Origin of the sequence: Salmonella sp. 741265116_PST, assembly GCF_046567715.1 — a bacterium.
In the GTDB taxonomy this organism is placed as follows: domain Bacteria; phylum Pseudomonadota; class Gammaproteobacteria; order Enterobacterales; family Enterobacteriaceae; genus Salmonella; species Salmonella enterica.
Genome location: NZ_JBKFPH010000003.1, coordinates 171,288 through 256,934 on the forward strand (window position 1 = coordinate 171,288; position 85,647 = coordinate 256,934).

Annotated in this window: 73 protein-coding genes and 3 pseudogenes (1 of these 76 cut by a window edge); 34 read left to right on the plus strand and 42 right to left on the minus strand. The window is 50.8% G+C overall.

Annotated elements, in window-relative coordinates; all coding sequences use genetic code 11:
* Both ACLD11_RS03580 and ACLD11_RS03585 read left to right on the plus strand, forming a co-directional pair.
* Window positions 1-680, plus strand: the 3' portion of a protein-coding gene (locus ACLD11_RS03580) for a glucan biosynthesis protein D (RefSeq protein ID WP_080250317.1). Its footprint begins 976 nt before the window's first position; only the last 680 of its 1,656 coding nucleotides appear in the window; its start codon lies beyond the left edge, outside the window; the stop codon is at window positions 678-680.
* 195 nt (window positions 681-875) lie between these two features.
* Window positions 876-1,451, plus strand: coding sequence for a YceI family protein (locus ACLD11_RS03585; protein ID WP_411011301.1), 576 nt, complete (start codon window positions 876-878; stop codon window positions 1,449-1,451).
* 207 nt (window positions 1,452-1,658) lie between these two features.
* On the opposite strand, the gene ACLD11_RS03590 is transcribed toward ACLD11_RS03585, so the two are convergent.
* The 4 genes from ACLD11_RS03590 to ACLD11_RS03605 form a co-directional block, all read right to left on the minus strand.
* Window positions 1,659-2,378, minus strand: coding sequence for a FadR/GntR family transcriptional regulator (locus tag ACLD11_RS03590; RefSeq protein WP_000023780.1), 720 nt, complete (start codon window positions 2,376-2,378; stop codon window positions 1,659-1,661).
* 90 nt (window positions 2,379-2,468) lie between these two features.
* Window positions 2,469-3,560: an L-idonate 5-dehydrogenase gene (gene idnD / locus ACLD11_RS03595; protein ID WP_411014544.1), complete on the minus strand. Its 1,092-nt coding sequence runs from the start codon at window positions 3,558-3,560 to the stop codon at window positions 2,469-2,471.
* Window positions 3,529-4,890: an MFS transporter gene (locus ACLD11_RS03600; protein WP_411011303.1), complete on the minus strand. Its 1,362-nt coding sequence runs from the start codon at window positions 4,888-4,890 to the stop codon at window positions 3,529-3,531. The genes idnD and ACLD11_RS03600 overlap by 32 nt, the downstream gene beginning before the upstream one ends.
* A gap of 83 nt (window positions 4,891-4,973) precedes the next feature.
* Window positions 4,974-5,741 carry an SDR family oxidoreductase gene (locus ACLD11_RS03605; RefSeq protein ID WP_183060421.1) on the minus strand — a complete coding sequence of 256 codons (768 nt, stop codon included), beginning with the start codon at window positions 5,739-5,741 and terminating at the stop codon, window positions 4,974-4,976.
* A gap of 338 nt (window positions 5,742-6,079) precedes the next feature.
* On the opposite strand from ACLD11_RS03605, the gene ACLD11_RS03610 reads away from it, so the two are divergent.
* Window positions 6,080-7,333: an enolase C-terminal domain-like protein gene (locus ACLD11_RS03610; RefSeq protein ID WP_411011304.1), complete on the plus strand. Its 1,254-nt coding sequence runs from the start codon at window positions 6,080-6,082 to the stop codon at window positions 7,331-7,333.
* Window positions 7,334-7,473: 140 nt separating this feature from the next.
* Here ACLD11_RS03610 and aac(6') read toward each other — a convergent pair whose 3' ends face one another.
* The 8 genes from aac(6') to ACLD11_RS03650 form a co-directional block, all read right to left on the minus strand.
* Window positions 7,474-7,911 (minus strand): cryptic aminoglycoside N-acetyltransferase AAC(6')-Iy/Iaa, encoded by a 438-nt coding sequence (aac(6'), locus tag ACLD11_RS03615; RefSeq protein WP_411011305.1) that lies wholly within the window; start codon window positions 7,909-7,911, stop codon window positions 7,474-7,476.
* Entirely contained in the window at window positions 7,911-8,702 is a 792-nt protein-coding gene (locus ACLD11_RS03620) for a DeoR/GlpR family DNA-binding transcription regulator (protein ID WP_001670738.1), read from the minus strand. Before ACLD11_RS03620 ends, aac(6') begins: the two co-directional genes overlap by 1 nt.
* Before the next feature lie 15 nt (window positions 8,703-8,717).
* Window positions 8,718-9,350: a ribulose-phosphate 3 epimerase family protein gene (locus tag ACLD11_RS03625; protein WP_000600620.1), complete on the minus strand. Its 633-nt coding sequence runs from the start codon at window positions 9,348-9,350 to the stop codon at window positions 8,718-8,720.
* A gap of 11 nt (window positions 9,351-9,361) precedes the next feature.
* Entirely contained in the window at window positions 9,362-9,799 is a 438-nt protein-coding gene (gene sgcA / locus ACLD11_RS03630) for an SgcA family PTS sugar transporter subunit IIA (protein ID WP_000606454.1), read from the minus strand.
* 125 nt (window positions 9,800-9,924) lie between these two features.
* Window positions 9,925-10,731: a BtpA family protein SgcQ gene (gene sgcQ, locus ACLD11_RS03635; RefSeq protein WP_000118615.1), complete on the minus strand. Its 807-nt coding sequence runs from the start codon at window positions 10,729-10,731 to the stop codon at window positions 9,925-9,927.
* A gap of 13 nt (window positions 10,732-10,744) precedes the next feature.
* Window positions 10,745-12,058 (minus strand): PTS sugar transporter subunit IIC SgcC, encoded by a 1,314-nt coding sequence (gene sgcC / locus ACLD11_RS03640; protein WP_000460835.1) that lies wholly within the window; start codon window positions 12,056-12,058, stop codon window positions 10,745-10,747.
* A 10-nt stretch (window positions 12,059-12,068) separates the two neighbouring features.
* Window positions 12,069-12,350, minus strand: coding sequence for a PTS sugar transporter subunit IIB SgcB (sgcB, locus tag ACLD11_RS03645; protein ID WP_000976132.1), 282 nt, complete (start codon window positions 12,348-12,350; stop codon window positions 12,069-12,071).
* Complete coding sequence (locus tag ACLD11_RS03650) at window positions 12,347-13,465, minus strand: M42 family metallopeptidase (protein ID WP_000144623.1); 1,119 nt, start codon at window positions 13,463-13,465, stop codon at window positions 12,347-12,349. The genes sgcB and ACLD11_RS03650 overlap by 4 nt, the downstream gene beginning before the upstream one ends.
* Before the next feature lie 216 nt (window positions 13,466-13,681).
* Here ACLD11_RS03650 and rimL point away from each other — a divergent pair, with 216 nt between their 5' ends.
* A complete protein-coding gene (rimL, locus tag ACLD11_RS03655; RefSeq protein WP_000229295.1) occupies window positions 13,682-14,221 on the plus strand; it encodes a 50S ribosomal protein L7/L12-serine acetyltransferase in 540 nt (179 codons plus the stop codon).
* Here rimL and ydcK read toward each other — a convergent pair.
* Window positions 14,218-15,198 carry a YdcK family protein gene (ydcK, locus tag ACLD11_RS03660; RefSeq protein WP_411011307.1) on the minus strand — a complete coding sequence of 327 codons (981 nt, stop codon included), beginning with the start codon at window positions 15,196-15,198 and terminating at the stop codon, window positions 14,218-14,220. The genes rimL and ydcK overlap by 4 nt on opposite strands.
* A gap of 106 nt (window positions 15,199-15,304) precedes the next feature.
* Between ydcK and tehA the strand changes: the two genes are divergently transcribed.
* The 3 genes from tehA to ACLD11_RS03675 all read left to right on the plus strand — a co-directional run bounded on the left by tehA (window position 15,305) and on the right by ACLD11_RS03675 (window position 17,725).
* Entirely contained in the window at window positions 15,305-16,318 is a 1,014-nt protein-coding gene (gene tehA, locus ACLD11_RS03665; RefSeq protein WP_183060409.1) for a dicarboxylate transporter/tellurite-resistance protein TehA, read from the plus strand.
* Entirely contained in the window at window positions 16,305-16,901 is a 597-nt protein-coding gene (gene tehB, locus ACLD11_RS03670) for a tellurite resistance methyltransferase TehB (protein WP_183060407.1), read from the plus strand. The genes tehA and tehB overlap by 14 nt, the downstream gene beginning before the upstream one ends.
* 155 nt (window positions 16,902-17,056) lie before the next feature.
* Entirely contained in the window at window positions 17,057-17,725 is a 669-nt protein-coding gene (locus tag ACLD11_RS03675; RefSeq protein ID WP_183060405.1) for a DUF3313 domain-containing protein, read from the plus strand.
* Window positions 17,726-17,778: 53 nt separating this feature from the next.
* Here ACLD11_RS03675 and ACLD11_RS03680 read toward each other — a convergent pair.
* A pseudogene (locus tag ACLD11_RS03680) lies at window positions 17,779-18,527 on the minus strand (benzoate/H(+) symporter BenE family transporter).
* Window positions 18,528-18,545: 18 nt separating this feature from the next.
* Here ACLD11_RS03680 and ACLD11_RS03685 point away from each other — a divergent pair.
* A pseudogene (locus tag ACLD11_RS03685) lies at window positions 18,546-18,709 on the plus strand (XRE family transcriptional regulator); the annotation flags it as partial.
* A gap of 78 nt (window positions 18,710-18,787) precedes the next feature.
* Window positions 18,788-20,752, plus strand: a complete 1,965-nt coding sequence (locus ACLD11_RS03690) for a peptidase U32 family protein (RefSeq protein WP_001249745.1) — start codon at window positions 18,788-18,790, stop codon at window positions 20,750-20,752.
* On the opposite strand, the gene ACLD11_RS03695 is transcribed toward ACLD11_RS03690, so the two are convergent.
* Window positions 20,753-20,983 (minus strand): DUF2554 family protein, encoded by a 231-nt coding sequence (locus ACLD11_RS03695; RefSeq protein ID WP_000956438.1) that lies wholly within the window; start codon window positions 20,981-20,983, stop codon window positions 20,753-20,755.
* Between the two features lie 199 nt (window positions 20,984-21,182).
* On the opposite strand from ACLD11_RS03695, the gene ACLD11_RS03700 reads away from it, so the two are divergent.
* The gene (locus ACLD11_RS03700) at window positions 21,183-21,467 is read left to right on the plus strand and encodes a hypothetical protein (protein ID WP_411014545.1); all 285 of its coding nucleotides are present in this window, start codon (window positions 21,183-21,185) and stop codon (window positions 21,465-21,467) included.
* 368 nt (window positions 21,468-21,835) lie between these two features.
* Here the strand turns inward: ACLD11_RS03700 and pipB are convergent, their stop codons facing one another.
* Together pipB and ACLD11_RS03710 are read right to left on the minus strand one after the other, a co-directional pair.
* Window positions 21,836-22,684 carry an SPI-2 type III secretion system effector PipB gene (gene pipB, locus ACLD11_RS03705; protein ID WP_411014546.1) on the minus strand — a complete coding sequence of 283 codons (849 nt, stop codon included), beginning with the start codon at window positions 22,682-22,684 and terminating at the stop codon, window positions 21,836-21,838.
* Window positions 22,685-22,787: 103 nt separating this feature from the next.
* Window positions 22,788-23,932, minus strand: a pseudogene (locus tag ACLD11_RS03710) (IS3 family transposase); the annotation flags it as partial.
* Window positions 23,933-23,969: 37 nt separating this feature from the next.
* On the opposite strand from ACLD11_RS03710, the gene ACLD11_RS03715 reads away from it, so the two are divergent.
* From ACLD11_RS03715 to patD, 5 genes are all read left to right on the plus strand, one after another.
* Window positions 23,970-24,452 (plus strand): hypothetical protein, encoded by a 483-nt coding sequence (locus ACLD11_RS03715; protein WP_411011312.1) that lies wholly within the window; start codon window positions 23,970-23,972, stop codon window positions 24,450-24,452.
* 567 nt (window positions 24,453-25,019) lie between these two features.
* Window positions 25,020-25,397 (plus strand): D-alanyl-D-alanine dipeptidase, encoded by a 378-nt coding sequence (locus ACLD11_RS03720; protein ID WP_183060401.1) that lies wholly within the window; start codon window positions 25,020-25,022, stop codon window positions 25,395-25,397.
* A gap of 664 nt (window positions 25,398-26,061) precedes the next feature.
* The gene (locus ACLD11_RS03725; RefSeq protein ID WP_411014547.1) at window positions 26,062-26,832 is read left to right on the plus strand and encodes a M15 family metallopeptidase; all 771 of its coding nucleotides are present in this window, start codon (window positions 26,062-26,064) and stop codon (window positions 26,830-26,832) included.
* Between the two features lie 135 nt (window positions 26,833-26,967).
* Window positions 26,968-28,392, plus strand: a complete 1,425-nt coding sequence (gene ycdR, locus ACLD11_RS03730; RefSeq protein ID WP_183060397.1) for a GntR family transcriptional regulator YdcR — start codon at window positions 26,968-26,970, stop codon at window positions 28,390-28,392.
* A gap of 114 nt (window positions 28,393-28,506) precedes the next feature.
* Window positions 28,507-29,952, plus strand: a complete 1,446-nt coding sequence (gene patD / locus ACLD11_RS03735; protein WP_411011315.1) for an aminobutyraldehyde dehydrogenase — start codon at window positions 28,507-28,509, stop codon at window positions 29,950-29,952.
* Between the two features lie 104 nt (window positions 29,953-30,056).
* Here patD and yncL read toward each other — a convergent pair whose 3' ends face one another.
* Window positions 30,057-30,152, minus strand: a complete 96-nt coding sequence (gene yncL / locus ACLD11_RS03740) for a stress response membrane protein YncL (protein ID WP_001103198.1) — start codon at window positions 30,150-30,152, stop codon at window positions 30,057-30,059.
* Window positions 30,153-30,350: 198 nt separating this feature from the next.
* Between yncL and ACLD11_RS03745 the strand changes: the two genes are divergently transcribed.
* Window positions 30,351-30,524: a GhoT/OrtT family toxin gene (locus tag ACLD11_RS03745; protein WP_001522647.1), complete on the plus strand. Its 174-nt coding sequence runs from the start codon at window positions 30,351-30,353 to the stop codon at window positions 30,522-30,524.
* A 44-nt stretch (window positions 30,525-30,568) separates the two neighbouring features.
* On the opposite strand, the gene srfC is transcribed toward ACLD11_RS03745, so the two are convergent.
* From srfC to srfA, 3 genes are read right to left on the minus strand one after another with little or no spacing between them, the layout of a single operon-like run.
* Window positions 30,569-32,713, minus strand: coding sequence for a virulence-associated effector SrfC (srfC, locus tag ACLD11_RS03750; protein WP_411014548.1), 2,145 nt, complete (start codon window positions 32,711-32,713; stop codon window positions 30,569-30,571).
* Window positions 32,710-35,691, minus strand: a complete 2,982-nt coding sequence (locus tag ACLD11_RS03755; protein WP_411014549.1) for a virulence factor SrfB — start codon at window positions 35,689-35,691, stop codon at window positions 32,710-32,712. Before ACLD11_RS03755 ends, srfC begins: the two co-directional genes overlap by 4 nt.
* Before the next feature lie 4 nt (window positions 35,692-35,695).
* Window positions 35,696-37,021 carry a virulence-associated effector SrfA gene (srfA, locus tag ACLD11_RS03760; RefSeq protein ID WP_411014550.1) on the minus strand — a complete coding sequence of 442 codons (1,326 nt, stop codon included), beginning with the start codon at window positions 37,019-37,021 and terminating at the stop codon, window positions 35,696-35,698.
* Window positions 37,022-37,244: 223 nt separating this feature from the next.
* Here srfA and ACLD11_RS03765 point away from each other — a divergent pair, with 223 nt between their 5' ends.
* Window positions 37,245-37,478: a YdcY family protein gene (locus ACLD11_RS03765; RefSeq protein WP_000018720.1), complete on the plus strand. Its 234-nt coding sequence runs from the start codon at window positions 37,245-37,247 to the stop codon at window positions 37,476-37,478.
* Between the two features lie 4 nt (window positions 37,479-37,482).
* Here ACLD11_RS03765 and ACLD11_RS03770 read toward each other — a convergent pair whose 3' ends face one another.
* Window positions 37,483-37,932, minus strand: a complete 450-nt coding sequence (locus ACLD11_RS03770; RefSeq protein ID WP_411014551.1) for a DMT family transporter — start codon at window positions 37,930-37,932, stop codon at window positions 37,483-37,485.
* A complete protein-coding gene (gene mddA, locus ACLD11_RS03775) occupies window positions 37,932-38,447 on the minus strand; it encodes an L-methionine sulfoximine/L-methionine sulfone acetyltransferase (protein ID WP_000155373.1) in 516 nt (171 codons plus the stop codon). Before mddA ends, ACLD11_RS03770 begins: the two co-directional genes overlap by 1 nt.
* Before the next feature lie 211 nt (window positions 38,448-38,658).
* On the opposite strand from mddA, the gene ACLD11_RS03780 reads away from it, so the two are divergent.
* Together ACLD11_RS03780 and mcbR are read left to right on the plus strand one after the other, a co-directional pair.
* A complete protein-coding gene (locus ACLD11_RS03780) occupies window positions 38,659-39,696 on the plus strand; it encodes an NADP-dependent oxidoreductase (RefSeq protein WP_411014552.1) in 1,038 nt (345 codons plus the stop codon).
* A 333-nt stretch (window positions 39,697-40,029) separates the two neighbouring features.
* A complete protein-coding gene (gene mcbR / locus ACLD11_RS03785) occupies window positions 40,030-40,695 on the plus strand; it encodes a colanic acid/biofilm transcriptional regulator McbR (protein WP_058331487.1) in 666 nt (221 codons plus the stop codon).
* Between the two features lie 55 nt (window positions 40,696-40,750).
* Here the strand turns inward: mcbR and pqqU are convergent, their stop codons facing one another.
* Entirely contained in the window at window positions 40,751-42,871 is a 2,121-nt protein-coding gene (pqqU, locus tag ACLD11_RS03790; RefSeq protein WP_411014553.1) for a TonB-dependent receptor PqqU, read from the minus strand.
* A gap of 263 nt (window positions 42,872-43,134) precedes the next feature.
* Between pqqU and ACLD11_RS03795 the strand changes: the two genes are divergently transcribed.
* Both ACLD11_RS03795 and ACLD11_RS03800 read left to right on the plus strand, forming a co-directional pair.
* On the plus strand, window positions 43,135-44,196 hold the full coding sequence (locus ACLD11_RS03795; protein ID WP_000550641.1) for a YncE family protein: 1,062 nt from the start codon (window positions 43,135-43,137) through the stop codon (window positions 44,194-44,196).
* Between the two features lie 144 nt (window positions 44,197-44,340).
* Window positions 44,341-44,562, plus strand: coding sequence for a YgdI/YgdR family lipoprotein (locus tag ACLD11_RS03800; protein WP_079944346.1), 222 nt, complete (start codon window positions 44,341-44,343; stop codon window positions 44,560-44,562).
* A gap of 76 nt (window positions 44,563-44,638) precedes the next feature.
* Here ACLD11_RS03800 and ansP read toward each other — a convergent pair whose 3' ends face one another.
* Window positions 44,639-46,132, minus strand: a complete 1,494-nt coding sequence (gene ansP, locus ACLD11_RS03805) for an L-asparagine permease (RefSeq protein ID WP_079811191.1) — start codon at window positions 46,130-46,132, stop codon at window positions 44,639-44,641.
* A 512-nt stretch (window positions 46,133-46,644) separates the two neighbouring features.
* Here ansP and steA point away from each other — a divergent pair.
* Window positions 46,645-47,277: a type III secretion system effector SteA gene (steA, locus tag ACLD11_RS03810; RefSeq protein WP_183060376.1), complete on the plus strand. Its 633-nt coding sequence runs from the start codon at window positions 46,645-46,647 to the stop codon at window positions 47,275-47,277.
* 283 nt (window positions 47,278-47,560) lie between these two features.
* The gene (gene nhoA / locus ACLD11_RS03815) at window positions 47,561-48,406 is read left to right on the plus strand and encodes an N-hydroxyarylamine O-acetyltransferase (RefSeq protein ID WP_411014554.1); all 846 of its coding nucleotides are present in this window, start codon (window positions 47,561-47,563) and stop codon (window positions 48,404-48,406) included.
* A 35-nt stretch (window positions 48,407-48,441) separates the two neighbouring features.
* Here nhoA and ACLD11_RS03820 read toward each other — a convergent pair whose 3' ends face one another.
* From ACLD11_RS03820 to ACLD11_RS03850, 7 genes are all read right to left on the minus strand, one after another.
* Entirely contained in the window at window positions 48,442-49,335 is an 894-nt protein-coding gene (locus ACLD11_RS03820) for a PhzF family isomerase (protein ID WP_156010648.1), read from the minus strand.
* Window positions 49,336-49,439: 104 nt separating this feature from the next.
* Window positions 49,440-50,120 (minus strand): respiratory nitrate reductase subunit gamma, encoded by a 681-nt coding sequence (narI, locus tag ACLD11_RS03825; protein WP_000617106.1) that lies wholly within the window; start codon window positions 50,118-50,120, stop codon window positions 49,440-49,442.
* Window positions 50,117-50,812 (minus strand): nitrate reductase molybdenum cofactor assembly chaperone, encoded by a 696-nt coding sequence (gene narW, locus ACLD11_RS03830; RefSeq protein WP_368371806.1) that lies wholly within the window; start codon window positions 50,810-50,812, stop codon window positions 50,117-50,119. Before narW ends, narI begins: the two co-directional genes overlap by 4 nt.
* The gene (gene narH / locus ACLD11_RS03835) at window positions 50,812-52,356 is read right to left on the minus strand and encodes a nitrate reductase subunit beta (protein ID WP_000702587.1); all 1,545 of its coding nucleotides are present in this window, start codon (window positions 52,354-52,356) and stop codon (window positions 50,812-50,814) included. The genes narW and narH overlap by 1 nt, the downstream gene beginning before the upstream one ends.
* Entirely contained in the window at window positions 52,353-56,093 is a 3,741-nt protein-coding gene (locus ACLD11_RS03840) for a nitrate reductase subunit alpha (RefSeq protein ID WP_411014555.1), read from the minus strand. The genes narH and ACLD11_RS03840 overlap by 4 nt, the downstream gene beginning before the upstream one ends.
* Window positions 56,094-56,184: 91 nt before the next feature.
* Complete coding sequence (locus ACLD11_RS03845; protein WP_058331494.1) at window positions 56,185-57,573, minus strand: NarK family nitrate/nitrite MFS transporter; 1,389 nt, start codon at window positions 57,571-57,573, stop codon at window positions 56,185-56,187.
* A 213-nt stretch (window positions 57,574-57,786) separates the two neighbouring features.
* Entirely contained in the window at window positions 57,787-58,365 is a 579-nt protein-coding gene (locus ACLD11_RS03850) for a TetR family transcriptional regulator (protein ID WP_411014556.1), read from the minus strand.
* A 117-nt stretch (window positions 58,366-58,482) separates the two neighbouring features.
* On the opposite strand from ACLD11_RS03850, the gene smvA reads away from it, so the two are divergent.
* Window positions 58,483-59,970 carry a methyl viologen efflux MFS transporter SmvA gene (smvA, locus tag ACLD11_RS03855; protein ID WP_411011323.1) on the plus strand — a complete coding sequence of 496 codons (1,488 nt, stop codon included), beginning with the start codon at window positions 58,483-58,485 and terminating at the stop codon, window positions 59,968-59,970.
* A 24-nt stretch (window positions 59,971-59,994) separates the two neighbouring features.
* Here the strand turns inward: smvA and ACLD11_RS03860 are convergent, their stop codons facing one another.
* The 3 genes from ACLD11_RS03860 to yddG form a co-directional block, all read right to left on the minus strand.
* Entirely contained in the window at window positions 59,995-60,375 is a 381-nt protein-coding gene (locus ACLD11_RS03860; protein ID WP_014343841.1) for a GFA family protein, read from the minus strand.
* Window positions 60,376-60,518: 143 nt separating this feature from the next.
* Window positions 60,519-61,607: a porin OmpD gene (gene ompD, locus ACLD11_RS03865; RefSeq protein WP_000769037.1), complete on the minus strand. Its 1,089-nt coding sequence runs from the start codon at window positions 61,605-61,607 to the stop codon at window positions 60,519-60,521.
* 523 nt (window positions 61,608-62,130) lie between these two features.
* Window positions 62,131-63,012: an aromatic amino acid efflux DMT transporter YddG gene (gene yddG / locus ACLD11_RS03870; RefSeq protein WP_000203795.1), complete on the minus strand. Its 882-nt coding sequence runs from the start codon at window positions 63,010-63,012 to the stop codon at window positions 62,131-62,133.
* Window positions 63,013-63,289: 277 nt separating this feature from the next.
* On the opposite strand from yddG, the gene fdnG reads away from it, so the two are divergent.
* Genes fdnG through fdnI form a run of 3 tightly spaced genes read left to right on the plus strand, consistent with a single transcriptional unit; the run spans window position 63,290 to window position 67,884 of the window.
* Entirely contained in the window at window positions 63,290-66,337 is a 3,048-nt protein-coding gene (gene fdnG / locus ACLD11_RS03875; protein WP_411011325.1) for a formate dehydrogenase-N subunit alpha, read from the plus strand.
* A 13-nt stretch (window positions 66,338-66,350) separates the two neighbouring features.
* Window positions 66,351-67,235 (plus strand): formate dehydrogenase subunit beta, encoded by an 885-nt coding sequence (gene fdxH, locus ACLD11_RS03880; protein WP_000061602.1) that lies wholly within the window; start codon window positions 66,351-66,353, stop codon window positions 67,233-67,235.
* Window positions 67,228-67,884, plus strand: coding sequence for a formate dehydrogenase-N subunit gamma (gene fdnI, locus ACLD11_RS03885; RefSeq protein ID WP_000045658.1), 657 nt, complete (start codon window positions 67,228-67,230; stop codon window positions 67,882-67,884). Before fdxH ends, fdnI begins: the two co-directional genes overlap by 8 nt.
* A 90-nt stretch (window positions 67,885-67,974) precedes the next feature.
* Here fdnI and adhP read toward each other — a convergent pair whose 3' ends face one another.
* From adhP to bdm, 4 genes are all read right to left on the minus strand, one after another.
* Window positions 67,975-68,985, minus strand: a complete 1,011-nt coding sequence (gene adhP, locus ACLD11_RS03890) for an alcohol dehydrogenase AdhP (protein WP_000642447.1) — start codon at window positions 68,983-68,985, stop codon at window positions 67,975-67,977.
* A gap of 281 nt (window positions 68,986-69,266) precedes the next feature.
* Window positions 69,267-70,964, minus strand: coding sequence for an NAD-dependent malic enzyme (locus ACLD11_RS03895; RefSeq protein ID WP_411011327.1), 1,698 nt, complete (start codon window positions 70,962-70,964; stop codon window positions 69,267-69,269).
* A gap of 176 nt (window positions 70,965-71,140) precedes the next feature.
* A complete protein-coding gene (gene sra, locus ACLD11_RS03900; RefSeq protein ID WP_000841559.1) occupies window positions 71,141-71,284 on the minus strand; it encodes a stationary-phase-induced ribosome-associated protein in 144 nt (47 codons plus the stop codon).
* A 94-nt stretch (window positions 71,285-71,378) separates the two neighbouring features.
* The gene (gene bdm / locus ACLD11_RS03905; RefSeq protein ID WP_000495700.1) at window positions 71,379-71,594 is read right to left on the minus strand and encodes a biofilm-dependent modulation protein; all 216 of its coding nucleotides are present in this window, start codon (window positions 71,592-71,594) and stop codon (window positions 71,379-71,381) included.
* 510 nt (window positions 71,595-72,104) lie between these two features.
* On the opposite strand from bdm, the gene ACLD11_RS03910 reads away from it, so the two are divergent.
* Complete coding sequence (locus tag ACLD11_RS03910; RefSeq protein WP_023218048.1) at window positions 72,105-72,536, plus strand: OsmC family protein; 432 nt, start codon at window positions 72,105-72,107, stop codon at window positions 72,534-72,536.
* Between the two features lie 84 nt (window positions 72,537-72,620).
* Here ACLD11_RS03910 and hlyE read toward each other — a convergent pair whose 3' ends face one another.
* Together hlyE and ACLD11_RS03920 are read right to left on the minus strand one after the other, a co-directional pair.
* The gene (gene hlyE, locus ACLD11_RS03915; protein WP_058331496.1) at window positions 72,621-73,532 is read right to left on the minus strand and encodes a hemolysin HlyE; all 912 of its coding nucleotides are present in this window, start codon (window positions 73,530-73,532) and stop codon (window positions 72,621-72,623) included.
* A gap of 134 nt (window positions 73,533-73,666) precedes the next feature.
* Window positions 73,667-74,302, minus strand: coding sequence for a hypothetical protein (locus ACLD11_RS03920; RefSeq protein ID WP_411014557.1), 636 nt, complete (start codon window positions 74,300-74,302; stop codon window positions 73,667-73,669).
* Window positions 74,303-75,070: 768 nt separating this feature from the next.
* Here ACLD11_RS03920 and hdeB point away from each other — a divergent pair.
* The 6 genes from hdeB to ACLD11_RS03950 all read left to right on the plus strand — a co-directional run bounded on the left by hdeB (window position 75,071) and on the right by ACLD11_RS03950 (window position 84,625).
* On the plus strand, window positions 75,071-75,400 hold the full coding sequence (gene hdeB, locus ACLD11_RS03925; protein ID WP_001032161.1) for an acid-activated periplasmic chaperone HdeB: 330 nt from the start codon (window positions 75,071-75,073) through the stop codon (window positions 75,398-75,400).
* Between the two features lie 142 nt (window positions 75,401-75,542).
* The gene (locus ACLD11_RS03930; RefSeq protein ID WP_411011328.1) at window positions 75,543-76,328 is read left to right on the plus strand and encodes an OBAP family protein; all 786 of its coding nucleotides are present in this window, start codon (window positions 75,543-75,545) and stop codon (window positions 76,326-76,328) included.
* Between the two features lie 128 nt (window positions 76,329-76,456).
* Window positions 76,457-78,241: a malto-oligosyltrehalose trehalohydrolase gene (gene treZ, locus ACLD11_RS03935; RefSeq protein ID WP_411014558.1), complete on the plus strand. Its 1,785-nt coding sequence runs from the start codon at window positions 76,457-76,459 to the stop codon at window positions 78,239-78,241.
* Window positions 78,238-80,778: a malto-oligosyltrehalose synthase gene (treY, locus tag ACLD11_RS03940; RefSeq protein WP_411014559.1), complete on the plus strand. Its 2,541-nt coding sequence runs from the start codon at window positions 78,238-78,240 to the stop codon at window positions 80,776-80,778. Before treZ ends, treY begins: the two co-directional genes overlap by 4 nt.
* Window positions 80,779-80,821: 43 nt before the next feature.
* Complete coding sequence (glgX, locus tag ACLD11_RS03945) at window positions 80,822-82,897, plus strand: glycogen debranching protein GlgX (protein WP_411014560.1); 2,076 nt, start codon at window positions 80,822-80,824, stop codon at window positions 82,895-82,897.
* Between the two features lie 261 nt (window positions 82,898-83,158).
* Window positions 83,159-84,625, plus strand: coding sequence for a hypothetical protein (locus tag ACLD11_RS03950; RefSeq protein WP_183060340.1), 1,467 nt, complete (start codon window positions 83,159-83,161; stop codon window positions 84,623-84,625).
* A gap of 184 nt (window positions 84,626-84,809) precedes the next feature.
* On the opposite strand, the gene ACLD11_RS03955 is transcribed toward ACLD11_RS03950, so the two are convergent.
* The coding region (locus tag ACLD11_RS03955; RefSeq protein WP_411014561.1) for a fructose-specific PTS transporter subunit EIIC at window positions 84,810-85,647 on the minus strand (838 nt) is incomplete at its 5' end.

Consider the following 85,647-nt stretch of genomic DNA (forward strand, 5'->3'; position numbering starts at 1 on the left):
TCAATGCATATATGGACGATAACCCGAAAGGGTTCGGCCTGCTGCAACTCGATCGCGATTTCTCGCATTATCAGGATGTGATGGGCTGGTACAACAAACGTCCGAGCCTGTGGGTGGAGCCGCGCAGTAAGTGGGGGAAAGGCGCGGTTAGCCTGATGGAGATCCCAACCACTGGCGAAACTCTGGATAATGTGGTCTGTTTCTGGCAGCCGGAAAAAGCGATCAAAGCCGGGGATACGCTGGCGTTCAATTATCGTTTGTACTGGAGCGCGCAGCCGCCGGTACAATCCCCGCTTGCGCGGGTCATGGCGACCCGTACAGGGATGGGCGGCTTTCCCGAAGGTTGGGCGCCGGGCGAACATTACCCGGATAAATGGGCGCGCCGTTTTGCTATTGATTTTGTCGGCGGCGATCTGAAAGCGGCCGCGCCAAAAGGCATTGAGCCGGTGATTACGCTCTCCAGCGGTGAGGCGAAGCAGATTGAGATCCTCTACGTTGAGCCTTTCGACGGTTATCGTATCCAGTTTGACTGGTATCCGACCTCGGATTCTACGGCACCGGTGGATATGCGTATGTTCCTGCGCTGCCAGGGGGAGGCTATCAGCGAAACCTGGCTGTATCAGTATTTCCCGCCCGCGCCGGATAAGCGCCGTTATGTCGACGATCGTATCATGCGTTAGTCAGTTTGCCTTCTGTACCGCCACAAAGGCGGTACAGGTTCCGGAAATAGCCCTGACATAAACTCACTCGTGATCCGCTGTTTTTGTGATACGGTCTTTCCATCGTTCTATTTTTGCAACAGTCCTTCCTGTTTCTCCCTCTCGATCCTGCGGACAGGGAACATTAAGATAGCTTCACCTTATTTAAGATATAAAGTGAATATAATGAAAAAGAGTTTTCTTGGTGCTGTCCTGTCTCTGGGTTTATTAAGTGCTGCTCATGCAGATGTATATAAATTTGATAATACGCATACCAATGCGGTATTTAATATCGATCATTTCCAGACCTCAACCAATCATGGCGGGTTTTATGCTATTAGCGGTGAGCTGAAATATCAGCCGGAAAAGCAAGTCGCAGAGATGCGCGTGACGATTCCCGTGACCGCCTTAAATACCGGGGTGGATGCGTTTGATAATCATATCCGCAGTAGCGATATTCTGGATGCAGAAAAATATCCAGAAATAGTATTTAAATCAACAAAATGGCATTTTGGAGATAATAAACCGGTTTCTATTGACGGTTTGTTAACAATGAAGGGAGTAACTAAGCCCGTCACCTTAACCACCACCAAGTTTGGCTGTTATATGAGTCCGATATTCAAGGCACAGGTTTGCGGCGGTGATTTTGTCACGCAAATAGATCGCACCCAGTGGGGGGTAGATTATCTGGTCGATATGGGGATGACGAAAGTTGTCGATGTAAAAATCCAGGCAGAAGCGGTTAAGCAATAAAGGGAATGATGATGCAAATTATTGTATGTTAAGGGGGGGCCTGGGGCTTGGCTATTTGAAGCTTCGCTGATTTCAGGCCGCACTGCCACGATTTTAAAGTGGGACTATGTCACTAAATAGTTGATGGATCACTTTACTCCGTTGATGGCAACTATTTCGGATTCAGATATGCTAAAGTGTTCTACTAGTTGAGCTTGTAACCAACGGTTATTTTGTCCCTGATGTCTCTGTAGATTTGATTTTCTCGATCGCAATAATGTTGCCTGACATCGCTTCATTGAGCACTTCGACTGCCGTGCTGGCATCGCGATTCTTTATGGACATGTAGACCTTGATATGGGCTTCCACACTTTCAAGGGTAATACCCAGCGCACGGTTAAGCTCTTCAAGATAGTAGTAATAGATGTCTTTAATCGAGCTCATCACGTTGTAGAACACGCTGTTGTGCGATGCCCTGACAATCGCCAGATGGAACTCGTAGTCCGCTTCCGAGTATTTTTTATAATCACCTTTGTGGATCAGCATGTTATTCAATGCTTCTTCGAGCTGGCGAATGTCATCATCGGTGGCGTGTGTGACGGCGAGCTCCACGCATTTGAACTCCACAGTCTGACGAAAAATCATCATATCGTGAAACTCTTCGCGGCTAAGGTGCATGATTGGGCGGGGATCGTTACTCAACATCTGCGGAGTGAAGTTTTCGCTCACGTAGCTGCCGCTGCCCTGACGCGTCACCACAATCCCCAGGTCACGAAAACGCTGCACTGCGCTGCGAACGCTGACCCGGCTGACGTTAAATGAGGTGGTCAGCTCCGCTTCTGAGGGCAAACGGCTACCCGGCGCCCAACTGCCGTCCAGTAGTTTGCTGCTTATCTGATCATAAATTTCATTTACAACATTCTGTTTTTGAATGGATTTTATGCTCAAGATGGGTATCCGTTAAGATGTCGCTGAAGTGACTTATTATATAACAATTCTCTTTTAAGAACAAAGCGCCCGGCCGAGCGCTTTTCACCGTTAATCGAAACGAATGAGTACCTTAGCAGAGACATTTTTGTCTGTGGCGGTAATCAGCGCGTCTTCAATTTGCTGGGGCGGGAACTCGGCGCTGATAAGCGGGCGAGGATCGACGCGCCCATCCTCCAGCCAGCGTACCGCGGTGATGAACTCACCGATAAAACGGAATGAGCCGACCCAGTTGAGTTCTTTAACCAGCATCGTTGACACTGGCCAGCTTACCGGGCTGGCACCCATCCCCACCTGAACGATGGTGCCGGCAGGGCGGGTGAAGTCGACGGTAGATGCCACGGCAATCGGCGCGCCGGAGGCCTCAAACACGACATCAAAGTAGCCTTTATGCTGCTGATAATGGGCAACCTGTTCTTCATCGCGCGGATCCATCACCGCTGTGGCCCCCATCTGGCGTGCCAGTTCCAGACAGCGTGGGCTGAGATCGGATGCCACCAGTTCAGATGCTCCGGCACTGCGCGCCGCCGCGAGGATCAGACAACCAATGGGGCCTGCGCCAATCACCAGTACGCGTTTGCCGGTCAACTGGCCCGCCTTTTTTACTGCATGAATGGCGACCGCCAGCGGTTCCGAAAAGGCCATCACGTTTGCGGGCTCGCGCCTATCGTAAGGAATGCATTGCTCCGGTTTTACCACCACGTATTCAGAAAAACCGCCATTCACATGCGGATTGAACTGCGCGCTGCCCATAAAGCGCATGGAGCCGCACAGATTTTGATGGCCGGAAAGGCACATCTCGCACTGATTGCAGGGGCTGGACGGGTTCACCGCAACCGTCTGGCCCACTTTCAGATCGCTGCCTGCTGGCACTTTGCCGATCACGCCAACAAACTCATGGCCAATCACCATCGGGTGCTTGAGGACAGACATCCCCGCGCGGCCATGCTGATAGTAGTGAATATCAGAGCCACAGATGCCGCCGCAGGCGACCTTCACGACGACGTCATGTTCACTGTGCTCAATTTCACGTGATTCAAAGCGTACGTCTTTTTCCGCATGGGCCAGACAAGCGTTACAAGTTATTTTTTCCATTTTGATAATGACCTCATTATTTGTTGGCAGTTGCCGGGTTAATGGCATTCTTATCTACAGTGGCGGTATTCTTTTTTTCAGGCAGGATCACTTCAATTTTGCCCACCAGGAATATGTAGGCTAATAAGCCCAGTCCGGCGACGCCTGCGATATACCACATGGCATACTGGAAGTTTTGCGTGCGCTGGAGAATAACCCCAATAACAATTGGGCTAACGATCCCCGAAAGGTTGCCGCAAATATTTAAAAAGCCACCCATAGTGCCGAGAAAATTACGGGGAATCACATCGCTCCAGACCACCCAGCCCAGGTTTGAAAAGGCGTTGGCAAAGAACGCAACAGACAGAATGACAATCGCAATAACCGGCTGGTTTTCAAAGAAATTGACCAGGCCAATAATCATTGTGACGCACAGGCCAGCCATAACGGGTAATTTTCGTGCCAGCGTTCGGGATTTTCCTTTTTTCAGCAGCATGTCGCTTAGCGTACCGCCACAGAGCACCCCAAGCATCGCCATAATATAGGGCAGCATGGCGCCTATCCCGGCTTTGGAAATAGAGAGATGCAGTCCTTTTTCCAGGTAAACAATAAACCAGGTCAGGAAGAAATAGAGCGTAGACGAGCAGGCAAACTGGGTGATGAACAAACCCCAAATCGTTTTTTTGCTGAGGAAGAATTTAATATTTTGCCAGCTAATTTTTGCACTCACGGAGGATTGATTCTCCGAGCCATAGCCGCCGCCTGCTTTGATATAATCCAGTTCGGCCTGGTTCACAGCAGTGCTGTGCTGTGGATCGCGGTAATACATAAGCCAGTAGATGCCAAACAGAATACCGGCGCCACCGGACAGATAAAACGACATTTCCCAACCGTAGTTAGCCACAATAAAGGCGAGGGCAGGCGTCAGCAGCGCGAGACCGATATATTGTGCACTGGAATAAATCGCGGTCGCACGGGCACGTTCATGGTCCGGGAACCAGGTGGCAATTATTTTTGTGTTAGACGGGAAGGATGGCGCTTCGGCAATACCAATTAATGCGCGGCAGGCCAGAAGCATTGCAAATGAAGCGGTTGCCGTCGCGAATAAATGGTGTGAGGCGAACCCCATCATAAAGGTAAAAATACTCCACAGAATAATCGCACCACCATAAAGAATACGTGAGCCAATACGATCAAGAACATAGCCGACAGGAATTTGACTGGCAGCGTAGGCCCAGGTAAACATGGAGAAAAGCAAACCCAGTTGTGTTGGCGTCAGACTGAAATCATTCTGGATATTCGAACCAGCAACGGCAAGATTGGCGCGATCCATATAATTAATTGCAGTCACAATAAACAGCAATGTGAGAATAAAGAGTCGTTGTCTTGAAGCCTTCATAATAATACCTGTGTTATATCGGCATGCATCGGGGTGAACACATGCCATCAATTTTAAAGGCGAGTAGGTAGAGTGCGGGCGACTTATAAAACTGCGAGCCAGCCACCATCGACGTAAATAATCTGCCCGTTGATATAATCAGATGCTCTGGATGATAAGAAGATAGCGGTGCCGATGAGCTCTTCCGGACGACCCCAACGCTGAGAAGGGGTGCTGCTTTTCACCCAGCTATCGAACTGCTTGTCTTCGATAAGCGCGGTGTTCATGTCGGTCAGAATGTAGCCAGGTCCAATGGCGTTGGTCTGGATATTAAACTGCGCCCATTCTGCAGCCATCGAGCAGGTGAGCATTTTGATGCCGCCTTTTGCTGCCGTGTACGGGGCAACAGTCGGGCGGGCCGCCTGGCTGGTGAGCGAGCCGATATTAATAATTTTGCCGCCGCTGTTGCGGGCGATCATCCGTTTTGCCGCCGAGCGGGAGACTAAAAATGCGCTGGTCAGGTTAGTGTCGATCACCTTCTGCCAGTTTTCCAGCTCCAGCTCGACCATTGGTTTGCGGTACTGAATACCGGCGTTATTGATCAGGATATCAACATGGATCCCTTCTGCATCAAGTTTGCTAAAAGCTGCCTCAATCGCCAGTTCATCGGTGACGTCAAAAGCCATGCCATGTGCGTCGTAGCCTTTTCTGGTCAGCGTATCCACTGATTCGGCCAACAGCGTGGCGCGAATATCATTCAGGATAACCCGTGCACCCGCAGCGGCAAGACCCTCTGCGTAGGCAAAGCCCAGTCCTCGTGCAGAACCCGTTACCAGCGCCGTTTTCCCAGTTAAATCAAATAAAGCGGTCATGTTGTTTCCTCACTTGTTTAATTTGTATGACGACTATCCTTTTTTAAGGTTGAATTTTCACCCTGATAAAATCAACAGTTCACCCATGAATTTGCAACAAGGATCACAAACAGCTCCACATGGCGACCGCGTAATTAATATTAATTAATTGAATTATATGTATATATTTGGTTTAAATTTAACGCGGTTTGATCGCTGTCACAGAATGACACTCGCAGCGATCTGCTGTAAAAGAAGCGTGATATAACAGCGTAAAGTTGTAGGACAACTTACGTATATATGTTGTATCATCCACAACGGTATGACATGCGGTAAATTCGCTGAGTTAAGGAGTGAAAGTGAGTAACCTGAAAATTACCAACGTGAAAACGATTCTGACGGCACCGGGCGGCATTGATTTGGCAGTCGTTAAGATAGAAACCAACGAGCCAGGGCTGTATGGGCTGGGATGCGCGACATTTACTCAGCGTATCTTCGCGGTAAAAAGCGCGATCGATGAGTACATGGTGCCTTTTCTGGTTGGCAAAGATCCGACCCGTATTGAGGACATCTGGCAGTCAGGTGTGGTGAGCGGCTACTGGCGCAATGGCCCGATCATGAACAATGCATTGTCCGGCGTGGACATGGCACTGTGGGATATCAAAGGTAAGCTAGCGGGGATGCCGGTTTATGATCTGCTGGGCGGCAAATGCCGTGATGGGATCCCGCTGTACTGCCACACCGACGGTGGCGATGAAGTTGAAGTGGAAGATAACATCCGAGCCAGAATGGAAGAGGGTTACCAGTACGTTCGCTGCCAGATGGGAATGTACGGTGGTGCGGGGACCGATGACCTTAAACTGATCGCCACGCAGCTAGCTCGTGCGAAGAACATTCAGCCGAAACGTTCACCGCGCAGCAAAACGCCCGGCATCTACTTTGACCCGGACGCCTACGCCAAAAGCGTTCCGCGTCTGTTCGACCACCTGCGTAACAAGCTCGGTTTTGGCATCGAATTTATTCATGATGTACATGAGCGCGTGACCCCGGTGACTGCCATTAATCTGGCCAAAACGCTTGAACAGTATCAACTATTTTATCTTGAGGATCCGGTGGCACCGGAAAACATCGACTGGCTGAAAATGCTGCGCCAGCAGTCTTCCACTCCGATATCCATGGGTGAGCTGTTTGTGAATGTGAATGAGTGGAAGCCGCTCATCGACAACAGGCTCATCGACTACATTCGCTGCCACGTGAGTACCATCGGCGGCATTACGCCGGCGAAGAAACTTGCTGTCTACAGCGAACTGAACGGTGTGCGCACCGCATGGCACGGGCCGGGCGACATTTCTCCAGTCGGGGTTTGCGCCAATATGCATTTGGATTTGAGTTCACCGAACTTTGGCATTCAGGAATACACGCCAATGAACGACGCGCTGCGTGATGTCTTCCCGGGCTGCCCTGAGATTGACCACGGTTATGCCTATCTGAACGATAAGCCGGGTCTGGGTATTGACATTGATGAAGCCAAAGCGGCGAAATATCCGTGCGAGGGGGGAATCCCATCCTGGACAATGGCGCGCACACCAGACGGTACGGCCTCAAGACCGTAAGCAATGAAGGCCCGGCATGCATCTGCCGGGTCTTATTCCCGACGTCCTGATGGACTCCGTTTTAGAAACAGGAATTATTGTATATTGAGGCTGCTTTTTAATCAGTGACCACTTCTCTATAAAGAGCCTGAATATTTCCCTCAACAACGCTTTCGGTAGAAAATGACGCGCTCTGTTTCCTCAAATCCTAACGCCTGGTGAACTTTCTGGGAAATTGTATTTTCCGGCGAGGTATCGGAGGCCATTTCCCGACACCCTTTATTCGTTCCCCATCGTTGCACCGCTGCAATCAATTGTTTCGCTACGCCGCGTTGACGGAATGAGGGGAGAACAAAAATACCTTCAAGGAAAACCACGGGCGAACTGTCGCAACCATTGACATAATCGTGGCGGATTGAGGCATCCGCAAAGCCAATCGCCACCCCGTCTGCCATCGCAATAAATGATGCCAGATGATCGGTTTGCAGAATTTCTTCGCCGTCCGCCAGATGGGCGTCATCCGGGTGACCTGGCCAGAGCTGTTTTCGCAATCCGCGCCAGTGATCCAGATGGGTTTTGTTCATTTGCCTGATGTCCATTAACGCGCTCCTGATGAGGGATCTGACATGATGAGACGGCACCCCGCTTGCTGATAACGTCGGGCGATAGCAGATGGGAGCGCACTGTCGCTAAGAATGGTAGTAATACAGGACAGCGTCGCCACCGCATGGGGTTCTACAGTATCAAACTTTGAGTGATCGGCCATCAATATGACCTCGCGTGAGCGCTGAATGATGCGCGTTTTAACGCCCACTTCAAACATGGTAGCGTTGGTGATGCCCGTTTCAATCGACAGCGCATCGCAGGAGATAAAGGCGCGTTCAACGGCAAAGGCGTTAATCATCTCCAGCGCCAGACTCTCGCCCACCGAAAAGTAACCGGGGCGAATCAGTCCGCCAATAATGTAGCTCTCTACGTGTGGGAAGCCACCCAGTTCATTAGCGATTTTGATGTCATTGCAAATGACTTTTACTTTGGCGTCGACCAGACATTTTGCCAGTTCCAGACAGGTGGAGCCGGAGTCGAGAAAAAAACAGTCGCCATCCTTGATGAACGTGCGGGCGAGGGCGGCGATTTCGCGTTTCGCCTCGCTTTGTAACGTTCGCTTAACGTCGAAAACATATTCTTTATCTTCCGTACTGTCGTCGAAGTCAATACAACCATGGCCGCGAACCATACCGGGATAACGGCTGGCGATATAGTGAAAATCCCGGCGCACGGTTGCCTCTGCATAGCCAAAAAGCTCAATAGCTTGCTGTGTTGAGAGGTGCCTGTGTTGCCAAAGGTAATGCAACATCTGTTTGATACGGTCGGGGCGCTGTTGGCTCATCAGCATATGACTCCTTTATAGCGCGGTGAATTGTGACAACGTCACATCATAGTTCGCCGTCGTGAACAACGCCCGGCCAATCACCAGATGCTGTGCGCCTGCGGCGGCAAGCAGCCGTGCGGCGCGAAGTGTAATACCGCCGTCCGCCCAGCATTCCGCAGCAGGGAAATGCTCTCTGCTCTGGCTCACTTTTTCACACATCGCGGCGATAAATTGCTGTCCGCGTCCGTCGGGTTCGCTGGTCATGATCATCAGCGCATCCAGTTGCAATGCCAGATAACGATAAGGCAATAGCGGCGTTGCCGGGTTAAGCGCCAGTCCTGCTTTCGCCCCGATAGCGCGAATATCCGCCAGAATCTCCGAGGGGTTTTGCACGCTTTCGGCATGAATGAAAATCCAGCCGGGGCGGATAGCTGCAAGCCAGGGTAACCAGCGTTGCGGTGATGAGACCATCAGGTGAAATGAGAGCGGATGGCGAGTGTATTGTGCGACTGCCTGAATGGTTTTCATACCGAAGGTAATATTGTTGATGAAACTGGTATCTTCGATATCCAGATGCAGCGAGCCGAGAGGCACATCGTGTAAAGCGGTCAACGCCTCGGCATAGCGCAGCGGATCGGCGGAGGCCAGTGAAGGGTGCAGGATCATCGGAACCTCCATCAGCGCAATGCGGTTAATTGCGCGAAAAGCGCGGCGTCATTTGGCGCATCTTGCAGCATCGCGACGCTTTCCGGCGAGTCGAGCCACTGGCTGATGCGTTGAATGGTGCGAATATGTGCTTCGGCATCCGTGGCGCTGGCGCAAAGCAACAGCCAGATGGGATCGCAATCCGCATTACCGAAAGCGACCGGCGTTGCTAACGTAGTGACGCTGATTTGATTATGGTTGGCGCCTTGCTCTGGTCTGGCATGGGGCAGCGCAATCCCCGGCGCGATAAGATAATATGGCCCCCATTTAAGGGTGTTCTCAATAATACCGTCCAGGTAGCAGGGGGCCGCCGCGCCGAAGGTAATCAGCGGACGAACGGCGATATCCAGCGCGTGTCGCCAGTCGCTGGCATGGCGTTGCGCCTGAACCCACTTAACATCATTAATCATCGATCGTTGACTCCTTGCCGGTTCGGGTTACTCTGGAACCGATCCCCGGCGTGTCTTTTGGCGACGGAGATCGGCAGAAGAGTTATCGCTCTCTGCAGGGGATAAGCGTTTTGCTTATCCCCATTTTATTGTCGGATATGGCGTACTTTCTCCATAAACTTCGCCACGCGCGCCTGGTCGACAAAGTTGGCGAAGACGCCGTCTTTTTTAAACGTGGTTGCCGTTACGCATCCGTCGGCAATGCAGAGCTGCTCCTCGACGTTTTCCAGACACACCCCGGTATTCGCCAGCACGACCGTGTCGGGGACGGTCTCTTTTACCCGCTTCAGTATGGCGCTATCCGTGCGAGCGCCCGCCGTCAGCCCCGAGACGCACAGGGCATCGGGGTTATTGTTAAATACGGTCGATTTCGCAATTGAACAGACATCCCGGTTTCCCAGATACACCGCCGCTTCCGGCACGATGTTAAACAGCGTTTTCACGTGGCCTGCGCCGATGCGATGCTGATGGCGAATGGTTTCGCCGACATTCGTATCCCAGACGCCAAAATCGCTGGCGTAAGCGCCGGTGAAAATTTCGCGAATAAATTTTGCGTCGGTCGCCATCGCCAAATCAAACGAGGCCACAGGGTCCCACAACACGTTTACCCCAAACGGTACGCGAATTTCACTCATTAACTGACCGATGATTCTTGCCATCGCGGCGGTCGTTTCCGGTCTGACTTTCGTTAAATAAGGCAGACTAAATTCGTTGGAGAACATCACTGCATCCACGCCGCCATTTTGTAGCGCCATTAAATCGTCATGGGCGCGGTCAATTACCCAGTTCATGCCTTTCCTGGTATCGAACCCGGGATCGCCCGGCAGCGCCCGTAAATGGCACATGGCGATAACGGCTTTTTCTGTTCCTATTACCTCTTTTAGCCAACTCATTCTGGGTTGCTCCTTATTCCGGTAGTTCACGTTTACGTAAGACAAGTATGATGCTGGCGACAATGCCGACCACAATAACCACGCCAATCATGCCCAGCGACATCAATTCAGATATTGACCAGCCAAACATGTTTCCCACCGACAGCGCAGTAATTTGCGCGTTTTCAGCGGCGAAACTAAAGCCGCCTTTGAGCGCCATATCGGTAAAGTACGGTGCGAACTGGGTGGCGATCAGCAAAACGGTAATCATGACAATGATGCCGCTGAGCAGAGTACGAATCAGATCGCCGCGATGAATAACCGTGGCCATGCAGATAAAAAACGGCGCAACCGGTAAATCAGCCAACGGCAGGACTTTATTGCCCGGCAGTATGCTCGCCAGAATTAACATGATGGGAATTAACAGCAGTCCAACCGCGATGGTGGTCGGGTGGCCTAACGTCACTGCGGTATCCAGACCGATAAAGACTTCGCGCCCTTTAAAGTGTTTCTGGAAGAACTTACGCGCGCCGTCGGAAATGGGCATTAATCCCTCAACGATAAGGCGAATCATGCGCGGAAACAGCACCATAATCGCCGCCACGGTAATCATTAAGGTTGCGCACCCTTTAAAGCCTTCGCCTGCGGCAAGTCCGAAGATCAGTCCGAGAACAACGCCAATGATCACCGGGTCGCCGACCATCCCATACCGTTTTTGGATCTCCTGAGCGTCAATATTGCGTCCTTTCATAAACGGTATTTTTTCGTATATCGCATCCAGCAATACGAACAACGGCACGGAACTGGAGCCATACCCTTGCGGAATAGAAATCCCTTCCAGACCCACAATGTTCTGTACTCGTTTCGCCGTCCAGTCGGCCATTTTCAACGACAAGGCGGCGTGACAAATCGCGCCCAGTACGCCATAAATCAGACTGCCGGTCATCAACTGGACGACCGTTCCGGTAATGGCGTAGTGCCAGTAGTTATAAATATCAACGTTCATGGTTTTGGTCAGACGAGTCACCAACATACCGACGTTGAGCAGAAAGATAACGGGAATGATCATCGCGCCGATGGCCGTCGCATAGCCGACGCCGGACGCGGGCCCGGCGCCGACGTCAAACACATGCAGCGTCAGGCCAAAACGCTCAATCATCACTTTAATCGGCGGACTGAGACTGTCGATCGCCATGACGATCACCAACCCCATGCCGACAAAACCGATGCCGACCGTCACCCCGGCTTTCACTGCCTGCAGCCAGGGAATACGAAAGATTAAGCCGATGATAATCATAATGATGGGCACAAAAACGGTGCCGCCGAGAGACAGGATGTAATCAAACATAATGCCCCCTTTATTGTGTTAACAGCGCCTTGATTTCTTGTTTTAATGCGTCGTCGTTGATGCCTGTCAGCAGGGCGGCGCCGTTGAGCGTCGGGATGCCATAGTCACTGTGCGTACGCATGGACGTTACGATGAGATCCATACCGTTACAGTTCAACGGGATCTCATTCAGACAACATTGCGCCGTGGTTGCCGCAATGCCTTGCTCCGCAAGAAAGTCCTGCAGTTTTTGTGCAATCATGGTGGATGTCGACATGCCGGTACCACATGCCACAAGGATCTTCTTCATCATGGTCGTGCCTCTTGTGTAGCGCCTGTTTCAGGCTCAATGGGAAACTGTTCTGGCGACATGTTAGCCAGCGCAGTCAGTAAACGGATACAATCAGCCAGGTCGCGCAGGCTGGCGACTTCGGCTGGCGAGTGGGTATAGCGGCAGGGAATAGAAAGACTGGCGCAGGGAATACCGTCCAGTTCAACCTGAATGTAGCCGGTTTCGGTGATGACGCCTGGCGCGACTTCTCTCTGTACGGGAATATTATTTTCGTGCGCGGTGGTCTCCAGCATCCGCAGCAAACGCGGCGGCGTAATCAGTCCCGCCAACGTACCGCGTCCGTGATAGTTCAGACAGGTGATGCCGACGCCGTGGTTGACCCGCACATCTGAGTAATCCTGCAGGTCAGGCGTGTCGCAGGATGGGGTGATATCAATACCAATCGCCAGGTCGGGGCGCACGCGTCGTAAAACGGGAATAATGCCGCGAATATTGAACTCTTCCTGTACCGACGCGACCAGGAATACCGCGATATCGAGCGGTGTGGAGGCGAGGGCCTCGGCGACGCCCAGTAGCGCCGTACACCCCAGCCTGTCATCCAGCGCCTTACTGCATACCAGGTCGTTGCCCAGACAGTGCGGCGGGTTGTAAAGGGTTACTGGCGTCCCCACCTGAATACCCATTCGTTCGGCATCCGCTTTATCTTTTGCGCCGATATCAATCCAGAGTTTATCGAGCGCGGGTGGCTGGGTGCGCTCGTCACCCTTCGCGAAGTGATATGCTTTAATACCGATACAGCCCATGATATCGCCTGAACGTCCGGCAAGCGTCACAATCGAACCGGGCATAGTAATTTGCGCCGGGCCGCCCACGCGTTCAAAACGTAAAAAACCGGAGGGTTCGATCTTGCGTACCATAAAACCCACTTCATCCATATGCGCAAAAATCATCAGGCGAAGCGCGTCGGATTTATCGCTGCCATAACGGGCGACAACATTGCCTAAGCGATCCCGCCAGACGTCTTTGGCCTGCTGTTCGAACGCGTGCTGCATAACGTTTGCAATACTGCTTTCATGTCCTGAAATCCCGTTTAGCCGCAGTAAAGAAAAAAGCGTTTCCTGCACAGAAAAGGTCATTGGCATCTCCGTGGTGATAAAACAATCAGTCGTTGAGCGTTTTATAGGCGGAGAATGGTTGGATAAGTGTGAAATGTGTCACGCGGAAATACGCTAAATATGGCCAATAAAAAATAATGTGATGGCGATACAATAAAAACGCTCATATCACCTGCGGGTTATCGGTAAACCAGGCTATTTATGTGATTACGACCAACAACGAAGAAGGGCAACGCGATGGTGGAAATTATTCCTGTTAGCACGACGCTGGAACTGCAAGCGGCAGATGAAAGTCATGTTCCGGCGCTGCACCAACTGGTACTCAAAAACAAAGCGTGGCTACAACAGTCGCTCGACTGGCCGCAATATGTCACGTCGCAGGAGGAAACGCGTAAGCATGTGCAGGGTAATATACTGTTGCACCAGCGTGGTTACGCCAAAATGTACCTGATTTTCTGCCAGAATGAGATGGCGGGCGTACTCTCATTTAATGCCATCGAACCGGTAAACAAAGCCGCCTATATCGGTTACTGGCTGGATGAGTCCCTCCAGGGACAAGGGATAATGTCGCAATCATTACAGGCGCTGATGACACATTATGCCCGGCGCGGCGATATTCGGCGCTTCGTCATTAAATGCCGCGTTGATAATCAGGCCAGTAACGCAGTCGCACGGCGCAACCATTTTACGCTGGAAGGCTGTATGAAGCAGGCGGAGTATCTTAACGGCGACTATCACGACGTTAATATGTATGCCCGCATTATTGATGCGGATTAAAGGGAACCGACTAAGGGGGTACGCGTAATACGATCCTCGCCATTGATCACTTTTGGGCCGCGCAGGTGAATAGTATTGCCGTCAAAGGCTATCACCGCCGCCCGTCCGCTAATCTCGACCTGGTGCTCAATCAGAATTTCGCCCTGTATACAGGCATGGCCTTCAATCAGCACGCGGTCGTCCAGTAAAATCGGGCCTCCGCGTACCTCAGCATGTCCGCCTACCAGCACATGATGTTTTAACACACAGTTGCCTTCGATTAACGCATGTTCCGCTACCTGCGAGCTGTAGCGAAGGGTAGGGATCGCATCTTCCTCTGTGCCGGCGATAACCCGCGCATGGCCATAGACTTTGGCGCAGTCACAGATCCAGACATTATTGTCTTTGTTGCCTTCGATGAGCGCGAAATCAAAGACCTCCGCCCGGTGCTCAATAAAAGCGTGTGTGATAGTGGCGTCGCCATAAAGCTGTACCTGATGGACAATCCGCGAATGGTTCAGGGTGGCGCGATCGTAAATTTGTAAAATCTGCGCATGTTCATGCGTTAGTCCCTGAATGGCGAGAATTTCGGACTGGTTTAACACGCGGGCATCACCATAAATCGCACACTCTCCGCGCACGGAAGAGGACTGAATAGTGACGTCGTCACTTATTCGTGCGCCATCGCTGATATCAGCGCGATCAATCCAGACGTTATCGCCTATTCGCACGTTATTGTAGAGCGTGCACGGCTGCGTGATACGCGCATTACCCGTAATTTCCGTGCCCGCAAAGGCCATCGCGTTTTCATCATAAATCCAGCAATTCCCCTGTTGTGACAGCACATTATCGGCATCAACCCAGCCGCCGGAGGTTCCGGCTTTAACATCGTTAAAATCCGTTACGGCAATAACTTGTCGTAATAAGACGCTTTTCTTCTCACCGTCTACCTGATAAGTAAAAGCACGAGGTTCTTCACTCAGTCGATATTTGGTCATAGGGAAATTCCGTGTGAACGATTAAGATAACCGTAGCAAAGGTACTGGCGAAACAACCAGAAATTCCATAAAATGCATTTCAAATATACTTTATAAATTAAACAAAATGCGTAATCACAAGCAGAGCGATCGCGTGCTCAATCTGCCTGCGGGCTATTTTGGCATCGTCCTTGGCACTATCGGTATGGGATTCGCCTGGCGTTATGCCAGCCAGATATGGGCAATAAGCCACTGGCCCGGCGACATCATGGTGATCCTGGCGATGATTATTTGGGGACTCTTGACCCTGGCGTTCCTTAGCCGTCTGGTGCGCTTTCCCCATAGCGTGATGGCTGAAGTGCGACATCCGGTAATGAGCAGTTTTGTCAGCCTGTTTCCCGCCACCACAATGCTGGTCGCGATCGGCTTCGTCCCCTGGTATCGCCCGTTGGCCGTTGCGTTATTCAGCGTGGGGGTCGTCATACAACTGGCGTATGCCGCCTGGCAGACGGCGGGACTTTGGCGCGGAGCGCATCCGGAAGAAGCCACAACCCCAGGGCTTTATTTGCCCACGGTAGCGAATAATTTTATCAGCGCTATGGCCTGTGGAGCGCTCGGTTACAATGATGCCGGACTGGTGTTTTTAGGCGCAGGCGTTTTTTCGTGGTTAAGTCTGGAACCGGTTATTTTGCAGCGACTGCGTAGCTGCGGCGAATTACCGGCGGTGCTGCGTACGTCGCTGGGTATCCAACTGGCGCCCGCGCTGGTCGCCTGTAGCGCCTGGCTGAGCGTCAATGGCGGGGAGGGCGACACGCTGGCGAAAATGCTATTCGGCTACGGTCTGTTACAACTTTTATTTATGCTGCGATTAATGCCCTGGTATTTATCACAACCGTTTAATGCTTCCTTCTGGAGTTTTTCGTTCGGCGTTTCCGCGCTGGCGACCACGGGGTTACATCTTGGTCACGGTAGTGAATCAGGGCTTTTCCATATTCTGGCCGTCCCGCTGTTTATTTTCACTAACGCTATTATCGCCTTATTGCTGGTTCGTACATTTCTATTGCTGGTGCAGGGGACGTTGCTTATTCGCACTGAGCGCGCTGCACTGTTGAAAACGGAGGAAAAAAATGACCGTTCGTGACGAAAATTACTTTACTGAGAAATACGGATTAACCCGCACGCATTCGGATGTGCTGGCGGCGGCAAAGGTTGTCGCGCCAGGCCGAACGCTGGATTTGGGATGCGGCAATGGTCGCAATAGTCTGTATCTGGCCGCGAACGATTATGACGTTACCGCGTGGGATAAAAATCCGGCCAGTATGGCTAACCTTGAGCGTATTAAAGCGGCAGAAGGGCTGGACAATCTGCAAACCGACATTGTCGATCTGAATACATTGACCTTTGACGGCGAGTACGATTTTATTCTCTCGACGGTGGTTATGATGTTTCTTGAGGCGCAAACCATTCCCGGTTTAATTGCCAATATGCAACGCTGCACAAAACCCGGGGGGTATAATTTGATTGTTGCGGCAATGGATACGCCGGACTTTCCCTGTACGGTGGGATTCCCGTTCGCTTTTAAAGAAGGCGAATTACGCCGCTATTACGAAGGATGGGACATGCTGAAATACAACGAAGATGTCGGCGAGCTTCACCGCACGGACGAAAACGGCAACCGTATCAAACTGCGCTTTGCTACAATGCTGGCGAGAAAAACGGCCTGAGCGATGCAAGTTCTGTAAGTCTCGCAGCGTTCGGCATTTTTTTGTCGGGCGCCGCGTTCAAATTGTGCTGTCGTTACCATTTTTAGTGCATCCAGAATGATTTCGTTTTGCTATTATTTCCTTTGCATCATTGCGAAGACTAAAGGGATCGTTTCATGCGTACTCATACTTTATTTAAAGTTGCAGTGCTTACTGGTTTGCTGGCGTTATCCGGCTGTGCGTCCAAAGTCACACAGCCGGATAAGTATTCTGGATTCTTAAAAAATTATTCGGACCTGAAGGAAGCTACCTCCGCCACGGGGAAACCGGTGTTGCGCTGGGTAGATCCACATTTCAATGACTCTAACTATGATAATATTGTTTACAATCCGATAACATATTATCCCGTCCCCAAGCCAACGACCCAGGTCGGGCAGCAAGTTCTTGATAAACTGCTGGCTTATACGAACACTAAAGTAAAATCAGCAATTGAACAGCGCAAACCGCTGGTCACGACGCCAGGGCCGCGCAGTTTGATTTTCCGCGGAGCGATTACGGGCGTGGATACCAGCAAAGAAGGGCTGCAATTCTATGAGGTGATCCCTGTAGCGCTGATTGTGGCGGGCACGCAAATGGCGACGGGCCACCGAACCATGGATACCCACCTTTATTTTGAGGGTGAGCTGATAGATGCCGCGACCAACAAGCCGGTCGTCAAGGTAGTGCGCCAGGGTGAAGGTCAAGACCTGAGCAATTCCAGTACGCCAATGGCGTTTGAAACGTTGAAACAGGTCGTGGATGATATGGCGACGGATACCTCTATGTTTGACGTTAACAAAAAATAATTCTGCGGCGCCATCGCAAGATGGCGCAAACCCCGGCAGATTAGCGGTCGCCATCAGCCAGACAACGATGGGCGGCGCGTTCTCGTTAATACTGCGTAGCCTATCCCGCCAGCGATCAACCCCCAGAATGCCGATCCGATGCCCATCAGCGTTAGCCCGCTGGCGGTGACGAGAAATGCGATAACTGCCGCGTCACGCTCACTTTCGTGAGTAAGCGCCTGATACAGGCTACCGCTAATCGCCCCTTACCCTGGATGAGCGCCTCCGTTATCCCCATGACCATGGCAGCAATAACGGCATAGCGAGGCGCGAATACTTTAAAGAGTAGCCACGCCAATAGCATACCGCCGCACATGACAAACTCTCCGTTGAGCATCCCGAACGCCTGCAGGCCGAAGCGTAGCAGTATTCCCGCCAGCATTGCGGCGGCAAGAGAATGGGGGATTATCCGCATCAAACGCGCAAACAATCCCGTGACGCCGCACAGCACAATCAGGGCATTGGCGACAATGAATATGCCCACGGTGTCTGGCAACGATAATCCCTGAAGCCCTGTTACCAACAGAGCGGCGCCAGGCGTTGACCTGGCGGTTAAAACCGGCGCACGATACCACAAGGTTAACGTTAGTGTGCTTATGCCCATTGCTATACCGAGGGCGGTCATCCAGCCGGCGATCTCTGCGGCTGTTGCGCCAGCGGCAAGCGCCGCCTGCCAGATAATGGCGGCTGAACTTGCATAGCCGACCAGAACGGCGACCAGACCCGATAATACAGTAGGTAATGGCAGTGATAACAGACGCATGATCGCCTCTTGTGCGTTAATGTGGTGGTGATTCAGGGTCGGCTGGACGTACTGGTGGGGTATGGCAAACCATAGACGCCGGTAAAGGTTTGCGTTTTGCCGGCGATACGGCGCATACCTATCGCAACAGCAGTGACCATACGGTTCATTTTCACTCGCTGATCCATTACCCGCGTGATTAAGCGGGAAAACTATTTCGTTAGTTTGCGCTTCTGACTACAATAGCCGCCATTTCGCTGCTATTGGATAAGAAAGACTGTATGCGCCAGCAACCTCACTATCTCGAATTGTTAAGTCCGGCCCGTGACGCCGCAATTGCTCGCGAAGCGATTTTGCATGGCGCAGATGCCGTCTACATCGGCGGACCCGGTTTTGGCGCGCGTCATAACGCCAGTAACAGTCTGCGCGATATCGCCGATTTGGTCCCGTTTGCCCATCGTTACGGCGCCAGGATTTTTGTCACGCTGAATACTATCCTGCATGATGATGAGCTGGAGCCCGCGCAGCGGTTAATCACCGATTTGTACGACACCGGGGTGGATGCGCTGATTGTGCAGGATATGGGCATTCTGGAACTGGATATCCCGCCGATTGAGCTTCACGCCAGTACACAGTGTGATATTCGCAGCGTGGAAAAAGCGAAGTTTCTTGCCGATGTCGGTTTTTCACAGATTGTACTGGCGCGCGAGCTTAATTTGAGTCAGATAGCGGCTATTCATCAGGCTACTGACGCCACGATTGAGTTCTTCATTCATGGCGCGCTGTGTGTCGCTTATTCTGGGCAGTGTTATATCTCTCATGCGCAAACCGGGCGCAGCGCCAATCGGGGCGACTGTTCGCAAGCCTGTCGCTTACCGTATACGTTAAAAGACGATCAGGGGCGGGTGGTCTCTTACGAAAAACATTTGCTATCGATGAAAGATAACGACCAAACGGCTAACCTCGGCGCGTTGATCGATGCAGGCGTACGTTCCTTCAAGATTGAAGGGCGCTATAAAGACATGAGCTATGTCAAAAACATCACCGCGCATTATCGTCAGATGCTGGACGCGATTATCGAGCAACGTGGCGATCTGGCGCGTGCATCGGTTGGTCGGACCGAGCATTTTTTTGTTCCCTCCACGGAAAAAACCTTCCATCGCGGCAGCACCGACTATTTTGTTAACGCGCGTAAAGGTGATATTGGCGCATTTGATTCACCAAAATTTATTGGCTTGCCGGTAGGCGAGGTGCTGAATGTGGCGAAGGATTATCTCGACGTAGAAGCGACGGAGCCGTTGGCGAATGGCGATGGTCTGAACGTGTTGATTAAGCGTGAAGTGGTGGGTTTTCGCGCCAATACGGTGGAGAAAACCGGTCATAACCGCTACCGCGTTTGGCCAAATGATATGCCTGCCGACCTGCATAAAGTCCGTCCGCATCATCCGTTGAATCGTAATCTGGACCATAACTGGCAGCAAGCGCTGACAAAAACCTCCAGTGAGCGCCGTGTGGCGGTTGATATCATGCTGGGCGGCTGGCAGGAACAGCTTATTCTGACGCTGACCAGTGAAGACGGTGTCTGCATCACGCATACGCTTGACGGGGTATTTGAGGAAGCCAACAACTCTGAAAAAGCGTTGAATAACCTAAAAGCCGGACTGGCGAAGCTGGGACAGACGCCTTACTACGCGCGTGATATGCAGGTGACATTACCGGCGGCGTTGTTCGTGCCAAATAGCCTGCTCAATCAGTTCCGTCGGGAGGCGATTGATATGCTTGACGCGGCGCGGCTGGCCCATTATCAACGAGGTCGTCGGAAACCCGTGGCGCAGCCTGCGCCGGTCTATCCGCAAACGCATCTCAGCTTTCTCGCTAATGTCTACAACCACAAAGCACGGGAATTTTATCACCGTTACGGCGTACAATTGATTGATGCGGCCTATGAGGCGCATCAGGAGAAGGGCGAGGTACCGGTCATGATCACCAAACACTGCCTGCGTTTTGCGTTCAACCTTTGTCCAAAGCAGGCGAAAGGAAATATTAAGAGCTGGAAAGCCACGCCGATGCAGTTGGTGCATGGCGATGAGGTACTGACGCTAAAATTCGACTGCCGCCCTTGCGAAATGCATGTCATTGGCAAAATTAAAAACCACATCTTAAAAATGCCCCAGCCCGGCAGCGTTGTCGCTTCAGTGAGCCCTGAAGCGCTGATGAAAACGCTGCCGAAGCGTAGGGGCGTTTAATTAACGAAAATAGCTCTCTGGTTTGCGCGATTTCTGCCAGTTGTGGTGCTCGCGCAAGCCTTCCGCGGATTCTTCCGCTGCCGCCCGTAATTCATCACTGTCGGCTTCGTGTCTAAGCTGGTGCCCTCCCGTCGCAAACCATACGAATGCGTGGTCTTGCTGTTTCGCCAGTAACTGGCCTGAAAACAGCGCACAGGTCAGTAAAACTACTGATAACGTTTTTGTAAGCATCATGCCACCTTCCAGTTACGTCGTGAGGCTATGATGCCAATAATTTCTTTGAGTTATTATTCAACACTTCAAATTAGCGAAAACGGTTTGTCAATAAGTGCGATAAGTTGTATGAGAACACGTAGCCGGGTCAGTGATTAAATTCGTTCATTATTGCAATGATATCACTGGGTGTTGGAAAAATGAAGGCAATTCATCTATGTATGATCTTATCCTCCATGAGGATAATGGAAAATTATCAGGAACTTATTGTTTTATTAATGCGAATGGAAGCAGGATTGATTGCGATAAAAACAATTCAATAATCGATGGTTCCATTGATAATGAATTTGGAATCATATCGTTTGGCGGAAGTGGCGAGGGTAAATTAATTTATAATCATAATTATTTAACATTGAAAATGATAGACTCTACACCTTTCGATAATTTTAATATGCTTATTCCTGATGAAGTAAAATTCTCAATAACGAATGAATGTAAATAGCGAAACCAGTAGGAAAAGCTTTAGGAAGGAACTCCAGATCTTATTGCTTAATGCATAGTATCATGCTCAATTTGAGAGAAACATCACGCTATTCAGCGTGATGTTCTCAATAAAACCAATTTATATTCAATTAATTACCATCATGACGATGTGATATCCCCCATCTGGGATGCATCACCCCTGGTTGCAGTGGTTAATGACTTTTTCACTAAGGATAGATTATATGTTCATTTTTATAATGAAATTCAGATGTCGGTAATTTTTTTAATAAAAAACAAGGAGTATTCTCTTAGTTGAATACTCCTTGCTATAAAATCCTTTACAAGGGATATTTTTATTAATATGGCGTGATCCAGAAGTCACGGCTATCACAACCAATCTGAAGCTGGCAAAAGAGAGGGCGGCGTTTCATTCGTGTTATCCTGGGGGCCAGGACGATGTTGAACATCTGGCAGGCCAGCTTCGGGTAATCCCTTTGTACCCTTTAGATTAGCACCTGTTAGCGTTGTGTTGCATAGAACAGTACCAGTTAAGTCTGCACAGAATATGTTAGCGTCGGTCATGTCTGCATCTGTCAGATTTGCATCAACTAGGCTTGTGTAAGCCATTGTTGCGCCCTGTAGTTTTGCGCCAGTAAAATTTACGCCAGAAAGATCTGAACCATAGAAAGATGCAAAGGATGCATCTGTATTTTCAAAATTTTCATTCTGTAAATCTTTATAAGCCAGGTATACTCCACGTAGGTTAAGCTTACCTTCCTCGGTTAAAAGTGAATCCTCCTGGTATATATTATATTTACGAATCAGTTTTAACATTTGACAGACACTCCAAAATTTATTACCATCAAATTCACCTGTTATCGTTTTTCCATCTTTACTCACTTCTATAGTGACCATGGGGGCTTTATTTTCATATTCAGGGGCTGTGACACATGACAGGCATATAGTACACCCGTTGATATCCTCCATAAATATTTTGGCACCACTATAAAAATCATCTTTATTTACATGTAATAACGCTGAAGTCAGCTTTTCCACTACCTCCTGAAAGCATCTTTCGTTGCTTCTCCTCACTCCACCACAGGTAAAAAAATTGACAATCCATTCCAGTATACCGCGTGGTGAAGTTGAATTTCTCATCGCTTCTTTCGTACCAGTACTGGCCGCATTTAAATATTTTAATATATTTTCTGGGGACGTGTTGTTAGTTATTGGCATTTTTATTCCTTATAGATGGGTGTGAGTCAAGCCACATTATGTAAGGAATATCAAAAAAAGATATAGGGTGATTTTTGTATTTTGAATCGCCACGGATAATCCAGACACTTCTGAGCCGTTGATAATATTGATTTTCATATTCCGTCGGTGACATCTGATTGCTCGAACCATGCCGACGCTTACTGTTATAAAACATTTCGCTGTAATCAAAAATATTGCTGCGGGCTTCTTCCCGCGTTCCGTAGATCTTTTTCTTTATCCGCTCGCGTTTCAGTAACTGGAAAAAGCTTTCTGCAACCGCGTTATCGTGACAGTTACCGCGACGGCTCATACTCCCTTCCAGGCCGTGTGATTTCAGGAACGACTGCCACTCATGGCTTGTGTACTGACTGCCCTGGTCCGAGTGAACCAAGCACCGGTCTTTGCGGATTACGCCGCCATACAGCCATCAGCAGTGCGTTCAGGGCAATGTCCTTTGTCATACGGGATTGCATTGACCAGCCGATAATTTTGCGTGAGAACAGGTCAACAACCACGGCCAGATACAACCAGTCTTCGTGAGTCCTGATGTAGGTTATGCCCGTTACGCAACGCTCATCCGGAGCATCCGGATTGAACTGTCGCTGGAGCCTGTTGGGCGATACGATACTGGCCTCGCCTTTGCGTGCCCGCGGGCTGCGGTACCCGACGTGAGCCTTTATCCCGGCACGATTCATCAGTCGCCAGACTCTGTTGACTCCGCACTGTTGCCCGCTATCCCGCAAGTCCAGATGGATCTTGCGATAACCATAAACGCAACCGGACTCCAGCCAGAACTGTTTGATCTGTCCCGTCAGTCTCAGATCTACCTGGTGGCGCTGAGAATACGGTTGCTTAAACCAGGCGTAAAAGCCACTGGGATGGATATTCAGCACCCTGCAGAGCAGACGAACAGGCCAGCAACGGGAGTTGTCACGAATAAAGGCGTACCTCAGTCGGACTACTTTGCGAAGTACGCCGCGGCTTTTTTAATATGTCCCGTTCGTCAGTAACCCGCTTCAGCTCTTTCTGGAGACGGCGGATCTCGGCCTGAGCATCTGACTGTTCTTTATTAGTGGAAGAATCTGGACCGTACTTCTTTATCCAGGCGTAAAGGCTGTGGGTGGTGATATCGAGACGTGTTGCAACGCTGGAAACAGAATGACCGCGATCAATGACCTGTTTGACTGCTTCAATTTTAAACTCTTCGGGATAACGTGTACCGCTCATGGGCACCTCTCTTTAAGTCATTTTAAATGACTCCGAGGTGTCTGTTAAACCTGTGGCGATTCAGTTAGCAACAGAATGTAAGCAAGCATGCCTGGATAAAGTCTGTTATATGGAAAAAGTAATTGATACATATGTCAGGTCACTCAAATTGCCTTCTGGTAATTGGTGTGATGCTGTTGGCGATAAACATCCCTACGTTTACATAACGAATGGAAATGCGCGTTGTAGTCCTGCAGAAATCGTAACAGTGCCAGACAATATTGCTTATTTCGATTTATACACAATAACAGATGACGATCCTCATCATCCAAAAGCCGAAAAAATCCGTATTTTAATGAATGTTACCGACTATGACACATTTGATGTAACAGTTGCTGGTTATCGCGTTGAGACTTTTCGAGCGGTAGGTACAGATGAAAAAATTGCTGATATTTCTGAATTTATTAAAAATGATATCATAATGTCATTGAATAACTCATCACTTGTCGGTTACAAACTAAAAGATCCTATCTATCTGTAGGATTGTGTACATCATTGATGCCAGGAATAGCGAAACGTATCGATATTTTCAGAGTTCCATTCAACGGCTTGGTTTATACCCAAAATAATTCGAGTTGCTTAAAGGCGGCAAGGGAGTGAGTCCCCAAGAGCATAGATAACTATGTGACTGGGGTGAACGAGCGTAGCCAACACATAAGCAACTTGAAGTATGAAGGGTATATATGTTTTTTCTGGTAAGTATTAACAACATTATTGTTTGTTACAGCCCCTCAAGCATCTATTTATAACTTCTATACACATTAATTCTCCTCGATACTATTTCTCCTAAAAGTAAACCTTTACTAAACCAATATGTATATCGCCCTGCGAAAAATAATGCTGAATGTATTATTAGATTAACAAGGATATCATGTAGGTAAGGGATGCAGGTGCCATGCCAATTCCGGAGAGGATGGTGATATGAGTTTAAAAACAACTTTATAATTTAGCTATGAATTTTGATAGTTTTAATGGTAAGTATTAGCTGGCTGTATTTAATCAGCTAGCTAACTGATGATAAATATTAAAACCGATGAGGTGTCTAATTATGAGGAAGTCAGACAACTATACGCCTAGAAAAACGCCACTTTGGGATGTGCTGGAATCAGATTTGATAAATAATCCTTTGCGGTTTTTATTGCTGCTATTGTGCCGTTTCGCGATCGGATGGCTGCTTTTTCAGTTGGTTGCGATTATTGTTTTGGGAATCTTATTGCTGGGCGTTTTGCTCTTCAACCCTACGGCTATCATACAGGCTATTGCAACCACCGAGAAGTTAAACCATGTCTCGATTGTATTATGGAGTACGCTTAAGTTATGTACATGGCATTACGGTGTTATAGCTGGTTTTGTTTTTATGTTGGGATGTACTGTAAACAAAGGGATAAGACAGGTTCATCGCCTAACAAGAAGGTATGGCTCATAACAACTTAAACGTATCAACGCGTAGGTGAGACTCCTACACAATATTGCAAAAGGATTTTATGCTGGTGATGAATATCAACACGCTATCAATGATGTGGTGATCTTTTTATCAAAACTGAGTATTTCTTATATGCTTTATACGGAAGTATGGTATCCAGTAATGAAAATGACCTTTTAAATTTGCTGGAGGCTCGATGAAACGAGCGAAATCTATCGTTCTGGCATCTGTTTTAATATTATTCGCTACAGTTTTTCAACACCAGCGATGGCGTGGGTTTGTACAGAACAAGGGCATCCACCGGATGTCTGTATGGAGGTATGCAGTGGGCAGACCTGGATACTATTTGCCTATAGCTTTTGCCTTTAATTAGTTATTGTAGCCAGTCGAGCCAGGCGTAAACACAGTTCTGGCCGACTGGCGATAATCATCAGCAAAACGTGGCGCTTTTTTATGGCTAGTTTATCAGTCCGTTAATATTATGCAGGAAAAGTTTAATATTATGCAGGAAAAGTATTGATGCATTTATCCTGTAACTACCGATACGAACTCATATTATTACGTAATGAAAAAGATGCTTATTTTAACCATCGGTTTAAGCGCTGTCCGCTAATGTTTCCCTGCTCAAATACATAATCACCCCTGTGACTCTCGCGAGGTGTAACATATGGTAAAATGCGTATCTTCTTTCCTCTTGTTCAGCCTGTTGTCCGTTCAGGCAATGTCAACTGAAAGCCATATTGATCTCCAACAGCCAAAAGACGTTGTCGACATTACTACGGTCGCCCCCGACGTACAGGTAGACATGCGATACTTCACTTCCCATAACTTTATTGGCCGCTCAATTAAAGGCTATAACGCGCCTGTTTGCCTGTTAACACGACCAGCCGCGAACGCAGTGAAGCAGGTCGCCGATCGTTTACACCCCTTCGGACTTACCTTAAAAATATATGATTGCTATCGTCCGCAAAGCGCAGTGAACGACTTTATCGCGTGGGCCAAAGATCCTTCTCAAAACCAAATGAAGAACGAATTTTATCCGCAGGTAGAGAAAAATCGTCTGTTTGAGGAAGGTTATCTTGTTGCCAAATCCAGCCACAGCCGGGGAAGTACGCTTGATCTAACGATTGTTCCACTCGACAGTAAGATACCGATATACCATCCCGAACGACCACTGGTGAATTGTACTGTGTCAGCGGCGCAACGCTCGCCAGATAATAGTCTGGATTTTGGTACCGGCTTTGACTGTTTTAGTCCGTTATCCCATCCCGATAATGTCATGCTTACCGCTCAGCAACGCGCAAATAGGTTGTTATTACAAACATTGATGCGTGATGCGGGCTTTACGCCACTGGATACTGAATGGTGGCACTTCTCCCTTACTCATGAACCATACCCGAACACCCGGTTTGACTTTCCCGTTAAGCAGAGACCCTGAAACGGCGTTTTGTGGCGAAATCTAATCATTACGCCTGTTGGAAAGCACCATAACAGTTAGCAAATTGTTGTTAATTTTAACAACTGATATACACTGCGGTTGCCACCTGCAAGCAGCGCTCAATGAGAACAAATAATGAAAAAATATCAACGTCTGGCGGAGCAAATTAGAGAACAAATCGCCTCTGGCGTTTGGCAACCCGGCGATCGATTACCCTCGCTGAGGGAGCAGGTCGCCAGTAGCGGTATGAGTTTTATGACTGTCGGTCATGCGTACCAGTTGCTGGAAAGTCAGGGACGGATTATCGCCCGTCCGCAATCCGGTTATTATGTCGCGCCGCATCCGGTTTGTCGGTCAGTCGCGACGGCAGCATACGTTATTCGGGATGAAGTCGTAGATATCAATACCTATATTTTTGAGATGCTGCAGGCCAGCCGTGATACCTCAGTGGTGCCCTTTGCTTCAGCGTTTCCCGATCCGCGTCTGTTTCCCTTGCCGCAATTGAATCGCTCTCTGGCGCAGGTCAGTAAAACCGCGACGGCAATGAGCGTCATCGAAAACTTGCCGCCAGGTAATGCAGAATTGCGCTATGCGATAGCACGCCGTTACGCGCAGCAGGGGATTACCGTTTCTCCTGACGAGATTGTCATTACCGCCGGCGCGCTGGAAGCGTTGAATCTTAGTTTACAGGCGGTGACGGCGCCGGGGGACTGGGTGGTGGTGGAGAACCCCTGTTTCTACGGTGCGCTACAGGCCCTGGAGCGATTGCGCCTGAAAGCGTTGTCGATATCCACCGATGTCAAAGAAGGTATCGATCTTATGGCGCTGGAACAGGCGTTACAGGAATATCCGGTGAAAGCGTGTTGGTTAATGACCAACAGCCAGAATCCATTAGGGTTCACGCTGAGTGCTGAGAAAAAAGCGCGGCTGGTTGCGTTACTCACGCACTATAACGTGACGCTAATAGAAGACGATGTTTATAGCGAACTCTACTTTGGCCGCGAGAAGCCTCTGCCTGCCAAAGCATGGGATCGCGACGACACCGTGTTGCATTGTTCGTCTTTTTCCAAATGTCTGGTTCCCGGTTTTCGCATCGGCTGGGTTGCGGGAGGAAGCCATGCCAGACAAATTCAGCGTTTGCAGTTAATGAGCACATTATCCACCAGTTCCCCCATGCAATTGGCGTTAGTGGATTATCTCTCGACACGTCGATATGACGCGCATCTGCGCCGATTGCGAAGGCAGCTTGCCGAACGTAAACAGCAAGCCTGGCAAACCCTTTTGCGCCATCTCCCGGCGGAAGTAAAAATTCACCATAACGATAGCGGTTATTTTCTTTGGCTGGAGCTACCTGAGCAGCTTGATGCTGGCGAACTTAGCGCCAAAGCCCTTGAACACCTTATCAGTATCGCGCCAGGGAAAATGTTTTCAACGTCCGGCGCCTGGACGCGTTTCTTTCGTTTTAACACCGCATGGCATTGGGGAGAACGGGAAGAACAGGCCGTAAAACAGCTTGGCAGCCTGATTCGCGAGATGCTGCGCGCTAAAAGCCTTGTGTGAGGTGGAATGCGTGTCAGCTCACAACCTGGCTAAATTTCCCGAGTGTGCCGGGTGAGCATCTGGCGCGCCGTCTATTTTTAGGAAAGCGGCGGCCTGTTCGCCGGAAATCGATTAATGACGATATGGGAAAATGCTATGCAATATCAATTACTGATTAATGGCGTGCTGGTGGACGGCGAGGGAGAAAGGCTGTCTGTTTATAACCCGGCGACAGGCGAGGTCATACTTGAGATTGCGGAAGCGTCGCCCGCGCAGGTTGACGCCGCAGTGCTGGCCGCCGATAGCGCGTTTGCCGAATGGGGGCAGACCACACCCAAAGCACGGGCGGAATGTCTGTTAAAACTGGCGGACAGCATCGAGCAAAACGCCCTTGAGTTCGCCCGGCTTGAATCGCAAAACTGCGGTAAGCCTTTGCACGGCGTAATTAATGATGAAATTCCGGCAATCGTGGATGTCTTTCGCTTTTTTGCTGGCGCGGCCCGTTGTTTGAGTGGACTGGCGGCGGGTGAATATCTGGAAGGACATACGTCGATGATCCGCCGGGACCCGATTGGCGTGGTTGCCTCTATCGCGCCGTGGAATTATCCGCTCATGATGGCGGCCTGGAAGCTGGCACCAGCGCTGGCGGCAGGTAACTGCGTGGTGATTAAGCCTTCTGAAATCACGCCGCTGACGGCGCTTAAACTTGCCGCGCTGGCGAAGGATATCTTTCCGCCGGGGGTGCTCAATGTCCTGTTCGGACGAGGGCAGACTGTTGGCGATGTATTGACCGGTCATGAAAAAGTACGCATGGTCTCTTTAACCGGTTCTATCGCGACCGGGGAGCATATTCTGCGCCATACTGCGCCAGCGATAAAACGTACGCATATGGAACTCGGTGGTAAAGCCCCGGTGATTGTTTTTGATGACGCCGATCTGGATGCGGTGGCGCAGGGCGTCCGGACTTTCGGTTTCTATAATGCCGGACAAGATTGTACTGCGGCGTGCCGTATATACGCGCAGCGCGGTATCTATGATGCGCTGGTCGAAAAGCTAGGGAACGCGGTGAGCAGCCTGAAAATGGGCGCGCCGGAGGATGAGTCGACAGAGCTGGGGCCGTTAAGTTCGCTGGCGCACCTGAAGCGCGTCACAGCGGCAGTAGAGGAGGCGAAGGCCCTTAGCCATATCCGTGTGATTACTGGCGGAAGTCAAACGGAAGGTAAAGGTTACTATTTCGCTCCGACGTTGCTGGCAGACGCAAAACAGGACGATGCCATCGTGCAACGCGAGGTCTTCGGCCCGGTGGTCAGTATAACCGTCTTTGATGATGAAGATCAGGTTCTGAGGTGGGCCAACGATTCTCGCTATGGTCTGGCATCCTCCGTCTGGACTCAGGACGTCGGGCGGGCGCACCGGCTTAGCGCCAGATTGCAGTATGGCTGTACCTGGATTAATACCCATTTCATGTTGGTTAGCGAGATGCCGCATGGAGGGCAAAAACAGTCGGGATACGGCAAAGATATGTCATTGTATGGTCTGGAAGACTACACCCTTGTCCGCCACATCATGGTTAAGCATTAAGGATCATTTACTGTTCAGAAAAATCGTGAAAAAATAGGCGGGTGTCGGCGGAGAGGGGGACCTCCCCGCCGACATGCGCAGCAAGTACTCAAAGGTTGAACACCTCAAGCAAACCAGCCGAATCTCAACGAGATCAGACCCAAAAGTCCTGCAGCAGCAAAGACATTAATCAGCACGACGGTTTTACTGGAAACATTCATTTTCGCCACCTTTCATCATAACCCCTATGGGTATAGTACGGGTTGGCGAGATCCGCAATAATACGTAAACAGGATATTCTGTGAGCGGAGCCGTGCATTGAGAACGTTTTGCTGTTAAGGCTGACAAACCTTGATGTGTGTCAAAAAAAAAGAGCATATTGCGCGCGTTTTTTCCTCTGGTTGGCGCGGATGCCTGATATGACCCTCTTTCAAAAGATATTAATTTTTTACGCCGTCATGGCGGTGATATCATTTCTCATCACCTGGTTTTTGACTCATGACAAAAAACGAATTCGTTTCCTGAGCGCCTTTTTGGTTGGCGCGACATGGCCGATAAGTTTCCCCGTCGCATTGCTGTTTTCGCTTTTCTGACCTCAAGCCCGATACAGGTTACCGGGCATGGTTTTTCCGCCAGGTCAGGCTATCAGGGTAATTAATTGCGATCTGTCTACGTCGGTAACGTCCTGCGGATGTCGATATCCTGCGTTCTCATTGGCCAGGGTATACAGCGCAACAAGCCAGTCATAGACATAGCGGCTGGCGGCGTGAACGGGCTGTTCGTCAAGCTTTGTTAGACGCAACATTGTCGAACACGGCGTTGCGGCGAAAATGGCTGCGCCTTTCTGAACGCGGCTGGCCGGGCGTTGGGCCTCCTCGATATTTGCGTAGCCGAGCCAGGCGATGAAGTTACCAATGATGGCATGAAGCTGCGCGCCGCTCACCTCCTCGCGCTGCATGGTTTTCTGTAACTGCTGAGGTAAACCGAGGCGATAGCTGGCGGTAATTAAAATCTCCGCCACGGCGTTGAGCATCTGCGGTTCCAGTCCCAGACGCTGCGCATTATCCCGGCAGTGGGCCCACTGGCGCAGATGATTGATCCACATTTTGTGCGCCTGATAGCCCGTTTCGTGACCTTCTGACGCTGAAGCGCGCGTTGGTTCGTCGGCAAAGAGATCGATCGCGTCATTAAATAAGCCGCTGACCTGTTCTTCTCGTGACTGTCGGGTGCGCAGTAACGCTTCGAAATTCTGTACCGGCGGTAACAGCCCGGCCAGCAGGTCGCCATGTCTGGCGGCCTGGGCCTGAAGACGCCGGATCACGGTTTCAACCGGTAGCCGCGCGTCATCAAACATCGGTAACAGATCGCGCACGCGGCCTCGCAGTTGTTCGCGTAACGCCTGTAAGCGCGCCTGTCGCTGTGGTGCCGATGTCGCCTGCGATAACCACTCCACCAAACGCTGCATACTGTGTTTATCCAGCGCCTGCAACGTTCCCCAGTGCATGCCAGGTTTACCCATCAACTGCTGGACGGCTTCATCCAGATTTTGCTGAGTGGCAAAACGGGCATCCTGTGGAGTAATAGCCCAGACGACGCCGGGTAACGCTGATTCATGCTGCGGCTGCGTGGCGTTAACCCACTCCAGTAAGTGGCGGGCGGCGGTGGACGTTTGCGAGCGAGATGCCAGAGCATTGCAAATCACCAGAACATCGGGCTGTACCTGCTGACGGTAATGGGCCAGCATCCAGCCTAATTTCGCCCGCCATAACGGATGAGGATGACTGTCTGGCGCGACCGGAATATCCAGTAAATCAACGTTATCCAGTACGCTGTTTTCAACGGTTAGCACCAGTTCGCGGGTAAGCAGCGCCAGAGAATCAAGCGAAAGGCTGACCGCATTGAGCAGTCGGCCTTCCTTAACCGGATGCACCACCACATCGCTTTGTGTATCGCTGGCGGTTAGCGCCGTTTGCGTCAGGAAGTTTTCCGCCGGTAAGCCAAAATGATCGACCAGCAGGCTGAGCGGCGCCGCCAGTTCCCCGGCATGGCCGGTTTGTTGCAACATATGCGCCAGCGCCAGCCATTGCTGGGTGATCTCCGGTTGCTCTCCCCACAGTAAGGCCCAGGCGTGCGCCCGTGTCGTGAGATCCAGCGCAGGCAAGAGCGAGGCAAAGTGTTGCCATGTCGCATCATCAATATGTTGTCTGGCGGACGGAAGACAAGAGCGCCAGAAACTCGCGATGGTCGCTACCTCTTCAGCGGTAACGCCGGGGACGGGCTGCGGTTGGCGAAGCGATTGCCATTTCTCCAGGCGTGATGTGATAATGGATTTTTCGACCTGGCGACAAACGGGGGATGAGCTGGTCCAGGCAATAAAGATCTGCACCAGTTCAGCTTCACTGATCAAGCGCAGGCGCAACGGCCAGCCGCTCTCGTTTGAAAAAATGTCGCGCGTAAAGCGAATAGCCATATTCGCTGGCGCATGACCCGGGTTGATGTGGCTGAAATAATCATAGTCACGGTCCGGCGTGATAATTTCCAGCTTGCCATTCTCGTTACCGCATAGCGTCGTTAGCAGATGCGCTTTTGCGGATTGCGCATACCCGTACAGACCTACGCAGCCATGTGATGCGCAGGCGGCGTTAAGCGCTGACTCATCCGCCGCGGCAAGCGTAAGTTGCGCCAGCAGAGCGTCGGCTTCGTCATCCAGTCGCGTTGCGTAACGGCGCGTGTTGTTAACCCACTCGATAACAGCCTGGGTGGCGTTTAACGGTTTTGTCATTTCAGGTATACACTCCCGCTATCTATCCAGTAGTGGCTGCCGCTGTGGCGACGGTCAGCCAGCGTATTCAATTTTAATGTCAGCGCATCGGCGGCGACCGGCGTCCCGTCCTGGAGCCAGGCATCACTTAATATGAACGATTCCGGGGCGCTATCTTTGCTACTGCCGCGTAATTTCAGTCGCACATTCAGTACGCCGTCGCCTGCGATGGTTTTCGCCAGTTCGGCGGAATTAATGCTCAGGCAATAGAGTGGGGTCGCAGGCCAGCGACTGTTCGCCAATTGACGAAAGCCCAACGTTACGTTGCCGCGTAGCGGAAAATGCAGGCGAGCGTCCAGCGTTGCGCCGGGTTTATCCAAATCGATCTCGTGATACCAGATGTTTTCATCGCGAAGCGTATTAACGGTATTATCCAGTACGCCAAGATAACGCACAGTCGAATACGCGCCGATATCAGCCGCTTTAAAATTGAAACGCGGCAGACGTAAGTCCAGCGCCAGGCTGCATAACATTGCGCCCACCGCGGCAGTGGATTTTGGATTACCGATACGCCCTTGTTGACTGAAGGGATACCATTCATGTACCTGATACTTATCCATCCACACAATGCGATTGACCGGCACCGGTTGTAAGTGCCGGATGAGCGCCTGTACGCCGGGTAAACAGGTCGGTCTCCCCGTCACCAGCAAGATATCGCAGTGATAGTGGGAGATCGCTTCGCAGACCGCATGAAGCGGCGTTGTCAGCGTAAACTGACCGGCCAGCAGAGCCTCCTGAAGCTGGCTAAACTGGATTTGCAACGGCACATTGAATATATCAAATGTCGGCGAACCAGACGGTAAGGCATGATCGATCGCCTGCTGGATATAGTTCATCACGTTGCTCGTTGGGCGGCGGATCAGCAGATCGCCAAATGTCGCGTGTAAACCGGCAAACGGATCGTTAATGTCGCTTTGCTCCCAGGAGGAAAGTACCGCGTGGCCCAGCGGCATAAATAATTGCAGCGCCGTTTGCTGGCGCAAAATGGCCTGAGTATCAATTCGTCCCGAATCGCCAAATAAGGTCGCCAGCAGGGCGGCGGCATCCGTAACGCCTGCCCGTTGCAACGCCGTTTGCAGGGAAGGGAGTACGCTGCGCTGAATGATATCCAATAGCAGATCGTCCCCGGCGACTTTAAAACCTTCGCGAAACAGGAGATGAGGCGTAATTTTTACATTGGCTCCCACGCCGTCATCTAACTGATAGTGAACGATCGCCATATCCGTCGTGCCGCCGCCGATATCAATCGATGCCACGCGCAACGCGCGTCCGGGTACTACGCCGGGTTCAGGCTGGCGATCCGGTCTGGCGAGCGCATTAAAAAAGGATTCGGTACGCCCGGCGTAATGCGAAATGGCCTCGTTATAAAGCCATACCAGTTGGCCGCAACTTGCTTCGTCCCATTCCATCTGTATTTCTGGTACCGGCACCACGCTTTTTTCACGCTGCTTAGGCGTGGTGAAATCCTCATCCTGTGGATGCCAGCCCATAGCTTTCCAGACCAGCGCCAGCGCTTCAAACATTCGCTGGCGGAAAATTTCTCGCTCCTGTTTCGGCATAGCGGAAGGCAGCGTTAAAATCAGGGTGCGTAGCTGGCGCGGCGAGGCGGGAAAGCCGAGTCGCAGCCGGGTGGCGACGCTGTTAATTTGCCCCAGCGCCTGAGCCAGAATTTCGCACAACATATGCGTCATCAAGGTGCTACGGCTGTATTGCGGCGAAAAAACCGGTAGCCTTTCTTCATGCGGCAGGCGGAATAACGGCTGTCCGTCGTCGTTCATCAGATTCATCAGCGGAAACGCGGTGGCAAGCGGTTCGCGCTGCGTTTTACCGTGGATCTGGCTAAAGCGCCAGTCCTGCAAGGCGGGGGTTTCATCCCACAGGTAGCGGCGCGGGCTGGAGATGCCGCTGCTGCCTTCGGTGCCCACACGCTGCATAGCAAGGGCGCGAGCCTCGTCGCCCACACGCACAATCGAAGGCCAGACAAAAGCGTCGTCTCGTCCGCTTTCGACAGAAAAGTGTTGCTTGCCAAAGCGCGCTTCTGAGAATTCTACCCGGCTGGTAAATAAAGGATCGTTCAGATACTGCGGCTCGCTTAAAGAACGCACCTGAAGCTCTGCCGTCTGGCGTAACCCGTCATTCGCATCGCCATGATCCTCGATCAATACGCCGCAGGTATGCGTATTGCCGACATCCAGAATCAGATCGACCGGGATTGCGGGCGTGCTTAACGTATGTGTCACAAACTTTACTTCCGGCACCGTAAGCTGTTCGCCTAACAGCGTCAGTAAATTCAACCAGTGCGCCTGATACTCAAAGCTACGCAGCGCTTGTTGTATGGCCTGTTCCGAACGGTTTTCCACCTGTGAGGCATACTGAAGAAACGACTCGCGCAGCCAGCCGTCAATCCATGTCTGGTCAAGAAAATCGGCAACTTCTTCATCGCGCCAGGCGAGCGCAAAACGTGTGCCATTGAGCAGATCGTTTTCGCAAGGTGCCAACGCCGCAGGCATATTTTTTGCCAGTTGACTGTCGAAGGCGAGGGTGATGCGGTGTGTGTTTCCGGCGCTATCTGGCTCGCTGAGTTTACGTACCTGAATGCGCGCCCAGTTATCCGGCCCGTCAATAAAGGTACGCGGCGGATTAAAACGCAGGAACGGCAGGGGGAGCCAGATTCCGTCGAGTACATCCAGAGAATAGTGCAGCGTCTGAGTGCTTTCCGGTTTCACGACTTCGGGTTGGCCGCCAGCACGTCCAGGCAACGTGTAGCGCCCGCTGGTCAGATCAAAATCGAGGCGCAGTAGCGGGCCGTTTGCCGTTTTGCGCACAAAACGTCCGTAGCGGGCCGACTCTTGCGGCGTTAAGCCAAAGTCAAGAAACTGGACGCCGCTGTTTGCAATGAGCGTGACGCTCTGTTTGTAATCACACAGATTGACCAACATAAAATCAGGCACCTATCTTTTTAAACGTCAACGGAATTGCCGCGTGGTCGCCATAACGGGCGGTACAGGTTGCGACGTCATTGACGCCTGCTTTACAGGTAATTTCCGGCATCGGATAACGTGAACCGTCGGTGCAGCGCGCATTGCCGCGACTTTTAATCATCAGCTCGCCCGTTTGATGCAGACCAGAGAAAATTTCCGCCCGACAAACTACGTTATCGCCATGTACTACGCGCGCGATACCTTTGTTATTTTGGATCTGATAACGCAGAGAGGGCGGCTTGCCGGTAATCGGATCTTTGACATCCACGCTGACCCGCCAGCTACCGTTTAAAAAGCGCGTGGTTCCAAGCTTCATCTGCGTATTGTCCATCACCAGCGCGTCTTTGGGGATAGCGGCAATGATAACAGGCGCTTCCGGCAGCGGCGCCGCTTTGGGGGCGGGCGTCACCTCAGCGCGATGCAGCGGCAAATGCGCGGTGAGTTCAGGCAATGGGGTAACGTCAGTTTTCGCGGTAGCGACAGGCGCGGCGCGAACAGGAGAGGCCCCGTCAACGGATGAAGATGGCCAGAAAAAAGGCGTGGCGACGGCGGCGATAACCACGGCAGCGACAGGTAAGCTCCACAGCGGTAGACGGCGAGCTCTTTTCGCCTCAGCAACCGGGATGGGTGTGGCAGGCTTCGGCTCGCTAACGATAACGGGCGGCGCAACAGGTTCCTCCGGCATTTTCGGCGGCTCAATGACAGACGTTAACAAAGGTTCATCCGCCTGACTAAACGCCGCCTCTACCAGCGGCTTTTCTTCGGGCTGTGGCTCCGGCTCGACCAGAGGGATGTCGGGGATTGCCTCGGTGACCCGCAGGCAGTCCAGCACATCATCGCGTGTATTTTCGTTGAGATTAACGAATCCCCAGAAGGTGATAACCGGTTTGCCGTTAACCAGGAAAACATGATTTTCGCCGGGAAATTGCGTCGCTTTCTCAAGTAGCGACCCAAATAGCTGGAGCGCTGTTTTACCGGATTGCAGACTTTTGCGACTGAGTGCAGCCGCGCTTTCAAAAGTGCTGGCTAAATAACGTAAAGCCCGAGAACGTGTCTCTTCGTCAGCCGCTTTCCACGCTATCGCCTGACCTTCAATCGGCGAATACCAGTCAACCCGATCGCCATTATCGTTAAGTTGTGGAATCGCCAGACAGTCAACCATCGCCTGCTGTTTACGCAGACGAAGCGTTTCGCGAATTTGCAATGCTGATTCAAATACGGCCTGACCGCCGCCGCCCACGGCCTGATAATCATCCAGATTGCCGCTGCGCAAGAGAGATTTTGCCACGTTGTTATCCCTTAGACTTCTTCACGCGTCTACTTTACGGGGTCTATACGCAAGCAAACGGCGGAAGAAAGGCAAAAAGGCGCGAATTCTCGGTCTATTAAGCCCCGTGTTTTCACTTGACGTAAGTTAAATCAGGATGGCGGCGGCGAATTACCGCATCGGGCGACAATAACGCGTATAATCGGCGAATCATGCTGTTACAGAATAAAGAGTAGGAGAGCTTATGTCGCACCTGGAGGAAGTGAGCGCCCGCGTGGATGCCGCCATCGCGGAGAGCGTAATTGCCCATATGAATGAATTGCTGATTGCCTTGAGCGATGACGCTGAATTACGTCGCGAAGATCGTTATGTGCAGCAGCAGCGTTTACGCACGGCTATCGCGCATCACGGCAGGCAATATCAAGAAGATCGGGACGCGCGCCGCGAGCAGCTCACCAAAGGCGGCACGATCCTGTAACCCATTAAAACTGGCGCTTCGCAATCAGCCATGCGCCAATGACCAGCAACAGCGCGCCAAACGCCGGCCCGACCATTGCGCGTAACGTGACGCCGTGGCTACGCGCGATATCCAGCGCCAGTCCGCCGATTAACTGACTGGCGACCAGTACCGCGATAGTCGTCGCGGCGCCAACGTTCTGATACCCGCTAATGCTGGCAAATACAAAAAATGACCCCAGCAGACCGGGGATCAATGTCCACCAGCGAACGCTGGCGACCAGCTCGCCGAAGCCCGTAGCGCCTTGCTTAAACCACAATATCGTCACAAATAAAACGATCCCTACCAGCGAGTTCAACAGCATAGCGATCAGAATCGTCGATGATGTCTGCGTAATACGCACCATAATACTGTTTTGTACCACCAGCCCGACGCCGGCGGTGATCAAAAAGATAAGCGTCAGCGACTGGTTCATCAGCAGGCGTCCGGCGCGGCGTGTTCATCAAGCTGGAGCTGCATAAACGTAAGATCTAACCAACGGCCAAATTTTACGCCGACCTGCGGCATTTGCGCGGTGACGGTAAATCCCAGTGAATGATGCAGGCGTATCGAGGCGGCATTCTGTGACTCAATGCCGGCTACCATCACATGCTTGCCGCAGCGTCGGGCTTCGTCGATCAGTCTGCTGAGCAGTTTTCGCCCCAGTCCTTTCCCCTGGTGCGCAGGATGAACATAAACCGAGTGCTCGACGGTATAGCGAAAACCGTCGAAACTGCGCCAGTCGCCAAATGATGCATAGCCAGTCACCACGCCATTTTCTTCGCTTACCAGCACCGGATAGCCCAGTAATTGACGGGCCTCATACCAGGCAAGGCGATTATCCGTATCGACCGTCCGATCGTTCCAGATGGCCGCAGTATGTAATACCGCATGGTTATAGATTTCGGTAATCGCGGCGCAGTCTGCTTTATCGGCAAAGCGAATCGTCATAGGGAACCCCAGGGAATGTTTACGATAGTGTTAGAAATACTATTGAAGGCGGCATAAATCAACGAATTAGCGCAAGAATTCATGTTTAGCGAGGAGGGGGAGAAAGTCGTTCATAAAAGCGCACAGCCTGATATCTGAGAGTGTTTAACTCCCTCAGAAAGCTAATGTTCGACTATTATTGATGGATTATGCCAGGCATGAGGAGAATAGAATGAAGCAACAGACCAACCGAAATCGTCGTTGGGTTTTGGCCTCGCGTCCCCACGGCGCGCCGCAGATGGATAACTTCCGCCTCGAAGAAGATGACGTCGCGACGCCCGGTGAAGGGCAGGTGCTATTGCGTACCGTTTTTTTATCACTCGACCCTTATATGCGTGGCCGCATGAGCGATGAACCCTCTTATGCGCCGCCTGTTGAACCTGGCTGCGTTATGGTTGGCGGTACGGTCAGTCGCGTTGTTGCGTCAAACCATCCTGATTACCGACCGGACGAATGGGTGTTGAGTTACAATGGTTGGCAGGATTATGACATTTCAGATGGCGAAGGGTTGGTAAAGCTGGGTGATAATCCGCAACATCCTTCCTGGTCGCTGGGTATTTTAGGAATGCCGGGATTTACCGCCTATATGGGGTTACTGGATATCGGCCAGCCGAAAGAGGGCGAAACGCTGGTTGTCGCCGCCGCCACTGGCCCCGTAGGCGCAACGGTTGGGCAAATTGGCAAGCTGAAGGGCTGCCGGGTCGTGGGTATTGCTGGCGGCGCGGAAAAATGCCGTCATGCGACAGACGTTTTGGGATTTGATCTGTGTCTTGATCATCACGCTGATAATTTCCCACAACAGCTTGCGCAGGCCTGCCCGCAGGGTATCGATATCTATTATGAGAATGTCGGTGGTAAAGTCTTTGACGCCATCTTACCGCTACTGAATACGTCGGCGCGGATTCCGCTCTGCGGTCTGGTCAGCGGCTACAATGCGACAGCGTTGCCGGACGGTCCAGACAGACTGCCACTGCTGATGGCGACATTACTTAAAAAGCGTATTCGTCTGCAAGGTTTTATCATCAACCAGGACTATGGTCACCGGATACATGAGTTTCAGCAAGAAATGGGGCGTTGGATCAAAGAAGGGAAAATACATTATCGGGAGCAGATTACTGATGGGCTGGAAAATGCGCCAGAAACGTTTATGGGACTGCTGGCGGGGAAGAACTTTGGCAAAGTCGTGATACGTTTAGCGGACGATGCGTAAAGAAAAAATGGCGGCATTATGTCGCCATAAAAATGTGCAAATTTTAAAATTCCGGCTTTACTTATATTCATCATTCAGATCGCGGTGGGGCAGCTTATCTCCCTCAGCGGCCTGAACCGGTCAAAAATCTCGATACATGAAGGAATGACGGAGATAAAACGGTTGCCATAAAGAAACCTGTATTGTTGTAAAAGATGAGAATATCACGCAAGTAAATTATCACTTTTATTTATTTGGCCGTTCAGGCCTGGATTATCTTTTTTACAATTAAGTTCCGAAACTTCTTCGGGACTCGATTGCGATGTTGTTCTGCCAAGAGGTGAAGGAAGGAAAATGCCGGGTACGGAAAAAACACAACATATAAGCCTGACCACACAGGTTGAAAATCGGTTAAAGCATCAATTGTCTATTGGCGCATTAAAACCAGGCGCAAGGCTTATCACTAAAAATATCGCTCAAGAGTTAGGCGTCAGTATTACGCCGGTGCGTGAGGCCCTGTTAAGGCTGGTCTCTTCCAGTGCTTTGGCGGTGGCGCCAGCGCAGGCGTTTATGGTGCCGGAGATCTCGCTGGAAAGTTTGTTGGAAATTAATACGATTCGTACTGCCCTGGAGGAGATGGCGGTGGTCGCCGCTGCGGGTAAGATTACCCCAGATCGCGAGCAGACGCTGAATGCGCTATTAGATGAATTTCAACAGGCGCTGGAAAGTGGCGTTATGGAGAAAATTCTTTTGGCCAACCGCGCATTCCGCTTTGAGATCTACCACTACGCGGATATGCCAACGCTGTATGCCATGATCGAGCAATTATGGGTACGCCTGGGTCCGGGCCTGCATTTTTTATATGATAATTTTAAACTTGATGATTATCAAAACGGCGTTAATCTGTACAGAAAATTGCTTAATGCGTTAGTGGCTGGTGATAAAGAAGGCAGCCGCCACTGCTTACAGAACGTTTTGCAACAAAACGTAGCGACGATTAAAAATCAGTACGTCATGTAACTATGGCTTATCAATAGCGGGGGCTCCCCGCTATTGCCGGATATTTGCCGGATATTTATTCAAATTGCCATGCCAGATTAATCCCCACGCCATAGTTACGCCCTGGCGCTGGCTCATAATATCGGCCATTAGATTCATTAACGATCACCGAACCGATATATTCTTTATCAAATAGATTATCTACCCGCCCAAAAATATCGACGGTAAGCTGACTGTAATTAAATTTATACCCTGTATTCAGTCCAACAACGGTATACGAAGGCGCTTTGGCGGTATTTTCATCATCGGCCATGATATCGCCCATATACCGCACGTCTGTTCCGGCGTACCACCCCTCATCCGGGATAAAACCTAATGAGGCGAATCCCATATTACGGGCAATGCCGGGCATCCGGTTTCCATCACAGTTTTGCCCCTGACAAACGTTACTGCGATAGGTCGCATCCAGCCAGGTCCATGATGCTTTCACCCGCCAGTCGCCGGCGAAGCGCTGGTCCAACGAAAGCTCTGCGCCCTGGCGGCGCGTTTTGCCCGCGTTTTTGTAGGTAGTGCGTCCTCCCATACTGCTGGCGACGACAATTTCATCATCGGTATCGGTTTGAAATAACGCGGCGGTCAACAAGCCATTGCCAATCCGCGTTTTACTGCCGACTTCCACCGTATCATTGGTCGACGATTTGAGGTCAAAGTTGAACCCGCTTTGGCCGTCAGCGCGATAAGAAAGCTCATTGATAGTGGGAGTTTCAAACCCGCGACCGGCAGCAAGATAGAGATTCCAGGCGTCAGTTAATGCATATTTTAGCGATCCGGCGGGTAGCCAGTGGTGATAGCTGGCGTCGCCGCTGTCATCGCCATTGCCGGGCGCGATATAGTGATCGTTAGAATCGAACCACACGGAACTGTAGCGCACGCCAGCATCCAGCGAGAGTTTTTGCGTAAGCTGCCACTGGGTTTGCAGGTAAGGATCGACATTCCACATCAGGTTACGCTCATCCCGGCGTAAATCGCCTTTATGCCCAAACTCAGGGGTGCCGTTGTTGAGGCGGAAGTTATTGTAACCCTTGCGGTTTTCGCTCATATTTTCATAATTTACTCCGCCAGTGAAGGTGACCGGCACACCTAATTCTCCCCGGTGAGTCCAGCGGGAATCAATGCCCTGATAGTGGCGTTGCAGTGTAATTACGCCGCCAGCCTGGGCTGGTTTTAGCTGTGCCACCAGGGGAATAGACTGGTATTGCGTGGTTTCCCGCTCTCCGGCGTAGGCCATCACGCTGATATCATCCTGCGCGCTGAGCTGACGTTCATAACGCAATCCTGCCTGAGTTTGTTTGATGGTTTTACGCGTATTGTACTGTTCAGCGCGCGGCGCCTGTTGCGGATCGGCTTTCCATTCAGATTCGGTCAGTCCACCGGGATCGTCCGCCTTAATGTCTACACTATTAAAAATCAGCGAGAGTTTACTGACATCGTCAAGGCGCACGCCCAGTTTGGCATTAGCCAGATTTTTTTGCGCGCCGCTGTGATCGCGGTAGCCGTGGGTGGTGAAACGGGTAGTCGATACCGTGTAATCCACGTCGCCTGGCTGTGTGCCGTCACCCATCGCGCCCGTGGCTTTTAGCCCATAGCGCCAGCTTCCATAACTGCCGTAGTAGCTGCTGGCCTCAAGGGTGGGCGGCTGTCTCCCGGTTTCAGTGGTGACATTTATCACGCCGCCGGAAGCATTGCCGTATAGCGCTGAGAAGGGGCCGCGTAACACTTCAACGTCTTGTATGCTGTTAATATCAATATTCGAAATCTGGCCTTGTCCATCCGGCATGGTGGCGGGAATGCCATCAACATACAGACGAATGCCGCGCACGCCAAAGGCGGAACGCGAGCCAAATCCACGGATAGAGATTTGCAGATCCTGCGCGTAGTTCTGCCGGTTCTGCACCTGCAATCCCGGGACGCTGGTTAAAGACTCAGATAAATTGACGCGCGGCGTCGCCAGACGCATGTCTTCTCCCTCAATGACGCTAACGGCGGCAGGTGTATCCAGTTCGGATACGGTTTGCGGCGTTGCGGTGACTATCATGGTTTGTTCATTGGGCGCGCTGGCGGCCTGAAGGACCGGGGAAAAGGTCAGAGGCAATAAGAGGGCGGGATAAAGTCGCTGTCTAACGGAAATAATTTTCATGAAAATGCTGGATAAATGTAAGCGTATCAACGGAAAACGTGACATTAAGGGTAGTCAATATGTAAAGTTTTGAAATTTTAATCGCACATTAAGTTAAGAAAATGTGCGGTATTTAAGCGCCATGACATTCACAGGCGAGGAAAAGCTCCACTTTCTGATAAATAATGATTATTATTCTCAACTTATAATAAGTGCGGAACGAAGATCCCGCGCAGTGAAGTAGTGTGAAGCAGCTATACACGTTTTGATCAAAGGGAGTCGTCATGCACTTACGTCATCTTTTTTCGCCGCGCCTGCGTGGTTCTTTATTGTTAGGTTCGCTCCTCGTCGCATCCTCATTTAGCACGCTGGCGGCGGAAGACATGCTGCGTAAAGCGGTAGGCAAAGGCGCTTATGAGATGGCCTGGAGTCAGCAAGAAAACGCGCTCTGGCTGGCTACATCGCAAAGCCGTAAACTGGATAAAGGCGGCGTAGTTTATCGTCTCGACCCGGTGACGCTGGAAATCACGCAAGCGATTCATAACGATCTCAAGCCGTTCGGCGCCACCATCAATGCCGCGACCCAAACGCTGTGGTTTGGCAATACCATTAACAGCGCTGTTACCGCGATTGATGCCAAAACGGGTGATGTAAAAGGTCGTCTGGTACTTGATGCGCGCAAACGTACTGAAGAGGTTCGTCCGTTACAGCCCCGTGAGCTGGTTGCCGATGCGTCTACCAACACGATCTACATTAGCGGTGTTGGCAAAGAGAGTGCTATTTGGGTAGTGGATGGCGAAACCATCAAACTGAAAACGACGATCGAAAATACCGGCAAAATGAGTACGGGTCTGGCGCTCGACAGTAAAGCGCAACGCCTGTACACCACCAATGCGGATGGCGAATTTATCACCATCGATACCGCCAGCAATAAAATTCTCAGTCGTAAGAAGTTGCTGGATGACGGTAAAGAACACTTCTTTATTAACCTGAGTCTCGATACCGCAGGTCATCGCGCGTTTATCACCGACTCGAAGGCGACTGAGGTTCTGGTTGTCGATACCCGTAATGGCAATATTCTTGCCAAAATCGCGGCGCCTGCCTCTTTGGCCGTCCTGTTTAACCCGACACGTAACGAGGCTTATGTGACGCATCGTCAGGCAGGTCAGGTCAGCGTGATCGATGCGAAGACCTATAACGTTGTTAAAACGTTCGATACGCCGACGTACCCGAATAGCCTGGCGCTATCGGCAGACGGTAAAACGCTCTACGTCAGCGTGAAGCAGAAATCGACACGTGAACAGGAAGCGACGCAGCCGGATGATGTTATTCGCATTGCTCTGTAAATAGGGTATGGAGGGGGAAACCCCTCCAGTCATCTCTTTAAACGCACCGATACGCCTCGTTACACCCCGCCGATAGCCTGATGATTCTGTGAGAATTACACTGCTTTTTTGCTGTAGTTAACTCATTATATTCACGAGGAAAATATGAAAAAGTTATTTATATGCTCAGGTTTGGGCATAATGTTTTTTATGCTTGCGGGTTGCACAACCAACTATGTGATGACGACGAAGAATGGGCAAACGATCGTAACTCAGGGTAAGCCGCAGTTAGATAAAGAGACGGGGATGACCAGTTATACCGATCAGGAAGGCAACCAGCGGGAAATTAACAGCAATGATGTGGCGCAGTTGATTAAGGCTGACTAAGCATTGGGCGCGATGCGGTGTTGGCGGCAACGCGCATTAAACCCGGCAGGCCTGGGACTGCCGGGGAAGGGGAATGTTATGTCGCTGCTTCTTCTTTCAATACGACACTCTCTGTCGAATCCGCCGTCACTGGCGCAGTGCGATGGATCTCCGCCACACGACGTCGCACGCCAAACCAGCCGGCGACCAGCAGAATGGCGATCAGCGGCAACGAGGCGATAGTGTAAGTTCCATTCGGGTAGTCAAACGCCATGAGTACCAGCACGCTTAGTAAAAACAGCAGCGTTAGCCAGGAGGTAAAAGGCGCGCCGGGCAGTTTAAAACTGACGTCTGCGGCTTTGCCTTCTTTTATCGCCTGGCGTAAACGCATCTGGCACACCATGATAAACGCCCACGACGCGATAATGCCGAGCGAGGCAAAATTAAGAACGATCTCAAACACACGGGAGGGGACCAGGTAATTCAGGAACACGCCGACCACGTAAACCACCAGAGTCGCCAGAATACCCGCATAGGGCACATGCTGACGGCTCATTTTCGCCATGAATTTCGGCGCGGAACCCCCCATCGACATTGAACGTAAAATTCTCCCCGTACAGTAAAGCCCGGAGTTCAGGCTGGAAAGCGCGGCGGTTAACACCACGATATTCATAATACTGCCGATATAAGGCACGCCAAGTTTAGAAAAGAAGGTGACAAACGGACTTTGCCCCGCCTGGTAGGCGTTCCACGGCAGCAGTAAAACCAGCAATACGACCGATCCTACATAGAAAAGACCAATACGCCAGATCACGCTATTGATGGCTTTTGGCACCATCGTCTGTGGATCTTTGCATTCCCCAGCGGCGGTACCGACCAGTTCAATCGACGCAAAGGCGAACACCACGCCCTGAATCAGTACCAGCGCGGGCAACAGGCCGTGCGGGAAAAAGCCGCCATTATCTGTAATCAGGTGAAAACCGGTGGCATTACCCTCAAGCGGTTGACCGGTACCGAGAAAAATCGTGCCTACCACCAGGAAGATAACAATGGCGAGTACTTTTATCAGCGCGAACCAGAACTCCATTTCGGCAAACCATTTTACGCCGATCATGTTCATGGTACCGACAATGGTTAACGCGCCGAGCGCGAACACCCATTGCGGAACGTCGCCAAATGCGCCCCAGTAGTGCATATATAACGCCACTGCGGTGATATCGACGATCCCGGTCATCGCCCAGTTAATAAAGTACATCCAGCCTGCGACGTAGGCCGCTTTTTCACCCAAAAACTCACGGGCGTAGGAGACGAAGCTCCCGCTGGAAGGGCGATGCAATACCAGTTCGCCCAGCGCGCGTAAAATGAAAAAAGAAAAAATGCCGCATACCAGATAGACCAGCGCCAGTGCCGGTCCGGCCATTTGCAATCGGGCGCCTGCGCCTAAAAATAAACCGGTGCCAATCGCGCCGCCGATAGCAATCATCTGAACCTGACGATTCCCCATCGCTTTGTGATACCCCTCTTCATGGGCGTTCAGCCAGCGTCGTTTCGCCGCATGTTGTTCTGCGGCGTGCGTAGTCTGTGTTTTCATTACGTTACCTGTTGTAGCCTGTCCTGACAGAAAAATTCCTTATGCCGCGACGGGCGCTCACCAATCGATTGCCTGCAATGGCGAATGCCGCTTTTCCCTGATTCTGTGACAGGGATAAAACCGCCGGCGGAGCATCCTACCTGCAATTGTTAAATGACGCAAAACATACGGAAAGAACAAAATGAGGATGTCGAGTTTATTTGTGTGGTCAGATGTGGTGCGGTGTGGTCACGATTCAGCCAGATAAGACGCCAGCACAAATCCGCAGTGATTACTTTGCGCAATAATTAACCAGCGCTAATCCCTGGTGGGATTTATGGTCATAGATATAACCTCGAACGGTAAACTACCTGACGATATTGCAGCAGCATAAGGTAAGGCCGTTGCGCCTGTTATTCTCATTTTCTCCTGAAAATGTATGCCTTTGAGCAATTTTGTTGATTGACATATCGTTATAATGAGAGAGGAGTAGGACATATAAAGCTATTGAGCAAAATTTGAAGGAGTATGATATGCCACATACATCAGTTTCTACCTATGCCAGGGCATTATCAGGAAATAAACTACCTCATGTTGCTGCAGGAGATTATGAAAATAAATTATCAACAAAAATCATGAAAGGCATCTTGTGGGTACTTACCGCAGGACTGGCCTACGGATTTACGCGAGTAATTGAACATTGTTGCAATGTTACGCCTAAAGTTGAGGAGTTCTGTGCCAATGCAGGGAATATCCATAATCATCTTGCTGATGCTGTACGTGATGGACTGTTTACTATAGATGTCGAGCTTTCTGATGGTCGGATGTTAACATTCGAACAACTCTCGCTGATGGCTGGACGTGAGCCAATCGTCAGGATATCGGATGGCGAACATACCGTTGAAGTTAAGGGGGCCTTTGAAGATATTTGTATGAGATTGGAAGAGGGCTTTTTTGAGGCGCCAGCGTACTATGCTTATGATATTGATAAAGACCATAAAACCGTCAGAGAACGAATAGCAGAATATAATGCCTTACCACAGGCATCAGGTGCCATTCCGAGTTTAGAATATTATATCGCTCGGGCCAACAGCATGGGCGAGGCGAAAGCGCAATGGGCGGCCGACATAAAATCTCGCTACCATAACTATTTGGACAAGTATTAAAAAGCGTTTATGTTTAGCCAGCTTTGTTAGAAATCAGACTCGCTGAGCTGGCGTTAAAAATTTTAACACGCCGCTATTTTGGCGGCGTGTCGCAAAGAGATTCTCAGCACCCGATTTCCGTTTGTAGGCCAAAATCCCACGTACCTCCGGCGGCTGTAGCCGGCCTGTCTTATTTTTTCAAAAGTATCCAACGCTATTCCACGGATAGGGTATCCTGTTGCGCAGCGATATCCACCTCAGCCTGTGTGCCGAACACAAGCATTAATGTTAATGGAAGCCTCAGATGACCTCTTTTTTACATGCTTATTTTACGCGATTAAATTGTCAGCCGTTGGGGGTTCCTACGGTTGAAGCGCTCAGAACGCTTCACTTAGCGCACAACTGCGCGATTCCTTTTGAAAATCTGGATGTGCTACTGCCTCGTGAAATACAGCTCGATGAGACGGCATTAGAGGAGAAACTGCTTTATGCCCGACGCGGTGGATACTGTTTTGAACTGAATGGTCTGTTTGAACGTGCGTTACGCGACATCGGTTTTAACGTCCGAAGCTTATTGGGGCGTGTCATTCTGTCTCATCCCGCCAGTTTACCGCCGCGCACGCACCGTTTGCTGCTGGTTGATGTTGAGGATGAGCAGTGGATCGCTGACGTGGGGTTTGGTGGCCAAACGCTAACCGCGCCGCTTCGTCTGCAGGCCGAAATTGCCCAGCAGACGCCGCATGGCGAATACCGCCTGATGCAGGAGGGGGGCACATGGATTTTACAATTCCTCCACCATGGGCACTGGCAGTCGATGTACTGTTTTGATCTGGGGGTGCAGCAGCAGAGCGATCATGTGATGGGCAATTTCTGGTCGGCTCACTGGCCGCAATCCCATTTTCGTCATCATTTGTTGATGTGCCGCCATTTGCCTGATGGCGGCAAGCTGACATTAACGAATTTCCACTTCACGCGTTACCACCAGGGACATGCCGTTGAACAGGTCAATGTACCGGATGTACCGTCGTTGTATCAGTTACTTCAGCAGCAGTTTGGTCTCGGCGTAAATGATGTAAAGCACGGTTTTACTGAGGCGGAGCTGGCCGCGGTAATGGCTGCATTTGATACCCATCCGGAGGCGGGAAAATAATTTTTTGCCGCGAGGATTTGCGGGCCTGACAAAGATTAAAAAGCAATGGCCCATTCGGCATGAAACAAAATGACCGCCTGGCCGGAGATGGTGACGTTTTCCGGCTGGTTATCGCGAATGGTGACGGTAACATCAACAGTACCCTCTTTGCCTAAAGCGCGCCCCTGATGGCCTTGAATCTGCAGCGTTTTACCGTCATGCGCCATCAGGCCATGATGGACGAGCCATGCACCCATCGGGCCATTGGCGTTTCCCGTTACCGGATCTTCCACAATCCCTATCGCCGGAGAAAACATTCGCCCATCGGTTTCGTTTTTTCCCGGACGAATCTGGAAAGGAAAAAAGCCGTTACAGCCAATTTGCTGGCTGATTGCCGTCAGGGCTGCCAGATTCGGAGAAAGGGCATCAATATCAACGTCTGGTTTGAGCAGGATCATCACTTTTGCATGTCCTGTTGAAGCCACCTGAATTGGCGCTCCCGGCACGATATCATCTTCAGTCAGGTTCAGCGCGGCGATGATGGCAGCCCGAATCTCTCCGACTAGCGGTGGTTCAAAAGAGGGCTGACCTTGTTCCAGCGTGATGCGATAGTCGTTGTGTTCGGCATGAATTTCAACGCGATGACGGCCCGCTAACGAGGTTTGCCAGACGGTGGTGTTTCCCAACCCCAGTACCGTTGCCCGAACATAATGCGCGGCCACGGTGGCATGACCACAGATGGGGACTTCTACTGTCGGTGTAAAATAGCGTATGCGCACATCACTCTCTTCGCTTTTTAGCAAAAAGGCGGTTTCCGAGTGACGAAGTTCACGGGCAATCAGCTGCATCTGCGCGTCGCTTAGCGTATCCGCATGTAAGACAACGCCAGCAGAGTTGCCGCGAAAGGGTTCGCTGGTGAAGGCGTCAACATGGTAAATCTGCGGTTTCATTGATGTTCTCCTTTGACTGAAGAATCATCATAGCCTGTGCGTTGCCGAATGACGACGCCCAGGCGTTTTCTTTGCCCGGTAAGCGTATCCCCGGGCAAAGAGAATTAGCGGCGGGTACGAACAATCTGGTAGCGACGGGTGAAATACTCAAACGGCGCGCTCCAGACATGAACCAGACGGGTGAACGGGAAGAGCAGGAAAATAGTCATTCCCAGCACCAGATGAACGCGGAAAACAAACGCCACACCGCTCAGCATTTCCGAAGACCCGCCGCGGAAGGTGACAATACTTTGCGCCCAGCCCACCAACTTCATCATTTCGCTGCCATCCGGATATTGCGCCGAAAACGGAATGGTGCTCAGGCCAAGCAGGCACTGAATCAGCAAAATGCTCATGATGATAATATCTGGTGTAGTGGATGTCGCCCGCACACGCTGATTGGTCAGACGACGCCACAGTAATCCCGCGCCGCCGATCAACGTTAATACGCCGCACACGCCGCCGAGGATCATCGCCATCTGCTGTTTTACCGCAATCGGCAGGAACCAGGCATACATCCAGTGCGGCGTCAGCATCCCAAACAGATGGCCAAAAAAGATCCCCAGAATGCCAATATGGAACAGATTCGACCATATCACCATCCCACGCTTATCCAGCATCTGGCTGGACGACGCGCGCCAGGTGTATTGTCCGTAGTCATAGCGCAGCCAACTGCCGAGGAAGAATACCGTGGCGCAAATATAGGGGTAGATGTCGTAAAAAAAGACGTTCAGGTACTGTATCATTTCGGGCCTCCCGCGCTGACGTCGACGTACTGCGGTGCCGCGTCCTGGCTAAAGCGTCGTTGATAATGGTGTAACGGTGAACTGTCACAGGTCGTGGCGTTATCTTCGATAAACTTCACCTGTTCTTCTTCCCAGACGGCATCCAGTGCCTGACGGGTATCATCCCGCGATTCCTGAACAATCTGTTTAGTGACGCTGTCACTTGTCAGTGGGCTGCCCGCCAGCGTCAGCAGGGCGTCAAACAGTTGATACCACGGCGCTCCTCGCTGTTTCAGACGACCGCCCAGCAGCGCCAGAATAGGGGCAATATTCTGTAATCCCTCGCGCGCTTCCGCTTCCGGCAACACGCTTAAGTACTCCAGATAGAGCGGCAGGTGATCCGGCAGTTCGCGGCAGTTGAGCTGCAGGCCCACGGTTTCATACTGACTTAACAAATCGACCATCGCCTGGCCGCGATCGCGGGACTCCGCATGAACATGCTCGAATAACAGCAATGAAGTGGCGCGCCCGCGGTCAAACACTTCGCACCATTCTGCTTGTTTATCCAGTAACGGCGCATAAAGCAGCTCGCGAGTGAAGTCGGCCAGCATTGGCGCATCGTGCTGGATAAGGGCGAACGCCTCATCCCGACATTCCCACAACCCGTCGTCCGGATACTCCATCAACAGGCCAATCGCTTTGAGGATTTGCATTATTCCCCCTCCGCTTTATCACGCACTTCGGTGATATTGATGGCATCAATACGGCTACTGTTGAACAGGTTGAATTTGGTATCCGAGCCGTGACAACCGTCGCCAAAAGTAAAGCCGCAGCCGTTGCGCTCCGGAAAGGCGTCGCGCGCCATTTCCCGGTGGCTGGTGGGAATGACAAAACGATCTTCATAATTGGCAATCGCCAGGTAGCGATACATCTCTTCAACCTGTTGTACGCTCAGACCCACTTCGTCAATCGCGCGGGTATCCGTCACGCCTTCAACCGTCTGCGAGCGCATGTAGTGGCGCATCGCCATCATCCGCTTTAGCGCCCGAATGACCGGACCGGTATCGCCCGCGCTGAGCATATTGGCCAGGTACTGAACCGGAATACGCAGCGTCTCCACCGCCGGCAGAATATTGCCATTGTGCGGCAACCCGCCCGCGTCGGCGTATGACTGGATGGGCGACAGCGGCGGTACGTACCAGACCATCGGCAGGGTACGGTATTCCGGGTGCAGCGGAAGCGCCAGCTTCCAGTCCATCGCCATTTTGTACACCGGCGACCGTTGGGCGGCGTCGATGACGTTTTGCGGGATGCCCTGTTTAAGCGCCTCCTCGATGACCGCCGGATCGTGCGGATCGAGAAACACATCGCACTGACGTTCATACAAATCCGTCTCGTGTTCGGTACTGGCCGCGTCTTCAATCCTGTCGGCGTCGTAGAGCAGAACGCCAAGATAACGGATGCGCCCGACGCAGGTTTCCGAGCAAACGGTCGGCTGGCCGGATTCAATACGCGGATAGCAAAATATGCACTTCTCAGACTTGCCGCTCTTCCAGTTAAAGTAGATTTTTTTGTACGGGCAGCCGCTGATACACAAACGCCAGCCCCGGCATTTATCCTGGTCGATTAGCACGATGCCGTCTTCTTCACGCTTATAAATAGCGCCACTTGGGCAGGTGGCGACACAACTGGGGTTCAGGCAGTGTTCGCACAGGCGCGGCAGGTACATCATGAAGGTGTTTTCGAACTGACCGTACATCTCCTTTTGTATGTTGTCGAAGTTACGGTCGCGGGCGCGTTTTTCAAACTCGCCGCCGAGCAGCTCTTCCCAGTTTGGCCCCCAGATCACCTTGTCCATCCGTTTTCCGTCAATCAGTGAACGAGGGCGGGCAGTGGGCTGATGCTTACTCTCCGGCGCATTATGTAAATGCTGATAATCGAAGGTAAAGGGTTCATAGTAATCATCGATTTGCGGAATCACCGGGTTGGCGAAAATTTTGCTAATTACCCCCATTTTGCCGCCCAGACGGGGCCTTATCTTGCCATTAACATCACGAACCCAACCGCCTTGCCACTCCTGCTGGTCTTCCCAGTTTTTGGGATAGCCGATACCCGGTTTAGTTTCGACGTTATTGAACCATGCGTATTCCATCCCTTCACGCCCGGTCCAGACGTTTTTACAGGTGACGGAGCAGGTGTGACAGCCAATACATTTATCGAGATTCAGTACCATCCCAACCTGTGAGCGTATTTTCATTTTTTCGCCTCCTGTACCTGATCCCGGCCCTCATCATCCAGCCAGTTAATGTTTTTCATCTTCCTGATCATGATGAATTCATCGCGATTCGAACCCACGGTTCCGTAATAGTTGAAGCCGTAAGCCAGTTGCGCATAGCCGCCGATCATATGCGTCGGTTTTGGACAGACCCGGGTCACGGAGTTATGGATCCCGCCGCGCATCCCGGTCACTTCCGAGCCCGGAATATTCATAATTCGCTCCTGGGCGTGGTACATCATGGTCATACCCGGCGGAACGCGCTGGCTGACCACCGCACGAGCGGTAAGGGCGCCATTAGCGTTGAAGGCTTCAATCCAGTCGTTATCTTCAATACCCAATTCACGGGCATCGACTTCGCTGATCCAGACAATCGGTCCGCCGCGCGACAACGTCAGCATCAGCAGGTTTTCGCTGTAGGTGGAGTGAATTCCCCATTTCTGGTGCGGCGTCAGGAAGTTAAGCGCTTTTTCCGGGAAGCCGTTGGGCGGAATTTCTCGCATTTCGCTGACGCTGCGGGTATCAATCGGCGGGCGATATGCCACCAGACTTTCGCCAAAAGCGCGCATCCACGCATGATCCTGATAGAGTTGTTGCCGCCCCGACAACGTACGCCACGGGATCAGTTCATGTACGTTGGTATACCCGGCGTTATAAGAGACATGTTCGCTTTCCAGTCCTGACCAGGTCGGGCTGGAGATAATTTTGCGCGGTTGCGCCTGGATATCACGAAAGCGAATTTTCTCATCTTCTTTATTGATGGACAGATGGGTGTGCTCGCGCCCGGTCATCTCGCCCAGCGCCTGCCAGGCTTTCACCGCCACCTGGCCGTTGGTTTCCGGCGCTAAGGCAAGAATCACTTCCGAGGCATCCAGCGCGGTGTCGATCCGCGGACGTCCTTTCGCCGGGCCATCGTGTTTGGTGTAATTGAGCTTACCGAGGAAATCGACTTCATCTTGCGTATTCCAGGCAATCCCCTTACCGCCGTTGCCTAATTTATCCAGCAGGGGACCCAGCGAGGTAAAACGTTCATAGGTGGCCGGATAATCGCGTTCAACCACGACGATATTGGGGGCGGTTTTGCCCGGAATAAGTTCGCACTCGCCTTTACGCCAGTCGAGAATATCAAATGGCTGCGCCAGTTCCGCCGGGGAATCATGCTGGAGCGGGTGTAACACCACATCGGTTTCCTGTCCGAGGTGTCCGACACACACTTCAGAAAAGACGCTGGCGATACCTTTGTAGATCTCCCAGTCGCTTTTGGATTCCCAGGCAGGATCGACCGCGGCGGAAAGGGGGTGGATAAACGGATGCATATCCGAGGTATTCATATCGTCTTTTTCATACCAGGTGGCGGTCGGCAAGACGATATCGGAAAACAGACAGGTACTGGACATACGGAAATCAAGCGTGACCAACAGATCGAGTTTGCCCTCAATCGCGGCGGACTGCCATTCCACCTCTTCAGGCTTAATTCCTTCGCTGGAGCCCAGCGCTTCGCCCTGGATACCGCTGTCGGTGCCCAGCAGATATTTGAGCATGTACTCATGACCTTTCCCGGAGGAGCCGAGCAGGTTAGAGCGCCAGACAAATAAATTTCGTGGGTGATTATGACCACTGTCAGGCTGTTCGCAGGCAAAACGGATAGCGCCTGATTTCAACGCCTGCACGGTATAATCCGCCGCAGACAGCCCGGCTTTATCGGCGCTCGCTTTCACGCTGAGCGGGTTAAGATTAAGCTGCGGTGCCGAGGGTAGCCAGCCCATACGTTCCGCGCGCACGTTGAAATCGATCAGGTGTCCGGAAAATTTAGCCGGATCGGCCAACGGCGAGAGTAATTCTTGCGCAGTCAGTTTTTCATAGCGCCACTGGCTGGCATGGTTGTAGAAAAACGAGGTACTGTTCATCTGACGCGGTGGGCGATTCCAGTCCAGCGCGAAGGCCAGCGGCAGCCAGCCGGTTTGCGGCCGCAGCTTCTCCTGGCCGACATAGTGCGCCCAGCCGCCGCCGGTTTGTCCAACACAGCCGCAGAACACCAGCATATTAATCATCCCACGGTAATTCATATCCATGTGATACCAGTGATTCACTCCCGCGCCGAGGATGATCATCGAACGACCGTGAGTTTTATGGGCGGTCTCGGCAAATTCACGCGCAATAGTTTCGATATGTCGACGCGGCACGCCGGTAATTTGTTCGCCCCAGGCCGGCGTGTAGGCTTTTACGTCGTTATAATTATTGGCGCTATGGCCGTCATCCAGACCACGATCCAGCCCATAATTAGCCAGCACCAGATCGTAAACGCTGACGACCATCCGCTCGCTACCGTCCGCCAGAGCCAGGCGTTTCACCGGCAACTGACGTACCAGCACCGGTTCCTGCCGCACGCTGCGGAAATGTGGGTTTTCGTTACCGCCAAAATAGGGGAAGGCGACACCCGCCACGTCATCATGCTGACCGAGTAAAGAGAGCGACAGTTCAGTTTCGGCGCCCGCCGCCACCGGTTCCAGGTTCCATTTTCCCTTTTCACCCCAGCGAAAACCGATAGAACCGTTGGGCGCGACCAGTTCGCCCGTACTGTTGAGCGCGACGGTTTTCCATTCCGGATTATTGGCTTCTCCCAGTCCATCCACCAGATCCGACGCGCGCATCATACGCCCCGGTACATAACTGCCGTCTGCGCGCTCATCCAACAGGACCAGCATCGGCATGTCGGTATAACGGCGGCAATAGTTAAGGAAATAGTCGCTGGGATTATCGAGATGAAACTCTTTCAAAATGACGTGACCCATGGCCATCGCCAGCGCGCTGTCGGTACCTTGCTTTGGTGCCAGCCACTGATCGCACAATTTAGCGACTTCGGAATAGTCCGGGGTGATGGCGATCGTCTTAGTGCCTTTGTAGCGCACTTCGGTAAAGAAGTGCGCGTCCGGGGTACGCGTCTGCGGCACGTTAGAGCCCCAGGCAATAATGTAGGCTGAGTTATACCAGTCGGCGGACTCCGGCACATCAGTCTGCTCGCCCCAGGTCATTGGCGACGCGGGCGGAAGATCGCAATACCAGTCATAGAAGCTCAGACAAGTACCGCCAAGCAATGACAGATAACGTGTTCCGGCGGCGTAAGAAACCATCGACATCGCCGGAATAGGTGAAAACCCCGCCACACGATCCGGTCCATAGGTTTTGATTGTCCAGACGTTAGCGGCGGCAATGAGCTGATTCAGCTCTTTCCAGTTCGAACGAATAAAGCCGCCATGTCCGCGCACCTGTTTGTAACTTTGGCATTTTTGCGGGTCGTTCATTATCGATTCCCATGCCAGTACCGGATCGCTGTGCCGGGAAAGAGCCTCGCGCCACAGTTCTATCAGCCGCTTACGCACCAGAGGGTATTTCAGACGATTGGCGCTATAGAGATACCAGGAGTAGCTGGCGCCGCGCGGGCAGCCGCGCGGTTCATGGTTCGGCAAATCGGGACGCGTGCGCGGGTAGTCGGTTTGCTGGGTTTCCCACGTCACCAGACCGTTTTTGACATAAATTTTCCAGCTACAGGAGCCCGTGCAGTTGACGCCGTGGGTTGAGCGCACGATCTTATCAAACTGCCAGCGCTGGCGATAACTGTCTTCCCAGTCGCGGTTGGTATGCATCACCTGACCATGGCCGTCGGCAAAGGTATCGCCTTTTTGTTTAAAGTAACGAAAGCGATCCAACAGTTTACTCATGACATTTCTCCTGCTTCGATAAATTTTCCGCCATCCTGCCGATTTGGCGTTAAACCATTACCGGATGGCCGTCCTACAGGTGCGTATGTTGTTATTGTTGTTTAGGCTTACGACGCCCGTAGACCAGCCAGGTCAGCAGGACGCAAGCGATGTAAAACAGCAAAAAGATTTTCATGGCGCCCACCGGCGAGCCGGTCAAGGCCAAAGAGGTGCCAAACGCTTTTGGAATAAAGAAGCCGCCCACAGCGCCAATAGCGGAGATAAAACCGAGCGCGGCGGCGGTATCCGTCACCGCTTCGCGCTGCGCCTGCTCATCGCTCCCGCCGCGCAGTTTGACGTTGTAGAGCGTGATCTGACGGAAGATCACCGCAATCATCTGGAAGGTAGAACCGCTGCCGAGACCCGCTGTCAAAAACAGGCCCATAAAAACAAGATAGAACGCGCTAAAGCTGCCTGCGCCGGAGCCTGGCAGCGTGAGGAATAGTAGGGCGGTAAACAGCGCCATAAAGATAAAATTAATGAGCGTTACGCGAACGCCGCCGAATTTATCGGAGATCACGCCGCCTGCCGATCGCGCCAGCGCGCCGATAAAGGGGCCAAAGAACGCCAGTTGCAGAATGTTTACGTCGGGAAATTGCGTTTTGGCGAGCATGGCGAAACCTGCGGAAAAGCCGATGAATGACCCGAATGTCGCCAGGTACAGCAGGCTAAGCAGCCACAGGTGCAGACGTTTTAGCACCGGCAATTGCGAGGCGACAGACGCTTTTGAACTGCCGATATCGTTCATACCAAACCAGGCGGCAAGCGTCGCGATAACCAGTAACGGCACCCAGATCCAGGCGGCGTTAGTTAGGGCGAGCAGGGAGCCATCAGGTTGCGGCACGCCCCGGACGCCTAAAAAAGTAAATATCGGCAGAAAAATAACCAGCGGCGCAATCAACTGCATCACACTGACGCCAAGATTTCCCAGTCCGCCGTTAATACCCAACGCGCTACCTTGTCTGGCTTTTGGAAAGAAAAAACTGATGTTGCCCATACTGGACGCGAAGTTTGCCCCCGCAAAACCGCACAACAGAGCGATGAGCATAAATACCCCGAAAGGGGTGGCAGGATTTTGCACGGCGAATCCCAGCCAGGCACAGGGAATAATCAATATTACGGTACTTAATACGGTCCATTTACGACCACCAAACAGTGGCACCATAAAGGAGTAGGGAACGCGTAATATTGCGCCGGAAAGAGAAGGTAGTGCGGTTAATAAAAAGAGTTGGTCAGTGGTAAAATTAAACCCAATTTTATTGAGGTTGACGGCAACAGCGCTAAACAACATCCAGACGCAAAATGCCAGGAGCAAACAACTTACTGAAATCCATAAGTTTCTTCTGGCGATGCCTTTCCCTTTATTCTCCCAGAAGGCTGGATTTTCAGGTCGCCAGTCACTCAAGAGATAACGATTATAATTCTCGTTTTGTCGTGTCATTTTACCCCTCACATGCGCATATCATTTGAAAAAAACACAAAAAAGAGCCAGAGCGTCACGCGCTCTTTTGAGAACTTATTGAAGTTTTTTTAGAATATTGAGTGAAAGAATAGATAAAAAACCAGGCCAGCGCGGCGCGAAGAGGAGATATGATGTTTCTTAATTGTTACTATTTGTAAATTAAAGGGGGTTTTTATTAAATTATTTGTAACTTTACGCAAAGAGTTCAAGCGTAATCATCCGATCCAGATGGTATTTAAACGCGGGATCGGCCATTTCCGGAATACCCAGTACATACATACCGTCCAGCCCGCACACCAGTGCGATAAGCCGCCAGGCGATATCCGTGGCGTTAGCAGTAAACGTAAATTCTCCTTCCTGTTTGCCCTGCTCGATAATAGTGACCGTTTCCTCATGCCACATCTGCATCGTAAGGAGATAAGCATCTCTGATGTGCGGATCCCGATCGGCCAGAATTTGCGCCTCTCGCCACAATTTTATGTAAGGCTCAAAGCCGCCGTCTTCGCTACCCAACATAGCGTGAAGCCGAGCACGCCAGGTGGCGGGCGGCGGAACTTGCCCGGCATCAAGCAGGGTGCGGATCAAATGGACAAAGGCCAGCGCTTTGAGCTCGCCCGCCGAGCTGAAGTGGTGATGCACCTGGCCGGCGGCGACATCGGCTTCTGATGCGATACGTCGCACCGTCATGGCGGCAAACCCCTCTGTCAGCGCCACGCGCATCGCCGCTTGCAGGATCACTTCGCGGCGTTCATCCCGGTTAAGGTAACTCATATTTTCCCCACATTAGCCAATGCGCGCAGTGTAACAAAAAGCTGGACATTCGTTCAACTTACCGTAGGATCCTGAAACTGGACAAGCGTCCAAATTTGAATTTTTGAAGGGAGAGTTATGTTTCGTCAGTGGTTAACGTTAGTCATTATTGTGCTGGTCTATATTCCTGTCGCCATTGATGCCACGGTCTTGCATGTCGCCGCCCCGACACTGAGTATGACACTGGGGGCCAGCGGCAACGAGCTGCTGTGGATCATTGATATTTATTCTTTGGTCATGGCTGGCATGGTGTTGCCGATGGGCGCGCTTGGCGATCGTATCGGTTTTAAACGCCTGCTGATGCTGGGTGGGACGCTCTTTGGCCTGGCATCATTGGCGGCGGCGTTTTCGCATACCGCCAGTTGGCTTATCGCCACCAGGGTATTACTGGCTATTGGCGCGGCGATGATTGTACCGGCAACGCTGGCCGGGATACGCGCCACCTTTTGTGAAGAGAAGCATCGCAACATGGCGCTGGGCGTCTGGGCAGCGGTAGGTTCAGGCGGAGCGGCGTTTGGGCCGCTCATCGGCGGCATATTATTAGAGCATTTTTACTGGGGATCGGTTTTCCTGATCAACGTGCCGATTGTGCTGGTCGTCATGGGCTTAACCGCCCGTTATGTTCCTCGCCAGGCGGGCCGTCGCGATCAACCGCTCAATCTTGGCCATGCGGTGATGCTGATTATTGCCATTTTGCTGTTGGTCTATAGCGCTAAAACCGCGCTGAAAGGGCATCTGTCGCTGTGGATCATCTCGTTTACCCTGCTTACCGGCGCGTTGCTCCTGGGACTCTTTATCCGCACACAGCTTGCGACATCGCGTCCGATGATTGATATGCGACTATTTACCCATCGCATTATCCTGAGCGGCGTCGTGATGGCGATGACCGCGATGATCACTCTGGTGGGTTTTGAGCTGCTGATGGCGCAAGAGCTACAGTTTGTTCACGGGCTATCGCCTTATGAGGCCGGGGTATTTATGCTGCCAGTGATGGTCGCCAGTGGATTCAGCGGGCCGATTGCGGGCGTGCTGGTCTCGCGTCTGGGACTACGGCTGGTCGCGACGGGCGGCATGGCGTTAAGCGCGCTGAGTTTTTATGGTCTGGCGATGACGGATTTCAGCACCCAGCAATGGCAGGCCTGGGGGCTGATGGCGCTGCTGGGATTTAGCGCCGCCAGCGCATTGCTGGCTTCCACGTCGGCAATTATGGCCGCTGCGCCGGCAGAAAAAGCGGCGGCGGCCGGCGCGATCGAAACGATGGCTTATGAACTGGGCGCAGGACTGGGCATTGCCATTTTCGGCCTGTTGTTAAGCCGTAGCTTCTCCGCTTCTATCCGTCTGCCTGCCGGGCTTGAGGCGCAAGAGATTGCCAGAGCGTCATCTTCAATGGGTGAAGCTGTGCAGTTGGCGAATAGCCTGCCGCCCACGCTGGGGCAGGCAATACTGGACGCCGCCAGACAGGCCTTTATCTGGTCGCATAGCGTGGCGTTAAGCAGCGCCGGGAGTATGCTTCTTTTGCTGGCGGTAGGGATGTGGTTCAGCCTGGCAAAAGCCCAACGCCGATAACATAACGCCTGATGAGATAAGCGCTTAATGCGCTAGCTGGCAGGGGGAGTCCATTTCCTCAACTTCTTTACCGCTGAGGCGTGCGTATTGCCCCGTCAGTCGCCAGAAAGCAGGCTGGGTTTCGGTATAAATTTCCGCAGCCAGAATCAGCCGACGGCGATCAACTTCGTTCAGTTCCAGTAAGGTCCAGGGAATAAAATAGCGATCGGTATCGGTAAGCCGAAACCACAGCGGACACCCGCAGCCGGAACAGAAGTAGCGTTCGCCGCGTGAAGAGGATGAAAAGTATGGCGGTTCCGGGGAAAGGGGGGCTAGCTGTGGTTGCCCGCAGGCTTCCAGATACATGGCTATTCCACCCGACCATTTTTGACACAGCGTACAATGGCAGGCATAGACATCCAGCATTTCGACGTCAACGGTAAAATGGCTCTGTCCGCAAAGACAACGACCAGTGAACGTCTGCACGGCATACTCCTTATGACCGAGTCTACATCAAGAGAAAAAGCCAGCCCTGAAAGGACTGGCTTTGTATTCAGACTACAACAAAATTAGAACTGGTAGTTCAGACCAACAGCAACGATGTTGTCGGTAGACACTTTAGCCGCTTTGGTGAAATCGCTGTCGTCCAGCAGGTTGATTTTGTAATCAACGAAGGTGGACATGTTTTTGTTGAAGTAATAGGTTGCGCCGACATCGATGTACTCAACCAGATCCTGGTCGCCGTAAGTACCCAGGTTTTTACCTTTGGATTTCAGGTAAGCGATGGACGGACGCAGACCGAAGTCGAACTGATACTGAGCAACCGCTTCGAAGTTCTGGGTTTTATTCGCGATAAACGCATCACCCGCTGAATCTTCACCGAAGGTGGTCATGTTCAGCGTTTCGGAGTAGGTGGTCGCCAGGTAGATGTTGTTCGCATCATATTTCAGACCAGCAGCCCAGACTTCAGCGTTTTTACCCGCAGCATTCAGGTTGCTCGCTGCTTTCACCTGGTTGTTAGTACGGTCAGACTTCGCATAGGCCGCACCTACGCCAAAACCTTCGTACTCATACGTTGCGGACAGACCGAAACCGTCGCCGTTAGACTCGTACGCGCCGTCACGGTCGTTTTTGCCCTGGTACTGCGCGGCAAAGTTCAGACCTTCAACCAGGCCAAAGAAGTCAGTGTTACGGTAGGTGGCAACACCAGTAGTACGGCCAGTCATGAAGACGTCAGTCTGAGTCCAGGTATCGCCACCGAACTCTGGCAGAACGTCGGTCCATGCGCCGATGTCGTAAGCAACGCCGTAGTTACGACCGTAGTCGAAAGAACCGTAGTCAGCGAATTTCAGACCAGCAAACGCCAGACGGGTTTTGTCTTTGTCAGCGCCCTGGCTTTCAGTACGGTTGCCTTTGAATTCATATTCCCACTGGCCAAAACCGGTTAACTGATCGTTGATCTGCGTTTCGCCTTTAAAGCCCAGACGCGCGTAAGTTTTGTCACCATCACTTCCGTTATCATCAGAGAAATAATGCTGAGCGTGAACTTTACCGTACAGATCCAGTTTATTGCCGTCTTTGTTATATACCTCGGCTGCATTTACAACGCCTGCTGCCAACAGGGAAGTCACTGCCACTGCCACTAACTTAAGTTTCATTTTAATAATCCTTATAATTTTCTTAGCGTGTTTCCTCAACCATTGTTAAACGAGGCGTTTGTCAATGGCAGACTATTTTTAAATGACGGAGTGGCATAAGTTCAATAATAAGTTTCATAAGATTACAAATTATTTTAATTTGTGTGATCGAGATCTCCTTAATACATTTGAGAGTATTAATTTAAATAGGGATTTTCTAATAAAATATATTTTCGAAGGGGATTGTTTGGCTGTTTATGATTTTATTTTTGGTAGTAACGGCTGATTATTATATGCACTAATACAGTTGCCAGCTAGCGTTAATTATATATTTGTTAATATAATTATATCATCACATTAACATATTTAACGATTTTATAAAATCCATTTTTACCAGCGCAATCCTGGCATGGCGCAGGGGGAGCACGTGAAAATGAAAAATCGTCAAAGACACACAGGCGATAGATAAAAGCGTAGTTGTGTTATGAAGAGTGTCAAGGTGCAGCGGGTCGATTTAATATCAACATCGGCCCGCCCGTCGCTATTAGCGCCGCCGCGTTGCCAGCCAACAAAGTAGCGAACCTACGCAAACCATGACTGCGCCTTGCCAGAAGGAGAATGACAGTGGTGAGCTGAGTAACAGCGCTGCCAGAGCAGAGGACATGACGGGGGTAAAATAAGACCCTACGGCCATGATAGTCACATTGCCATGAAGTATGCCCACATTCCATGCTGCGTAGGCGAACCCCAACGTTAATGCCGCGGTAAAAAGTTTAGCAATCACCGGTAGGCTAAATATCATGGCAGGCTGCGGTGTAAGAAAATAGTGGAACCACAGCGCCACGGCAGTGAGTAACACAAAGACGGTGATACCGTTAAAACCACGCGCATATTTATTTGTGACGGTGCAGTACGTCGCCCATATAAACGCCCCAAGAAATGCCAGTAAATAACTTAGCGGACTGGTGGCGACATTGCTGATAATTTCCCCTGGATTAAGACCATTCTCGCCCCCCAGAACCCAGCAAACGCCAGTAAGTGCAATAAGCAATCCAGGAACAATAAGCCAGTTAGTTTTTTGCCCATTAAAAAGAATAGCAAACAGAATGGTCAGGCTGGGCCATAAATAGTTAACCATGCCGACTTCGATAGCCTGATGGCGAGTGGCGGCATAACCGAGAGAAAGCGCCAGGCATATTTCATAACTGACAAACAGTACGCTGCCTGCGATGAGGTATCGCCCCGGGAAACGACGGATATCAGGTAATCCGACGGTAAAAATCAGCAGCAGGCCGCTTAATGAATAGATCATGGCTGCGCCGCCTACCGGTCCGAGACCTTCGCTGACGCCGCGAATTAACCCAACCATCGTGCTCCACAGAACGATGGCAACAAGCCCTATTAGCGTTGCTTTTTGTGATGTCATGCTTTGTGACTGTCCTGAATACCGCGCAAAATAAACTGCCACTTATAGCACTTTTTCCGAGGGCGATGCCATGCAGTGTCATTTTTTAGTACCTCCCTGGAGTTATTGCAGTTTAAAAATAGGGCTATTTAATAGCGGAACCGTTTCAATATTGATTTGACGCAAAAAAGTTATCGATTTTGCTGTTAGTTTCCTCGCGAAGTTATACACGCATCCTGGACTGAGGTTTTGATGCAGTTCGAAGGAGGCGTGCATCCGTGGAAAAAAGAGGAAAGCAATGGACGTCAGCCGCAGACAATTTTTTAAAATCTGCGCGGGCGGTATGGCGGGAACAACGGTGGCCGCACTGGGTTTTACCCCTAAAATGGCCCTGGCTCAGGCGCGAAACTATAAGCTGTTGCGCGCAAAAGAGATCCGTAACTCCTGCACATACTGTTCCGTAGGTTGCGGGCTATTAATGTATAGCCTGGGAGATGGGGCAAAAAACGCGAAAGAAGCGATTTACCATATTGAAGGCGACCCGGATCATCCGGTAAGCCGTGGCGCGTTGTGCCCGAAAGGGGCCGGTTTGCTGGACTATGTTCACAGTGAAGATCGCCTACGCTATCCGGAATACCGCGCGCCGGGTTCCGACAAGTGGCAGCGCATTAGCTGGGATGACGCTTTCACTCGTATTGCTAAATTAATGAAAGCCGACCGCGACGCCAACTTTATTGAAAAGAATGAGCAGGGCGTCACGGTTAACCGCTGGCTCTCTACCGGAATGCTGTGCGCCTCGGCGGCCAGCAATGAAACGGGTATGCTGACGCAGAAGTTTGCGCGTTCTCTCGGTATGCTGGCGGTAGATAACCAGGCGCGCGTCTGACACGGACCAACGGTAGCAAGTCTTGCTCCAACATTTGGTCGCGGTGCGATGACCAACCACTGGGTGGATATTAAAAACGCCAACGTCGTGATGGTGATGGGCGGCAATGCCGCAGAAGCGCATCCGGTGGGTTTCCGCTGGGCGATGGAAGCGAAAAACAATAACGATGCGACGCTGATTGTCGTTGATCCACGCTTTACGCGTACGGCGTCGGTGGCGGATATCTATGCGCCAATACGTTCCGGTACAGACATTACCTTTCTGTCCGGCGTTTTGCTGTACCTGATCGAAAATAACAAAATCAACGCTGAATACGTTAAGCATTACACCAACGCCAGCCTGCTGGTGCGGGATGATTTTGCCTTTGATGACGGTCTTTTCAGCGGCTATGACGCCCAAAAGCGTCAGTACGATAAATCCTCCTGGAACTACCAGTTCGATGAAAACGGCTATGCCAAACGTGATGAAACGTTGACGCACCCACGCTGTGTGTGGAATCTGCTGAAGCAGCACGTTTCGCGCTATACGCCGGACGTCGTGGAAAACATTTGCGGTACGCCGAAAGCAGACTTCCTGAAGGTGTGTGAGGTGTTGGCCTCTACCAGCGTTCCGGATCGCACTACCACCTTCCTGTATGCGCTGGGCTGGACGCAACATACTGTCGGGGCGCAGAACATCCGTACTATGGCGATGATCCAGTTGCTGCTCGGCAATATGGGGATGGCTGGCGGCGGTGTGAACGCCTTGCGCGGCCACTCTAATATTCAGGGCTTAACGGATTTAGGACTGCTCTCCACCAGCCTGCCGGGCTACCTGACGCTGCCATCGGAAAAACAGGCCGATCTGCAAACTTATCTGTCCGCGAATACCCCCAAAGCGACGCTGGCCGATCAGGTCAACTACTGGGGTAATTATCCTAAGTTCTTCGTCAGCCTGATGAAATCTTTCTATGGCGATGCGGCGCAGAAAGAGAATGACTGGGGCTTTGCCTGGCTGCCTAAGTGGGATCAGTCCTATGACGTGATCAAATATTTCAACATGATGGATAGCGGGAAAGTCACCGGCTATTTCTGTCAGGGCTTTAACCCGGTGGCGTCCTTCCCGGACAAAAACAAAGTGGTGCAAAGCTTAAGCAAACTGAAGTATCTGGTCGTTATCGATCCGCTGGTGACTGAAACGTCGACGTTCTGGCAGAACCACGGCGAATCTAATGATGTCGATCCGACAACGATTCAGACCGAAGTCTTCCGTCTGCCGTCTACCTGTTTTGCGGAAGAGGATGGCTCTATCGCTAACTCCGGTCGCTGGTTACAGTGGCACTGGAAAGGTCAGGACGCGCCGGGCGAAGCGCGTAACGACGGCGAGATTCTGGCCGGTATTTACCATCGTCTGCGTGAAATGTATCGCGCAGAAGGCGGTAAAGGCGCCGAACCACTATTGAAGATGAGCTGGAACTACAAGCAGCCGGATGAACCGCATTCGGAAGAAGTGGCGAAAGAGAACAACGGCTATGCGCTGGAAGATCTCTATGATGCCAACGGTACACTGCTTGCCAGGAAAGGCCAGTTGTTGAGCAGTTTTGCATTACTGCGCGATGACGGTACGACATCCTCCTCCTGCTGGATTTATACCGGTAGCTGGACGGAGCAGGGCAACCAGATGTCCAGACGTGATAATGCCGACCCGTCAGGGCTTGGCAATACACTGGGTTGGGCGTGGGCGTGGCCGCTAAACCGTCGCGTATTGTATAACCGCGCTTCGGCGGACTCGCAGGGTAAACCGTGGGATCCAAAACGGATGCTGATCCAGTGGAACGGCGCGAAGTGGACAGGGAACGATATTCCGGACTTTAACAACGCGGCGCCGGGGAGCGGGACCAATCCGTTTATCATGCAGCCGGAAGGGCTGGGACGTCTGTTTGCTATTGATAAAATGGCGGAAGGGCCGTTCCCTGAACACTACGAGCCGATGGAAACGCCGCTGGGCACTAACCCGCTGCACCCGAATGTGGTCTCGAACCCGGCGGCGCGTCTGTATGAAGAAGATGCGCTGCGCATGGGTAAGAAGGAGCAGTTTCCGTACGTGGGCACGACTTACCGCCTCACAGAGCATTTCCATACCTGGACCAAACATGCGCTACTTAACGCTATCGCTCAGCCGGAACAGTTTGTGGAGATCAGTGAGACGCTGGCGGCAGCGAAAGGTATTGCTAACGGCGACTATGTGAAGGTGAGCAGTAAACGCGGGTTTATTCGCGCGGTCGCGGTGGTAACTCGTCGTCTTCGCACTCTGCATGTCAACGGTCAGCAGGTTGAAACGGTGGGGATCCCGATTCACTGGGGCTTTGAGGGTGTCGCGCGCAAAGGCTATATCGCCAATACTCTGACGCCAAATGTCGGTGATGCCAACTCGCAAACGCCGGAATACAAAGCGTTTTTAGTTAACATCGAGAAGGCGTAAGGGAGGCGAACATATGTCTATGGAAACGCAGGACATTATTAAACGGTCCGCAACAAACGCCATCACGCCGCCTCCGCAGGCGCGTGATTACAAAGCCGAAGTCGCGAAACTGATCGACGTCTCCTCCTGTGTCGGCTGTAAAGCCTGCCAGGTAGCCTGTTCTGAATGGAACGATATTCGCGATAACGTTGGTCAGTGTGTCGGGGTGTACGATAACCCTGCCGATCTCAGCGCCAAGTCCTGGACGGTGATGCGCTTTACCGAAACCGAGCAGAACGGCAAGCTGGAGTGGCTGATTCGTAAAGATGGTTGTATGCACTGTGAAGATCCGGGCTGTCTTAAAGCCTGTCCATCTGCCGGGGCTATCATCCAGTACGCGAACGGGATTGTTGATTTTCAATCTGAACACTGTATCGGCTGTGGCTACTGTATCGCCGGGTGTCCGTTTAATATTCCGCGCCTCAACAAAGAGGACAACCGCGTTTATAAATGTACGCTCTGCGTCGATCGCGTCAGCGTGGGCCAGGAACCGGCCTGCGTCAAAACTTGTCCGACCGGGGCTATTCACTTCGGCACCAAAAAAGAGATGCTGGAACTGGGTGAGCAACGCGTGGAGAAGTTAAAAGCGCGTGGCTTTGAACATGCCGGTATCTACAACCCGCAGGGCGTCGGCGGTACGCACGTTATGTATGTGCTGCACCATGCCAATCAGCCGGAGTTGTACCACGGCTTGCCGAAAGATCCGCAGATCGATACCTCAATCAATCTGTGGAAAGGGGCGCTAAAACCGCTGGCCGCAGCGGGCTTTATCGCCACTTTCGCCGGTCTGATTTACCACTACATCGGTATTGGCCCGAATAAAGAAACGGACGACGATGAGGAGGATCATCATGAGTAAGTCGAAAATGATTGTGCGCACGAAATTTGTCGACCGCGCCTGTCACTGGACGGTGGTGATCTGCTTCTTCCTGGTAGCGCTGTCGGGGATTTCGTTTTTCTTCCCGACGCTACAATGGCTGACGCAAACCTTCGGCACGCCGCAGATGGGACGTATTTTGCACCCGTTCTTCGGTATTGCCATTTTCATCGCGCTGATGTTTATGTTCGTGCGTTTCGTCCACCACAACATCCCGGATAAAAAAGACATTCCGTGGCTGAAAAATATTGTCGAAGTATTGAAAGGCAATGAGCATAAGGTGGCGGATGTCGGCAAATACAATGCCGGACAGAAGATGATGTTCTGGTCCATTATGAGTATGATTTTTGTGCTGCTGGTGACTGGCGTGATTATCTGGCGTCCGTATTTCGCGCAGTATTTCCCCATGCAGGTGGTGCGTTATAGCCTGTTAATTCATGCGGCGGCGGGCATTATTTTAATGCACGCGATCCTCATCCATATGTATATGGCATTTTGGGTGAAAGGCTCGATTAAAGGCATGATCGAAGGGAAGGTCAGCCGTCGCTGGGCGAAGAAACATCATCCACGCTGGTATCGTGAAATCGAGAAGGCGGAAGCAAAAAAAGAGAGCGAAAAAGGTATTCAGTAATTCTTTCGCGATCTGATAAACAAGGCGCTATCCTCGTAGCGCCTTGTTTTCATCTGCTGTCTGTATACTCAGACGACCGCAGCAAATCGTTTAACGACGGAAATCGATGACCATACGGCCACGAATTTGCCCTTGTTCCATCTCTTTAAAAATAACGTTGATATCTTCAAGCGGACGTAAAGCGACTTTTGGCACGACTTTTCCTTCCGCCGCGAACTGGAAGGCTTCGGTCAGATCCTGGCGTGTCCCCACCAACGAACCGACAACCTGAATGCCATCCAGCACCAGGCGAGGGATATCAAGGTTCATGGCTTCTGGCGGCAGCCCGACTGCCACCACGCGGCCTCCGGCGCGAACGGCATCTACTGCGGAATTAAACGCCGCCTTAGCGACCGCGGTAACCACCGCTGCGTGCGCGCCACCGGTTTTTTCCTGCACAATTTTAGCCGCATCTTCCGTACGTGAATTAATGGTCAGATCTGCGCCCATTTCCTCGGCCAGTTTCAGTTGTCCATCATTGACATCAATGGCGATCACTTTCGCATTGAAAACGTTTTTCGCGTACTGCAAGGCCAGATTACCCAGACCGCCCAGACCGTAGATGGCAATCCACTGGCCAGGTTTAATATGAGAAATCTTCACCGCTTTATACGTGGTAACGCCCGCGCAGGTAATACTACTTGCCGCCGCAGAGTCCAGACCTTCCGGTACTTTCACCGCATAATCCGCGACGACAATACACTCTTCGGCCATGCCGCCATCTACCGTGTAACCGGCATTTTTCACGTTGCGGCATAAGGTTTCATTGCCCGTATTGCAATACTCACAGTGTCCGCATCCTTCATAAAACCACGCGACACTCGCGCGATCGCCGGGTTTCAGCGAGGTGACACCGGGACCGACTTCCGCCACGACGCCAATGCCTTCGTGTCCCAGAATGACGCCGGTTTTGTCACCGAAATCGCCGTTTTTCACGTGTAGATCGGTATGGCATACGCCGCAACACTCCATTTTTAGCAAAGCTTCACCGTGGCGAAGGGGACGCAGCGTTTTCTCAGTAACATCAACCTGATGATCTTGTGTGACAACAGCAGCTTTCATAACCTTCTCCTTTTCTTAATAGTGAACTGCATAGCAGGTAATAGCAGGTAAGGTGCTATTACCTCTTTAGGATTAATATTTCTGATGAGTTATGCAAGGCGGCAGAAATACAATGTAATAGTTTAGCCAGGATTATCCTGATAAATCCCCGTTCAATACATAAAGGTGGCTAATATTAGTAGCTTGACAAATAAGCAGGAAAAGGAATGCAGGTGTGTCGACAGACTCACCAAAACTAAAGCAGAAAGTGATATCCGGCGGCATTCACCGCCGGGTACGTATTAAATGGAAGTCCGGCGGTAGTCGCGGTATTCCGGTTTCCAGAAGTTATCGTCAATCGCCTGTTGCAGCGCTTCCGCAGAGGTTTTCACCGCTACGCCTTGTTGCTGCGCCATTTTGCCTACGGCAAAAGCGATAGCGCGCGACACGACCTGGATGTCCTTAAGCGCTGGCAACACTAATCCTTCGCCGTTATTCACCAGCGGAGAATGTTTCGCCAGCGTCTCACTGGCTGACATCAGCATTTCATCAGTAATGCGCGATGCGCCGGAAGCGATAACCCCCAGTCCGATGCCGGGGAAAATATAGGCGTTATTACATTGTGCGATCGGATAAATCTTATCTTTCCAGATGACCGGCGAGAATGGGCTGCCGGTTGCCACCAGCGCGTTGCCTTCCGTCCAGGCGATAATGTCCTGTGGCGTGGCCTCCACGCGAGAGGTGGGATTAGAGAGCGGCATGACGATCGGGCGAGGGCAATGCTTATGCATCTCGCGGATGATCTCTTCAGTAAAGAGCCCGGTCTGGCCGGAAACCCCGATCAGGATATCCGGCTTCACGTTACGCACCACATCCAGCAGCGACAGCACGTCATTTTCGATATCCCAGTGCTGGAGATTGTCGCATTTCTGCACCAGTTTAGCCTGGAACGGCAATAAATTAGGCATCCGGTCCGTCAACAGGCCGAAGCGATCGACCATAAAAACGTTCTGTCGAGCGGCGTCTTCGCTTAAACCTTCACGCTGAGTCTGCGCGATGATTTGTTCAGCAATCCCACATCCGGCGGAACCCGCGCCGAGAAAAACGATTTTCTGCTCGCTAAGCTGACTGCCGGCAGCGCGGCTGGCGGCGATCAACGTACCGACGGTCACGGCTGCGGTGCCCTGAATATCATCGTTAAAGGAGCAAATCTCATCACGATAGCGCGCCAACAGCGGCATTGCGTTTTTCTGCGCGAAATCTTCAAACTGTAGCAGGATATCTGGCCAGCGCTGCTTAACGGCCTGAATAAACTCATCGACAAACGCATAATACTCATCGTCGGTAATGCGCGGATGACGCCAGCCCATGTAAAGCGGATCGTTGAGTAACTGCTGATTGTTGGTGCCGACATCGAGCACAACGGGAAGGGTATAGGCCGGACTAATGCCGCCGCAGGCGGTGTATAATGACAGCTTACCGATAGGGATCCCCATCCCGCCGATGCCCTGATCGCCAAGCCCCAGAATCCGCTCGCCATCCGTCACCACAATAACTTTAATGTTGTGGTTAGGCACATTCTGCAAAATGTCGTCCATATTGTGACGGTTCGGATAAGAGATAAATACGCCGCGCGCCCGGCGATAAATCTCAGAGAAGCGCTCACAGGCCGCGCCCACGGTCGGGGTATAGATAACCGGCATCATCTCTTCAAGATGGTTTTGCACCAGTCGATAAAAGAGCGTTTCGTTGGTATCCTGGATGTTACGCAGGTAAATATGCTTATCGATTTCTGTTTTAAACCCCTGATACTGGAGCCAGGCGCGTTCGGCCTGTTCTTCAATCGACTCGACGACCTCCGGCAGCAGCCCTGACAAATTGAAGTTGCGGCGCTCTTCTACGCTAAAAGCGCTGCCTTTGTTTAACAGGGGGAATTCCAGCAATACAGGGCCAGCGTAAGGGATATAAAGGGAACGTGCTTTCTTGGTTGTAGTTTCCATGTTACTCACTCTTTTTCGAATAACTGTCCCTGGCACCGTCGTTTATCATCATATATTGCCTTCCACCAGGGAACCGACCCTGAGTATAAAGCATTGTGAGACGTTAAGGTCATTCCTATAAACAAAAACACCATTGCAGATGCAATGGTGTTTAACGTCATTTCAGGACTGTACGATTACTTTTGGCTATCGGCGCGGCGCTTTCTGCCGGTTGGGTTATTCACCACGCTGCTGGTGTCGCCTTCAGTAACAACCTTACGCTGGTTGGAAATTCTGTAATCCAGTCCAAGTATATGACGAGCCTGACGGTTCGATTTCATGTTAACTCCTCAATCCTGTTGCTAGTTTTAAGGACAAATTCGCTTACGCGAAAGAAACGTAACCCCTAAGGTTGCCGATACAGCATAGCAGGTTTTACAGAGTCGGGTGCTGCCCGCTTACCACATAGTTGATGGTCTGCTGGTAGATGTCACTGAGGATGTCATTGTCGGAAGCCTCAACCCATTTGGTCAACTCCATTAAAATATCATCTTCAGTGACAACGCCTAACTCCGCGCGTAATCCTTGTTCAATCGCGTTGACCAGGGCCGGTTGTGCTGCTGAGGTATTTGCTGAGTGATAAGTAAACATATAATGCCTCCGTGAACATGTATTTATTTAGTACGGCTCGCAGAAAATTAATTCGTATTCAGCATGGCAAATATTTTTGCGGCTGTGGTTAAGATTAGTCCTGGAGTTATTTTAACGCAAGGCGGAACTCTAATTGTTTACCCCAGAAGAAAATATATTACGTTTGCCAATTACATATCCTCATACAAATAGTGGTCAATTAATATACATTTAAAAGACTACTTATTGCGATTTTTATCATTTATTACAATGGGATAGAGCAAAGCTTAATACACATTAAAATATATATCATGGAATACGCTTACAGAAGAAAAAGTAAGGATAAAAGGAGGGATATATTCTTTAAAGAAAGGGAGGCCTGTTGGTTTAATATCCATAAATGAAAAAGCATAAACCATTTTCTATATCTGAAGTGCGGGTAATTGACAACAGGCTACCTCCATCGGCATGGTCAACGCAGATTAGCAGCATGGTCTATACTTTATTTTTTGAGCCAACAGGAGAGCAAAAATGACAATCCATAAGAAAGGTCAGGCACACTGGGAAGGCGACATCAAACGGGGTAAAGGTACTGTATCAACAGAAAGCGGCGTGCTTAATCAACAACCGTATGGATTCAATACCCGGTTCGAAGGCGCGCAGGGAACCAACCCGGAAGAGTTAATCGGCGCCGCACATGCGGCCTGTTTCTCCATGGCGCTATCACTCATGCTGGGAGAGGCTGGATTTACGCCCACCTCCATTGACACCACCGCTGACGTATCGCTTGATAAGGTGGATGCGGGCTTCGCCATTACCAAAATTGCACTACAAAGCAAAGTCGCGGTAGCAGATATTGATGCTTCAACTTTCGATCAAATCATCCAGAAAGCAAAAGCCGGATGCCCGGTTTCGCAGGTTCTGAATGCGGAAATCACTCTCGACTACCAGCTTAACGCCTGATAACTCCGCCAGCCCGGTAACGACTCTTGTTTATCGGGCTGTTGAATATCGCTGTTAAAAGTACACAGAGCGAATGAAAATGTATCAGACGGCAGGAACCTCGAGAAGCGTCTTCTTACCGTGTCTTTGTTGGTATTCATTACAGGTGTTAATCATTTTCTTTGCAGCTCCTTTTAGTAAAGAAAGCATTAAATCATCATAATCAACGTAGAATCTGGTTGTTTCGGTTTCCGTTTTTATCTCCCCAATTGCTGCTATTTCAGTGGCTAATTTCAATTTTGCCGCATCAATATCTTTATTCGCTTGTTTCACTGTAGCTGATAAGCTAGTAAAGAAATTTTGCACTGCTTTTAGCCTGTTATTCAATTCTGGAATCAATTTCCCTTCAATCACGCCCGCAGCAATAGAATAGGAAATAATTAATCCAAACGGACCGGCGATTATGCCGGCTGCAGCACCGGCATAAGCTTCCTTACGAATTTTATCCACCTGTGACTGAAAATAACTGCTTTTTTCCGAGAAATCATTGGTTAACTGGCTATCTAATGCCAGCAGTTTTCCGGAAGCGTTGTTGAAACTTTGTGAACTTTCCAGGAGAGCTTTTTGCGCTTCATTCAGTTTCTTGACGCCATCATCTAATATCCTGATGAGAATGTCTTTCTGGGCTGATGCTTTTTTCTCATTGTATTCATCAAATAGTAAAATATACGCTGTGAGTAATTGCGTCACGACACCACACCATTCATAAACAGTTTGTGTCGCTTCAAAATACTTGTCCTGGCTGTCCATAAGCAAAACTTTAATATCACCAACTAAAATAGAAGCTGCCTGCGAGTACTCCTGTTTAAAACGGCTTAACTCTTTTATAGTTTCATCAAAGGTCTTCCAGGGGATGACCTGGTCGAGGTATTTGTTATAAAGATCTAATGCCCCATCTGCGGTTTCGATCGCGCTTTTAACTACCTCTACAGTTTGATCTGCAAATATTCCAGTCATAATCACTTGCCTCTTTAAATATATAAATTGCAATTAAACCTCTGTTTTACAACTTATTCTTACCTATTACCTCCAGATAACTTTTGTAGCTTTAGTTAACATTCCAGAAGCTGGAAATACTGCCAGCTGCCTGCTTATCTACGCAGGGTACGATTACTCTGCTGCATTTTCTCCAGAATACGACCAAAAGAAACTGTTTTGCTTCCTACTTTCACCATTCCATCTTCCGGCAAGTAGCTAAATTTGACGTACAGTATATTGTTGCTGGTTTTATCTTTTGGCTTCATAGCCAAAATGGCTTGCTGTAATGCTTTTAGGTCGGAGGGGATTCCCACCGCATCGGTGATATCGGTACCGGGCACAAATTTCGATACCTGTTCAACAGTTTGAGTCAATATATCCTGCAGCGGAAATAAGCCGGTAAAACGTTGTTTGGGTTTATATTTTGTCACTCCCATATAAATGTCAGGTAGACCTTTAATGTGGTTTTCAATACTGCGAGTTTTATTTTGCAACATAAATTCGCTAATCTCTACCGGAGAGCCGATCAATACCAGCGGTTTCACTCCTGCACCTTTTTCGGAAAAGAGATAGTTGTTATTGCTGCTTTTTACTGCTTTCTGCAACTCGCCACGATCCACGATTAAGCTGTAATATTTACCCTCTTTCACAACAGGTTTGGGTTCACGCCACATATTGATACCGCTAGCTTGTGCTAAACTGGATGCCATCATGTAACCGAAAAACGTCAATGTTACGGATAGTTTCATTAACTTTACCTTTTTAATTAGCCAAAAAAATAGCACTCGTAAAAAGTATAAAGCCGTGGTTGCAACAAAACTTAAACGTCGCTCACTTCACCGATAAGCATTTATTTATCTTAATAATGTAAATTCCCTGTCCAATAATACCTGAATTATTACCCTTTGAATTCAACTACTTGCAGTTATAGTGCTAAATAACAATAAATCTACTGGAAGTATACAGTTTGTGTACGAAAGGTGATTTTTATGATTACGGAAACCTGAAATTGTCAGACTATCTGTAAATGCTATGAAATTGTATTGTAGATCCGATTGCGCCCGGTGCTGATGACTACCGGGGCAATAGTGGTTGGTTTAGCCCTGATAGAGTTCGCCAGCGGCGTAGACGCCACAAGCCGTTTTGGCCAGGGCTGGTGGTTGCCTCCGGAATGCTGACAGGAAATCTGTTTACGATGTTTGTTCTGCCCACCGTTTGTGTCTGGCTGGCGCGCGATTGCGACAGCATGTCAGAGCGAAGTTCTCTTTCATCAGCTCAACGTAGCGCATACCACGTCATTTGCTGTTGTCGCGGTCTACTTTTTCGCCCTAAAATCTGCTCGCCATGTTGCTTTCTTTAGCAAACATCAAAATCAGTCAACGTAAATATCATTAATAGCCATATCACGGAGGATGATCTTTATTCCTGAGAGAGGAGGGGTATTATTTCTTCGTTCTACATTAACGGGTTAACGTGCAGATGTAGAGGTTATTTATATAATTATTGGAGCAACAACAATGAATAAATTCTCCCTTGCTACAGCAGGTATTATCGTGGCAGCGCTGGTAACCAGTGTTAGCGTGAATGCGGCAACAGATACTACTAAAACAAACGTTACGCCTAAAGGTATGAGCTGCCAGGAGTTTGTTGATCTCAATCCGCAGACGATGGCGCCAGTCGCTTTCTGGGTGCTGAATGAAGATGAAGATTTTAAAGGCGGGGACTACGTTGATTTCCAGGAAACTGAGACGACAGCAGTGCCGTTAGCCGTTGAGCTTTGTAAGAAAAACCCGCAGAGTGAATTAAGCAAAATAAAAGACGAAATCAAGAAAGAACTCTCAAAATAAGAGTAAACTGATATCAAAACCCGGCCTGTGTGTCGGGTTTTACTATTTGTGACACCGTCACAAATGACATCTTCCATTTCTTCTACCAATCACGTGGTATTGCACTATTTTCATTAGAGCCCTTTCACTATATGGAGACCTAATGAAAATTTTACCGCTGACACTCTTTATCATTCCTTTTCTGGCCGGATGTGGCGCCAATAATACGCCGCCGCAAACGCCTATTCCTGGGGAAAAAACCTCTGCCAAATTACGTACCCTGGAAACAGGCGCGGCGGCTATTCAATCCAGACCACCTGTCGATGCCATCAGTACCTACCTTGACGGGTTCCATTTTTATAGCGGTGATAAAAACGGACAGATGGAAGCGCACCATTACGTTACCGTCCTGAACGAAGATGTCATGCAGGCGGTGATTTACGACGGCAATACGAAAAACGCGCGCCTGATGGGGGTGGAGTACATTATCAGCGAACGTTTATTTAAAACACTTCCTCCCGAGGAGAAAAAACTGTGGCACAGCCACCAGTACGAGGTGAAATCCGGTAGCCTGGTGGCGCCTGGCTTACCGCAGGTCGCTGATAAGGCGTTGATGAGTAAGATTGTTAATACTTATGGCAAGACCTGGCACACCTGGCATACCGATCGGGATAAAACCCTGCCAATGGGTATCCCTGCGCTGATGATGGGCTTTACTGGCGACGGGCAGCTTGACCCCGCGCTGCTGGCCGATCGGGATCGCCGCCTGGGAATTGATACCCAGGCCATTAAACGCGAGCGGCAGGATCTGCCTGAACATCCCGTTATCAAGGGGGCTAACGCCTGGGAGCAGGGGGAGGTTATCCAGCTACAGCGTGTTCAGGGCTCTGGCGAACACGGGCGAGGCGATACCGCGCACTTCGGTACATCTGAGCAATCCCGACAATAATTCCACGGTTTTACACGCAGATACGAAAAAGAACGTCCGTTAAGTGACAGTGTCACGTAAAGATTAGCCCCATAGTCTATGCTTGTTCTTCGGATGCTGTAGAGGTTATGGGTTAAACGGAGCGACAGATGAGTTCAAAAATTTTTTGCAAAAGCTGGGGGGCTGAATATATCGCCGCTGATGTTGTCCGCTTTCGTCTTTGGGCCACCGGTCAGCAAAAGGTTATGCTCAGGCTTGCGGGTAAAGACCAGGAAATGCAGGCGAGCGGTGACGGCTGGTTTACGCTGGACGTCTCCGGGGTGACGCCAGGTACGGAGTATAACTTTGTACTCAGCGATGGCATGGTGGTCCCCGATCCGGCTTCCCGCGCCCAAAAAACTGACGTCAACGGTCCGTCATATGTGGTTGATCCAGGCAGCTACGCGTGGCGCAACACCGGGTGGAAAGGTAGCCGTTGGGAGCAGGCCGTGGTGTACGAGATGCATACAGGCACGTTCACTCCGGAAGGCACTTTCCGCGCCGCAATAGCGAAGCTGCCTTATCTCGCTGAACTCGGCGTTACCGTTATTGAAGTGATGCCCGTTGCGCAATTTGGCGGCGAACGCGGCTGGGGCTATGACGGCGTACTGCTTTACGCGCCGCATTCTGCCTATGGGACGCCGGATGATTTCAAAGCGTTTATTGACGCCGCGCATGGGTATGGTCTTTCCGTCGTCCTGGATATTGTGCTGAACCATTTCGGCCCGGAGGGAAATTATTTACCGCTATTGGCGCCGGCGTTTTTCCACAAAGAGCGCATGACGCCGTGGGGAAACGGTATCGCCTATGATGTCGACGCCGTGCGGCGCTATATCATCGAGGCGCCGTTATACTGGCTGACAGAATACCATCTCGACGGCTTACGCTTTGACGCTATCGATCAGATTGAAGACAGTAGCGCAAAGCATGTGCTGGTTGAAATCGCACAACGTATTCGGGAAGACATTACCGACAGATCCATTCATCTGACTACCGAAGATAGCCGCAATATTATTTCTCTGCATCCCCGTGATCAGGGTGGCAATGCGCCGCTGTTTACCGCCGAATGGAATGACGATTTTCATAATGCCGTCCACGTTTTCGCGACCGGAGAGACCCAGGCTTACTACAACGATTTTGCTGATGCCCCGGAAAAACACCTCGCGAGAGCGCTGGCCGAAGGATTCGCTTATCAGGGAGAAATTTCACCACAAACCGGCGAACCTCGCGGCGTAAAAAGTACCGGACAACCCCCGGTCACCTTTGTGGATTTTATTCAGAATCACGATCAGGTCGGTAACCGCGCCCAGGGCGACAGACTGATAACCCTGGCGGGTGCTGAACGAACAAAAGTATTGCTCGCCACGTTGCTGCTTTCACCGCATATTCCGCTGCTTTTTATGGGCGAAGAGTATGGCGAAAGCCGTCCTTTTCTTTTTTTTACCGATTTCCATGGGGATTTAGCCCGCGCCGTTCGTGACGGTCGCGCAAAAGAGTTTGCCGATCATGCAGGGGAAAATGTTCCGGACCCGAATGCGCCAGAGACCTTCCAACGCTCAAAACTTAACTGGAAGCAACAGCACAGTGAAGAGGGTAAAGCGTGGCTGGCGTTTACCCGCGAACTACTGCTTTTGCGCCAGAAGCATATCGTACCGCTGTTGTCCGCTGCCCGTGAGAGCTCAGGAACGGTATTGCAAACCGCGCCCGGGTTTATTGCCGTTAGCTGGCGTTTTCCGGGAGGAACACTGTCACTGGCGCTGAATATTAGCGCCACGACAGTATTGCTGCCCGATTTACCGGGTAAGACTCTCTTCGCCTGGCCGAATGAATCCACCGGGTCGCTTTCCCAACATTCTCTTATTATCCGCTTAGCCCAGGGAGAGTCTGCATCATGATCCCAACTGCAACGTATCGCCTTCAGTTTCGTAATGGCATGACCTTCGATCGCGCCGCGGCGCTGGTGCCTTACCTTAAAAATCTGGGTATCAGCCATCTTTATGCCTCACCCATCTTTACCGCCACCAAAGCGTCAACGCATGGTTATGATGTCACCGATGCGAATGAGATTGAGCCCTCTATTGGCGGGCGTGAAGGATTTGAAAGACTGGTGGCTGAACTTAAAGCACAAGGTCTGGGATTGATCATCGATATTGTGCCTAATCACATGGCCAGCTCGCTGGAAAACGCCTGGTGGCGCGACGTGCTTGAATATGGCAAGGAGAGCCGTTACGCGCGCCATTTCGATATTGACTGGTCGCGCCGACTGACGCTGCCTTTTTTAGGCGACACGTTTGACGCCGTGCTGGAAAACGGAGAAATTGCGATCAAGCCCGATCCCGCTACGGGTAAACCCACGTTCGCCTATTATGATAACTATTATCCGCTTGCGCCGGCAACGTGGCAGGGGCGCGAGGCTGAAATACTGGCGCTTACCGATAAAGCCGCCATTGCTGATTTGCATGAGCGCCAGCCGTGGAAATTAATGTCCTGGCGCGATGCCGCCCGCTCGCTTTCATATCGGCGTTTCTTTGAGGTCACAGGGCTGGTAGGAATGCGGGTAGAAGATAAAACCGTCTTCGACGATACACATCGGCTGATTCTGGAGCTGGTCAGAACGGGGGCGGTTGACGGTTTACGTATCGATCATATCGACGGCCTCGCCGATCCGAAAGCCTATCTTGCGCGTTTACGTCAGGAAGTGGGGCCGGCGTGCTATATCACCGTGGAAAAAATTCTCGCTAAAGGCGAGCAACTTCCTGACGACTGGCCGGTTTCCGGCACCACAGGCTATGAATTCATCGCCTCGCTGGCGGAGGTGCTGGTTGACGATGAGCAGATAGACAATTTGCGCCAGGCTTACGAGACCGTTAAAGGCGCGCCAGTGGATATGCGGGCGGAATTACGGGCAGCTAAATTGCTGATGGTCGATCGCAATTTCGAGGGGGAATTTACCCGGCTGCTCGCGATTGCGCTATCGATTGCCAGCGAGCTACAGATCGCACACGAAGAGAGCGTCGTTCGGCAGGCGTTACGCGAGTTATTAATTGCCTTTCCCGTATATCGCACTTACGGCACAGCAGAAGGGCTACCGCCGACCGATATTTGCCTGTTACACCGTATTGTGGAACGGGTAAAGACGCTTGAAAACCCTCCGCAGCCAGAAGCGCTTACATTTCTGAGCCGCCTTCTTACCGGCGATGTTCCCACCTCCAGCCAGGAGGAGGCGACACAGTTTCGCGTTCGGTTCCAGCAACTCACCGGTCCGCTGATGGCGAAATCGGTAGAGGATACGCTTTTCTTTCGTCAAAACATGGGACTGGCGTTAAATGAAGTCGGCGCCGAGCCCGTCACCCATCACTTCTCCATCGAACGCTTTCACCATGAGATGAAAACCCGACAGGCGCGACAGCCTGACGCGTTATCCGGTACGTCGACCCACGATACCAAGCGAGGCGAGGATGCGCGAGCACGGCTGTATACGCTTACCGAAGCGCCGGAACAGTGGAGCGAATGTCTTGCTCGCTGGCGGCAGATGAACCAGACCCATGTCAAATTTTTGAATGATGGCACTGCGCCAAAATCGGCGGATACGTGGATGTTATATCAGGCGCTGACCGGCGTCTGGCCCCCGGTGCTACAACCACAGGACGAAACAGGTTTAAACGCGCTGAAAACACGCTTTGAAGCCTTTGTGGAGAAAGCGCTACGCGAAGCGAAGTTACGTACCGATTGGGTGGACAGTAATGAGGCTTACGAAACGGCAATGCTTGATTACGCCCGTTATTTACTGGCGCCGGATAATCAGACATTTTTGCAGGATTTTTATCGTTCCTTGCAACCCTTCATCCGCGCAGGGCTGGTTAACAGCCTGACGCAGACCGTTATCAAATTAACCGCGCCGGGAGTACCTGATATCTATCAGGGGAGCGAGGCGTTGAATTTTAGCCTTGTCGATCCCGACAACCGCCGCGAACCGGATTTCGCCACGCTGGAGCAGCAGTTAGACCAACTGACGCCGGGAGTTTTCTCGCGCGAAGAGAGTTGGCTGAACGGGCAGGTGAATCAGTATGTCACCGCCGCATTACTGCGTCTGCGTCAGCAGAATCATGAGCTCTTCCGTTTTGGCGACTATATACCGCTGCGGGCTGTTGGTCAGCGTGCCGATAAGGTCATCGCTTACGCCAGAGTCAATCATGATGATGCGCTGATTGTTGTTGCGCCCCGACTGGTGTTCGCCGAATGTGACGGCTTATTGTCGCAATCGCATACCGGTTTCTGGTCAGGAACCGACATTATTATACCCGGACAGCTTAATCAGCATCGTTATCGCAATGTGCTTACCCAGGAGAGGTTAATGCCTGGTGAACGCCTGTCGTTGGCCTCACACCAGGGCGGCGTACTGGTTTTAATAGCGACTGAGTTTATGTGTTGATGTGCCGTGACAGGACAACGTTTACCGTGGGTGGAGAAAGAGAATGACAACAAACAGGGCTTTTGAAATCAGATCAGGATACAGCCATACGCTTGGCGCGAATTATGACGGCGAAGGCGTGAATTTCGCTATTTTTTCCGCCCATGCGGAACGCGTCGAGCTTTGTCTTTACGATCCGAGCGGGGAGCATGAAATCGCTCGTCTGGAGTTACCGGAATATACCGACGAAATATGGCACGGCTATGTCCCGAAGTTGCAGCCCGGCGCGCTGTATGGGTACCGCGTTTACGGCCCTTATGACCCGGAAAATGGCCATCGCTTTAACCCCAATAAGCTGCTTATTGACCCTTATGCCCGTGAGCTGGTGGGCGATATTCAGTGGAATGATGCGCATTTCGCGTATCAATTACTTCATGACGATAAAGATTTGACCTTTGATGACCAGGATAGCGCGCCATTTACGCCTAAATGCCGGGTGATTGATCCGGCTGAGGCTAACTGGGAGGATAGACAACGGCCTTCCATACCGTGGTCGAACGCCATTATTTATGAAACGCATGTAAAAGGCTTTACCCAGCTTAATTCCGCGATCCCTGAGCCTCTACGCGGTACGTTTGAGGGCATGGGGCATAAAGCCAGCGTGGATTACATTAAAAGTCTGGGCATTACCTCCGTCGAACTTTTACCCGTTCACTGGTTCCCGGACGATCAGCATCTGCTCGATAAAGGACTGAAAAATTTCTGGGGATACAACTCGCTTGGCTTTTTTGCGCCAGCGACGCGCTACTATGGTCCAAAAGGTATTCAGGGATTCCGCGATATGGTGCGCGCTTTCCATGATGCCGGCATCGAAGTGATACTGGATGTGGTCTATAACCATACGGCAGAAGGGAATGAGCTTGGTCCCACGCTGTCATTTAAAGGTATCGATAACTTCTCCTACTATCGCACCATGCCCGATCAGCATCGCTATTACATTAACGATACAGGGACAGGTAATACCGTCAATACCTCTCATCCACGGGTACTGCAAATGGTGATGGATTCGCTTCGCTATTGGGCGGAGTCAATGCATGTCGACGGCTTTCGTTTTGATTTGGGCACCATTCTTGGTCGTGAGCCGGAAGGCTTTGATCAGAGAGGCGGTTTTTTTGATGCGGTAACGCAAGACCCGGTGCTGGCAAAACTGAAACTGATTGGCGAACCCTGGGATATCGGACCGGGCGGCTATCAGGTTGGCGGTTTTCCACCAGGGTGGGGCGAATGGAATGATAAATACCGCGATACGGTGCGCGAATACTGGAAAGGTGACAACGTCACAAATGACTTCGCCGCACGCCTACTGGGTTCCGGCGATCTCTATGATTTGCGCGGCCGTCGCCCCTGGTCAAGCGTTAACTTTATTACTGCCCATGACGGCTTCACGCTGAACGATCTGGTGTCTTATAACGACAAACATAATGAAGCCAATGGCGAAGATAATAATGACGGGCATAATGATAACCGCTCCTGTAACTATGGCGCAGAAGGGCCAACCGACGACGATGGCATCAATGCGATACGCGAGCGACAGAAACGTAATTTCCTGACCACCTTGCTTTTCTCGCACGGCACGCCGATGTTATTAGCGGGCGATGAGTTTGGCCGCAGTCAGATGGGTAATAACAATGGCTACTGTCAGGACAGTGAAATATCGTGGGTCCACTGGGATAATTTGCCGGAAACCGCCAATGCGCTACGGGAGTTTACCCGTCATCTGATTCAACTGCGCACCACGCAACCGTTGCTGCGCCGGGAGAGCTGGCGTGACGGTCTGGAGATCCGCTGGTTTAACGCCGGGGGAGGACCGCAGCAATCCGAGCAATGGGATGAGGGATCGACGATAGGCGTATGCATTAGTCGTCCCGATCTCCAGCCGGAAGCGGGGATCTGGCATGACGCCTTACTGCTTTTCAATCCGTTTGAAGGCAGCGTACCGTTCCGTATTCCGATGTGGGGAGAAGGCGGCTGGGTACTTGAACTGACGACTGCCGATAACGCGCAGCAGGGAATGCGGATTACCGAAGAAATGGATTTCGATCTGGCCGGGCGCAGCATCGTGTTATTCAGACGCCCCTGATAGTGAAACCGCGCTCCGGACCCAACCGGCCTTTATGGCCGGTTTTTTTACTGGCGCTTCCCGGTAACCGCAAACTTTAGTAGTTACCTCAATGAGTTATTGACCACTGAATTTTCTACGATAACATGACTAACAATATACACATGATAAGAACCACTACACTGGGAAATCGTTGTGTGGTGAAGTTGATATTATTTGATTGTTAAAAAAATAATATCAATCTATTGTTTTTAATGGTTTTTTATCACCATTCGGAGATGGATGATGAGTTGTATTACAAAAAGCATACAGAATGAATATGTTTTATTGATGGAAAACGCTTTTTCTGAAAAATATAAACACGCATTTAGAAATTTAGAACTGAAGGAATTACGTAGATTCATCCTGAAAGAGATAATTAGCTCTCCCGATTTAGATAATCAACTTACAAACCTAATTGTGTTGCTAAATAAATTTTGGGATACTCACGCTGCGGCGCTTACAACAGAAATTCGGGCGTCTAAAAGTTATCGATTATTACTTCCGATTCAACGCTTTGGTTATAACATATCTAATCATCTTAGATCTCTTGGAATTTATTTTGATAGCATCATAATGGTTGATCCATTACATTTCCCTTCTCTTAGTTCTCTGCATTCATTTTTATCATTACCACCAGATAATAGCTATGTCCGCATGCGCAGATTGGTATTGCTTGAACATGTTTCCAATCTATTTCGCGCCATCCCATTTATGACTATTGATGATGATTATCCAATTTTTCTAATCGTCCCTGAATTACTAGATTTTGATAAAGAACGCAATCATGAACAATCTGCCGCTTTTCTAAGTCAGCTCTTTTTTAAAGATAGAAAAATGGATTACGCTACTTATTTGGCGTTTCTTGAGCACTTTGGGAGAAATGAACAAACATTCCAGAAGATTCTAACAAATAAAGAACTATTAAAAAAATTGCTTGATAATTTCAATAACATCGAAAAAGAAGTCTGGGTTTACGATACAGATTTAAAGAGTTTTACAACAAGAGAGGTAGATCTTCTGGATTATGATCTGCCGTCAGCTATAGCAACCTTACTGGGGAAGGTTGAAGGTGCAATTTATGCACAACGTTCAACTCAATTATCGGCAACACTATTAGGCATTGATCCGGTTATTTATAGCAACCATATGTTTTTACATGAATGGACTACGGAGCAGTTGGTCAAGGATTATGGTAAATTAAATCCTCTTTCTTCTGAAGAGCAAGCGATTACAATGGGCCTTTCAGCCGCGGAAGTAAAATTCCTTACTGCGCTTTCCGATCTGGAATTAAAAAAGATTAGAGAAAGAGGTCAACTGGAATCCTTAAGACATGAACTAAGAATTTCAAGGCATGACTTGCAAGGAAAAAAACCAGATCAAATGCAAGATGCGGCAGATAATTTTTCAAAACATTTAATCAATGTGGTCGAAGAGTATGGAAAGTCGCATGAAACAGCCATTAAGAATTCAAAGAAAAAAAAGATCTCGTCCGGATTAATTTTTGCAGGAACAGCCACGTTAGGTATAGCTTCTCTTGCCATGCCGCAACTGACATTACTTTCAGCAGCAGCAACGGGAATTGGTCTGGCCTTTGGTGGTAAAAGTCTGGCAGATATTTTTAGTGAACATAAAGCACATAAAAATGAAATCCAGATATTAGAAAGAACACCCGTATCGCTTTTGTATGGAGCATATAAAAAGAAATAGTAATACTGTGTATACCGTCTGGTAGCGGAAGTCTGGCATTTGATAGTTTTTGAAGCATGGGCTCGTATCAGGGAAACTATCCCCCTCTGTACAGAGAGGACGGCGGGAGTAATCCCGCCTCCTACTCGATGCTCAGAATGTACTTGGCTGGTTATTTGCAGCCTGGATGCTGTTATGCCTGTACTTAACTAATTTTAATATCGTCGAGGTTGATATCTTCCTCTTCATGATCATTACTTATAACAACATCCCGATGAACATCTTTTTTGATGACAGCATAGACAGTTGCCGTTACTAATATATTAACTAACAACGCCATAATACCTGCCATTGGATGTGACATTGTTGGAATCATCAAAACACCACCAAAAGGTACAGTTGCATCAGCACCATATACCATGGTGATTGCGCCACCACAAGCACCGCCGATTGCCGCTGCAGCAATACCGCGAACGATATCATTCATCACTATAGGTATAGATCCTTCAACAATATTTACTACCCCCATAGGAACCGCCGACTTTAACATTTCGATTTCTTCATTATTATAGATATTTTTGCGAAGAAGTTTGGCGATAAAAAACGCAAGTCCAAAACCGATAGGTGTTGCCGTATTAACTAGCTGAAGGGCAGTAATTGGCTCATTTATTCCCTGTGCCTGAAGTGTTAAAACGAATGCGAAGCAGGTTTTATTGATCGGACCGCCAAAATCAACGATACACAACGCCCCAATAACAGCACCTAATAGTAAATTAGATGAAGTTCCCATACTTCTCAGGAACGATGTGAGAGCATCGGTAAAAATACCAATAGGCGTACCGATGATATAGACCATGATCAGGGCACTGAGAATGGATGCAAAAAATGGCACAATCAATGTCGGCATTAAACCCCGTGCCCAGTCAGGAACCTTCACGTTTTTAATGATAGCAAGTGCAATATACCCGGAAATATAGCCCCCGATCATACCACCGATGAAACCCGCACCAATGGAGTTAGCCGCCAGGCCTACCACAAAGCCT

Bases quoted from the DNA above. Each gene is read 5' to 3' on its own strand.
- adhP (WP_000642447.1), bottom strand. From the start codon at position 68,985: ATGAAAGCTGCTGTTGTCACACAAGATCATCAGGTTGATGTTACTGAG.
- ompD (WP_000769037.1), bottom strand. From the start codon at position 61,607: ATGAAACTTAAGTTAGTGGCAGTGGCAGTGACTTCCCTGTTGGCAGCA.
- ACLD11_RS03850 (WP_411014556.1), bottom strand. From the start codon at position 58,365: ATGAGTTACCTTAACCGGGATGAACGCCGCGAAGTGATCCTGCAAGCG.
- hlyE (WP_058331496.1), bottom strand. From the start codon at position 73,532: ATGACTGGAATATTTGCAGATCAAACTGTAGAGGTAGTTAAAAGCGCG.
- ACLD11_RS03780 (WP_411014552.1), top strand. From the start codon at position 38,659: ATGAAGCAACAGACCAACCGAAATCGTCGTTGGGTTTTGGCCTCGCGT.
- yddG (WP_000203795.1), bottom strand. From the start codon at position 63,012: ATGACATCACAAAAAGCAACGCTAATAGGGCTTGTTGCCATCGTTCTG.
- smvA (WP_411011323.1), top strand. From the start codon at position 58,483: ATGTTTCGTCAGTGGTTAACGTTAGTCATTATTGTGCTGGTCTATATT.
- ACLD11_RS03725 (WP_411014547.1), top strand. From the start codon at position 26,062: ATGGTAAAATGCGTATCTTCTTTCCTCTTGTTCAGCCTGTTGTCCGTT.
- glgX (WP_411014560.1), top strand. From the start codon at position 80,822: ATGACAACAAACAGGGCTTTTGAAATCAGATCAGGATACAGCCATACG.
- ACLD11_RS03845 (WP_058331494.1), bottom strand. From the start codon at position 57,573: ATGACACGACAAAACGAGAATTATAATCGTTATCTCTTGAGTGACTGG.
- ACLD11_RS03840 (WP_411014555.1), bottom strand. From the start codon at position 56,093: ATGAGTAAACTGTTGGATCGCTTTCGTTACTTTAAACAAAAAGGCGAT.
- srfC (WP_411014548.1), bottom strand. From the start codon at position 32,713: ATGACAAAACCGTTAAACGCCACCCAGGCTGTTATCGAGTGGGTTAAC.
- mddA (WP_000155373.1), bottom strand. From the start codon at position 38,447: ATGACGATTCGCTTTGCCGATAAAGCAGACTGCGCCGCGATTACCGAA.
- sgcQ (WP_000118615.1), bottom strand. From the start codon at position 10,731: ATGAGTTGGCTAAAAGAGGTAATAGGAACAGAAAAAGCCGTTATCGCC.
- ydcK (WP_411011307.1), bottom strand. From the start codon at position 15,198: ATGACCAAATATCGACTGAGTGAAGAACCTCGTGCTTTTACTTATCAG.
- ACLD11_RS03690 (WP_001249745.1), top strand. From the start codon at position 18,788: ATGCGCCAGCAACCTCACTATCTCGAATTGTTAAGTCCGGCCCGTGAC.
- bdm (WP_000495700.1), bottom strand. From the start codon at position 71,594: ATGTTTACTTATCACTCAGCAAATACCTCAGCAGCACAACCGGCCCTG.
- fdxH (WP_000061602.1), top strand. From the start codon at position 66,351: ATGTCTATGGAAACGCAGGACATTATTAAACGGTCCGCAACAAACGCC.
- sgcA (WP_000606454.1), bottom strand. From the start codon at position 9,799: ATGATTAATGATGTTAAGTGGGTTCAGGCGCAACGCCATGCCAGCGAC.
- ACLD11_RS03800 (WP_079944346.1), top strand. From the start codon at position 44,341: ATGAAAAAGTTATTTATATGCTCAGGTTTGGGCATAATGTTTTTTATG.
- mcbR (WP_058331487.1), top strand. From the start codon at position 40,030: ATGCCGGGTACGGAAAAAACACAACATATAAGCCTGACCACACAGGTT.
- ACLD11_RS03695 (WP_000956438.1), bottom strand. From the start codon at position 20,983: ATGCTTACAAAAACGTTATCAGTAGTTTTACTGACCTGTGCGCTGTTT.
- narH (WP_000702587.1), bottom strand. From the start codon at position 52,356: ATGAAAATACGCTCACAGGTTGGGATGGTACTGAATCTCGATAAATGT.
- ACLD11_RS03770 (WP_411014551.1), bottom strand. From the start codon at position 37,932: ATGAACCAGTCGCTGACGCTTATCTTTTTGATCACCGCCGGCGTCGGG.
- yncL (WP_001103198.1), bottom strand. From the start codon at position 30,152: ATGAATGTTTCCAGTAAAACCGTCGTGCTGATTAATGTCTTTGCTGCT.
- treZ (WP_411014558.1), top strand. From the start codon at position 76,457: ATGAGTTCAAAAATTTTTTGCAAAAGCTGGGGGGCTGAATATATCGCC.
- patD (WP_411011315.1), top strand. From the start codon at position 28,507: ATGACGATATGGGAAAATGCTATGCAATATCAATTACTGATTAATGGC.
- pipB (WP_411014546.1), bottom strand. From the start codon at position 22,684: ATGCCAATAACTAACAACACGTCCCCAGAAAATATATTAAAATATTTA.
- ACLD11_RS03755 (WP_411014549.1), bottom strand. From the start codon at position 35,691: ATGTTGGTCAATCTGTGTGATTACAAACAGAGCGTCACGCTCATTGCA.
- tehB (WP_183060407.1), top strand. From the start codon at position 16,305: ATGACCGTTCGTGACGAAAATTACTTTACTGAGAAATACGGATTAACC.
- sgcB (WP_000976132.1), bottom strand. From the start codon at position 12,350: ATGATGAAGAAGATCCTTGTGGCATGTGGTACCGGCATGTCGACATCC.
- ACLD11_RS03675 (WP_183060405.1), top strand. From the start codon at position 17,057: ATGCGTACTCATACTTTATTTAAAGTTGCAGTGCTTACTGGTTTGCTG.
- ACLD11_RS03600 (WP_411011303.1), bottom strand. From the start codon at position 4,890: ATGAAGGCTTCAAGACAACGACTCTTTATTCTCACATTGCTGTTTATT.
- steA (WP_183060376.1), top strand. From the start codon at position 46,645: ATGCCACATACATCAGTTTCTACCTATGCCAGGGCATTATCAGGAAAT.
- narI (WP_000617106.1), bottom strand. From the start codon at position 50,120: ATGATACAGTACCTGAACGTCTTTTTTTACGACATCTACCCCTATATT.
- ACLD11_RS03650 (WP_000144623.1), bottom strand. From the start codon at position 13,465: ATGACCTTTTCTGTGCAGGAAACGCTTTTTTCTTTACTGCGGCTAAAC.
- narW (WP_368371806.1), bottom strand. From the start codon at position 50,812: ATGCAAATCCTCAAAGCGATTGGCCTGTTGATGGAGTATCCGGACGAC.
- pqqU (WP_411014553.1), bottom strand. From the start codon at position 42,871: ATGAAAATTATTTCCGTTAGACAGCGACTTTATCCCGCCCTCTTATTG.
- ACLD11_RS03625 (WP_000600620.1), bottom strand. From the start codon at position 9,350: ATGATCCTGCACCCTTCACTGGCCTCCGCCGATCCGCTGCGCTATGCC.
- treY (WP_411014559.1), top strand. From the start codon at position 78,238: ATGATCCCAACTGCAACGTATCGCCTTCAGTTTCGTAATGGCATGACC.
- ACLD11_RS03605 (WP_183060421.1), bottom strand. From the start codon at position 5,741: ATGACCGCTTTATTTGATTTAACTGGGAAAACGGCGCTGGTAACGGGT.
- ACLD11_RS03795 (WP_000550641.1), top strand. From the start codon at position 43,135: ATGCACTTACGTCATCTTTTTTCGCCGCGCCTGCGTGGTTCTTTATTG.
- ACLD11_RS03765 (WP_000018720.1), top strand. From the start codon at position 37,245: ATGTCGCACCTGGAGGAAGTGAGCGCCCGCGTGGATGCCGCCATCGCG.
- ACLD11_RS03910 (WP_023218048.1), top strand. From the start codon at position 72,105: ATGACAATCCATAAGAAAGGTCAGGCACACTGGGAAGGCGACATCAAA.
- ACLD11_RS03620 (WP_001670738.1), bottom strand. From the start codon at position 8,702: ATGAGCCAACAGCGCCCCGACCGTATCAAACAGATGTTGCATTACCTT.
- sgcC (WP_000460835.1), bottom strand. From the start codon at position 12,058: ATGTTTGATTACATCCTGTCTCTCGGCGGCACCGTTTTTGTGCCCATC.
- ACLD11_RS03930 (WP_411011328.1), top strand. From the start codon at position 75,543: ATGAAAATTTTACCGCTGACACTCTTTATCATTCCTTTTCTGGCCGGA.
- hdeB (WP_001032161.1), top strand. From the start codon at position 75,071: ATGAATAAATTCTCCCTTGCTACAGCAGGTATTATCGTGGCAGCGCTG.
- ACLD11_RS03820 (WP_156010648.1), bottom strand. From the start codon at position 49,335: ATGAAACCGCAGATTTACCATGTTGACGCCTTCACCAGCGAACCCTTT.
- sra (WP_000841559.1), bottom strand. From the start codon at position 71,284: ATGAAATCGAACCGTCAGGCTCGTCATATACTTGGACTGGATTACAGA.
- ACLD11_RS03745 (WP_001522647.1), top strand. From the start codon at position 30,351: ATGACCCTCTTTCAAAAGATATTAATTTTTTACGCCGTCATGGCGGTG.
- ycdR (WP_183060397.1), top strand. From the start codon at position 26,968: ATGAAAAAATATCAACGTCTGGCGGAGCAAATTAGAGAACAAATCGCC.
- nhoA (WP_411014554.1), top strand. From the start codon at position 47,561: ATGACCTCTTTTTTACATGCTTATTTTACGCGATTAAATTGTCAGCCG.
- ACLD11_RS03860 (WP_014343841.1), bottom strand. From the start codon at position 60,375: ATGCTGGATGTCTATGCCTGCCATTGTACGCTGTGTCAAAAATGGTCG.
- ACLD11_RS03950 (WP_183060340.1), top strand. From the start codon at position 83,159: ATGATGAGTTGTATTACAAAAAGCATACAGAATGAATATGTTTTATTG.
- ACLD11_RS03720 (WP_183060401.1), top strand. From the start codon at position 25,020: ATGAGGAAGTCAGACAACTATACGCCTAGAAAAACGCCACTTTGGGAT.
- ACLD11_RS03920 (WP_411014557.1), bottom strand. From the start codon at position 74,302: ATGAAACTATCCGTAACATTGACGTTTTTCGGTTACATGATGGCATCC.
- rimL (WP_000229295.1), top strand. From the start codon at position 13,682: ATGGTGGAAATTATTCCTGTTAGCACGACGCTGGAACTGCAAGCGGCA.
- tehA (WP_183060409.1), top strand. From the start codon at position 15,305: ATGCGTAATCACAAGCAGAGCGATCGCGTGCTCAATCTGCCTGCGGGC.
- idnD (WP_411014544.1), bottom strand. From the start codon at position 3,560: ATGCCATTAACCCGGCAACTGCCAACAAATAATGAGGTCATTATCAAA.
- fdnI (WP_000045658.1), top strand. From the start codon at position 67,228: ATGAGTAAGTCGAAAATGATTGTGCGCACGAAATTTGTCGACCGCGCC.
- ansP (WP_079811191.1), bottom strand. From the start codon at position 46,132: ATGAAAACACAGACTACGCACGCCGCAGAACAACATGCGGCGAAACGA.
- ACLD11_RS03700 (WP_411014545.1), top strand. From the start codon at position 21,183: ATGTATGATCTTATCCTCCATGAGGATAATGGAAAATTATCAGGAACT.
- ACLD11_RS03895 (WP_411011327.1), bottom strand. From the start codon at position 70,964: ATGGAAACTACAACCAAGAAAGCACGTTCCCTTTATATCCCTTACGCT.